Raw genomic sequence first — 114,375 nt, 5'->3', positions numbered from 1 at the left:
CTTGCGCGGTGGTTAAAAAGCTCACGCAGACTCTCACTTGATGAGCAAATAGACGCGTTTGCCTGCCTGCTTGATATCCACGAGCGGAGGCAACAATGGCGACTCTGGCAAAGTAAACCGCTTCGACGTCTGGGCGAAAAGGGATGTAGCGTATTCCGTCGGTATTTCATGAAGCTTGAGAACAATAAATTGCCGCTCTATCTGCATGGAAGGATGCAAATGCAGTCCATTCGCCTGGGCACGCTGTTTTACGATGAAGAGGCTTTTTCCTTTAACCATGTCTGGAATTTACTCTACCACGAGAATAGTCCGCCGAGTTTTTTTACCCCGTACGGCCCTGCAATCCCAGGTTTTTATCTGATTGAACGCAGCACTGCGCGTGAAGAAGATCGCATTGCCGACCTGGTGCTGGCGAATATTAATTACGTCAATACCCTCCTTTCCGCTCTGCGGCGTCGTTGGCCTAAGGGCAGCGAAAGTGTATTTAAGGAAAGACAGCGAAGAGATGGATATGTTGATTCAGGAGACTATGCGGTGACGTATATCGTGCAGCTGTTAAACGACAGCTCGCAGATGGTTAGTGCTTTGAATGCACCGCATTTACACATCCTGATTGCCAGAGCCTGGATCAGGGCGGACAGTATTTTAGGCGGTATCGAATACTGGAAACAGCAGCGGCTTTATCTCGGCAGTCCGCGTTCGCTAACGACATAAAGAGGTCGTCTAAATTTGAGGCTGTCATTATGCCTGTTGCTTCGCCGTGATATTTGTTTTTGCGGTAAAGCATGTTGATGGTGGCCTGCCCCGTTTCCTCAACCACGATCGCGCAGTGTAACCAATAACATGCATCGGAAACGATGCTAAATCGGCGAAACATGTCTAAGTGCTTAAGGGAAATACCTTCATCCGGTAGAAAACAGGGCTGATGATCAGGGCGTTAATGATATCCACCGCAAGATTTGCAAGGCGTTTCGGAAAACGGTGGTTTGCTTCAGAATCACAGAAACCGTTCATACTGGCTGGAATGCGCCACAGTTCATCAGTATGATTGCGGGCAGCATCGCCAGTTAAGATTTGCTGAGAGGACAATATGGATGTTACTGAAGAGGCTTTGTTGAGCGCTGGCTTTACGCGATCTGACTTGCAGAAGATTAAGAATAACATTGAAAGCTATGGTGGAACATTAGGGGGAGCGATTCAGGATCTGGCTAATCGATTCAGGGTTGTTTTATGGATAACATCATCTTGCCTGATGGTTTTTATCCTTCTTATGTTGTTTGCTGCGAAAGAAACCGTTGTGGGTGGTGGAATATCAATACTCATCGCTATCATCATCGTTGTATTTATTCAGCCGCCAGTCCTGTCTTACAAATCCTGGCGGTTCTGGAGAAAACATAAAGGTTAACACTCTGCGTCCTAGACGACTCATCGTATCCACCTTGTTCCTTTTCTACGACCTGTTTTATCTCCTCGACAAATTTGATACGCGTCAGGCCAACATTCAAATAAAATGCTGACAACCGATTTGCTGTTTCGACCAGCTTTCGGGCTTCCAGATTCACAATCGTATCTGAACATGTTCTGTTCCAGCCCCTATTAAGCAGAGCAATATCCATAATGCATCCATTTCCATAAATGTCTGATTATTTTACGAGCAGGATGGTCATGGGCAACGGTAAACGCCTTGTCAGATTCTGATTTTACCCGAGTGAATCTGGGTAGAGGTTGAAGCCACATGCACTCAATGTCGGTTTTATCATGCTTGATGGTAAATCTCCGAACGGAGGACGGTCTATACCTCGACGAGGAGCTTGTCCGCTTTGTGCCAAAAGCGGAAGTAGCTAACAGTGCTTAGTGTTGAACAACGGGAAGCTGGTCAACTCTTATTACTAACTGATCGTTGTATCTAATGCTGGGGGCAGGTCAGGCCGGATCGTGCAAGCGGCCTAACAAATTTCGTTGAGAACAATTATTGATGTTGTTAGTTATTCTCCTACCGAAATTATTCTTCCAATTTCATTAACTATTGCCTCCTTGCATTGCATGAGTTCTTGCCGATAAAAGGTTTCATGTTTATGGAAACGTGGCGCTGGAACTAATAATGAGATAGAAAAACGACCAAAAAGTGTGTCCAGCGCTACCGCTATCGTGCAGACACCCTCCAGAGTTTCACCCAGATCTATAGCCAGCCCTTTGGCACGAACATCAGCGATCAGCTCCAGAAGCTGTGGAAGAGTTTTAACTGTCATTCCGGTGAGATCTTCATAGGCTTCGCCTACCAGTATGCGGACATCTTCATCACTTTCCATAGCCAGTAACACACGTCCGCCGGAAGTGCTGTAGAGCGGCAAATTAAGTCCAATACGAGGTACAACACGTAATTCCCGTGTTGCTACGACGTAGTGGATGATTGCCAGCTGTGTACCGCTGGCACGTGCCAGGGTCACTGTTTCATTAATATTGGCCGAAAGTTGCTCTAGGAAGGGACGTACAAGATCCACGACATCGCTGTGCACACTGGAAATAAGTTTGAGTAGTGCAGGTCCCAGACGCAGGCCACCGGCCCCGCTGCTACGCACAAGTTGAGCGCTATCTAAAGCCGCGACAATACGCTGCACCGTTGAACGAGGGAGAGCAACCTCCTGCGCAATTTCTCCCAGACTCATGCCGCCAGGGTGTTTTCCCAGCACATTCAAAATTGCAGCTGCGCGGGCGATAACCTGAATCCCGCCGGTTTTTTCATCCTCAAAGCTTGAGACATTTACGGCCATATAGAGCTCCTTATTGTCCGGTCACGGACAGCCTGTTACCTCAGTTCATGTATTAATTATCACATTGCAATGGACGCTATCGCAATGTAAGATGTCACATGTGTATCACAATGTGGTACATCGTATCGATATAATGCATGAGAACTTTGTATGAATACACAGCGTTCTACTCCACCTTCGCCCCCCTTTACCTGGCGCCTTGCAATGGGATTTGTGGGGATACTCATCGCAGCCTTAACTTCCGGACTTAATGGTCGGGTTATAGATATAGCGCTTGCGGATGTGCGTGCCGGAATTGGCGTGACTTATGATCAAGCCAGTTGGTTCACCTCTGCCTACCAGGCCGCAGAAGTAGTGGCGATGATGATCGCACCATGGTTTGCTGTGACTTTTTCGCTGCGTAAATTCGCGCTTACTTGCGCTGGCGGTTTTATGGTTTGCGGCATACTTTTACCCTTGCTCCCGAATGCGCCGCTGTTTATTCTCTTGCGAACGATACAGGGCCTGTTTAGCGGTGCCCTACCTCCCTTACTCATGACTGTGGCGCTACGTTTTCTGCCACCATCGATAAAACTTTATGGACTTGGCGCTTATGCTCTGACTGCGACTTTTGGTCCAAATGTGGCCCCTTCACTGGCGGCATTCTGGACAGATGATGTGAGCTGGATGTTCATGTTCTGGCAAGTGGTCCCCGCCATTTTGATTTCGATGCTCTTTATTGGCTGGGGTTTGCCGCAGGACCCGATTCACCTCGACCGATTTAAACAGATCGACCTGTTCGGTATGATTACCGGCTGTTCTGGAATGGCGTTTTTGATAATCGCCATCACTCAGGGTGGACGTCTGGACTGGTTTGAATCGCCCTTATTTAATGGCCTGTTATCCAGCGCCTTCGTGTGCCTGACGATTTTCCTGATTAATGAATGGTTTCATCCCCTCCCTTTGTTCAAATTACAGATGCTGGAGAGAAGTAACTTTTCATATGGCCTGATGGCGCTCGCTGTAGTGTTGGTACTGGCACTGGCTGGCTCTGCTTTGCCGTCCAATTTCTTTGGTAAAGTAGAGGGCTTTCGAACAGTGCAGTTTGCCCCGCTGGCTTTGATAATTGGGCTCCCGCAGTTAATTATCACCCCGCTTGTTGCCGCATTGCTTAGTCTGCGCTGGGTTGATTGTCGCTGGCTGATAGCTTTCGGGATTGTTCTGATGATTTCTGCCAGCCTGATGGGTATGCAGATAACCAGCGATTGGTCACGCCAGAATTTCTGGGCAATACAGCTTCTGCAGGCGATTGGATTACCGTCAATTATTTTACCGTTGCTTATGAGCGCAACCAGCGTTGTGGCTCCCCCTGAAGGACATTATGCCTCTGCTATGTTCAATACCGTACGGGGTTTTTCAAGCATCGCAGCTGGCGTTTTAGTGGAATGGTTTATAAATGACAGAGAGCAATTTCATTCTAATGTTCTGGTCAATAACGTAGCCAACCGCCCATGGTTGATATCGACACCGGTCAGCGAGCAGGCCAGCAGCAGCATTCCTTTATTACACGACGGTAGCATCAGCAACACCGAGAACATCGCTGGATTTATCACCTTATTAAAACATCAGGCAATTGTTCTGAGTCTGGCCGATAGCTATCTGCTGATGACTGGCTTTGCCGTCCTTCTGTTATTACTCACTGTCTGGTTGCCAAAACGTGTCTGGCCGCCCCAGACACTTTTCAACCTGCAATGACAAAATAGAGGTGGTTAAATGAAATTTTCGGTATCGAGAAGAACGACTCTGCTCAGCGCATTATTAATCCTGATGATGACGATGATATTTTTCGTCTGGTCGACAATGCTGAACAATGATACCCGTACCAATGATGCCTATGTGAATGCGGATTACACACTGGTAGCACCAAAAGTATCGGGTTATATCAAAAATATCTATGTTGCGGATAACCAACGTGTCAAAGCAGGGCAAACACTGGCCACGCTGGATGACCGTGACTACAAAATAGCGCTTGAAATGGCGCAAGCTAATTTGCAGCTTAGTGATGCAAAACGCCTGAGCAGCCTTGCACAACTGGAGCAGCAACAATCCATTATTGCTCAGACAAAAGCGACCCTTTTAGCCAGTCAGGCATCGGCGCAGTATGCCAGTCAGAATGCTGAACGTTTTAATAAGCTTTATCAAAGAGGTACCGTCGCTGCGGACGATCAACAAAAAGCCCATTCAACACAGCGTTCTGCATCCGCAGTCGTTCGTCAGAACGAAGCTGCTCTGACCTCAGCAGAGAAACAGGTAGGCGTGTTGAGGGCTGCATTACGTCAGGCGGAAGCCGATGTTGCAGTCGCGCAGGCAAAAGTCAGTCAGGCGAGGCTTAACCTTTCTTATACGCATATTGTTGCACCAGTCGATGGGATGGTAGGCCAGCGTTCGGTGCGCCTCGGAGCGTACGTTAACGCAGGGACACGTCTACTGGCCGTGGTTCCGCTACATCAAACTTACATCACTGCCAATTATCTTGAAACACAGTTGGCAAATGTTCAGCAGGGGCAGAAGGTCTTAATTAAAATTGATGCCATGCCTGGCAAAAAGTTTACTGGACATGTCGATAGTATCGCTCCTGCAACCGGCGCAACGTTTTCAGCCATCCAGCCAGACAATGCAACGGGTAACTTTACTAAAGTCGTCCAGCGTTTACCGGTGAAAATAGTGCTGGATGGTAATCAACCCGATGCAAAATTATTGCGCGTCGGGATGTCAGCCGTTCCTGAAATTAAAATCCGCTAATATTCAAGATATACTCAAAAAACGCTCTATTTTTTAATGTCTGGCTTAGAAACGGCGTTCCAGTTATCTATACATAATTTCCTGTTGGAAATAAAGGGCACTGACACCAAGCTAACTTCATGTTACAAAAACGCATGAGCGATCACGATCATATTTAGTCGACCCTCATTTACAGAGAGTGATCGACTAAATTTTTTCAGTCAACAATACTGGTAAATAATAGGTTATTCTTCACGCCTGGCTATCAAAATACTTAATGCTGCATAAGTGCCAGTGTTTTTTCCTTAACACGCTGCAAAATTTTCTGCGCCTCCTCGGTTGAACGAATATTGGTGTATCCAATGACTAATCCATAACGTTTTCGTGTCTGCGCATACCAGCTCGAGAGTGGCCGGACGTAAAGCTCGTGCTGTGTCCATAATGCAGCTAATGCAGTATCTTCAATGCCACGTTGCAGGAAGGCAACAATATGCATACCGCCATCTGTAAGCTCAAATTCAAAAAAACCTGGAAAGGTCGTTTCAATTGCGTCAAGCATCATGCGACGCCGCTGCTGGTAGAGTAAACGCATCTTTTTTATATGCCGGTAGAAGTGCCCTTCACTAAGGAACTGTGCAAGGATTTTTTGCGGTAGTAATGGCAGACCCGTTTCAAGGATTTCACCCAGTTCACTGAAACGGGTTACCGTCTCCTGTGGCACTACCATATATCCGATACGCATAGCTGGCATTATCGTTTTACTAAATGTACCGGTATAAATAACCCGGTCATGCGTATCGAGGCTTTTCAACGCCGGGATTACTTTGCGTGTGTAGTGAAACTCTCCGTCGTAATCATCTTCAATTATCCAGCTATTGTTTTGCTGTGCCCAGGACAGTAACTGATGCTTACGCGGTAATGAAAGGCTAACTGCGAGCGGACTTTGATGAGTAGGTGTAACGATAGCGAAGCGTGCATCGTTGTGATAGCGCTGAAGATAATCAACATCCATGCCCTGTCTATCAACAGGTATATAGTGCAGTTTGGATGCCATTCGCTTCAATAATTGCTGACCATAAAAGTAGCCAGGATCTTCAAACAGCACTTTATCATCAGGTTGTGCAAGTACCGACAGAATAAACCGTAAATTGGCCCGATAGCCGCTGGTAACGAAGATTTGCTCTGGTCGGCAATTCAGTCCTCTTGAAATAGTGAGATAACTTGCAATGGCCTCACGTAGTGGCTTAAAGCCCACTACCGGGGGCATGAGCATTTCTTCCGGACGCAGACTTCGCGCCGCTTTTCCCGATATCAACAGCCATTTTTTATGGGGGAATTCATCCAGTGCAGGAATGCCGAGTCGGAGATCACCCTTCCTTTCAGTAACCGGCGTGTCAAGTGAACGAGACGATACATAATTGTCTTCTCTGACCGTTGAGGTCAGCCGGAGCTCCGGATTTATATAGGTCCCCTTCGCCCCCAGACTTACGAAATAGCCTTCTCCAGTAAGAATTTCATACGCGGTTTCCACCGTTTTTCGCGCGACCTGCAACTCGCTCGCCAGCGAACGAATTGAGGGAACGCGCTCCCCCGGTTTCAAAAGGCCGTCCTGAATTTGCTGACGATAGCGGGCATAAATCTCTTTGTACCCCATCAAATGCACCTTTAAATGTCCTATCAATTAATTCGAATAATGACCCTTTTTAACAAGACATACAAGATTAAGATATGGCTATTAACTAAGCCACTCACTATGAGGCGTCATGAAGATTGTACATTACGACACCGTCATTGACCTTGCCCGTTGCTTTGCGCTGATGCAGGAACTACGCAGCAAACTAACGAATGAGAAACAATTTATCGCCCAGGTACAGCGCCAGCAGGCGCAAGGCTATCGGCTTGCAGGACTGGAGCAGGATGGCAAAACAATGGCGCTGGCCGGTTATCGACTGCTCGAAAATTTCATTCACGGGCAATTCTGTTACGTCGACGATCTGGTAACAGTGAACGAGGCTCGCGGTCAGGGGATGGGTGCAACGCTGTTGAATCACTTAGCGGTCATCGCACGTGAATACGGTTGTGGTCAGATGGTCCTTGATACCGCCATTAGTAATTCAGGAGCCCAGGCATTTTATCAGCGTGTCGGATATACCGCCCTCGGCCTGCATTATTATCGCGATCTCACTTGAGGAAAAAATGATGAAACTGCTTCACATTAAAGTCAGCCCGGATTTATCAGGATCGACATCCCGTGTGGCGTCTGAGTACCTGGTAGAAAAATTACGCGCGCATCATGCCGGGCTTCAAGAATCAGTGCTGGACCTGGCTAAAAGGCCGCTACCACATCTTGATGCATTTACCATTGCTGGTTTTTTTACCCCACCAGACCTACGCAGTGAAGCTCAGCTCACCGCTATTCAGACTTCGGAACAACTGGTAGATCAGCTTTTAGATTGTGACACGCTGGTTATCTCATCACCGATGTGGAACCTCGGCCTGCCTTCTGTGTTAAAGGCCTGGTTCGATCATATAACCCGCGCCGGACGAACTTTCGCCTTTACGCCAGAGGGCAAAAAAATAGGGCTCGTCAGCGGCAAAAAGGTGTATTGCGTTGTCGCCAGCGGCAGCGTATTTGCACACGGTCCATTTGTAGCGGATGACCAGTTTACGCCATACATTCGCGTAGCGCTTGAATATATTGGCATTACCGACGTGCAATTTATTCGGGTAGACGGTACGCATGATCCCGTCGCTCGTACTACAGCGTTACCTCATGCACTGCAAACCATTGATCGTTTATTTTAAAAAGAGGATTACAATATGTCGTCACGTGTGAATCATTTTAAAACCATTCCCGCACTGGCTAAAACACTAGCCGATGCCTCTATGGCATTAGGAAAAGTCTCGCTGGATAAAAAACTTAAGCACTTAGTGGATATCCGAGCCTCACAGATGAATCATTGTGCGTTTTGTCTGGATATGCACGTTAAAGAAGCAAAAATGCATGGGGAGCGTGAACTGCGTCTTTATCACGTTGCAATCTGGCGGGAATCGCCACTGTTCAGCGCCAAAGAGAAAGCTGCTCTGGCGCTGACTGAAGCGTTGACACGCATTGGTGATAATGGTGTAAGCGAAGCGCTTTACAGCGAATTGCGCGAACATTTCTCTGAAGTGGAAGTATCAGAGTTAACTTTCACCATTGCTGTAATCAACGCCTGGAATCGTCTCCAGATTTTATCACAGATGTCACCAGGATCGATGGATAGCGCTTACGGTCTGGATCGTGCTGAATTACATTAATAAATATCCGCCAACAACACTTCTTGTTGGCGGCTTTATTTTTTATTATTAGCTTACATATGTTGTAATAATCACCCACAAATAGTATTCATAGTGTATTTTTAACCTAATATTATACATGCTTATAAGAATATTAAGATCGTTTATATTCATCGCTAGCTGTTAAAAAAGTAAAAACCGCCTTTCGGCGGTTTTTACTTTGGAGGAAATGAGTAACCAATCGCGAGAAGAAAACGAATGGTAATTTATGCCTTGGCCAGCGGCTTCATTCGAAAGCTGACGCCCATACGATTAAGTGCATTCATTGTTGCAATAACGATGGTCAGATCGACCAAATCTTTTTCACCAAATACTGAAAGCGCTGCAGAATACGCTTCATCCGAGGCATGTGTCTCACTTACTCGGGTAACTTCTTCAGCCCATGCCAGTGCCGCTTGCTCCAGATCCGAGAATAAATATGTAGCTTCCTCCCATACGGGAATCAGAACTATTTTCTCTACTGACATGCCACACTTCATAAGATCGCGGGTGTGAATATCAATACAATGCGCGCAGCCATTAATCTGAGATACTCTTAAAAAAACCAAATGTATTAACTCTTCCGGGAGATTTGTTCCTGTTGTGGCAAAATGATGCAGCGTTCCCAGTGCTTTTGAACCTTCTGCAGATACCTGGAACCAATTTGGACGTTTCATGTGTTTTCCTTTAGAAAGTGATAGATGATTGATTTATCTACGGAAATATACCTAACCTTCTTCAGAAGGGTTACTGATGGATACTTCAGTGTTAAGTCATCATAATCAAAATTGACATGTAAAAAAGACACAAAGGAGAGGAAAACGGGTAGGACATGATAAAAATGAAATGCCATGAAATTAGTATGGGTTTAACTTTGATTCAACAATGATGATTGTTTGAATGGCCAGTTTTAGTCTTTATGCAGAAATGGCACCTGAGAATGTGACTTGGTGAAGGCCTTCATCATAATGATAAAAAAGGTGCAGGATACATTGTCGGAACACTCTTTCTTCTGGCTGAACTGACGATTACCAGCAGGCTAAAGCCTGGCTATCCCAAAAGACAATCGACGTTCCCCGGGAAGAAATGTTTAATTCATATGTAATGAAATTCGTTCTGTACGTCCACCTCTCGCTCATAAGGGACAATCATACTCGAATCTCCCATATTACAGTAGATTTGAGTATGAACACTTCATCGTGGAACATAGGCAGTATCGTAGGCCAAAAAAGACCAGTTCAGATATCTCATATCTGGAGGAACCGAATCCGGCTTGAATTGGAAGGTAAAAGGCGCGATCTAGCTCTGTTCAATATGACCTTGGACAGTAAGCTTCGAGATTCTGATCTGGTCAAACGCAAAGTATCTGATGTGGCAGATGGTAGCTTGGTTTCAAGCAGAGCAACGGTATTGCAACAGAAAGCCTGTAGTCCTGCGCAACTTGAGACCACCAAAGGAACAAGAGAAATAGTTGCTGCATTGATAAAGCTTGGCAATTTGCACAGTAAAGACTTCTTGTTCCGGTCTCGGGCCAGAACTAATCAGTAAATATTAACTCGAAAATACAACCGAATCTTTAATAGGTGGGTAGAAAAGCTTGGTTGACCTGCTCCCTGTTTATTAACACGCGTCAACAGATGTGGAATAAATTACGAACTTCCGCTGTTCGCTCATAGCAGCCATTTCCCAGCCCCTATCGCAAAAGCAATAACAACCCCCCCTCAAAAACCTCAAAGGGGCCCATCCAGCCCCTTTCCCTCACCACCCTCTAAGCAGCTAACCAAGCCTGCCCGCACTCAGTGCGCCACAATTCGCGGCTCCTTCACAAACTCCGCCAGTAGCCAAATCATATCGTGCAGCAGCCCCGTAAGCTCTTTTGCAACGTTCGCGGGCAATGTCCCCCCTTTAACGGCTTGGGTAAGTGCCAGCGCATAGTCTATCTGGGTAGCGGTGTCGTGCCAGCAGTCCGGCACGCAGGAGGTCATTTTTTCTCCCACAATCAACTGTTCAATAAGGTTCGGCGGGAGATCGGCATCGCAGAGTTCACGCAGTCGATGAAGCGCTTGCAGCAGGCGCTCGCAGAGTGCAGAGCTAATGACGCTATCATCGCTTTCGACCAGCACGGTCACCAGCGCGGCGCAGTTGTCTGCGACGTCAAAGAGATCGGCGTCAACCGGAAGGGGCCGGGTAATAAGCTGCTGAATAATGTTTTCGTCAGATTGCAGGTAAGACAGGGTTGGGATAGTAGCCATAAGGCATCCTCAGTGTATGACATTGAATTAACCACCCGATGAGTTCCTACGCTCGAGGGGGCAGCGCTGACGGAGGTAGGAATACCGCCCACAGAGAAAACGGCCAGCCTTAACGGCTGCTCCGCCAGCGCCACCGTGATTTTAACGGCATATGCACTGTTGCGACAAAATAAAGTCGCACTGTGAGATCCGGGTTCCTACACCCGATTGCGGATGTGCCGCAACGCCGTCACTTTACGACCCCGATAACCGGAATAAAAGCATTAACCCTCATTTTCACCGGGTTACTTTTAGGTTTGCGAGGCTCCTTCCAGAAAGACGGTATCACTCCCCCAATCCAGCGCACTCGCCACCCAATTTTGCCCCGACCTCTTTCACAAAACTGATGTATTGTTTTTAAACCATTCATTCCAGTGCAGGACATCTGACCCATGATCACCGTTCTCGGCAAGACCACCTCCATCAACGTGCGTAAAGTCCTCTGGACCTGCGAAGAAGCCGGAATTGCATACCAGCAGGAAGATTACGGCAGCGGATTTGCCCCGACGGAAACGGACGCCTTCCGCGCCCTGAACCCCAACGCCATGGTGCCGGTGCTGATCGACGGCGATTTTGTGCTGTGGGAATCGAATTCAATCTGCCGCTACCTGGTGCGCAAAGCCGGACGCGATGACCTGCTGCCGTCGCAGCCGCAGGCCTGCGCTAACGTCGAGCGCTGGATGGACTGGCAGGCAACCGAATTCAACAACGCCTGGCGCTATGTCTTCCCGGCGCTTGGGCGCAATAACCCGGACTATAACGATCCCGCGCGGATTGCCGCCGGGATAAAAGAGTGGAACCACTGTATCGGCATTCTGGAGCAGCAGTTGCAGCGCACCGGCGCCTTTACTGCGGGCGAAACGTTTACGCTTGCAGACGTGGTGCTGGGGCTGTCGGTCAACCGCTGGAAAATGACGCCCTTTGACAAACCCGCTGTGCCTGCCATTGATGCCTGGTTTGAACGTCTTAATCAGCGCCCGGCATTTTTGCGACACGGAAATAACGGCATGGTCTGAATTCCCCACGGCCCTATATTCAGCAAGGATATTTTATTTAATTACAAAACTCTGCATGCCGTCAGAGGGAATAATAATTAAGCCATATCCTGGACTGTCCGTTTCAGCGCTTTGCTAGCCTGACGTTTCAGGCAAAGCTCACCCCGGAGGTATTCTTGCTGATTAAACTCAAAAAAGAACGAACGCATCAGGAGGATCGCCGGTTAGCCCTCTGGCTGGCGACATCCGCTGGCTTGCTCAACGCCATCGCCCTTGGGGCATTTGGCTTTTTCCCCTCTCACATGACCGGCAATACCTCACAATTATCCAGCGAAGTCTCTTCCACCGATCTGAACGATATTATTTTCTTTGGCTCCATTATTCTGGCGTTTGTCACGGGTGCCATTCTTGCGCGCATTATTGTTATCTGGGGCATTATCCATAATATCCGCCTGGTTTTTTGCCAGATCCTTTTTGTCGAAGGGTTATTACTGACCGGTATTTCGGTTTACGAGATGTATTTCCATGCCCTCACCAGCAACCGCACAATTATTATCTTTCTCTGTGGTCTGATGGGGATCCACAATTCCACCTCCACCCAGCTCTCCAGCGGCCGGGTGAGATCGACGCACATCACCGGCACGCTGACGGACGCGGGAATATCGCTGGCCTCGGTAGTGGTGGCGATGCTGCGCCGGGACTATTCCAAAGACACGGCGGCGCAGAAAAGCCAGCTTAAAACCCACTTAACCACCCTGTTCTCGTTTATTACGGGCGGTATCGCGGGGTTACTCCTGTTCCGGTGGATTGGGTTTAATGCGATGCTGGCGCTGGGTGTCATACTGGCGCTGGTATCCGTTTGTTCCATGATTACCATCGCGGTGCGCGTGCGCAAAGTTCGCGCAGCCCTCGGCCGATAGTCAAAACGCAGAGGGCAGAATGTCGCGACAGTTGTGACACCGTCACTTTCAAGAAGTCGCTTTAGGACTATTCTGCCCTCTCACAGCCAGCCCTTAGCTCATAAGGCTTAATCAAGGTTGTCACTAGTTTCATAGGGTTACTAATTTTCCCCCTTCGCTGGAACCCTTCCCAAACGCTTGCTATAGGTCAACTACCCCTGCCGAAACATGGCATAACAACAGGCAACCGCTGGTTGCGATAACGCATGCGCACAGGGAGACACACCGCAATGCATCCATTACTCAAACGCTCGCTGCTGTTTGTCGGCGCCATAATCGTGGTTCTGGCCCTCCTCACCTGGGGCATTGGGCTGGAGACGATCAAGGCGCGTCAGGTTGACCTGATCTACCTCGGGCAACAGCATTTAATCCTCGTATTTTCCTCGATGTTCTTCGCACTGCTGGTTGGCATTCCGGCGGGTATCCTGCTCAGCCGCCCGGCGGCGCGTGGGGTAGCCGAATACGTGATGCAAATCTTCAACGTCGGCAACACCCTGCCGCCGCTGGCCGTTCTGGCGCTGGCGATGGTGGTGATTGGCATTGGCGATACGCCAGCCATCATCGCCCTGTTTCTTGCCTCGCTGCTGCCGATTGTGCGCAATACCTACGCCGGGCTGTGCTCGGTGCCGTCGTCATTACTGGAAGCGGCCAACGGGATTGGGATGACCAAATGGCAGCGTCTGCGCCAGGTGGAGTTACCTAACGCCTGGCCGGTGATGCTCTCGGGCATCCGCATCGCCACCGCCATTAATGTGGGTACTGCTCCGCTGGCCTTCCTGATTGGCGCCAGCAGCTACGGCGAGCTGATTTTCCCTGGCATCTACCTGAACGACTTCCCGACGCTGATCCTGGGCGCGGCGGCCACCGCGCTGTTTGCCCTGATCCTCGACACCCTGCTGGCTGCGCTGGGTCGCGTGATGAGTCCCCATCTCGCTCGATAACAATAACAAGGAGCTTTCATGAGACTGATATCCAGCCTGACGGCGCTGTGTGCCGCGGCGCTCTTCACCAGCCAGGCAATAGCCGCCCCGCTGATTCTGGCGACCAAGAGCTTTACCGAGCAGCATATTCTCTCGGCCATGACCGTGCAGTACCTGCAAAAGAAAGGGTTCCAGGTGCAGCCGCAAACCAATATTGCGACTGTTATCTCCCGTAACGCGATGATCAACAAACAAATTGATATGACCTGGGAGTACACCGGTACGTCGTTGATCATCTTTAACCACATCAACAAGCGCATGTCGCCGCAGGAATCTTACGAGACGGTTAAGCGTCTGGACGCGAAACACGGTCTGGTCTGGCTCAAACCCGCCGATATGAACAACACCTATGCCTTCGCCATGCAGCGTAAACGCGCCGAAGCGGAACATATCAACACCATGTCTGAGATGGTGGCGAAGATTGAGCAGGTGCGTAAAACCAACCCGGACAAAAACTGGCTGTTGGGACTGGATCTTGAGTTTGCCGGGCGTAGCGACGGCATGAAGCCGCTGCAGAAGGCCTACAACATGGAGCTTGACCGTCCGCAGATCCGCCAGATGGATCCCGGTCTGGTGTATAACGCGGTGCGCGACGGTTTTGTTGATGCCGGGCTGATCTACACCACCGACGGCCGCGTGAAAGGTTTCGACCTCAAAGTACTGGAAGATGATAAAGGCTTCTTCCCGAGCTATGCCGTCACCCCGGTGGTGCGTAAAGACACGCTGGAGGCGAACCCGGGGCTGGAAGAGGCGCTTAACACCCTCTCCGCCCAGCTCAACAACGACGTTATCACCGAGCTGAACAAGAAGGTGGATATCGATCATCAGTCACCGCAGCAGGTCGCCCGTGATTTCCTGCGTAGCAAAAAGCTGTTGTAGGAGGCGCTATGGAGACGATTCACTACATTCTGGATAACTGGGATTACCTGTTAACCCTGACGCTGCAGCATCTGTGGCTGGTGGCGCTGGCGGTTGGCCTGGCCATTATTATCGGCGTTCCGCTCGGCATTCTAATTGTCCGTCACAAATGGCTGGCGACACCGGTGCTGGGCATCGCGACCATCGTGCTGACCATTCCGTCCATCGCCCTGTTTGGCCTGATGATCCCGCTGTTTTCGCTGATCGGTCAGGGCATTGGCGCCCTGCCCGCCATTACCGCGGTGTTTCTCTACTCGCTGCTGCCGATTGTACGCAACACCCATACCGCGCTGGACAGCCTGCCACCGGGTCTGCGTGAGGCCGGACGCGGCATCGGCATGACCTTCTGGCAGCGGCTGCGCTGGGTTGAAATTCCCATGGCGTTACCGGTGATTTTCGGCGGCATCCGCACCGCCGTGGTGATGAACATCGGCGTAATGGCAATTGCCGCCGTGATTGGCGCGGGCGGCCTGGGCCTGCTGCTGCTTAACGGCATCGGCGGGAGCGATATCCGCATGTTGATTGCAGGGGCGCTGATGATTTGTCTTTTAGCGATTGTGCTCGACTGGCTGCTGCACCGTCTGCAGGTGGTACTGACTCCGAAGGGGATTCGATAATGATAAAACTGGAAAACCTCACCAAACATTTTTCACAGAAGCACGGCCAGACCTTTAAGGCCGTGGACAACGTCAACCTGAACGTGCCCGAAGGGGAAATGTGCGTCCTGCTCGGCCCATCCGGCTGCGGGAAAACCACCACCCTTAAGATGATCAACCGCCTGATTACGCCAAGCAGCGGCACGATCCTGATTAACGGCGAAGACACCAGCGGGATGGATACGGTGACGCTGCGCCGCAACATCGGTTACGTGATTCAGCAAATTGGCCTGTTCCCGAACATGACCATCGAAGAGAACATTACCGTGGTGCCGCGCATGCTGGGCTGGGATAAAGCCCGGTGTAAAACCCGTGCCGAAGAGCTGATGGATATGGTGGCGCTGGATCCACGTAAGTTTCTTCACCGCTATCCGCGCGAGATGTCCGGCGGCCAGCAGCAGCGTATCGGCGTGATCCGCGCGCTGGCGGCCGATCCGCCGGTACTGCTGATGGATGAGCCCTTCGGCGCAGTGGACCCCATCAACCGTGAAGTGATCCAGAACCAGTTTCTGGAGATGCAGCGCAAGCTGAAGAAAACGGTGATGCTGGTCAGCCACGATATCGATGAAGCCCTGAAGCTGGGCGATCGTATCGCCGTTTTCCGTCAGGGGAAGATTGTCCAGTGCGCCAGCCCGGACGAGCTGCTGGCGAAGCCGGCGAACGAGTTTGTCGGCTCGTTTGTGGGTCAGGACCGCACCCTGAAGCGCCTGCTGCTGGTGTCGGCAGGCGACGTCACCGACCAGCAGCCTACTATCACTGTACGCGGCTCTACCCCGCTTCCAGAGGCCTTTGCCACCATGGATGATAACGATATCCGCGCCATCACCGTGGTAGACGAACACGGTAAACCGCTGGGGTTTGTGAAACGCCGGGAAGCGCGCAACGCCAGCGGCACCTGTGCCGATATCCTGCATCCGTTCCGCATGACCGGCAAAGCGGAAGATAACCTGCGCGTGGTGCTCTCCCGCCTGTATGAAAGTAACACCAGCTGGATGCCGATTGTGGATGAAGAGGGTCGCTATAACGGCGAGATTTCGCAGGACTATATCGCGGAGTACCTCAGCTCAGGGCGTACGCGCCGGGCGCTGAATATCCACAGTGAAAGTTAATTCTTCCGGCCGGGCTTGCCCGGCTTTTTTTCGCACGCAGACCTTTTGCTAACCCCGTCATTTCCCGCCACAATATTGCATCGACCCCGTTTACTCGCGACCCATGCAACGTCTTCATACTTACCCCGATATCCGCGCGATGTTTCGCCGGCTTTTGATTGCCACCGTCACGGGCGTACTGGCCGCGCTGGCCGTTGCCGTGTTTCGCCACAGCATGTATCTGCTGGAGTGGCTGTTTCTCAGTAACGACAGCGGCAGCCTGGTGAATGCCGCGGCGGCGTTGTCCCCCTGGCGTCGCATGCTCACGCCTGCTCTTGGCGGCCTGGCAGCCGGATTGTTGCTGTGGGGATGGCAGCGGCTGACAGCGCAACGCCCGCATGCGCCAACGGATTATATGGAAGCGCTGGAAACGGGTGATGGGCAGTTCGATTACGGTGCCAGCCTGGTCAAATCCCTGGCATCACTGCTGGTGGTTTCCAGCGGAAGCGCCATCGGGCGTGAAGGGGCGATGATCCTGCTCGCTGCCCTCGCCGCCTCCTTGTTTGCGCAGCGCTTTACGCCGAAGTCCGAATGGAAATTATGGATAGCCTGCGGGGCGGCGGCGGGAATGGCCAGCGCCTACCACGCGCCGCTAGCCGGAAGCCTGTTTATTGCGGAAATCCTGTTCGGCACGCTAATGCTGGCCTCGCTCGGTCCGGTAGTCATTGCGGCCGTCGTCGCGCTGCTGACGACGCGTCTGTTAAGCCCTGGCGCTACCACGCTGTATGAGGTGCATCTCAGCGAAACGCTCACTGCGGGCGATTACGGATTGATCGTTATCATCGGTCTGCTGGCGGGCGTCTGCGGCCCGCTGCTGATGTGGCTGATGACGGTTAGCCACGCCCTGTTTCTGCGTCTCAAACTCTCACCCCCCTGGCAGCTGGCGCTCGGGGGGGTGATCGTCGGGCTGTTGTCGCTTCTTACGCCCAAAGTGTGGGGCAATGGCTATAGCGTGGTGCAGGCCTTTCTGCTCTCACCGCCGCTGCTGTCCGTCATTGCGGGCGTGTTTATCTGTAAGCTGCTGGCGGTCCTGGCAAGCAGCGGTTCGGGCGCACCAGGCGGGGTCTTCACGCCGACGCTGTTTGTCGGGCTGGCGACAGGAATGCTCTTTGCGCAGCTTTTTGCGCTGTGGCTGCCGGGTTCTGAAACGGCGATTTTGCTGGGACTGGCGGGGATGGCGACGTTGCTCGCTGCCACGACGCATGCGCCTATTATGTCGGCGCTGATGGTGTGTGAAATGACCGGGCAGTATTTTCTGCTACCCGGCCTGCTGATTGCCTGCGTTGTTGCGTCCGTGCTCTCGCGAACGTTACGCCACGACTCGATCTACGGCCAGCACACTGCCGAGAGCAGAGAGATCGATGTACTGCGCTAGTTCGCGCTGCTCGGCGCGCGGCAAATAAGGCAGTTCGCCCACCAGAGGGCCGGGCAGTTTTTTGCTCAGCACGTCGATGATTTCTGCATAGTGCGCAAGGCCAGGGTTGATACGGTTTGCCACCCAGCCCACTAACGGCAGGCCGTCATTGGCGATCGCCTGCGCCGTGAGCAGCGCATGGTTGATACACCCTTCCTGGATGCCCACCACCATCACCACCGGCAGTTGTTCCTGCACCACCCACTCGGAAAGTGGACGCAAATCGTTCATCAGGCTGCGCCAGCCGCCCGTGCCTTCAACCACAACGTGATCAACCTTCTCGCTCAGGTTCGCCAGCCCATCCGACAGCAGGGTGTAATTGATCAGCCCGCTGTGCGCCACGCTGCTCTCCTCTTCGCTCAGGGCAATAGGATTGACCGCGTCATAAGGCAGCTCCAGGGATGAGACGCTTTGCAAAACCAGGGCATCTTTATTGCGCAGCCCCTCTGGCGTCTCTTTACTGCCTTTTGCGACCGGTTTGTACCCTGCAACACGTTTACCGCTTGCTGCCAGCGCCTGTAGCAACGCGCGCGATACAACAGTCTTGCCGACAGAGGTATCTGTACCAGTAACAAAGAAACGCTTAAGCATGACTCATTCCACCTCTTGGGTATGCTTCGAAAATATAAACCAGGTAAATAATTCAGTGGGGGAAGTCTACGGGAAGCGTGCGCTATCCGGCTTGAGATAGCGCAATTTTTAGTAAGTCTGTGGAAAAGAGTTAGCCCTGCAGCAAGCGGATCAGTAAGGAGCCGTTATACATTGCATCTTTCACCAGCGCGGCGCCGGCCATGGTGCCCTGGTTCGAAAATTGCGTGCTTTCGACCACAATGTTTTTGCTGTAAGCGGGCAGCGCCTGCTGACTAATGCAGGCCGAGATCGCCGGGAAGAGGATATCCGCCGCCTGGCTGAGCGGGGAGCCGATCAGGATTTTTTGCGGGTTAAACAGATTCACCATAATGGCGAGAATGCGCCCGACGTTATTCCCTACGCCAGTAATGATGTCCTTAGCCAGCAGATCGCCCTGCCGCGCCGCTGTGCACAAGGAATCTACCGTCAGGGGTTGCCCGTGCAACGAGGAGCTCATGGACTGGCTGAGCCTCACCTGCGCCAGTTCCAGCACGCTTTCCACGCTGGCAATGGTCTCCAGGCAGCCGTGGTTGCCGCAGTAGCAGCGTTTCCCGTAGGGATCGACCTGCGTGTGGCCGATCTCCACCAGGCTACTGCTGCCCGCATGCAACAGGCGTCCGTCGGTGATGACGCCCGCCCCGACGTTATGGTCGATCACCACCTGAATGACATCCCGCGCCCCGCGTGACGCGCCAAACAGCGCCTCCGCCATGGTCCAGGCGCTGATGTCATGCTGAATGTAGACCGGTACGCCGGTATGGTTTTTCAGGACCTCACCCAGCGGCATCTCTTTAACGTCTTCATAAAACGGCATGCGGTGCACAATGCCGTTCTCGGTATCAATAATGCCCGGCATGGTGATGGCAATCGCCGTTAAGCGTTCAAGCTTCTGCTGGTGACGAATAAAGAAATGATCGATATGCGTGACAATCGCCTCAAGAAGCGGTTGATCAGCGTTAAGCGGCAGCTCCAGCCGGTCTTCCACCACCAGCTTGCTGCTGAGATCGCGCAGCGCAAGAAAGATCTCACCCCGGCTGATGCGCAGTGACAGGTAATGCCACGCTTCCGTCTCCACCACCAGCCCGACCGCCGGACGACCCCGGCTCCCCGGCTCCTGAATCTCCGTCTCCTGAACCAGGTGGGCTTCCAGCATTTCGCGAACAATCTTGGTAATACTGGCGGGAGCCAGTTGGGCCAGGCGCGACAAATCGATACGCGAAACCGGACCAAGCTGATCAATCAGGCGATATACCGCGCCAGCGTTGGTCTGCTTAATCTGATCAATATGCCCTGGCTGACTATCAGCAACCACCTCGTACTCCCTTATTTTCGAGCTTCGAAATAAACTTTGGGCTATGGTGAAGCACTTGCATGGCCGTCGTCAAATATTTACTTAGCCATGTGATTTACTGCACATTTTTGCCCATTTTTCCCTATAAATATCGCCCGGCAGAGGCGGTGCTAAGCTGCTTTTTAAAACGCTGTGCCGCATTGCTCTGTTCATGATGTCTGGACCACACCAGCCACATCTCCGATACCGCGTCGTCTTCGGCAAGCGGAACCCAACACATTTCACGCAATTGTACCCGTTTAAAGGAGGCCGGGAGAATAGAAACCCCCAGCCCGGCGGCGACCAGACCAATGATCGTCATCGCCTCTCCTACCTCCTGGGTAATCACCGGGGCGAGATCGTAGCGGCGCATCAGGCCAAGAATATCGTCATACAGACCGGTCCCCACCTGCGGGTCGAAAAAGACAAACGGCTCTTTCGCCAGCTCCGCCAGCGTGACGGCAGGTTTCGACGCCAGGGGGTGATCGCGCGGGATCATCGCCATCAGCGGCTCGCGCAGGATCACCTGCCACGCCAGCGAGTCCGGCAGTTGAGTGTTGCGCATCAGCCCTAAATCCAGCGCCCCTTCATTCAGCGGAGCAATTTGTTCCCGGGTATTAATTTCGCGCGTCTGAATATGCACGTCCGGGAAGTCACGGCGAAACGACGACAGGGTTTGCGAGACGGCGCTGATAAACGGGGCAGACGAGGTAAACCCGATACGCAATTCACCGGCTTCCCCCAGATAGAGCCGCTCTGCGCGGGCGGCGGCGTCGTCAACCATGCTCAGAATTTGTCGGCTGTCGGCCAGAAATTGCCTGCCTGCCGCCGTCAGGCTCACGCTACGGTTGGTGCGGGCGAGAAGACGGGCGCCAATCTGCTGCTCCAGGATCTGAATTTGCTGGCTGAGCGGCGGCTGCGAAATGTTCAGGCGCGCGGCGGCGCGGCCAAAATGGAGTTCTTCTGCCACCGCGACAAAGTAGCGTAAATGACGCAGTTCGATATTCATATTTTATAAGTATCATTTGAGATTATTAATATATTAGACAGAATATTTACATTTTCCTACCCTGAAGAGGTGGTCATACCCGTCACCAGAAACCACGGGGATGTTTAAGCAAGGAACATGTGTGAGTCGTACATCTACCGTTGATATCGAACCGGCACGCGATATCGATGATTTACCCGCAGCCTCTCAGCCGGCGCAGTTTATTAAACGTGGTACCTCCCAATTTATGCGCGTCACGCTGGCGCTGTTCTCAGCCGGTCTGGCAACCTTTGCCCTGCTCTACTGCGTTCAGCCTATTCTTCCCGTGCTGTCACACGAGTTTGGCGTCTCACCGGCCAGCAGCAGTATTTCACTCTCTATTTCAACCGGGATGCTGGCTGTCGGCCTGCTCTTTACCGGCCCCCTCTCCGATGCCATTGGGCGTAAACAGGTGATGGTGACCGCGCTGATGCTGGCGTCGGTTTGTACATTGCTCTCCACCATGATGACCAGCTGGCACGGGATCCTGATGATGCGCGCGCTCATCGGGTTATCCCTGAGCGGCGTGGCAGCGGTCGGGATGACTTATCTCAGTGAAGAGATCCACCCGAGCTTTGTCGCGTTCTCCATGGGGCTGTACATCAGCGGGAACTCCATTGGCGGTATGAGCGGACGCCTGCTGAGCGGCGTGTTTACAGACTTCTTTACCTGGCGCATTGCGCTGGCGGTGATTGGCTGCTTTGCACTGGCCTCTGCGCTGATGTTCTGGAAAATTCTGCCGGAATCACGCCACTTCCGCCCCACCTCCCTGCGTCCGAAAACGCTGTTTATCAACTTCCGCCTGCACTGGCGGGATAAAGGGCTGCCGCGGCTGTTCCTGACCGGCTTCCTGCTGATGGGATCGTTCGTCACGCTGTTTAACTATATTGGCTATCGTCTGATGCTTTCGCCGTGGCATCTGAGCCAGGCGGTGGTAGGCCTGCTCTCCGTGGCGTATCTGACCGGGACCTGGAGCTCGCCAAAAGCCGGAGCGATGACCGCCCGCTATGGCCGTGGGCCGGTGATGCTGGTCTCAACCGCCGTGATGTTGCTGGGCCTGTTGCTGACGCTCTTCTCGTCCCTGTGGCTGATTTTCACCGGAATGCTGCTCTTCTCTGCCGGTTTCTTCGCCGCGCATTCCGTCGCCAGCAGCTGGATTGGCCCGCGCGCCCGTCGTGCCAAAGGCCAGGCATCCTCTTTGTATCTGTTTAGCTACTATCTTGGCTCCAGCTTCGCCGGGACACTGGGCGGCGTGTTCTGGCACAACTACGGCTGGAACGGCGTGGGCGGGTTTATCGCGCTGATGCTCTGCGGGGCACTGCTGGTGGGCGCCAGTCTTCATAAACGTCTGAGATAATCCGCCTGCGGGCTGATATCCGGTAAGACGAGCGATCCAGATAAACGGCACCAGCGTACTGGTGCCGTTTTTACATTCAGGAATCCCAGGCCTGCTCTATCTTAGCGGCTTCAAACTGCGGAGGCGGTTTGCGGAAACGGCGCGTCAGCCATGTCAGGTAAAGGACCCCCAGTGCCGCCCAGATGAGGCCAAGCGTCAGGGATGTCGCCTCGAGGTTTATCCACAGCACGCCGACCGTGACGGCACCAATGAGTGGCAGCAGGAGATAGTGGAACCGATCTTTCCACGTTTTGTTCAGCCCCTTACGCCGCCAGAAATGGTTGTACACCGAGAGATTAACAAACGTAAACGCCACCAGCGCGCCAAAGTTGATCAGCGCCGTCGCGGTCACGAGGTCAAAGTACAGGGCCGACAGCGCCACTATCCCTACCATAATGACGTTCAGGGCCGGAGTACGCCATTTCGGATGCACGTAGCCAAACACCCGCTCCGGAAAGACGTTGTCACGCCCCATCACATACAATAAGCGTGAGACGCTGGCGTGTGAAGCCAGGCCTGAAGCGAGCGTATTCACAAACGTGGTACACAGAAACACCGACTGGAAGAGCTTGCCACCCACGTACAGCGCAATTTCCGGCAGCGCGGCGTCCGGGTTCTTGAAGCGCGCAATCGTCGGGAAGAAGAGTTGCATGAAAAACGAGGCAACAATGAATATCAGCCCGCCATACAGTGCGGTCAGGAAAATGGCTTTGGGAATAACCCGCGCCGCGTTTGGCGTCTCTTCCGACAGCGTGGTGACCGCGTCAAAGCCGAGGAAAGAGAAGCAGACGATAGTCGCGCCGGTAATAATCGGGATCAGATGTGCGTTCTCGCTGATAAACGGCTGCAGCGACCAGACGGTGCCAACGCCCTCCCCCTTGTGCAGGCCATGCACCACGAGTATGACAAACACCACCATGATGGCGATCTGCACCAGCACAAACAGGGTGTTAAAGTTGGCGACCAAATTAACACTCTTCAGGTTCGCCAGCGTCAGGATGGTCACAAACCCCACCACCCACACCCACGGCGGGACTTCCGGGAACAATGCGGAAAGGTAGATCTTCGCCAGCAGCACGTTGATCATCGGCAGGAAGAGATAGTCCAGCAGCGAGGACCAGCCGACCATAAATCCCAGGTGGGGTCCGATCGATTTCTGCGTGTAGGTGTACGCAGAGCCCGCTTCCGGGAACTGTCGTACCAGTTTGCCGTAGCTGATGGCGGTAAACATGACGCCCGCCAGCGCCAGGAGATACGAGGCGGGCACGTGGCCATTGCTGATACCGGACACAATGCCGAAGGTATCAAACACGGTCATGGGGGTGAGGTAAGCCAGCCCCATCATCACCACCTGCCAGAGCTTGAGGGAACTGCGCAGCCGGGCTCTCCCGACCATGCCCGGCGAATCAAGAGACGTGTTAGTCGCCATAGACCATCCCCCCCATGCTTACCGTGGTTTGCAATCGCGTTGACCTTAACGCAAACCTGCTTAGCAAAGGGGGAAGTTGTAATGAACATACGCGATCGTACCAGCGCAGCGTCTCTCGCTCGCACTCACAGCAGGCGCCTGACTGGCCCCCTTCGCCCTGCGGATAGTTGAACATCTGCATCATTTCCTACCTCGTCACACAGTGTCGTTAAGAAAGTCCCTGTGCCGCCTGCGCTCCATAACGCGACTCCCGGGAGATAGCTGGCGTGCCAGCGAACAGTTCGGCCAGGCTCCGCGCAGGCCGTTTGGTGATACGTATGCGATGAAACAAAGCGGCCCCTGACCGGGGCACGTCATCAGGCGTTTTTCAGCATCCACTCGATTTCAGTTTCGGTAATCAGGCGTTCGAACTGCAGTAATTCATCATTTTTGCAGGCGTGATAGACGTGGCAGAAACGTTCGCCCAGCCGCTCGCGAAGGTGATCGTTTTGCATAAACTCCCACAGCGCATCGCTCTGACGAATCGGGAACGGCAGTCCGTCCTGCTCCAGACCATTGCCTTCCACTTCTTCCTGCAGGGGTAAATCGTTATCCAGCCCGTGTAAAATGCCGGCAAAAATCGCCGCCATCACCAGATACGGATTCGCGTCTGCTCCCGCCACCCGGTATTCGACCCGATGGTTATGGCGATCGCCGCAGGGGATACGCAGGGCAACCGTACGATTATTGTGTCCCCATGACGCCTGCGTCGGCACGTACATTCCCGGCTGGAAACGGCGGTATGAGTTGACGTTCGGCGCCAGCAGCGCCATGGACGCTGGCATCAGATCGATCATCCCGGCCAGCGCGCGTTTCAGCAGCGCGGAATCCTCACCGCTGGCGTCTGCGAACACGTTTTCGCCTCTGTTGTTTTGCATGCTGATGTGGATATGCATCCCGCTGCCCGCATGTTCTTCATACGGCTTTGCCATAAACGTGGCGTGCATCTTGTGTTTTTCCGCCATCTGCCTGACGAGACGTTTTAACGCCAGCGCATCATCGCAGGCATCCAGCACGTTTTCCGTATGGTGCAGGTTAATCTCAAACTGGCCCGGGGAGGCTTCAGCCACTGCCCCGTCGGCGGGGATCAACTGCAGCTGCGCCAGTTCGTCAATGTCATTCAGCACGTCAGCAAAGTGGTTGAGATTATCAACCGAGTAGACCTGACTCTGCGTGTTACGCACGTCGGTGCCCGGCGCGCAGGGTGGCTGCAGATAGCCGTCAGCATCGCGTTTACGGTCAAGTAAATAGAACTCCAGCTCTACCGCTACCACGGGGAACAGACCGCGCTGGCGCAGTTGCTGCCAGAGTCGGTTGAGTACGTTCCGCGGCTCAACGTCAAAGGGAGCGCCATCTTCATCGACCATGGTGAGCTGCACCTGACCAATGTATTCCGGGTCGGCGGCGGAGGGTGTCAGGGTGCCCGGCACCGGCACACAGATACAGTCCGGCTCGCCCAGCTCCTGCCCCAGCCCTGCCTCTTCCACAACGTTACCCAGAATGTCCATGGCGAAAACCGATGCCGGGAAATAGCAGCCTTTTTCAAGTTTGCTCAGTCCGGCAACCGGGATGCGTTTGCCGCGAAAACAGCCGTTCAGGTCGGTCAGGAGGACATCAATAAACTGGGTGTCAGGATACTTTTCTAAATAGCGCTTCACTTCCTGCGTAAAGGCGCTGCCCCGCCTCTCATCCGTGTGCTGCACAAAGTTCTCAACTTCTACGATATTGGTTTCCATGATTTACCACCGTTTTTGGGATTTGCGTTCGCTGCTCTGGACTGTCAAATATAATGTCCACACTATCGAATCTGTATGCAAACAAATTGTTTGTCAAATGTTAAATTAAGTTTGCAAAAGGCAGATCTCGTTGCTAGATTGAGAAAATATTGAACGAAAAGGCCGTTTCACAGGCGAGAATGGCCTAAATTTAGTCCACTTTGTGAGGGCGATCATGGAAAATATAATGAACAAGCCAGTTATTGGCGTGGTGATGTGCAGAAACAGGCTTAAGGGTCACGAGACCCAGACCCTGCAAGAAAAGTACCTGAATGCCATTATTAACGCGGGGGGCTTACCTGTTGCCTTACCGCATGCGCTGGCAGAGCCAGAGCTTATTACCGCTCTGCTGCCAACCCTGGACGGAATTTACCTGCCGGGCAGCCCAAGTAACGTGCAGCCGCACCTTTATGGTGAAAACGGCGATGAGCCTGACGCCGATCCCGGGCGAGATCTTCTGAGTATGGCGCTGATTGCTGCCGCGCTCGAAAGGCGCATCCCCATTTTCGCCATCTGCCGGGGGCTGCAGGAAATGGTTGTTGCCACGGGAGGGACGCTGTATCGCCGCCTGTTCGAGCAGAACGACCTGCTTGAGCACCGGGAAGATCCTGAACTGCCGGTTGAGCTACAATACGCCCCTTCTCATGAAGTTCAGGTTCAGGAGGGAGGACTGCTGTCTCAATTAATACCAGGCTGTAACACATTTTGGGTAAACTCGTTACACGTGCAAGGTGCACGGACGTTAGGACCACGGCTTCGCGTGGAGGCCCGCTCGACGGACGGGCTCGTCGAAGCGGTCAGCGTTCATGACCACCCTTTTGCCCTCGGTGTGCAATGGCACCCCGAATGGAACAGCAGCGAGTACGCCCTGTCACGCATGTTGTTTGAAGGTTTTATCACCGCCTGTCAAAGCCACATTGCCGAGAAGCAACGGCTTTGACCACTACCGTAAAGGAAATGCAACTATGAGCGATGACGGACTGGCGCCAGGGAAACGTCTGTCTGAGATCCGCCAGCAATTGGGTCTCTCGCAGCGGCGTGCCGCCGAACTGTCTGGGTTAACACACAGTGCCATCAGCACCATTGAGCAGGACAAAGTCAGTCCTGCCATCAGTACGCTGCAAAAGCTGCTGAAAGTTTATGGGCTGTCGCTCTCGGAATTCTTTTCGGAACCGGAAAAACCTGATGAACCGCAGGTGGTTATTAATCAGGAAGACCTTATCGAAATAGGCAGTCAGGGGGTTTCGATGAAGCTGGTTCATAACGGAAATCCGAACCGTACGCTGGCGATGATTTTTGAAACTTACCAGCCAGGAACCACGACCGGAGAGAGGATCAAACACCAGGGGGAGGAGATCGGTACGATACTGGAAGGTGAAATAGTGCTGACCATTAATGGCCAGCCTTATCACCTGGTTGCGGGGCAAAGCTATGCCATTAATACCGGCATACCGCACAGCTTCAGCAACACCTCGGCAGGCATCTGCCGCATTATCAGTGCCCACACCCCCACCACGTTCTAATTACCACTCAGTCCCGGCGTAAGTGCGCTTACGCCGGGACAAATAAAAACGATCAATGTCGGCATTCAACGGGTTAATTCCCGGGATGCCTCACGGCTTCGTATTGCCTGAAACGGCCATGACCTTATTTATCTGATTGCGAAAGAAAGGAGTGAATATGCATTTTCAGCACCTGACTTACTGGCAGGATAAAGCAAAAAACAGCGCCATTGAGACCCGGTTATTTATTAACGGTGCCTATTGTGACGCCGCCGATAATGCCACGTTTGAAACCGTCAATCCCGCGACACAACAGACGCTGGCGAACGTGGCCCGGGGCAAGCAGGCGGACGTGGACCGTGCAGTTCAGGCGGCGCGTGAGGTATTTGAGCGCGGTAACTGGTCGCAGGCGTCTCCGGCGCAGCGCAAGGCCGTGCTCAATAAGCTCGCCGATTTAATGGAACGCCACGGCGAAGAGCTGGCCTTACTGGAAACACTGGACACCGGTAAACCCATCCGCCACAGCCTGCGCGACGATATTCCCGGCGCGGCGCGCGCCATTCGCTGGTACGCCGAAGCGGCGGATAAAGTCTACGGCGAAGTGGCACCTACGTGGCCGGGCGAACTGGCGATGATCGTGCGCGAGCCGATCGGGGTGGTTGCGGCCATCGTTCCCTGGAACTTCCCGCTGCTGCTGGCCTGCTGGAAGCTGGGCCCGGCACTGATCGCGGGCAACAGCGTGGTATTGAAACCGTCGGAGAAATCACCACTCACCGCCCTGCGGCTGGCCGGGCTGGCGAAAGAGGCAGGCCTGCCGGACGGCGTGCTGAATGTGATAAGCGGTTACGGCCACGAAGCGGGCCAGGCACTGGCACTGCATCCAGAGGTCGAGGTGCTGACGTTTACCGGCTCTACCCGTACCGGCAAGCAGCTGTTGAAGGACGCGGGAGAAAGCAACATGAAGCGCGTCTGGTTGGAGGCGGGCGGCAAGAGCGCCAACATTATCTTTGCCGACTGTCCGGACCTCGACAAAGCCGTGAGCGCGACCGCCGCCGGGATTTTTTATAACCAGGGGCAAGTCTGTATCGCCGGTACCCGCCTGCTGCTCGAAGACAGCATCGCCGATGACTTTCTGGCAAAGCTAAAAGCGCAGGCCCGTCACTGGCTGCCGGGCGATCCGCTCGACCCTGACAGCACGATGGGCATGCTCATCGACGCTGCACATGCCGATACCGTCCACACGTTTATTCGCGAGGGAACCCGAAAAGGTACGCTGCTGCTTGACGGGCGGGAACAAGCATGGCCTTGCGCAGTTGGTCCCACCATTTTTGTCGACATCGATCCTGCCTCCCCGCTGTGTCGGGAAGAGATTTTCGGGCCGGTGCTGGTCGTCACCCGTTTTAAAACCGAAGAGGAAGCCTTAACGCTGGCCAACGACAGTGAATATGGGCTTGGCGCGGCGGTATGGACCCGCGATCTTTCCCGCGCGCACCGCATGAGCCGCCGCCTGAAAGCAGGCTCGGTCTTCGTCAATAACTATAACGACGGCGATATGACCGTACCCTTTGGCGGCTATAAGCAGAGCGGCAACGGTCGCGATAAGTCCCTGCACGCGCTGGAAAAATTTACCGAACTGAAAACCATCTGGATTGCCCTGGAGTCTCAATCATGACCGAACATACCACCAGCTACTACGCGGCCAGCGCGAACGCTTACGAACCTTTCCCGACGCTTAACGAGTCGATCAGCTGTGACGTGTGCGTGGTGGGCGGCGGCTATACCGGCCTCTCCTCCGCGCTGCATCTCGCCGAAATGGGCTACGACGTGGTGCTCCTTGAAGGGGCGCGCATCGGCTTCGGCGCCAGCGGACGCAACGGCGGCCAGCTGGTTAACTCTTACAGCCGCGATATCGACGTGATTGAGAAAAACTACGGACCCGATGCCGCCAGAGTCCTCGGGAGCATGATGTTTGAAGGCGGGGAGATCATCCGGGAGCGTATCCAGCGCTATCAGATCCAGTGCGACTATCGTCCCGGCGGGCTGTTTGTGGCGCTAAACCATAAGCAATTTGAGACGCTGGAGGAGCAAAAAGCCAACTGGGAACGCTACGGCAACACGCAGCTGGAGTTGCTGGACGCCAGTGCCATCCGCCGGGAAGTCGACAGCGAACGCTATACCGGCGCGCTGCTGGACCGCAGCGGGGGGCATATTCATCCACTGAACCTGGCGATCGGCGAAGCAGACGCCATTCGCCTGAACGGCGGGCGGGTGTATGAACAGTCCCCGGTGACCGCCATTCAGCACACCAGCCCGGCGGTGGTAAGCACGCAGCATGGCCAGGTGACGGCCCGCTACGTGATCGTCGCCGGGAATGCCTACCTGGGCGACAAGATAGAACCGGAACTGGCAAAACGCAGCATGCCCTGCGGCACTCAGGTCGTGACCACCGCCCCGCTGCCGGAAGCGGTCGTCCGCACGCTGATCCCCAATAACTACTGCGTGGAAGATTGTAACTACCTGCTGGATTACTACCGCCTTACCGCCGACAACCGCCTGCTGTACGGCGGTGGCGTCGTCTATGGCGCGCGCGATCCGGACGATGTCGAGCGTCTGGTGATGCCAAAGCTGCTGAAAACCTTCCCACAGCTGGCCGGTGTCAAAATCGACTACCGCTGGACGGGCAACTTCCTGCTGACCCTGTCGCGCATGCCGCAGTTTGGTCGTCTGGATAAAAACATCTATTACATGCAGGGCTACAGCGGCCACGGCGTGACCTGCACCCACCTGGCCGGACGGCTGATTTCGGAACTGTTGCGCGGTGACGCTGAGCGCTTTGATGCGTTTGCCAACCTTCCGCACTACCCCTTCCCGGGCGGTCGCAGCCTGCGGATTCCATTCACGGCGATGGGCGCGGCGTATTACAGCCTGCGCGATCGTCTTGGCGTATGAGCGTTTCGACAAAAGGGTATCTGACATGAGTAACCAGGAATTTCATCAGCGTAGACTTTCTGCCACCCCGCGCGGCGTAGGCGTAATGTGTGATTTCTTTGCCCGCTCGGCGGAGAATGCCACGCTTACCGACGTGGAAGGCAACGACTATATTGATTTCGCCGCCGGGATCGCGGTACTGAATACCGGCCATCGTCATCCTGAACTGGTGGCCGCAGTGGAAAAACAGCTTCACCAGTTCACCCACACGGCCTACCAGATTGTGCCGTATGAAAGCTACGTTTCATTAGCCGAAAAACTTAACGAGCTGGCTCCGGTGCAGAGCCCGGCCAAAACGGCATTCTTCACAACGGGCGCGGAAGCGGTGGAAAATGCCATTAAAATCGCCCGGGCCCACACCGGCAGACCGGGCGTGATTGCCTTCGGAGGAGGCTTTCACGGTCGAACCTATATGACCATGGCATTAACCGGCAAGGTCGCGCCTTATAAGCTGGGATTTGGCCCCTTCCCGGGGTCGGTTTATCACGTGCCCTATCCCTCGGAGCTGCACGGCATCACGACGCAGGATGCCATCACGGCGATAGAACGTCTGTTCAAAGCAGACATTGAGGCGAAACAGGTAGCGGCGATTATTTTTGAACCCATTCAGGGTGAAGGCGGCTTCAACGTCGCCCCGCCAGAGCTGGTGGCCGCCATCCGCCGTATCTGTGATGAACACGGGATCGTGATGATTGCCGACGAAGTGCAGAGCGGCTTCGCCCGTACAGGTAAACTGTTTGCCATGGAACACTACGCGGACAAGCCCGACCTGATGACGATGGCGAAAAGCCTGGCAGGCGGAATGCCGCTGTCCGGCGTGGTGGGCCGCGCCGAAATCATGGACGCGCCGGCGCCCGGCGGTCTGGGGGGGACCTATGCAGGCAACCCGCTGGCGGTGGCCGCCGCGCACGCGGTGCTGAATATTATCGACAACGAGTCACTGTGCGCCCGCGCCCGGCATCTGGGCGATCGACTGAAAGCCACCCTGGAAGAGATTCAGGGCACCTTCCCTGCGCTCGTGGCGATAAGGGGAAGAGGATCGATGATTGCGGCGGAGTTTTTTGATCCCGAGAGCCGTCAACCGTCGGCCGCCATCGCGCAGGCGATCCAGCAAAAGGCACTTGCCCAGGGCCTGCTGTTATTGATCTGCGGCCAGTATGGCAACGTGATCCGCTTCCTTTATCCGCTGACCATTCCGGATGCCCAGTTCACCCAGGCGCTGGCGATCCTGCAACAGGTTATGCGTGATAAGGCCTAAGCGCCCACCGAAAACCGTCTGCCGGCATGCCGGCGACGGTTTCAACGCAGGAGATCGGCACAGATTTCCTCCGGGTGGGAAATGTTGGGGAATTTGGTCTGTTTCATTGTATGCTCCCTGAAACAGATCCCTGGCAAGAGGAAATAAGAATTGCAAAAAATATCCGCCTATCAGTCACTTGTGAAAACTTTCCAGCGTCTCTCCCGCTTCTCACACCTCTCCTCCATCGCCAGCTGGGACATGTTCACCATGATGCCGCCCGGCGGCAGCGCCGCGCGCGGTGAGGCGCTGGCGGAGATGAGCGTCCTGCAACATCAGATCCTGACCGACAAAAAAGTGGGCGACCTGCTGGCTGCGGCGGCAGGTGAAGATCTGAACGATGTCGAACAGGCCAACCTGCGCGAAATGACGCGTCAATATCAACAGGCCTCGCTGCTGCCGGAATCGCTGGTGGAAGCCAAATCGCTGGCGGGCAACAAGTGTGAACACGCCTGGCGTACCCAGCGTCCGGCCAACGACTGGCAGGGTTTTTCCGCCAACCTGAAAGAGGTGGTCAAACTGAGCCGCGAAGAGGCGCGTCTGCGCGCGGATGCCAAAGGTTGCTCCCCTTACGACGCACTGCTCGATATTTTTGAGCCGGATATGACCAGCGCGCGCCTGGACGTGCTCTTTGCTGATATGAAGTCCTGGCTGCCGGATCTGCTGGCAAATGTGGTCGAAAAACAGGCAAAGCAGTCGTTCGTCCCGCCGCAGGGACCTTTCCCGACGGCAACGCAGCGTGAGCTGGGGCTGGAAGCCATGAAGATGCTCGGCTTCGATTTTAACGGTGGTCGTCTGGACGTGAGCGCACACCCGTTCTGCGGCGGCGTGCCGGAAGATGTGCGCATTACCACACGTTATGACGAAGATGAACTCCTCAGCGCCCTGTTTGGTGTGATCCACGAAACCGGACACGCGCGCTACGAACAGAACCTGCCGCGCGCGTGGGCCGGTCAGCCCGTTGCCCTGGCACGTTCAACGGCAATCCACGAATCCCAGAGTCTGTTCTTTGAGATGCAGCTTGGCCGCAGCGAGGCGTTCCTGAAACATCTCCTCCCTGCCGTTCATGCCCGTTTTGGTAGCCAGGCGGCGTTTAGCGAAGAGAACTTTATCGCCTGGAACCAGCGCGTGAAGCCGGGCTATATCCGCGTCGATGCCGACGAAGTGAGCTACCCGGCACACGTGGTGCTGCGCTATGAGATTGAGCGGGCGCTGATCAATGGCGATATCGAGGTGGAGGACATCCCGGCCCTGTGGGATGAGAAAATGCAGGCCTGGCTCGGGTTATCCACCAAAGACAACTACCGCAACGGCTGTATGCAGGATATCCACTGGACCGACGGCGGATTCGGTTACTTCCCGTCTTATACGCTGGGGGCGATGTACGCCGCGCAGCTGTTCCATGCCGCGAAAACGGCACTGCCAGGTCTGCAGGCCTCTATCGCTGACGGGGATCTTTTGGCCCTGTTTGACTGGCTGCGCCAGAACGTCTGGCAACACGGCAGCCGGTTTACCACATCACAGCTGATCACCCAGGCGACGGGAGAAGATCTGAATATCCGCTACTTCCGTGAACACCTGACCTCGCGTTACCTGTAATGACCCACGCCGGGGAAAGCCCCCGGCGTTGTACAAACGGTTACACGCCGATACCAATCACTCACGGAAACCCCGAATTTACAGGGATATAGTTATTTCAACGGCCCCGCAGTGGGGTTAAATGAAAAACCAAATTCGAGGGTATGAACATGAATAAAGTATTAGCTCTGGTTGTTGCCGCTGCTATGGGTCTGTCTTCTGCTGCGTTCGCTGCTGAGACTACTGCAACTGCTCCTGCTGCAACCACCGCTGCACCGGCAAAAACGGTACACCACAAGAAACATCACAAAGCCGCTAAACCTGCTGCTGAGCAAAAAGCGCAGGCGGCTAAAAAGCACCACAAAAAAGCCGTAAAACAAGACGCCGCTAAACCTGCTGTTGAGCAGAAAGCACAGGCCGCCAAAAAGCACCACAAAAAAGCGACTAAACCCGCTGTAGAGCAGAAAGCTCAGGCCGCTAAAAAGCATCACAAAAAAGCAGTAAAACACGAAGCTGCTAAACCAGCTGCTCAGCCAGCTGCGTAAGAGTACAAGCTAAACCGTGCCCTTCGGGGCACGTTGGTAAACCGGCGCTGAACCTTTCAATACAGCGCCGTTTTTTTATCCGGAGGGCGTATGCTGCGACGCTATCGGTTTGAGTTGATCCTTATCCTGCTTATTTTATGCGCGCTCATCGCAAGCCAGTTTTATCTTTCCTGATCGTAGCACGCTGATTTTACTCCCACTTTAGCGCTGTCCCGTCTATAGTATTTTCATAGGGTTCACTTTTAATAATCATAATTACCCCCACCAGAGTGTGATATGCGTAAATCTGTTGTGTTATTACTGGGAACGTTTGCTCTTTTTTCTGGATTCGCGCATGCGGATGATGGCGATGATGACACCATTAGCGCGAAAGAGCTTAAAACGCTGTTTTTCGGTCATGATGATCGTACGCGTGTCGCCGATCCTACCCAGGCCCCGTGGGATGCCATCGGGCAACTGGAAACCGCCAGCGGTAACTTATGCACCGCCACGTTGATTACCCCTCAGCTTGCCCTGACCGCAGGCCATTGCCTGTTGACGCCGCCGGACGGCAAACCCGACAAAGCCGTGGTACTGCGATTTGTGTCTCAGAAAGGGATGTGGCGCTATGAAATTCACGGGATTGAAGGCCGGGTTGACCCTTCGCTGGGTAAGCGCCTGAAACCGGACGGCGACGGCTGGATAGTCCCGCCCGCTGCGGCCTCCTGGGATTTCGGTCTCATCATTTTGCGCTACCCGCCTTCTGGTATCACTCCTCTGCCCCTGTTTGATGGCGATAAAGCCGCGCTGACCGCCGCGCTGAAAGCCGTCGATCGCAAGGTGACGCAATCCGGTTATCCGGTCGATCATCTGGATACGCTGTACACCCACACCGACTGCATTGTGACCGGCTGGGCGCAAAACAGCGTACTCTCTCACCAGTGCGATACGTTACCGGGCGACAGTGGCTCACCGCTGATGCTGAAAACGGATAACGGCTGGCAGTTGATTGGTGTGCAGAGTTCAGCCCCGGCGGCCAAAGACCGATGGCGCGCGGATAACCGTGCTCTCTCGGTGACCGGTTTTCGCGACAAGCTGGAAGCGCTGGCACAATAACAGGCCAGCGCCGCCTCGCCTGACGTCATCAGGCGAGTTTTATCATAATCATACCGGCCAGCAGCAATACCAGGCCGATCCAGCCTTTATTATTTAACCGTTGGCCGAAGAGCACCCACCCTGCTGCCAGGGTCGCGGCAATACCAAACCCGCCCCACAGGGCATAGGCTACTGACAGATCGATACCTTTGACCGCCTGAGACAGGGCGCTAAACGCCCCCAGCACAGCGGCAATCGACATCAGGCCGTAAACTTTACGGCGAAAACCATCAGAGAATTTCAGAAACACGTTCGCCAGAATTTCCAGAACAATGGCGAACCCCAGCCAGGCCGCGTGGATCCATTCAAACTGCTGCATGGGTCTGCTCCTTCTGCGGTTTTGTCGGTTTACGTGTACCCGATTTAATCAGCACAATCCCGACTACCAGCGTCGTCAATCCGGCGATCTTCATTGTTGATAAGGTTTCGTCAAATAACAAAACGCTGAACAGCGTAATCAACAAAATACCGATACCTTCCCAGAGGGCATAAGCCACCCCCAGCGCGATTTTCTTCACCGCAAACGAGAGGAAAATATAGGAAAGCGAAATCATCACCAGCATTAAAATAAAACCGGTATTGCCATCGCTGACGCTTGCCCATTTCATAGACAGCGTGCCGGTAATTTCAGCGAGAATAGCCAGGGCTAATAAAATCCAGTAAAACATGTTTTTCTCCTGCTTGAGAATATAATCCATTGCGGCTCGCTGCGAACAGCAAACCCAAAAAAGGAAATTAAATCAGATAGCTAAGCGCATAGCGCCAGCTCAGGCAGAAGACGTGACTATAGCGCGTTGCGCCAGTGTTGCTCACCGGACACAAGGAAGAAAGAGGTGGAGAATGCAGCAGTATGGTTTGAAGAATACGTCCTGAACAAATTGTCCATAAAATTACAATTATCCGCGGTGTTGCTTCTCGTCTTTGCGGATCAAAATTGTCCTCGGTAGTTAAACACGCTAAATTTGTACCATAAGCCAGGATTTTACTCAAAGTCTTTTCAATTCTTTACCGAGGCCGTTTGATTTTGGTTAGTTTATTAAACGCCTTTCGCCTTTATTATAAATAAAAAAATACGCAGGAATTGCCATGGCTAAACCCATCATTACCCTGAACGGCCTCAAGATTGTCATCATGCTCGGTATGCTGGTGATCATCCTGACGGGCGTTCGTTTTGCCGCCGATATTATCGTGCCTTTTATTCTGGCGCTGTTTATTGCAGTGATCCTTAACCCGCTGGTTCAGCGCATGGTGCGGATACGCATACCGCGCGTGCTGGCGATCACCCTGCTCATCAGCATCATTATTATCGCGATGGTGCTGCTGGTCGCTTATCTGGGCACGTCCCTGAATGAACTGGCGCGCACGCTGCCGAAATACCGCTCGTCGCTGGTGATACCGCTGTTGCAGATTGAACCCTGGCTGCAGCGCGCGGGCATTGAAGTCTCCGTTGAGGAACTGCTGAAGTATATCGATCCCAACGCGGCCATGACCCTCGTCACCAGCCTGCTGGCGCAGCTCTCCAACGCCATGACCTCTATTTTCCTGCTGTTTTTAACCGTGGTGTTTATGCTGCTGGAGGTGCCGCAACTGCCTGCCAAATTGCAGCATATAATGGTTCGGCCGGTGGAAGGCATGGGCGCGATTCAGCGTGCGCTGGACAGTGTTTCCCGCTATCTGGTGCTGAAAACGGCGATCAGTCTCGTCACCGGGTGTGTTGTCTGGGGCATGCTGGTTGCGCTGGATGTGCGGTTTGCGTTCGTCTGGGGACTGCTCGCCTTTGCGCTTAACTATATTCCCAACATCGGTTCCGTGCTGGCGGCCATCCCGCCTATTCTGCAGGTGCTGGTTTTCAGTGGTTTGTATGATGCCCTGATTCTGCTGGCCGGTTATCTGGTAATTAACCTGGTCTTCGGAAACATTCTTGAACCGCGCATGATGGGACGCGGGCTCGGGCTTTCGACCCTGGTGGTGTTTTTGTCCCTGATATTCTGGGGTTGGCTGCTCGGCCCCGTTGGCATGCTGCTCTCCGTTCCGCTGACCATCATCGTCAAGATTGCGCTTGAGCAGACGGCGGGCGGGCAAAGTATCGCCGTACTGCTGAGCGATATGAGCCACAGAGGCTGAGCAACCCGTCAGTTTACCTACTCGCGCCAGCCCATTGCTGGCGCCACATGTTTGAGGATCGACTCAATCACATGCGCGTTGTAGTCCACGCCAAGCTGATTCGGTACGGTCAGTAACAGGGTATCCGCTTCGGCTATCGCGTCGTCCTGCTTCAATTGTTCAACCAGCTTGTCGGGCTCTGCCGCATAGCTGCGCCCGAAAATCGCCCGCGTTTTTTCATCCAGATAGCCCACGCTATCGTTGTCGTTGCGGCTGGCCCCGAAATACATCCGGTCACGATCGTCCATCAGGGCAAAGATACTGCGGCTCACCGACACGCGCGGCTGACGGGTATGGCCCGCCTCAGCCCAGGCCTGACGATACGCGCGGATCTGTTTTGCCTGCTGAATATGGAACGGCTCGCCGGTTTCATCGTCTTTCAGCGTTGAGCTTTGCAGGTTCATGCCCAGTCTGGCGGCCCAGACCGCCGTTGCATTTGAACCGGCGCCCCACCAGATGCGGTCGCGTAAACCTTCGGAATGAGGCTCCAGGCGCAGCAGGCCCGGCGGGTTCGGGAACATCGGTTGCGGGTTTGGTTTCGCAAACCCTTCTCCGCGCAGCACCTCAAGCAGCACCTCGGTATGACGACGCGCCATATCCGATTCGTTTTCCCCTTCCTGCGGGACATAGCCAAAGTGACGCCAGCCATCAATCACCTGCTCCGGCGAGCCGCGGCTAATTCCCAGCTGCAAACGCCCGCCAGAGATCAGATCCGCCGCCCCGGCATCCTCCGCCATGTACATTGGGTTTTCATACCGCATGTCGATCACGCCGGTACCGATTTCGATGTTTTTGGTTTTTGCGCCTATCGCCGCAAGCAAGGGGAACGGCGAGCTGAGCTGGCGGGCAAAGTGGTGCACACGGAAATAAGCGCCATCGGCACCCAGCTCTTCAGCGGCCACGGCCAGGTCGATGGACTGCAGCAGCGTGTCCGCTGCGGTTCGGGTACCGGACTGTGGCGACGGCGTCCAGTGACCAAATGATAAAAATCCGATCTTTTTCATAAGGGGTAATCCTGAGAATGTGTTGCGTTTCTTCTACTCTACGCATTACCAGGCAACAATAAATGCCGTTTATTTAACGGAAAGCGTCAAATAAATTGACTGACCTGAGCAGATCGCTATTGCGTTCCATAATGGGATATAATTTCGCTCACTCTTTTCCTGGCAGGTAAAACCGGCAATGGCTCTGATCCCTAAAAACTACGCGCGGCTGGAAAGCGGCTACCGTGAAAAAGCATTAAAAATTTATCCATGGGTCTGTGGGCGCTGCTCACGGGAATTTGTCTATTCCAACCTTCGGGAACTGACGGTTCACCATATCGATCACGACCATACCAATAACCCGGAAGATGGCAGTAACTGGGAGCTGTTGTGCCTGTTTTGCCACGATCATGAACACTCGAAGTACACCGAGGCGGATCAGTACGGCACCACCGTTGTCGCGGGAGAAGACGCGCAAAAAGATGTGGGTGTCGCCACCTTTAATCCGTTTGCTGATTTGAAAGCGATGATGAACAAGAAGAAATAATCTTCCAGGAATTTTCTCGCTCCGGCCAGCTCTGTTCACCCGTATACATAGACGTACCAGGTAATGACATAGATGGCCGTAATGATTACCCCGGCTACGCCGAGGAAGATCGCATCTCTCACCACTACACTAGAATGTCCAGGTGATGGCGGCGGTGACAGCGCCTTCGTTACGTCGCGATACGATCGGGCTGTTATTTGCATGCTCCCCAAGCCAGGTGTAGTCGGCACTCAGTACCGTGCCCCAATGGGTATCGAACTGATGACTCCATGTCAGGCTGCTGTCTATACCGTAGAATCCACCGGGCGCTGAATAACGGCTATAACCGGAGCGCTGACTCTGCTGCTGACTGACCCCATACCAGGTATTGAGGTAACGGCTGTCGCCAAACAGGGATGCAGACTGAAAAGCAATCGTGTCCTGACTGGTTTGTAGAGGGAGCAGCGTAACAGAGGCCTGGTAGTTTACCCCCTGACTGTCCGTTACAGGCAGCGTCGCTTTGCCTTCCACACTCAGCCAGGAAGTGATTTGCCAGCCGACCGCCAGTCCGGTATTCAGGCTGGTATCGATCTCTCCCATCCCTTTCAGATTATTCGCTCCCTCGCGCCAGCTGGCGTTTTCGTCCGCCCTCCCCAGGTCGTAACCCAGCGTATGTTCAAGGTACACGCCGCTGTCATTTTGCAGGTCATATCCAATGCCTTTCTGCGCATCAATAAAGAATGCACCTTTGCGCCCCTGTAAAACAGGAACCCCTTGCCATACCTGCTTGTCAGAGCCTGAATAACGAGGCGCATAGCGTCCTCCTGCCCCAATCGTCAAATAGTCGGAAGACGTTTGTGCCTCATCGGCGTGTACGCCGGATGCTGCCGTCATCAGAAACGGAACGGTCATATACAGGGCTTTTTTTCTCGCTATCATACTGGTCTCCACTTCTACGTTGTGCGCAGTATGATTTGGCTAAATCAATGAATAGTCGGGATAGTGTTAAGAAACGGTCAAGGTGAACAGATGTTGTCCAGAAGAGTGCTGATTATTGAAGATGATGCCGATGCGGCTGGCGTACTTGAAGCTTATTTACGCCGTGAAAATTACGATGTGACCGTCACGGGGGACGGGCTGGCCGGGCTGGAGATGGCGCAACGCTGGAAACCCGATCTTGTCTTGCTGGATGTCATGCTTCCCGGACTCAACGGAACTGAGGTGCTGGCCAGCCTGCGTCGCAAAAGCGATGTGCCCGTTATCATGGTGACGGCTATGGGCGATACGCCCGATCGCATCGGCGCGTTGAGATACGGGGCTGATGACTATGTCGTTAAACCCTATCATCCAGGTGAAGTCGTGGCACGGGTGCAGGCGGTGCTGCGCCGGAGCAATAAAAACACGCGCGAAGAAGAGATCCTTCGCTGGCAGACGCTGGAGGTGGATGTCACGGCCATTGTGGCGAGCATCATCAATGATGACAACACGCCGCGGGTTCTGGATCTGACCCCAACGGAATTTTCGCTACTGACCACGCTGATGCGTTCACCTTCGCGTCCTTTTTCCCGTCAATATTTACTGGAGCACTGTTTGCCGGAAAGCGAGGCCCTGGAGCGGGTGGTGGATACCCATATTTATAACCTGCGTAAAAAACTCGAAGCCGCGGGTCTTTCCGGCGTGCTGGTTAACGTTCGCGGCGTGGGTTACAGGTTCAGACAGCCATGATAAAGACCCGTCATTCCTCCCTCTGGCGCTGGATTTGCGCGCGCATCCTGGCGCTGGCGATTGGCAGCGTGATTGTTATAGCAGCCTGTATGTGGCTGCGTTACGCCGTGCAGAACTACTGGATAATGGGCAAAATGCCCGCAGCGGTCCGGCAGGAGTTTCTCACGCTCAGCCAGAATCCGCAGTCAAACCCGGCCCGCTTTCACGATATTGTAGACAGCTGGTGGGGGCTCAGTTACTCCACCCCGTCTATCGCCTCGGCTGACTGGGTCACCGTGGCTCTGCTGGTGCTGGTGATGATCCCCTTCATTGTGGTGATGGGACTTAAGCACGCTCGTCCTCTGGCGCTGCAGTTCAGCTGTCTTCGTGATGCGGCCAAAGATGTGGCCGATGGGCAGTTTGGCCGACAGGCAGAGCTGGTGAAAGATGCGCCCGCAGAAATGATCAGCTTTGCGGCTGACTTTAATACCATGACCGGACAACTGGCTCGCTATGAAAAGGAGCTTCGCGCCTCGCACGTTGCCATGGCACATGAGCTGCGCTCTCCCCTGACGGCAGCCATTGGACGTCTGCAGGGTATGATGGACGGCGTGTTTGACGCCACCCCGGAGCAGTTGGGGATGGTGATGAAACAGCTCCAGCACCTCAACCGGCTGACCGATGAATTGCACCTTCTCTCTTTGGCTGATGCGGGAAATCTTGTGCTTGAAGACAGGCCATTCCGTCTGGATGAGCTGATTCAGGAGCGGGCAGACTGGATAACCCCACAGGCCGATGCGCATAATTTTACGATAACGTTGCGTAACCCGCGCCCATGCCCCTTCAGAGGCGATGCGTTCCGTATGGGACAGGTGTTTACGATCCTCATGGAGAATTCACTCCGCTACGGACGCGAGGGAGGCCATCTGGAGGTGGTGCTGCATTATGCCCAGGGGCAGTACACCCTCGAATTCGCCGATGACGGTCCGGGTGTATCAAAGCACTTTTTACCGGACATGTTTAAGCGATTTAGCCGCGAGGAACAATCACGCGCCCGGCACTCCGGTGGCAGCGGCCTCGGTTTATCAATTGCGCAGGCGATTTGTCAGGCGCATGGGGGAAGTATTAGCGCGTCATTACCAGAAACCGGAGGGCTTCTGGTGCGCATCCAGCTGCCCTGGCGCGCTTGTGACGAGGAAAATTCCCGCTCTTGATAAACCCTTGACACAACATCGAATCTTTCTCGATGAACAGCCGATTAAATAACGCCATCCCTTTTCTGGAGCGGCGTTATGTCAGACGAATTCATTCTCTCCCTCCGCCACAGCCTGCATCATGTATACAGCGTGGCGCGCACCCTTTCCTGGCTACACTTTATTCCCCTGGTGATACTTGCCCTGGCTATCTTCCCGCTAACCGGTTGCGGCGATAAACACGAAAACACGCCGAACCCCGTGCGGGCGGTACGCTACAGTGTGGTGGGTTCAGCGAAAACGCTGCCAGCACTGGAAAGAACCGGTGAGATCCATGCCCATGATGAGACGACGCTGAGTTTCCGTACCGGGGGCAGGATCCTCACGCGCGTCGTCGATATTGGCGACCGGGTTACCGCCGGGCAACTGCTGGCGACCCTCGACAATACCACCGGACAAAATCAGCTCGACGCGGCCACCGCTGACTATGAGGGTGCCAAAGCCTCAGCGCAGATTGCCGCGCTCAACGTCAACAGAATGCAAACGCTGATGCCCACTGGCGCTATAGCCCGCACACAACTCGACACAGCCCGTGCAGACTGGCTTGTCGCCAGCGCGCGTCTGAAAAGTAGCGAGGCGGCACTGCGCAACGCCCGGGAAAGTCTGGGCTGGACCCGCCTTCTCTCGCCGAAGGAAGGTATCATTACCGCGGTCAGCGCCTCTGCGGGCCAGATTCTCAGCGCAGGCCAGTCGGTGCTGACGCTGGCGACCGGTGAAGCCCGCGATGTGGTGTTTGATGTTGCCGCGCCTGATGAGATCCCCTCACCAGATAAGGCTGATTTCCGCGTCGCCTTGCTCAGCGACCCGACGGTCTATGCTTCAGCGGTGTTACGCGATATCACACCTCAGGCCGATCCCCTGACCCGTACCTGGCGGGTCAGAGCCACCCTGAACAACCCGCCCGCCGCCATGGCACTGGGTGCCAGCGTCACCGTAACCCTGCCCTCCAGTGCCGCGTGCGGTTACGTCCTTCCGGCCTCGGCACTGAGTCGTTACGCAGACAAGCCCGCTGTGTTTGTAATCAACCGGCAATCTCAGGCGCAACTGCGCGTGGTTGTGCCTGCACGTTACACGGCCTCCTCCGTCATCATCGCCTCCGGTCTTGCGCCCGGTGACAGAGTGATTACGGCTGGCGTGAGCAAATTACGCTCAGGAGAACGGGTGATTGCCGGGGAGGAGCAGCCATGAACATGAGAATCACAAAAGAGACATTTAACCTCTCCGCCTGGGCGCTTAAAAATCAGCAGATGGTCAGTTTCTTTATGCTGCTGGTGATGGCGATGGGCGTGTTCTGTTACGAGCGCCTGCCGCGCAACGAAGATCCGGCGTTTACCATCAAAACGGCCGTGGTCTCCGCGCAGTGGCCGGGAGCATCGGTAGCGGACACGACTCGTCTGCTGACGGATACGCTTGAGAAAAAGTTACAGGAGATCCCCTGGCTTGATTATATCGAAAGCGAAACCCGGGCAGGACGCACCGTTATTCATGTCAACCTGCGCGATGATACGCCGCCGCAAACGGTGCCGGATATCTGGTACCAGGTGCGGAAGAAAATGCAGGATATCGCTCCGTCTCTGCCAGAAGGCGTTCAGGGCCCTGATGTCAACGACGAATTTGACGACACGTTCGGCACAATTTATGGCTTCATCCCCGAAGGCTATACCCTGCGGGAGGTTCGGGATCGGGTGGAGACACTGCGTCGGGAGCTGATGTCCCTGCCGGATATCGGCAAAACCACCCTGCTGGGTGAACAGCAGGAACAGATGGTTCTGGCCTTTTCCCCGGCCCGTCTGGCGGGGATGGGTCTGGATATTCAGCAGGTTGCGGAGGCGCTCAGGGCGCAGAATGCAGTCGTCCCGGCGGGCATCATACGCACGGGGCAGGAGAACATCGCACTCCACGTCAGCGGTGCGCTCACCTCAGAGGAGAGTTTACGCGCGGTCACGCTGCATATTAACAATCGTTATATTCCCTTGACCGACATTGCCACCCTCTCCCGGGAAAGCGCCGAGCCGCCCTCACCGGCGTTCCGGGTTAACGGAAAACCGGCCATCGGGCTGGCGATTTCAATGGCGCCGACAGGCAATATGCTGCGCTTTGGCGCCGCGTTGAATCAAAGAGTGGCCGCCCTCAGCGCCGGGCTGCCGCACGGTATCGAGATGGTGAAGGTCGCCGATCAATCCGCGATAGTCAGTGACGCGGTGAGTGGTTTTATCAGGGTTCTTATTGAAGCGGTGGTTATCGTCCTGGCCGTTTCATTTGTCTCTCTGGGGCTACGGGCGGGGCTGGTTGTGGCTGCGGCAATCCCGCTGGTTCTGGCCATGACCTTCGCCGGAATGATGCTGGCCGGGATTGGCCTGCAGCGCATCTCGCTCGGGGCACTGATTATTGCGCTGGGTCTGCTGGTGGATGACGCCATGATCACCGTGGAAACCATGGTTTCTCGTCTGGAGGCTGGCGATTCCCGTCGGCAAGCGGCAACCCGGGCGTTCACAACGACGGCATTCCCGATGCTCACCGGCACACTGGTGATGATCGCCGGATTTATTCCGGTCGGCTTTGCGGCATCCAGCGCGGGTGAATACTGCTTTTCTCTGTTTGCGGTCGTGCTGATTGCCCTGCTGTGTTCATGGGTGGTCGCGATCCTGTTTTCACCGCTGACCGGAACATGGCTGCTGCCGGAGAACGTCAGGCATCATGCCTCCGGCCCGGGGCGGCTCGCACGCGGGTATCACTGGCTGCTGCGTAAGGTATTGCGCCACCGACTCACCACCGTGCTTTGCGCCCTTGCCGCACTGGTTTTGTCCATATACGGGACGACCTTTATGCAGGGTGAGTTTTTTCCCGCTTCCGACAGACCAGAGCTGCTGGTGAGCCTGACGCTTCCGGCCAATGCCTCACAGCCGGAAACGCAAAGAGAGGCCGAAAAGCTGGAGAAGGCGCTGGCAGGCAATAGCAATATCGATCATTACTCAACATACGTAGGATCGGGCGCTATCCGTTTTTATCTGCCAATGGATGTGCTGCTGGAGAATGAAAACAGTGCCCAGTTGGTGGTGGTCGCGAAAAACCTCGCCGCCCGCGACCGTCTGCACGCACAGCTGAACAAGATACTGGCGACGCAATTTAGCGACATCATCACACGCGTATCGCCCCTGGAGCTCGGCCCCCCGGTCGGCTGGCCAATCAAATACCGGGTTAGCGGGCCGGACTATGTGAAGGTTCGGGCGCTGGCGAATCACCTGACGGAAGTGATTGGTCAGTCATCGCTCTCACGTGAAGTCAACCAGACCGCCGGTGAACCGGAGAGAGTGATTACCCTTGAGGTGAATCAGACGGCAGCCCGGGCTGCGGGCGTGTCGTCAGAAAGTCTGGCCCGGACGCTGAATACGGTCTGGTCCGGCAGCGTCGTGACCTCAATACGGGATAATGACCGGCTGGTGGATGTGGTGCTCCGCGCCAGAGACAGTGAACGTCTTAATCTGGCCACACTGTCGTCACTGACCGTTGAGGGGAACGATGGCAAAAAAATTCCGCTCAGTGCTGTCGCAATGCCGGTCTGGGGTGTGGACGATCCGGTTGTCTGGCGTCGCCAGCGCCTGCCGTTTATCACCGTGCAAACTGACCTTGCGCCGGGACTCAGAGCCGAGGTCGTCTCCGCAGCGCTGCGCCCGGCAGTGGATAAACTGCGTGCCCGTTTGCCTGCGGGCTACAGTATTGAGGAAGGCGGCGCGGTTGCGGAATCCGATAAAGGAAACCGCTCTGTCTTTACCGTTCTTCCGGTGACGCTGGTCATTATGGTGTTATTGCTGATGCTTCAGCTACGACGCTATTCCCGGATGTTTCTGGCCCTGTTCATGGCCCCGTTTGGCTTACCGGGCATCGTTCTGGCGATGCTGCCGGGTGGAACACCGATGGGGTTCGTCGCCCTGCTGGGCGTGATCGCGCTGGCGGGCATGATCATTCGTAACGCGGTGATCCTGCTCGGCGAAGCTGACAGCAATCTGGCTCAGGGGATGACGAACGATGCCGCCATTATCGCAGCCGCAGAGCACCGGGCCAGACCTATCTGTCTGACCGCCTGTGCCGCCATTCTGGGCATGATCCCCATCTCGCACCAGGTATTCTGGGGACCTATGGCGTATGCCATTATCGGGGGGTTGCTGGTCGCGACGCTGGTCACACTCACGGTACTGCCCGCGTCGTTCAGTCTGTTATTACAGTGGGGGGACGGTTTACGCAACCGGCACAGCGTATAAAACCCGGTCTGTGCTGAAAGCGAAATTGTCCCCCGATCCGTTACGCGGCCGTCAGCGCAAAATGGGTTCTCAGGACCTCAGCAATATCCTCTTCCGCCAGTTGCTGTGTCTTTATGCCATTTGCGGTGATGGTCTTCAGCATATTGCCCAGCAGGATCTGGCGTCCTCCTTCGTTGCCAGGAGGCCGAAGGTCTGATCAATGCGCTGGAGGTGCATCGTCGCGATTTGTCACGGGCTGGCGGGTACCGCGTTCAGAGCGTCGATGCGTTAATGGTTAGTGACTGGCTGGATCGTCTCTGAATGCCGCATGGTGGCATTCAGAAATTGAAAACGGAAAGATCTTTAATATCGGCGTGTGGATTGGCGTTTTTTACCGCTATCAAAAAAGCAGAGAAATTATGATTAAACATCGTTACGTTCGGGTAAAACTGCACCTGTTTTTCCCTTCCGTTTTCAACATAGCTTACTGACCAGATCCGACGATTATTGACCATCGTCGATCCCGGCTTAATGTTTACTATTCTGGTCAGTTCAACCTGAGTGGTTCTATCCTTCTGAATTTCATAAAAATAGCGGTCATCATAAAAATAAACCTTGCGGAAAAAACAATCAAAAAACCACGGGTTAGTGGATATTTTCTTCTTGCCCTGGGCATCTGAAACGATGCGTTTTGGCTGGCGAAATGACCTCACTCCATTCCTTATCACCAGATATAACCCAATAACCGGCAGAGCCATTAATAAAACGCTGATTGCTTCCCGCATATTCACCAATCCCGTTGATCACAGTCATGAGCGAGTATAACGGGTTCGTTCCTGAGAACAACATCCCCCCCTGTCAGGGAATAATGCGTGCCGCCCTGAGCTGTGCGAACAGGCTGAAAAACATCTCGTCGGTGGCCCGCATGGCGGTGAACCCGGCCCGACGCAGCTTGCTGCCATCGCCAAACATATCGTAATCCCAGCTAAACACGAAGTCGGCAAACTGTCCGTCGTTCAGCTGCAAAATATCGCTTTCCACCAGCCCGCGAGCTGCGGCGAGTTCGCGCCATACCGTGCGGTAGTCCGTAAACAACTGCTGAAATGAGAGCCGGACCGGGGGTGCAGACTCCAGTTCAAACCAGTGTGCAATGCGTGGCCACAGCTCGCTCCAGCGCCAGATATCACCGTTATTCACATTGAATGCCTGGTTCTCTGCTACCGGCGACGTGGCGGCCCACACGGTCGCCTCTGCCAGCAATTCACCGTCTGTATGATCAACAATGCTGTGCCAGGTCTGTTCGGCGCCGGGAAAACGCAGCGGTAAATTCAGCGCCTTACACAGCGATGCGTACAGCGCGATGCTCAGGGCAAGATTCATGGCGTTACCCGGCACCGTGCTGCCCACCACGCCCGGCCGGATGGCGCTCCAGTGCCACGCTTTTCCCCGTTGAAAATCGCTAAGCCACCTGAGCCGGGCCGCATTAAACTCCGCGCCCGGTACGCCGGGATCGCTTTCACGTGCCGGGGTTTTGAACGGGCCAAGATGCGCGCCGTAGACTTTGTAGCCCTGCATCAGGCTGACCGTCTCAAGGGGGGCCGTGTTTTCGAGGTTACTGACCAGATGGCGCAGCATGGTGACGTTCGGTTCAACCATCTCTGTCCAGTTCGCGGCATTGACCCAGGCGCTGTAAAACACATGAGTGATCCCGCTGAGCGATGACAGTGCCCGCGCGCTGTCCTGCGCATCCAGTAAATCAACATTAACCATCGCAATGCCTTCAGGGTGAGATACCGCCTGGCGGCTCAGGCCAATGACCTCCCACTGATGGCGCAAAAGCGTTTTGACCAGCTGGTTGCCAACAATCCCGCTGGCGCCAGCGACCAGCGCGACCCTGTGTTGCTGCGTCGTATTCATGGTGTTTCTCCGAAAGGGGTGACAGACACAGTGTGATCTATTACTTTTTTCTGATATATCCCCCAAATCCGATGGCATTTATAAGCAGAATCACGAAATGAATAACAAGCTCAACGCCATTTCCACCTTTCTGCGCGTCGCCGAAGCGGGCTCCTTTTCCGCTGCCGCTCGCCTGGCCGGGATCAAGCAGTCCGCCGTCAGCCAGCAGATCGCCGCCCTTGAGGAAGAGCTCGGTGTGGTATTGCTGCATCGTACAACGCGCAGGATGAAGCTCACCGCGCAGGGTGAGCGTTACCGGCGGGATATGCAGCTTGTGCTGGAGGCCATGCAGGAAGCAGAGCGACGCCTGAACCCGGTTGAGCATCAATATCAGGGGGCCGTACATGTGCAGTTGCCGAGCGGCCTGGGCCAGATCGTGTTGCCGCGCCTGCTGACGCTACAGCGCATGAATCCTGAATTACATCTGCAGGTTTCGCTTGATGACCGCATCGCCGATCTGGTCACCGAAGGGGTGGATGTGGCGCTTCGGCTGAGCGCGGAGCCTCCGCAAACCCATGCCGCACGCGTACTGGCACGCATTGAAACGCCGCTCTTTGCCGCCCCGTCATTCCCGCCGGTAGAGTCCGTGTACGCGCTGGCGGCGCTTCCCCACGTGCGATTCAGCGGCATCCCGCTGGACGCACCTCTTCGCCTGGTTTCTGATGACGAAACGATTGATATTGCAGTGAATACCGTTTTCCGCGCCAATACCAGCAACGCCCTGTTACAGGCGCTGGAGGCAGGCATGGGTATTGGCGGTATGCAGCTACCGCTCGCGGCACGGGCGTTGCAAACCGGCACGCTGGTGCAGGTACTCCCCGCGTGGCGGTTACCCGACCGCTTTCTCTATGCGGTTTATCCGGACGCTCGCTTTATTCCACACAGGGTCAGAAGCGTTGTGGGGGCCATAGAACAGCTACTGCCTGAAATAATTAAGAAAAATTAAACTTTCCAGAATGCATACTCGCCAGCGCCGCCTTGTTGAACTAAAAATTTTCGACTTTCAACGAGTTCCGGAAAATTCCCCTCCCGTCTCTTGATCGTTCTGGTTAATCATGAATACTGTATATAAACACAGTAATATGAGTTAACCATTATGCAGTTGATCTCTCCTTTGGGGCCTGATGCCACGTTATTGCTTCCGTTGTTTATGGAGCGGGTGCCCTGTGGCTTCCCCAGCCCTGCTCAGGATTATGTCGAGGATAGCCTTGATCTGAACAAGCTGGTGATCAAACACCCCAGCGCGACCTATTTTGTCAGGGTGAGCGGTGATTCGATGATCGGCGCAGGCATCAGCCATGGTGACCTGCTGGTGGTTGACCGTTCGTTAAACGCCGTTCATGGCGATATTGTGATTGCGGCGGTCGCGGGCGAATTTACCGTGAAGGAGCTGCAAACGCATCCGCGTCTTCAGCTCATCCCCCATAATCCTGACTACGCACCGGTCGTTTTTGCCGCAGAAGACGAACTGGAGATCTTCGGCGTTGTGACGTTTACCCTGAAAGCTAACCGCCATGTTCGCGCTCGTTGACGTAAACAGTTTTTACACCTCCTGCGAGACGGCGTTTCGGCCTGACCTTAAGGGGAAACCCGTGGTGGTCGTTTCAAACAACGACGGCTGTATCATTTCACGTTCAGCAGAAGCAAAAGCATTGGGGATCGGCATGGCCGGTCCCTACTTCAAGCTGAAGGATGAGCTGAGACGCCAGAAGGTACACGTCTTTAGCTCCAATTATGCGCTGTATGCGGATATGAGCCGTCGGGTGATGACCATTCTCGAAGAGATGGCCCCGAGAGTGGAGATCTACTCGATTGATGAAGCCTTTCTGGATCTGACGGGCGTCAGCCAGTGTATGTCTCTGGAGGCGTTCGGTCAGGCTATCCGCCAGCGCCTGTACAAAGAGACCGGCCTGCTGGTCGGGGTCGGTATCGCGCCCACCAAAACCTTAGCCAAGCTGGCTAACCATGCCGCCAAAACCTGGAAGAAAACCAACGGTGTGGTGGATTTATCGAATATCGATCGTCAGCGTAAACTGCTGTCACTGGTACCGGTCAGCGAAGTGTGGGGCGTCGGGCGCAGGATCAGCAAAAAACTGAATCTGATGGGGATCGAGACTGCCCTGCATCTGGCGGAATGTTCAAGCTGGGTGATCCGTAAACACTTTAATGTCGTGCTGGAAAGAACCGCCCGCGAGTTACGCGGTGAACCGTGTCTGGCGCTGGAAGAGTTTTCGCCAACAAAGCAACAAATCATCTGCAGCCGCTCCTTCGGCAGCCGTATCACCCGGTATGACGATATGCACCAGGCGATCTGCGCCTATGCGGAACGCGCCGCCGAGAAGCTGCGCGAAGAGAAACAGTTTTGCTGTTATATCAGCGTGTTTATTCGCACCAGCCCGCATGCAGAGGACGAGGTTTTTTATGGTAACCAGGCCTCCGGTAAGCTGACGATCCCCACCAACGATACGCGGGATATTATCAGGGTAGCTATCGAGTCATTGAACCGAATCTGGAAAGAGGGGCATCGCTATATGAAAGCAGGCGTCATGCTCAGTGACTTTTTCAGTCAGGGCGTGGCACAGCTTAGCCTGTTCGATGAACACCCACCGCGGCCAGACAGCACAGCCCTGATGCAGGTTATCGACCGCCTTAACCGTTCAGGCCGGGGGTCTGTGTGGTTTGCGGGCCAGGGGGCGGTGAAATCCTGGGCGATGAAGCGGGATATGCTGTCGCCCTGCTACACCACGCGCTATTCCGATTTGCCGATCGTTAAATAACAAAGCCCGGATCCCTCCGGGCTCTGTTTATACGTGATTACACCAGCGCATTCAGCGTAGCCAGCGCGTCAGGCGGTAACACCAGCTCCCCTGCCGCGAGGTTTTGCCGCAGATGCGTCACGGAAGAGGTTCCCGGGATCAGCAGAATGTTCGGAGAACGTTGCAGCAGCCAGGCCAGCGCAACCTGCATCGGTGTCGCCCCCAGGTCGTCCGCCACCGCCTGCAGCCCGGAAGATTGCAGCGGCGTAAAACCGCCCAGCGGGAAGAACGGCACATAAGCAATCCCCTGCTGCGCAAGCGAATCCACCAGCGCATCGTCACTACGGTTCACGATGTTGTACATGTTTTGCACACACACCACGGGCACCATCTTCTGCGCCTCGGCAACCTGCGTGGCGGTGACATTGCTCAGACCAATATGTCGCACCAGCCCTTGCTGCTGTAGCTCTGCCAGGGTGGACAGCGGTTCAGCGATCGAGCCTTCCGCCGGTCCGTGTGCGCTAAACATAATCCGCAGGTTCACCACGTCCAGCACATCCAGCTGCAGATTGCGCAGGTTGTCGTGTACCGCCTGGGTCAGCTCCTGGGCGGAAAAGGCCGGCAGCCAGGCGCCTTTATCATCGCGTCGCGCACCGATTTTGGTGACGAGGGTAAGATCGTCCCGGTACGGATGCAGCGCCTCGCGGATCAGCTGGTTAGTCACATGCGGACCATAAAAATCGCTGGTATCGATATGATTCACGCCCGCCGCCACGGCTTCCCGGAGCACTTCCAGCGCGGCATTTTTGTCCTTCGGTGGCCCAAAAACGCCCGGCCCGGCCAGCTGCATTGCGCCGTAACCCAGCCGTTTAACCGTGCGTGTGCCCAGCGCGTATGTCCCGCTTTTATCGATGCTGCTCATGTTCACCTTCCTCATAAAAAAGATCCGGATTTACAACAGGTTCCCGACCAGAACCCATAGTTAAGCGCGAGTTAAATTAAAGTTTAAATTTTAGACGACGATAGTATTTGTGTACCCCTGCACTTTCTTACGGACGACCGCTATGCTGAAAAATCTGCACGTGATTACCGGTATTATCTTTGCTCTCACCATATTCTGCCTGCTACAAGTTGTCACGGGAGGGTTGTTCTACTCTGCCGTCAGCAACGATCGCCATAACTTCCAGAACTCCGGGGTGCTTAATGCCCAGCAGGAGAGCCTGAGTGACAGCGTTAACACCCTCATCAAAACGCGCGTTACCGTGACGCGCGTGGCCATCCGCTATCTGAAAAATCAGCGCGATCCGGCGTCCCTTGAGGCGATCAACAAACTGCTTGGCACCGCGGGTAACTCTCTGGCTAAAGCAGAAGCCTATAACAAACAGTGGCAGGCCCTGCCGCAGGTTAACGGCCAGAGTGCGGCGCTAACCGACGAGATGCTGAAATCCTGGAACCAGATGCACGAAGTGATGCGTCTGTCGATTGAGTATCTGCGTGCCGACAACTATCAGGCCTATGGCGATCTGGATGCGCAGCAGGCACAGGACGATATGGAAGCGGTCTATAACCGCTGGCGCGCCGAAAACAACACGCTGCTGAAAGCCGCGGCCGAAGAGAACCAGAGCAGCTTTACCCAGATGAAATGGACGCTGGCGGCAATATTCCTGGCAGTTATCGCCGTGCTGGTGGTGATCTGGCAGGGTTTACAGCACCTGCTGTTAAAACCGCTGCAAACCATTATGAACCATATTCGTACCATTGCGGCGGGCGACCTGACGCAGGATATTACCCTCTCTGGCCGCAATGAGATGGGCCAGCTGGCGGCCGGTCTGCATGAGATGCAGCAATCTCTGGTCACCACGGTCAGCGCCGTACGCGGCAGTACCGACTCCATCTACACCGGCGCAGGCGAAATTGCCGCCGGGAGCAACGATCTTTCCGCCCGTACGGAAGAACAGGCCGCCTCGCTGGAAGAGACCGCAGCCAGCATGGAAGAGCTGACCGCCACGGTGAAACAGAACTCCGACAACGCCCGTCAGGCGACCCTGCTGGCGAAGAACGCGTCTGAGACCGCGGCGCGCGGCGGTCATGTGGTGGATAACGTTGTCCGCACGATGACGGAAATTGCCGACAGTTCGCAGCAAATTGCCCACATCACCGGCGTGATTGACAGCATTGCCTTCCAGACCAACATTCTGGCGCTGAATGCCGCGGTAGAAGCCGCACGCGCCGGGGAACAGGGCCGTGGCTTTGCGGTGGTCGCCGGGGAAGTACGTACCCTGGCGAGCCGCAGCGCGCAGGCGGCAAAAGAGATCAAGGGCCTTATCGAGAACTCTGTCAGCCGCGTGAATACCGGCTCTGAACAGGTCAGCGAAGCCGGTGCAACGATGAAGGAAATTGTGGCGGCGGTCACCCGCGTGACCGATATCATGGGCGAGATTTCATCTGCGTCCGATGAGCAGAGTCGCGGTATTGAACAGGTGAGCCTGGCCGTTTCGCAGATGGACAGCGTCACCCAGCAAAACGCCGCGCTGGTGCAGCAGTCCGCCACGGCGGCAGCGGCGCTGGAAGATCAGTCCGAACAGCTGCGCCAGGCGGTGGCGGCATTTCGTCTGAACGGTAAACAACAGGCCACCGCGCCCCGTACAACGCATGTGAAAACACCACAGCTGTTGCGCCCGGCCACGGCAGGCACCGCCACCGACAGCAACTGGGAAACCTTCTGAGTTCAGCGCGGGCGAGCACCTCGCCCGCGCTAATCCCGTTAACGGCTGCGCTTGGCGTGCCGTTCCCAGTTCTCCTGTTTCGCGTCGTTGGATTTTCGCAGTGAAACATAACAGGCCCCGCTGCCGCCGTGATGCGGCAGCGCCACGCAGAAGGCCTGCACTTCCTCAAACTCTGTTAACCAGCGCGCCAGATAGCTACGTATCACGTTAGGATGAGCATTCTGTTCGCGCCCTTTTCCATGAATGATAATCAGATTGCGTAATCCGTCGCGTCCGGCCTGGCGAATAAAGGCGTACAGCATCTGGCGGCAACGCTCGGCGGGCTGACGTAACAGGTTCAGGCTGGCCTCGCGAGAGTATTTCCCCGAGCGCAGCTTATCCATTACGCCCTGTTGTATCCCTTCACGCTGAAATGCCAGCGGCTCATCCAGGGGCAGAAGTTCCAGAAAGCCCAGGGTGAGGAAGTTATCCAGTTGCTCGGTATCAATCTCCTGGCGCGCCCGCGTGTTGCGGCTCGGCTGCCAGTGAATATCTGCGCAGCGCTTCAGGGGCTGGACATCCTCCATGGCGTCAAGAAACAGTGATTTGTCGTCAGGGTTCATGGAAATCCTCCGGCTACATCTGAGCCTGTACTATACCTTCGCGGGGGGTGTGCCTCAACAGCCGTTCCCCCAGGTAGGGTGGCGCTGAAAGCAAGCTGATGAATATCAATCGACAGCCGGGGAAAAATTAAACATCACTTAACTCAAACTTCAGCGTAAATAAAACACGCAATTTGGCTTAAACATCCATAAAATCAAACACTCAACCGCCTTTCATTTTGAGAGAAAGCTGTTATAACTTAATTAACCTGCCTCATGGATATAACATCCAGGATATGCGAAGGGATGCACTGCTGTGTGTACTGAAGGGTCTGTCTGATGTCGGACAGGCCCTGTTTTTTTATGGATGATGTTTCACGCAGAGACGATTGCCCGCGCCTCGCGTCTGAATTGCGTAATTAACGACTCCGTAAGCGGGGTCTGGCGTGAATCCCGACGCTGAATTAAATAATACGTCGCTTTTGGAAGTGATTCGACAACCGGCAGCATAACCAGACGCCCCGCCACCAGGGGGTCACAACCCAGTTCCTGCGGCAATATGCTTAAAAAATCGCTTTGTGCGACAAGGCTGATACACGACGAAAATGTTTCGCAGACCACGCCAATGCGGGGTATTTGCGAGCGATGGCTAAATACATCCTCTAACTGCTTATAATAACTTCCCCGGGGCGTTGGCATGGTCCAGTTATAATGCAGCAGATCGTTAATGGAGGTTGCTCCCGTCGCCGGATGCCCCTCCCGGCAAAATACGGCAAACGGTTTTTCTAATAGCTTTTCAAACGTAAATTCATGATCGTAAGGCCCCTGATAATAGGTATTGATGGTGAAGTCCAGTTCGCCCTGGCGTAATTCATTGATCATCGATACCAGCTGTCCTTCCATAATTCGCACCTTAACCTGCGGATGCTGCGCATGAAAGCGGGTGATAACCGCAGGCATAAGGCTTCGCGAAATACTCGCCCCCATCCCGATATTGATCTGCCCGGCCAGCTCGCCCTGCCGCTGGCGAATGTCATCCTGCGCCGCGCGCAGCTCTTCCAGAATCAGCCTGGCGCGCTGATAGAAGCCTTCGCCACACTCGGTTAACGCCACGCCTTTGCTTCGGCGCACAAAGAGCTGCGCCGCCATGCCCTCTTCCAGCTCTTTGATCGATTTGGTCAACGCCGGTTGCGAAAGATTCAGCGTCCTGCTGGCGCCGCGAATGCTGCCCTGACGCGCCACTTCAACGAACGCCCGAATTTGATGAAATTTAATCTGAAATGACATAGCCCGACCGATAACCGTTGTTTATCAGAGTAAAGAAACTGTCATCTACTTTAATGGAAAGGGATGTGCGACGGTAATTCCTGAACGGTTAAAACTGTGAAAAATCGGTTAGTGATAAGTAAAAACTATCACAGCGTGAAGCAGTTCACATATTTTAATGATGACAGGAACAGATATGGACTCACTGGCACAGTACATCCAAACCTTAGCCCCGCAACTGAGCGCATGGCGTCGCGATTTTCACCATTTTGCCGAATCCGGCTGGGTGGAATTTCGGACTGCCGCAAAGGTCGCGGAGATCCTGGATAGCCTGGGTTATGACCTGGCGATGGGCCGCGACGTGGTGGATGCCGAAAGCCGTATGGGGTTGCCGGATAACGCCACCCTGACGCGAGAATTTGCCCGCGCCCGTGCGCAGGGCGCGCCCGAAAAATGGCTCGCGCCGTTTGAAGGCGGCTTCACCGGTCTGGTTGCCACGCTTAACACCGGCCGTCCCGGCCCGACGCTGGCGTTTCGCGTGGACATGGACGCTCTCGACCTGAGCGAAGCGCTCGACGACAGCCACCGCCCGTTCCGCGACGGCTTTGCCTCCTGCAATCCGGGCATGATGCACGCCTGCGCGCACGACGGCCATACCACGATTGGCCTTGGGCTGGCGCACGTGCTCATGCACAACAAAGCGCAGCTGAACGGCACCATCAGGCTGATCTTCCAGCCTGCCGAAGAAGGCACTCGCGGCGCACGCGCCATGGTGGCCGCCGGGGCACTGGACGGGGTGGACTATTTCACCGCCATTCACATTGGTACCGGGGTGCCTGCCGGGACGGTGATCTGTGGCAGCGATAACTTTATGGCGACAACCAAGTTTGACGCGACGTTTACCGGCGTTGCCGCACACGCAGGCGGTAAACCGGAAGAAGGCCGTAACGCCCTGCTCGCCGCCGCCCAGGCCGCGCTCGCGCTGCACAGCATTGCGCCACACAGCGAAGGGGCTTCCCGGGTGAATGTGGGAGTGATGCAGGCCGGCAGCGGACGCAATGTGGTACCCGCCCATGCCCTGCTTAAGGTCGAAACCCGTGGCGAGAGCGAGGCGATCAATCAGTATGTGTTCGAACGCGCGCAATCCGTCATTACCGGTGCCGCCGCGCTCTACGGCGTGACGGCTGAGATGCGCCTGATGGGGGCTGCCACCGCCAGCGCTCCGACACCTGCCTGGGTGGATTATCTGCGCCAGCAGGCAAGCCAGGTGCCCGGTGTGGAACAGGCCATTGATAAGGTCAAAGCCCCGGCCGGTTCTGAAGACGCCACGCTGATGATGGCCCGGGTGCAAGAAAACGGTGGCATGGCCTCCTATATGGTGTTTGGCACCGATTTGAGCGCCGGACATCACAATGAAAAATTCGACTTTGATGAGCGCGTCATGACCGTCGCTATCGAAACGCTGGCGCGCACTGCGCTGAATTTCCCCTGGACGCGAGGTGTGTAATGCAGGAGAACTACGCTTTTATTGCCGATGCAATCGACACGCGATGTCAGACGTTCACCGACATTGCCGACGAAATCTGGGATCACCCGGAAACCCGCTTTGAAGAGTTCTGGTCCGCAGAGCGGCTGGCCAGCGCGCTGGAAGCGGAAGGCTTCACCCTGACCCGTGAGGCTGGCGGCATTCCGAATGCCTTTATCGCCAGCTTCGGTAGCGGTAAACCGGTGATTGCCCTGCTCGGCGAATATGACGCGCTGGCCGGATTAAGCCAGCAGGCACACTGCGCGACGGCACACGCCACCACGCCCGGTGCTAACGGCCACGGCTGCGGGCATAACCTGCTCGGCACCGCGGCGTTTGCAGGTGCCGTTGCGGTGAAAAGCTGGCTGGAGCAGCACGGCGGGAGTGGAACCGTGCGTTTTTACGGTTGTCCCGGCGAAGAAGGCGGTTCCGGTAAAACGTTTATGGTCCGTGAGGGCTTGTTTGACGACGTTGACGCCGCGGTCACCTGGCACCCGGAAGCGTTTGCCGGCATGTTTAACGTCAGTACGCTGGCCAATATCCAGGCCGCCTGGCGCTTTAAGGGCGTGGCGGCGCATGCGGCAAACTCGCCGCATCTGGGGCGCAGCGCGCTGGATGCGGTGACGCTGATGACCACCGGCACCAACTTCCTCAACGAACATATCATCGAGAAAGCACGCGTCCATTACGCCATAACCGATACCGGCGGCATCTCCCCCAACGTGGTGCAGGCGCAGGCCGAAGTGCTGTACCTGATCCGCGCCCCGGAGATGGCCGACGCGCAGCAAATCTACGCGCGTATTGAGAAGATCGCTCAGGGTGCGGCGTTGATGACCGAAACTACCGTCGAGTGTCGCTTTGATAAAGCCTGCTCCAGCTACCTGCCAAACCGCACGCTCGAAGCGGCGATGTATCGCGCCCTGCAACATTACGGCACGCCAGCCTGGACGGAGGAGGAACGCGCCTTTGCCCGGGAGATCCGCGCCACCCTGACGGCAAACGATCTGCAAAACAGCCTCAGAAACATTGCTGCAACCGGGGGGAACGAAGGTAAAGCCTTTGCCCGCCGCCACCAGGAGACCCTGCTGGTGGACGAGGTCGCGCCTTACGCCATCACCGATAACGTGCTGGCTGGCTCCACGGACGTGGGTGACGTTAGCTGGAAAATGCCCGTCGCCCAGTGTTTCAGCCCCTGCTTTACCGTCGGCACGCCGCTGCACACCTGGCAACTGGTGGCTCAGGGGCGAACGTCCATTGCCCATAAAGGCATGCTGCTGGCCGGGAAAGTGATGGGCGCCACCGCGCTACATCTGCTGCAGGACGCAGACCTGCTGAAAAAATGTCGTGAAGAGTTCGAACAACAAACACAAGAAAAACCGTACGTGTGTCCGATCCCTGCGGGCGTGACACCGTCACCTTTAAAATAAAAAAACACAACACAACAACACAACAGTCCCGAGGAACGCCCATGAGTATGTCATCCATACCTTCGCATTCCCCATCCGGTAAGCTCTATGGCTGGGTTGAAAGGATCGGCAATAAAGTGCCACACCCTTTCCTGCTTTTTATCTGGTTGATCGTGGTTTTGATGGTGGCGACAGCCGTGCTGTCTGCCTTAGGGGTGAGCGTGCGCAGCCCGGCCGATGGCAGCATGGTAAGCGTAAAGAACCTGCTGAGCATTGAAGGGTTGCACTGGTTTTTACCGAATGTGATTAAAAACTTCAGCGGTTTTGCGCCGCTGGGCGCCATTCTGGCGCTGGTGCTGGGGGCCGGACTGGCTGAGCGCGTTGGACTGCTCCCCGCGCTGATGGTGAAAATGGCTTCTCACGTCAGCGCACGCTACGCCAGCTATATGGTGCTGTTTATCGCGTTTTTCAGCCACATCTCTTCCGATGCCGCGCTGGTGATCATGCCGCCGATGGGGGCGCTGATCTTCCTTGCCGTCGGGCGTCACCCCGTGGCGGGTCTGTTGTCGGCAATTGCCGGTGTGGGATGCGGTTTCACTGCCAATCTGCTGATCGTCACCACCGATGTCCTGCTTTCGGGGATTAGCACCGAGGCGGCGAAAACAATCGATGCGGCCATGCACGTCAGCGTGATCGACAACTGGTACTTTATGGCCAGTTCGGTCATCGTCCTGACGCTTGTTGGCGGGCTGATTACCGATAAGATCATCGAGCCGCGGTTAGGGAAATGGGAAGGCCGTAGTGACGAAAAGCTGGAAACGCTGAGCAAAGAGCAACGCTTTGGCCTGCGCGTCGCCGGGATAGTCTCGCTGGTATTTATCGCGATGGTGGCGCTGATGGTAGTGCCGGAGAACGGTATCCTGCGCGACCCGGTGAAACATACCGTCCTGCCCTCGCCGTTTATACAGGGCATTGTGCCGCTGATCATCCTGTTTTTCTTTGTCGTCTCGCTCGCGTATGGCATCGCCACCGGCAAAATCCGCCGCCAGGCCGATCTGCCGCAGCTGATGATTGAGCCGATGAAGGAGATGGCGGGCTTTATCGTGATGGTCTTCCCGCTGGCCCAGTTCGTCGCCATGTTTAACTGGAGCAACATGGGCAAATTTATGGCCGTTGGCCTGACCGATGCGCTGGAAGCCGCCGGGTTAAGCGGCGTCCCGGCGTTTGTGGGTCTGGCGCTGCTGTCGTCACTGCTGTGCATGTTTATCGCCAGCGGATCCGCCATCTGGTCGATTCTGGCCCCCATTTTCGTGCCGATGTTTATGATGCTGGGCTTCCATCCGGCCTTTGCGCAGATCCTGTTCCGTATCGCCGACTCCTCGGTGATCCCGCTGGCGCCGGTTTCGCCATTCGTACCGCTGTTTTTGGGCTTCCTGCAGCGCTATAAACCGGAGGCGAAGCTGGGTACCTACTATTCGCTGGTTTTACCCTATCCGCTTATCTTTTTAGGGGTATGGCTGGTGATGCTGGTGGCATGGTATCTTGTCGGCCTGCCGATAGGACCGGGTATCTACCCGAGGCTGAATTAAAGGAAAGAGGATGCTGAGATTACTCGAAGATAAAATTGCAACGCCGCTTGGGCCGCTGTGGGTTATCGCCGACGAGCAGTTCCATCTGCGTGCCGTGGAATGGGAAGAGCACAGCGATCGCATGGAAGAACTGCTCAACATCCATTACCGGGCCCAGGGTTTTGAGCGTATCAGTGCCACCAATCCAGGTGGGCTGAGCGACAAGCTGGCGGCGTACTTCGAGGGCGATCTCAGCATTATCAATGACCTGCCAACCGCCACGGCCGGTACGCCATTCCAGCGTGAAGTCTGGCAGGCGCTACGCGATATTCCGTGTGGTCAGGTTATGCACTACGGCCAGCTCGCAGAACAGTTAGGCCGCGCGGGCGCGGCGCGGGCGGTGGGTGCCGCGAACGGTTCTAACCCCGTCAGTATCGTGGTGCCCTGCCATCGTGTGATCGGCCGCAACGGCACCATGACCGGCTATGCCGGCGGTGTGCAGCGCAAGGAGTGGTTACTGCGTCACGAAGGGTATCTTTTGCTGTAGTTCCCAGGCTTTTTGTGCTTAATTTTCTACCGGTTAGGCTAAAAATCCATAATCAAGCTGTGGAATTTCAAGAAGATGGCAACACGTTGCCGTCTCTTGTCCTTATTGATGGTTTGCCAGGCTTACGTACTTACCAAAAAGATGTTAAAATTGACCAATATCAATTAAGGCTTGAGCAAACCTATGATCCCAGAAAAGCGAATTATACGACGCATTCAGTCTGGCGGTTGTGCTATCCATTGCCAGGATTGCAGCATCAGCCAGCTCTGTATCCCGTTTACCCTGAATGAGCATGAGCTTGACCAGCTTGATAACATCATCGAGCGCAAAAAGCCTATTCAGAAAGGGCAGACGCTGTTTAAAGCGGGAGACGAACTGAAATCGCTCTATGCTATCCGTTCTGGCACCATCAAAAGCTATACCATCACCGAACAGGGTGATGAGCAGATCACCGGCTTCCATCTGGCAGGCGATCTGGTCGGCTTTGACGCCATCGGTACTGGCCATCACCCGAGCTTTGCGCAGGCGCTGGAAACCTCAATGGTCTGCGAAATCCCGTTTGAAACGCTGGACGATCTGTCAGGCAAAATGCCAAACCTGCGTCAGCAGATGATGCGTCTGATGAGCGGTGAGATCAAAGGCGATCAGGACATGATCCTGCTGCTGTCCAAAAAGAATGCGGAAGAGCGCCTGGCTGCATTTATCTATAACCTCTCCCGACGTTTCGCCGAACGTGGTTTCTCTCCACGTGAGTTCCGTCTCACCATGACCCGTGGCGATATTGGTAACTACCTGGGCCTGACCGTGGAAACCATCAGCCGTCTGCTGGGCCGTTTCCAGAAAAGCGGCATGCTGGCTGTTAAAGGGAAATACATCACCATCGAAAACGGTGAAGCGCTGGCTGTTCTTGCCGGCCACGCCCGCAACGTGGCATAAACCCCACAAATGATTGATGCCAGGCCGATAAATTTTTATGGTTTATTGGTCTGGCAGGTAAGCACACCACTTCCCGCCCCTGCGACAGACATCCCCCGCTCCTGAAAGGTTCTCGTTGAGGTTAAATTGAGAGAAAGTTTATTTTTCGTTTCAGTTGTTATTGCCTCCGTGACCTTCCTCTTCATCTGGATCATGCTTGTCGGCCCAATGAAGGGAGAGGAAAAAACCTACGTTCAGGACTCCACCACGTTTGCCATCGTGGTGATGGTGCTGCTGTTGATCGCGTTTATCGCGGTGACAACGACGGTGCTATTCTTCTGAGATATTTTCATGAATTATTGATCTGGCAAAACCTTACCTCTGTTTCATTCAGGATATATAGGTTACTCTTTTAATTACAGACTGTGGTGACAGTAGTAAGGAGACCTGTATGGCAAAGTATCAAAACATGCTGGTAGCTATCGATCCTAATCAGGACGATCAGCCGGCATTACGACGTGCTGTGTATTTACATCAACGGATTGGTGGCAAAATCAAAGCGTTTTTGCCGATCTATGACTTCTCGTATGAGATGACCACCCTTCTGTCGCCTGACGAGCGTACCGCTATGCGTCAGGGAGTGATCAGCCAACGTACCGCGTGGATCCGCGAACAGGCGAAATACTACCTGGAAGCGGGTGTGCCTATCGATATTAAAGTGGTCTGGCATAACCGCCCCTTTGAAGCGATTATCCAGGAGGTCGTCGCCGGTGGGCACGATCTGCTGCTGAAAATGGCGCACCAGCACGACAAGCTGGAATCCGTGATCTTCACGCCGACAGACTGGCACTTGCTGCGTAAATGCCCGTGCCCGGTCTGGATGGTGAAAGATCAGCCGTGGCCTGAAGGCGGCAAAGCCGTCGTGGCAGTAAACCTGGCAAGCGAAGAGGATTATCACAATTCGCTGAATGAAAAGCTGGTCAAAGAGACGCTGCTGCTTGCCGAGCAGGTTAACCACACCGAAGTGCATCTGGTCGGCGCTTACCCGGTTACCCCTATCAATATTGCCATCGAACTGCCTGAATTTGACCCGAGCGTATATAACGACGCGATCCGCGGACAGCACCTGCTGGCCATGAAAGCGTTGCGCCAGAAGTTCAGCATTGATGAGAACATGACGCATGTCGAGAAAGGGTTGCCTGAAGAGGTGATCCCGGATTTAGCCGAACATCTGCAGGCAGGGATTGTGGTGCTGGGCACCATCGGACGGACCGGTATTTCTGCCGCGTTCCTGGGCAATACCGCGGAACAGGTGATTGACCATCTGCGCTGCGACCTGCTGGTCATTAAGCCGGATGAGTACCAGACACCGGTTGAGCTGGATGACCCGGAAGACGATTAACGTCAGTCTATTCGCCCGCCTCCCCGGCGGGCTTTTCTTATCAGCTCTCGATTGCTGTCTGTGTCTCTTCAGTTGATCGATCCTGCATCCACGGTGCGTGCAACACCATGCTGGGCAGCGCCAGCTTAATCTCCTGGGCGTTCAGCCCTTCGAGAATACGGATATTAATCTCCTGCTGGATATCCATGTATTTGTTGTAATCCGCCGTATTGACAATATGAACCACTTCAAACGTCAGGCGGTCACGGTCAAACCCGAGGAAATGGGCGCGATCGAACTTTGTCTCACCCACATCGGTGATGATCTGCCTGACCATATCCCCCACATAGCGCAGCTTTTCAGGCGGCGTGTCGCTGGCGACACCAAACGTGAAGACGATGCGACGGGTCTGCATACGTTTATAGTTGTGGAGCGTCTGCTGAAGCAAAATGGCGTTACCGCAAACGATCTGCTCCCCACTCAGGCTACGAATACGGGTCGTTTTTAAGCCTATGTGTTCCACCGTTCCCGCCACGTCGTTGAACACCACGAAATCACCAATTTCAAACGGTTTATCAAAGCCGATAGAAAGCGAAGCGAAGACGTCGCTCAGAATGGTTTGTACGGCGAGGGCGATAGCAATACCCCCTACCCCCAGGCTTGCCACCAGCGCGGTGATGTTGACGCCCGCGTTAGCGAGAATCGACAGCAGCATCACAGACCAGACGATAGCGCGAAGGATAAGACCGGTGATCACCAGGGTAACCGGATTTTTATGACTGCCGGGGGCCAGCATAACGTGTCGCAGCCACGACACCACGCCCTGATCCAGCCAGAGCGCCACCTGTATCGCGAAGACCAGGAACCAGGCGTGGCTTACGGTGCTAAAGAGCCGGTCGGGTAAGTCAACAAAACGCAGGCTGATGAGCAGCGCCACAACAAAAAGCAGGAAGCGACTGGTGCGGTTAAGCATATCGGTCAGGATAAAACGCATCCTGTTTGTGGTTGGATGCTTATCTCCCCAGGTTGTGATCCCTCTCTTAACGAATGCGATCAGGCGCGTCAGAAGCCAGTAGACCAGCAGCGTCACGACGATAACCGTGGCGACGCTTACCCAGAATGTCGGCGTCATCATCAGCTCCAGGATGTCGAAGCGGGACAAAAATTGCATTTCACCTCCTCGTAGTACACAAAGGGTAAAGTATAGACAGAGGAGAAACGCTGACCGCAGAAATAAGAAAACCGCCCCGAAGAGCGGTTTTTGAGGAGAACGCGAATTACAGTGCTTTCAGGATCGCATCCACGCTGGCTTTGGCATCGCCAAACAGCATGTGGGTGTTCTCTTTGAAGAACAGCGGGTTCTGAACGCCAGCGTAGCCGGTGTTCATGGAACGTTTGAAGACAATCACGTTCTGCGCCTTCCACACTTCCAGAACCGGCATCCCGGCGATTGGGCTGCGTGGATCGTCCTGCGCCGCCGGGTTAACGGTGTCGTTGGCGCCAATGACCAGCACGGTGTCGGTGTCGGCGAAATCATCGTTGATCTCGTCCATCTCCAGCACGATGTCGTAAGGCACTTTCGCTTCTGCCAGCAGCACGTTCATGTGGCCTGGCAGACGCCCCGCTACCGGGTGGATGCCAAAGCGCACCTTGATGCCGCGCGCGCGCAGCTTCTCGGTGATTTCAGCAACCGGATACTGCGCCTGCGCCACCGCCATGCCATAGCCTGGGGTGATGATGACCGAGTGCGAGTTTTTCAGCATCTCTGCCGTATCTTCTGCGCTGATCTCACGGTGCTCGCCCACTTCTTCGTCAGAACCGGTCGAGGAGCCGTCAGAGCCAAAACCACCGGCGATAACGCTGATGAATGAGCGGTTCATCGCCTTACACATGATGTAGGACAGAATCGCACCGGAAGAGCCCACCAGCGCACCGGTGACAATCAACAGGTCGTTGCTCAGCATAAAGCCAGCCGCTGCGGCCGCCCAACCGGAGTAGGAGTTCAGCATCGACACCACAACCGGCATATCAGCCCCACCGATGGAGGCCACCAGGTGCCAGCCGAACGCCAGCGCAATGATGGTCATCACCAGTAACGCCAGCACCTGCAGACCTACGCTTTCGGTACGCACAAAGACCACCAGCAGCACAAAGGAGACCACCAGCGCCGCCAGATTCAGCTTATGACGATTTGGCAGCATCAGCGGCTTGGAGGAGATCTTACCGCGCAGCTTACCGAACGCCACAATCGAGCCGGTGAAGGTCACTGCACCGATGAAGATGCCCAGGAACACTTCGGTCAGATGAATGTTGACCAGAATCGGCTCCATGCCCGGTTCGTGGTACAGATAGCTGTTGAAGCCCACCAGCACCGCCGCCAGACCGACGAAGCTGTGCAGGATCGCCACCAGCTCCGGCATTTCGGTCATTTCAACGCGTTTTGCCAGACGAATACCGATCGCCCCGCCGATGATCATCGCCACCAGGATCCAGGCAACGTTGCCGGTATCGGGTCCGAAAATAGTGGCAATCAGCGCAATCGCCATCCCGGCGATACCAAAGTTATTACCCTGCTGAGACGTTTCGTGTTTGGAAAGTCCCGCCAGACTGAAAATAAACAGGATTGCAGCAACAATGTATGCGGCTGTCACTAATCCTCCAGACATATGCTACCCCTTAGCCTTTACGAAACATTTTCAGCATGCGCTGAGTCACGGTGAAACCACCGAAAATATTGATACTGGCGATCAGCACCGCGATAAAGCTCAGGAAGCTAATCCAGCCGCCGTGACCAATCTGCAGTAACGCCCCGACCACGATGATCCCGGAGATGGCGTTAGTGACCGACATCAATGGCGTGTGTAGTGCATGGGAGACATTCCAGACCACGTAGTAACCCACCACGCAGGAGAGCGCGAAGACGGTAAAGTGGCCGAGGAACTCTTTTGGCGCGACATCGGCCAGCCAGCCAAACAGAATAATCGCCAGCGCCATGAGCGCATATTTACGCCACGGAGACGCCGGTTTAGCAGGCTCTGTGGGTTCTGGCGCCGCTTTCGGTGCAGCCTGAGGCTGGGCGGAAACCTGAATCGGTGGCGCAGGCCAGGTGATTTCGCCTTCACGCACCACGGTCACGCCGCGCACAACCACATCGTCAAAATCAACGGTGATGTTGCCATCTTTCTCTTTGCAGAGCAGTTTCAGCAGGTTAACGAGGTTAGTACCGTACAGCTGGGACGACTGCGTGGGCAGACGGCCAGGCAGATCCGTATAACCAATCACCTTCACGCCGTTGGCGGTCGTGGATACCTGGTTCGGCACGGTATATTCACAGTTGCCGCCGTTTTGCGCGGCCAGGTCGACAATCACGCTGCCCGGCTTCATGGTGTCCACCATCTCACGGGTGATCAGCTTCGGTGCTGGTTTACCCGGGATCAGCGCGGTGGTGACAATAATGTCCACCTCTTTTGCCTGCGCGGCAAAGAGTTCCATTTCCGCTTTGATAAAGGCTTCGGACATCACCTTCGCATAACCATCACCGCTGCCCGCTTCTTCCTTGAAGTCCAGCTCAAGGAACTCGGCGCCCATACTCTGCACCTGCTCCTTCACTTCCGGGCGGGTGTCAAAGGCGCGGACGATAGCGCCCAGGCTGTTTGCCGCACCGATAGCCGCCAGGCCTGCCACACCGGCACCAATCACCATCACTTTTGCCGGAGGCACTTTGCCTGCCGCCGTGATCTGACCGGTGAAGAAACGGCCGAATTCATGGGCGGCTTCGACGATTGCACGGTAACCGGCGATGTTCGCCATTGAACTCAGGGCATCCAGAGACTGAGCGCGCGAAATACGCGGCACGGAGTCCATCGCCATTACCGTCACGCCACGTGCCGCCAGCTTCTCCATCAGCTCTGGGTTTTGGGCAGGCCAGATAAAACTCACCAGCGTGGTGCCCGGGTTCAGCAGCTCAATCTCGCTCTCTTGCGGCGCATTCACCTTCAGAATAACGGGTGATTGCCAGACTTCAGCACCGTCCACCACGTCCGCACCAGCCTGAATAAAGGCCTCGTCATCGAAACTCGCCAGTTTGCCCGCGCCGCTTTCAATGGCGACGGTAAAACCCAGTTTAAGCAGTTGCTCCACCGTTTTTGGTGTCGCCGCTACGCGGGTTTCATTGGCAAACCGTTCTTTTGGTACCCCAATACGCATAGTTTTCCCTTCCATCGGTTTGTGATGATGGTTTATCGATAAATGCCCGCAGTTGCATCAAATTTCGCCATCCTTAGAGCGGCGGCAAATGAGTAACCCCGGAAAATAAAACAGTAACAAACTTTCTATAACCTACTGAAAATAGCGCCTGCGATCTACCGCCTGAAAACACTATTTCTTACATTATCTGTGAAAAATAAGCGATCGGCTTCGCTGACAGAGATATTTACCTTAAATTCATCCTCAGAACCGATAAATCGCGCAAGCGAAGCGGTAAAAACATGATATAGCGCCATATGAGATCAACTTATTAACATTAAATTAACTTGTAAAAGTCATATGCTTTATCACTTTTGCTTGTCAAACGCCTGTTTTTTCAACATATCACTAAATGTTATCGAATCAGATCCTTCGGTGAGCACAGGCTGTGAAAAATGGCGCAGACAGCAACAGGTTTTAAATGCCATAATCGGGACCGTCTCAAATTAACAACAATACCAGTACATGGTTTGCGCAAGGCGAAGGATTATTTTTATGAAGCTTAAGAACACACTCCTGGCGTCCGCACTTCTTTCCGCGACCGCCCTGTCTGCGAATGCCGCGACAGAGTTAACGCCGGAGCAAGCGGCAGCGTTAAAACCTTTTGACCATACGGTCATTGTGGGTCGTTACAACTCTATTGGCGATGCCGTTACCGCCGCATCAAAAGCCGCTGATAAAAACGGCGCAGCGTCGTTTTACGTGCTTGACCAATCCGATCAAGGCAATAGCGGCAACCAGCGCGTGACCATTGCGCTGTACAAAGAGAATGCGCCAAAAGCTGACGCGCCGAAAAACCGCGTGATCAACGGCGTCGTTGAACTGCCTAAAGATCAGGCGATTGAGCTGGAACCGTATGACACCGTTACCGTTCAGGGCTTCTACCGCAGCCAGCCAGAAGTGAACGATGCCATCACCAAAGCCGCGAAACAAAAAGGGGCTTACTCGTTCTACATCGTGCGTCAGGTAGATGCTAACCAGGGTGGCAACCAGCGTATTACCGCGTTCATCTATAAAGAAGATGCGAAAAAACGCGTTCTGCAAAGCCCGGATGCCATCCCTGCTGATTCAGAAGCCGGTCGCGCAGCGTTAGCGAAAGGCGGCGAAGAAGCGAAGAAAGTCGAAATTCCAGGCGTAGCAACCTCCGCAGCGCCAAGCGCTGAAGTGGGCCGTTTCTTTGAGACGCAATCCACGAAAGGTGGCCGTTACTCCGTTACCCTGCCAGACGGCACCAAAGTTGAAGAGCTGAACAACGCCACGGCTGCGCAGATGGTGCCGTTCGACAGCATCAAGTTTACCGGCAACTATGGCAACGGTACGGAAGTCTCTTATCAGGTCGCGAAGCGTGCGGCGAAGAAAGGGGCGAAGTACTATCACATCACCCGCCAGTGGCAGGAACGTGGTAACAACATGACCATCAGCGCCGATCTGTACAAGTAACAAAACCCTTCATTAAAGGCGGCTCAGTGCCGCCTTTTTTTGTTACTTTTTTTGAATTTCTGCTACACATCATTGCATGCGTTCGTGACACTCCGTAAAATCCCGCGCCTTAGTGTGATCCACCATTTTTATGCGCCTGTGCGAAATAATTATTCTGGATTTGGACCTTTCATAACAGGAAGCCAATGGAAAAGAAACTTGGCCTGAGTGCTTTAACTGCACTCGTTTTAAGCTCAATGCTGGGTGCGGGGGTATTCAGTTTACCGCAGAATATGGCGGCCGTCGCAAGCCCTGCCGCGCTACTGATTGGCTGGGGGATTACCGGCGTTGGCATTTTGCTGCTGGCCTTCGCCATGCTGCTGCTGACCCGTATTCGTCCCGATCTCGATGGCGGTATTTTCACCTACGCGCGGGCCGGTTTTGGGGAGCTGATTGGCTTCTGTTCCGCGTGGGGTTACTGGCTGTGTGCGGTGATCGCTAACGTCTCCTATCTGGTTATTGTCTTCTCGGCGCTCAGTTTCTTTACCGATAAGCCCGAACTGCGTCTTTTTGGTGACGGCAACACCTGGCAGTCGATTGTCGGTGCGTCGGTGCTGCTGTGGGTCGTACACTGGCTCATTTTGCGCGGCGTCCAGACAGCGGCAAGCATTAACCTGGTGGCGACGCTGGCCAAACTGGTTCCGCTCGGGCTGTTTATTGTGCTGGCGTTTATGGCATTCCGTCTGGATGTATTTAAACTCGATTTCACTGGCCTTGCGCTGGGCGTCCCCGTCTGGGAGCAGGTGAAAAACACCATGCTGATCACCCTGTGGGTTTTCATTGGTGTTGAAGGTGCGGTGGTGGTCTCTGCCCGCGCGCGCAACAAGCGCGACGTCGGACGCGCCACGCTGCTGGCGGTGCTGGCGGCCCTCGGTGTCTATCTGCTGGTGACGCTGCTGTCGCTGGGTGTGGTGGCTCGTCCTGAACTGGCCGAAATGCGTAACCCATCCATGGCCGGTCTGATGGTGAAAATGCTCGGTAGCTGGGGCGATGTGGTCATTGCCGCGGGGCTGATTATCTCCGTCTGCGGGGCTTATCTGAGCTGGACCATCATGGCGGCGGAAGTGCCTTTCCTGGCTGCCACGCACAAAGCGTTTCCACGTCTGTTTGCCCGTCAGAATAAAAACAGTGCGCCGTCAGCGTCACTCTGGCTGACGAATATCAGCGTTCAGGTCTGCCTGGTGCTGATCTGGCTCACAGGTTCGGACTATAACACCCTGCTGACCATCGCCTCGGAGATGATTCTGGTACCCTATTTCTTAGTGGGTGCGTATCTGTTAAAAATCGCCACCCGCCCGGCGCACTATGCGGTAGGGATCGGCGCCTGTATTTACGGTTTGTGGTTGTTGTATGCTTCCGGGCCTATGCACCTGCTGCTGTCGGTGGTGTTGTATGCGCCGGGCCTGCTGGTGTTTATCTATGCCCGCCGTACTCATCAGCTGGAGAACGCGCTTAAACGCCGCGAAATGGCCCTCATCGGGCTGTTACTGGTTGCTGCCGTACCGGCAACCTGGATGTTAATGGGATAACCCTGCGTTTCCCATTGTTGAACTGAAAAGGAGAATACGATGGGAACTGCGCAGCATCGCCCAATACTGATCACCGGTGGAGGCCGTCGTATCGGCCTCGCCCTCGCCCATCACTTTCTCAACCTTCGCCACCCGGTCATTGTCAGTTACCGCACGGAATACCCCTCGATAGACGGGCTACGAAAAGCGGGTGCAACCTGTATTCAGGCTGATTTCTCCACCGACGATGGCATTCTTGCCTTTGCGGATAAGGTCAAATCAACGACCCACGGTCTGCGGGCGATTATCCATAACGCCAGCGCATGGCTTGCAGAAAAACCCGGTACGTCGCTCAGCGAAACGCTCGCCTGTATGCTGCAGATCCACGTCAATGCCCCCTATTTGCTTAACCATGCCCTGCAGGATCTGCTGCGCGGCCACGGCCATGCCGCGGGTGACATTATTCATTTCACCGATTATGTGGTGGAGCGCGGGAGCGACAAACACATCGCTTATGCGGCGAGTAAAGCCGCACTGGATAACATGACGCGTTCATTTGCCCGCAAGCTGGCACCAGAGGTCAAGGTGAACGCCATCGCCCCGGCGATGATTTTATTCAATGAGGGCGATGATGCCGAGTATCGTCAGCAGGCGCTGAATAAATCCCTGATGAAAATCGCCCCTGGCGAGAAAGAGGTGATCGACCTTATCGATTATCTGCTCACCAGCTGTTACGTCACCGGCAGAACCTTTGCCGTGGACGGCGGGCGACCGCTGCGCTAGTGATAGCGGCTCCAGAAGAAAATCAGCACCCAGGCGCTGAGCCCCCAGCAGACCACCGCCCCGCCCAGCGCCAGGGGAAGCCGCAGAAAGCTCGTGAAATACCACAAGGACAACAGGTAGAGAAAGTAAGGGATGATTGACCACATGCCAAACACAATGGTGGTGCGCAGCGCTTCAGTGCCGCGTTCCGAGGCGACAATGTAGTGTGCAATGAGCGCAAACGTCGGGAAGAGCGGAATCAGCCCGGCAATGTAGTAATTTTTGGTTTTTGCCAGTACGCCAATCAATAACACCACCAGCGCGCCCAGCGCGGCTTTTATCGCCAGCCCCATGCTTTTTCCTATAACAATCAAGTAACAATAAGAGCCAGAATAACGGAACTGACGTTAATTTTGAAAGATTAATGGAAGGTTAAGGTTACGCGGTGTATGTTGGCATTTTTCGCGATAACAGACGTTGTATGAATAAGATTGTTTATGTAGAAGATGAGCCCGAAGTGGGACAATTGATCGCCGCTTATCTGGGTAAACATGATATGGACGTTATTGTTGAGCCACGTGGCGATCGCGCCGAAGAGGTCGTGGTGCGTGAAAACCCGGATCTGGTGCTGCTGGATATCATGTTGCCCGGCAAAGACGGGATGACGCTGTGCCGCGACCTGCGCGCTCAGTGGGATGGCCCTATCGTGCTGCTGACCTCACTGGACAGCGACATGAACCATATTCTGTCGCTGGAGATGGGGGCCAATGACTACATTCTTAAAACCACGCCGCCTGCCGTTCTGCTCGCCCGTCTGCGCCTGCATTTGCGCCAGCATGCCAGCAGTGAACGCGAGGTGCCGGCGCAGTCCCTGATGCCGCATAAAGCGATGCGGTTTGGCACGTTATCCATCGATCCGGTTAACCGCCAGGTCCTGCTCTCCGGTGAGCTTATCGCGCTCTCTACCGCCGATTTTGACCTGCTCTGGGAGCTGGCCACCCATGCGGGGCAGATTATGGACCGTGACGCGTTGCTGAAAAACCTGCGCGGCGTAAGTTACGATGGAATGGATCGCAGTGTTGACGTGGCTATTTCGCGACTGCGTAAGAAACTGCAGGACAACGCCACCGAGCCGTACCGCATCAAAACCGTGCGTAACAAGGGTTATCTGTTCGCCCCGCACGCCTGGGAAACCTGATCGCGTTAGCAAAATAGCATAGCCTGCGCGAAATGAAGGCATTACATGACAATGCCCTTTCTTTCGCGCGTTAATTTGCCCGTTGGCGCAACAATTAACTTGCTAAGCCAGCGAACTAATCCATAATTACTTTTCCTGCATTCCTTCTTGAGCTCGCACCGGGCCCGCCACATAAACGTTTTTATCGCGACGCTTTCGCTACCTCTCTCCCATAAAATCTTGAAATGAGGATTTAAGCCTATGACATATGTATAGCTACCATGACGTAGAAGCCATCAAAACCAATCTTGAATGGATTGTTAATCAGGCAACGCTTAACCAGGCCTCCCCCACGCGTGCCGACCAAAAAGCCCTCTTTGATCTTCTGGAACTGATTCAGTCTTACGAAATATTGTTGGATTTAATTAACGAATTCGGAAGCGCCGTGATTGATGCGGAGATCGCGGAAGGCCTGAGCGTGACAGAAAAACTCATCGCCAAAATCAAAAGAAGTACTCACGCCATGTAACAAACCTCGGCACGGCTCAGATAATACGTTTGTCGTGCATGATGGTGGTGAAAACACCGGAAGGTTTTTCATGTATATTCTGCATGTATCGTTTTTTCGGTGAGATTTAATGAAAAAGCTTTTTGTGCAGTTTTATCTTTTGCTGTTTGTCTGCTTCCTGGTGATGACCATGCTGGTCGGGCTGGTCTATAAGTTCACTGCCGAACGAGCGGGCAGGCAGTCGCTGGACGATCTGATGAAAAGCTCTCTTTATCTGATGCGCAGCGAACTGCGTGAAATTCCGCCACATGACTGGGCGAGAACCTTAAAAGAGCTGGATTTGAACCTGTCGTTCGATCTGCGCATTGAACCGCTGAAGGATTTCGATTTAGATCCGCCTGCCATGCAGCGCCTGCGTGACGGGGATATCGTGGCACTGGATGAGAAATACACCTTTATCCAGCGCATTCCGCGCAGTCATTATGTGCTGGCCGTAGGGCCGGTGCCTTATCTCTATTATCTGCACCAGATGCGCCTGCTGGATATGGCTCTGATGGCCTTTATCGCCATTTCACTCGCCTTCCCGGTCTTTATCTGGATGCGCCCACACTGGCAGGACATGCTGAAACTGGAATCCGCCGCACAGCGCTTTGGCGAGGGGCATCTTACCGAGCGTATTCACTTTGACAGCGGGTCCAGCTTTGAACGTCTGGGGGTGGCATTTAACCAGATGGCCGATAACATCAACGCCCTGATTGCCAGCAAAAAACAGCTGATCGACGGGATTGCTCATGAGCTGCGCACGCCGCTGGTGCGTCTGCGCTATCGGCTGGAGATGAGCGAAAACCTTACGGCGGCAGAGTCTCAGGCGTTAAACCGCGACATCGGCCAGCTTGAAGCGCTCATTGAGGAGCTGCTCACCTATGCTCGTCTTGACCGTCCACAAAATGAACTGCACCTCAGTACCCCGGATCTGCCGACGTGGATCCAAACCCATATTGATGACGTCCAGAGCGTCAATCCGCAACGCACCCTGTTAACGCGCGTCACGCCGGGTGATTACGGCGCGCTGGACATGCGCCTGATGGAACGCGTGCTGGATAATCTGATGAACAACGCCATGCGCTACAGCGAGAGCACGCTGCGGATTGGCCTGGACTTGCAGGACAATCAGGCCCGTCTGACGGTGGAAGACGATGGCCCCGGCATCGCCCCGGATGCGCGTGAAACCGTGTTCGAGCCGTTTGTGCGTCTCGACCCGAGCCGCGACCGTGCGACGGGAGGGTGTGGTCTGGGACTGGCGATTGTCCACTCTATCGCGCAGGCGATGGGCGGCACGGTGCAGTGCGGGGAGAGTGAACTCGGCGGCGCATGCTTCTGCTTTAGCTGGCCGGTGTACCATAACATCGCCCTTCCCGTTCCTGCCTGACCTTAACCGCACGCTGGCCTGACCCGGCGTGCTGTGCTATACCATGAGTATGTTGTAACTAATGGGGATTCACATGGCGACATACGATCTTATCGAAAGGCTGAACAGCACCTTTCGGGAGATGGAGCATGAGCTGTTAACGCTGACCGAGCGCCTGCAGGCCTGCCGCCTGTTGGCTGCGCGGGTCTTTACCCTGCCGGAGGTGGCAAAAGGCGCAGAGCACGATCCGCTGCAAACCATCGACGTCAAACAGCATATCGGCCAATCCGCGCGGGATCTGGCGCTACAGCACTATCGTCGCCTGTTTATTCAGCAGCAGTCAGAAAACCGCAGCAGCAAGGCGGCCGTTCGCCTGCCGGGGGTGATCTGTCTGCAAACGGACGCCGAAACCCGTGAGGCGCTGGAAACCCAGATTACGCACATCAATACCCTGAAAGCGGCATTTGAAAATATCATTACCGAAGAGTCAGGCCTGGCACCAGCCGCCCGCTTTGAGTGGGTGCACCGCCAGCTTCCGGGTTTAATCACCCTGAATGCCTACCGTACGCTGACGGTACTGCGTCAGCCCGCCACGCTGCGCTTCGGCTGGGCCAACAAACACATTATCAAAAACTTTACCCGGGATGAGATCCTGGCCCAGCTGGAAAAGAGCCTGAAAGCGCCGCGCACCGTGGCTCCGTGGTCGCGCGAGCAGTGGATTGAGCGCCTGGAGCAGGAGTATCACAGCATCGCGTCATTGCCCGCTGAAACGCGCCTTAAGATTAAACGCCCGGTGAAGGTGCAGCCTATCGCCCGCGTCTGGTATTCAGGCCAGCAAAAGCAGATCCAGTACGCCTGCCCAACGCCGCTGATTGCCCTCTATGATGCCGATCAGGGCGCCGTGGTACCGGACATTGGCGAACTGCTGAATTACGATGCGGAAAACGTTCAGCATCGCTATAAGCCTCAGGCGCAGCCGCTGCAGCTGATTATTCCCCGGCTGCACCTGTATGTGGCGACGTGACTATTTCAGGCTGCCGACCATCGCTTCAGGGCGGACCCAGGCATCAAACTCGGCTTCCGTGAGGTAGCCAAGCGCCAGCGCAGAGGCTTTCAGCGTCAGCCCCTCTTTATGCGCCTTTTTGGCGATCTCAGCGGCTTTGTCGTAGCCGATATGGGTATTGAGGGCGGTCACCAGCATCAGCGACTCATTGAGCCACTGGCTGATTCGCTCGCGGTTCGGCTCGATGCCGGAGGCGCAATGCGCGTTGAAACTCTCCATGCCGTCCGCCAGCAGACGTACAGACTGAAGCACATTGTGGATAACCATCGGACGATAGACGTTCAGCTCGAAATTGCCTGACGCACCGCCCATGTTGACGGCCACATCATTTCCCAGCACCTGACAGCAGAGCATAGTCATGGCTTCACACTGCGTCGGGTTCACTTTGCCCGGCATAATGGAGCTACCCGGTTCATTTTCCGGGATGCTGATTTCACCAATACCGCAGCGCGGGCCAGAGGCCAGCCAGCGCACATCGTTGGCGATTTTCATCAGTGATGCCGCCAGCCCTTTCAGCGCACCATGCGTGTGAACCAGCGCGTCGCAGGTTGCCAGCGCCTCAAACTTATTGGGCGCGGTAACAAACGGTTGCCCGGTAATCGCGGCCAGCTCTTCCGCCACGCGCACCGCGTACTCCGGATGGGTATTTAGCCCCGTCCCCACCGCCGTGCCGCCCAGCGCCAGCTCAGAGAGATGTGGCAGGCTGTGCTCAATGTGTTTGAGATTGTGTTCCAGCATCGCCACCCAGCCGGATATCTCCTGCCCAAGGGTCAGCGGCGTGGCATCCTGCAGGTGGGTACGCCCGATTTTGACGATATCGCTGAAGGCCCGTGCTTTCTCGTTAAGGGTGCTTTTAAGCACATTTAGCTGCGGGATCAGCTGTTCACGGATGGCAATCACCGCCGCCACGTGCATTGCCGTCGGGAAGACATCGTTGGAGCTCTGGCTCTTGTTAACGTCATCGTTCGGGTGAACCTTACGCTCCATACCGCGCACGCCGCCCAGCAACTCGCTTGCCCGGTTGGCCAGCACTTCATTCATGTTCATGTTGCTCTGCGTGCCAGAGCCGGTCTGCCAGATGGCCAGGGGGAATTCGTCGGGATGCTTGCCCGCCAGCACTTCGTCGGCGGCACTGATGATGGCGTTGGCTTTGTCAGCCGCCAGCAGGCCCAGATCCAGATTCACTTTGGCGGCGGCACGTTTGGTCAGCGCCAGCGCCTGAATCAGCGAAACGGGCATTTTCTCTGTCGAAATACGGAAATGTTCCAGCGAGCGCTGGGTTTGCGCCCCCCAGAGTTTGTCGGCCGGAACGTCGATCGCGCCCATCGAATCTTTCTCACGGCGATGCGTTGTCATTACTTTCTCCTTGATAATTAAAGATGGGATTGCTCACATGCTTAAGAGATAAGTATTGATGACTTCTGAGAAACGTTATGGCGCTTTGTGCGCTCTTTTTGTTGTCGGGTGACGTAGCCGCCACCCGGCTTATTAGCTTACTTCACACATGCCGAACACTGAGAGGACTGGATCTGCTTGAAGAAGTCATTGCCTTTGTCATCCACCAGGATAAACGCCGGGAAATCTTCCACTTCAATTTTCCAGATCGCTTCCATACCCAGTTCCGGGTATTCCACGCACTCCAGGCTCTTGATGCTGCCCTGCGCCAGTACGGCCGCCGGACCACCGATACTGCCCAGGTAGAACCCGCCATGCTTGTGGCACGCATCCGTCACCTGCTGGCTGCGGTTGCCTTTCGCCAGCATGATCATGCTGCCGCCGTTGGCCTGGAGCTGGTCAACATAGGAGTCCATACGGCCTGCGGTGGTTGGGCCTAATGAGCCGGAGGCATAACCCTCTGGCGTTTTCGCCGGGCCCGCGTAGTAGATCGGATGATCTTTGATGTACTGCGGCAACCCTTCGCCGTTGTCCAGGCGCTCTTTCAGCTTCGCATGGGCGATGTCGCGGCCGACGATGATCGTGCCGTTCAGGGAGAGACGCGTCGAGACCGGGTACTGAGACAGCTGCGCCAGAATCTCTTTCATCGGACGGTTCAGATCAACGCGAACCGCTTCACCTTCACCGGCTTTACGCAACTCTTCCGGAATGTATTTACCCGGGTTGTTCTCCAGTTTTTCGATCCACACGCCTTCACGGTTGATCTTCGCTTTGATGTTACGATCCGCCGAACATGAGACGCCCATACCCACCGGGCAGGATGCGCCGTGACGCGGCAGACGGATCACACGCACGTCGTGAGCAAAGTATTTACCGCCGAACTGTGCGCCGAGCCCCAGATTACGCGCTTCTTCCAGCAGCTCCTGCTCAAGCTGAACATCACGGAACGCCTGGCCGTGTTCGTTCCCTTCGGTTGGCAGGCCGTCGTAGTATTTGGTCGATGCCAGCTTCACGGTTTTCAGCGTCGCTTCCGCCGACGTGCCGCCAATGACAAAGGCGATATGGTATGGCGGGCAGGCTGCAGTCCCGAGGGTACGCATTTTTTCCACCAGGTAGTTCTTCAGCTTGCCCGGTGTGAGCAGCGCTTTCGTTTCCTGGTAGAGGTAGGTTTTGTTGGCTGAACCGCCGCCTTTCGCGATGCAAAGGAATTTGTACTCATCGCCGTCCACGCTGTAGAGGTCAATTTGCGCAGGCAGGTTGGTGCCGGTGTTGACCTCTTTATACATATCCAGCGCCGCGTTTTGCGAGTAGCGCAGGTTGTCTTCGGTGTAAGTGTTGTAGACACCGTGCGCCAGCGCGGCTTCATCGCCGCCACCGGTCCAGACACGCTGGCCTTTTTTACCCACGATGATGGCCGTACCGGTGTCCTGGCAGGTCGGCAGAATGCCTTTTGCCGCGATATCGGAGTTACGCAGGAACTGCAGCGCGACATACTTATCGTTTTCGCTGGCCTCCGGGTCGCTGAGAATATCGGCCACCTGCTGCTGATGCGCAGGACGAAGCATAAACGAGGCGTCGTGGAAGGCGTGCTGCGCCAGTAAGGTCAGCGCCTGCGGATCGACCTTGAGGATCTCCTGCCCTTCAAACTCAGAGACAGAGACATGATCGCGGGTTAACAGGTAATATTCGGTCTGATCCTTACCGAGCGGGAAAGGATCCTGGTAATGAAAGGGTTTGTTCGACATTGTTCTCTCACTTACTGCGTCGGTCTGATTATTCAGGGCAGATGTTCCGCTGCCCGGCTTAAAAGCGAGTCAGCTTATCCTACACAATTTTTTAACAAAAACTGAGACTAGTACGACTTTTTACATCCGCAGGTTACTTCCAGGTGGTTTATTGCTTTAATACCCGGAGTTTATTCCACATTTGAATCAGGGCTTGATAATGCAAAAACTCATCAACTCAGTGCAAAACTACGCCTGGGGAAGTAAAACTGCGTTAACGGAACTCTACGGTATCGCGAACCCGGACAACCTGCCGATGGCAGAACTGTGGATGGGCGCCCACCCGAAGAGCAGCTCAAAAGTTGAAGATGCCAGCGGCCAGGTGCGCGCGCTGCGCGACGTAATTGATGCCGATAAAGCCACGCTGCTGGGTAACAGCGTGGCCAACCGTTTTGGCGAGCTGCCGTTCCTGTTTAAGGTGCTGTGTGCCGATCAACCTCTCTCCATCCAGGTTCACCCGAACAAGAAAGCCTCTGAAATTGGCTTTGCAAAAGAGAATGCGGCCGGTATCCCGTTAGATGCCGCCGAGCGTAACTATAAAGATCCGAACCACAAGCCGGAGCTGGTCTTTGCGCTGACCCCTTTCCTGGCGATGAACGCGTTTCGCGAGTTCTCCGAGATCATCTCTCTGCTGCAGCCGGTCGCAGGAGCGCATAACGCTATCGCACATTTCCTGGCAAATCCGAACGCGGAAAGCCTGAGCCAGCTGTTCGCCAGCCTGCTCAACATGCAGGGCGACGAGAAATCCCACGCCCTGGCGGTGCTGAAAGCGGCGCTGGACGGCCAGCAGGGCGAACCATGGGACACCATCCGTCTGATTTCTGCGTTTTACCCGGACGACAGCGGCCTGTTCTCCCCGCTGCTGCTGAACGTGGTGAAACTAAACCCGGGCGAAGCCATGTTCCTGTTCGCGGAAACGCCGCATGCCTATCTGCAGGGTGTGGCGCTGGAGGTAATGGCCAACTCGGACAACGTACTGCGCGCGGGTCTGACGCCGAAATATATCGACATCCCTGAACTGGTGGCTAACGTGAAGTTTGTGGCAAAACCTGCTGCCGAGCTGCTTACTCAGCCCGTCAAAAATGGCGCAGAGCTGGACTTCCCTATTCCGGTTGACGATTTTGCTTTCTCCCTGCACGACCTCAGCCAGACCGAAACGACCATCGCGCAGGAGAGCGCGGCGATCCTGTTCTGCGTTGAGGGTGAAGCGACACTGCATAAAGGCGAACAGCGTCTGGTGCTTAAGCCGGGTGAATCAGCATTCGTTGCTGCTAATGAGTCCCCGGTCAGCGTGAGCGGTACCGGTCGCCTGGCGCGCGTATTTAATAAGCTTTAGACAATACTGAATTTTTTAACAACTCTTGCTAAGCTAGTGGCAGGCTTTATATCTCCGGGCGGTTTCTACCGCCTGGTTTCATTTTAGGGATAGTCGCAATGAAAAAATCGGTCGTAGCGGTAGGCGTGATTGTAGCGTTAGGCGTAGTCTGGACGGGAGCATCCTGGTTTACCGGGAAGCAGCTGGAGAGCCGTCTGGCTGAGATGGTGGCACAGGCTAACAGCCAAATTAAGCGTGGCGCACCGGAAGCGGGTGTAGAGCTGAGCTATCAGAATTATGAGCGCGGGGTATTCACCAGCCATATGCAGCTTGTGGTGAAGCCCGTTGCCGGAAATGAAAATGGCTGGCTGAAGCCGGGCCAGACGGTGGTGCTGGATGAGGTGGTAAGTCACGGTCCGTTCCCGCTGGCGCAGCTGAAGTCCTTTAACCTGATCCCATCAATGGCGTCCGTTCACACCGTGCTGGTGAATAACGACTTAACTAAGCCGCTGTTCGATCTGGCAAAAAATGAATCACCTTTCGCGGTTGATACCCGCATCAGCTATGCCGGTGACACCCGCTCGAATATCGCGCTGAAGGCGCTGAACTACGAGAAAGAGAACGAGAAAGTCACCTTCAGCGGTGGCAACTTCACCGTAGATGCTGACCGCGAAGGGAACGTGCTCTCCCTGACAGGGGAAGCGCAAAGCGGTCTGGTCAACGCAGTTAACGAATACGATCAGAATGTACAGATTACCTTCAACAATTTGAAAGCAGACGGCAACAGCCGCATGACCGACTTCAAAGAGCGTATCGGCGATCAGAAACTCTCGATTGATAAGATTGCCATTGCGATTGAAGGTAAAGAGATGGCCGTGCTGGAAGGCATGGACGTTGATGGTAAATCGGATGTCTCCAAAGACGGTAAGAGCATCAATACTCAGCTGGATTACACCCTGAAGAGCCTGAAAGTGCAGAATCAGGACCTGGGTACCGGCAAGCTTTCGCTGAAGATCGGCAATATTGACGGTCAGGCGTGGCATGAATTCAGCCAGAAATACAGCAAAGAGAGCCAGGCGCTGCTGACCGATGCCGCGCTGCAGCAGAACCCGGAAGTGTATCAGCAGCAGGCGATGGCCGTGCTGTTCAACAACCTGCCTATTCTGCTCAAAGGTGAACCGGTGATCACCGTCGCTCCGCTGAGCTGGAAAAACAGCAAAGGCGAAACCAGCTTTAACCTGTCTCTGTTCCTGAAAGATCCGGCAACCGCAACGGGCGAACCGCAAACGCTGGCCCAGGAAGTGGATCGCAGCGTGAAGTCTCTGGACAGCAAGCTGACGATCCCAATGGATATGGCAACCGAATTTATGACTCAGATTGCGAAGCTTGAAGGGTACGGCGATGACGATGCCGGCAAGCTGGCAAACCAGCAGGTGAAAGGCCTGGCGGCGATGGGCCAGATGTTCCGCATCACAAAGGTGGACGACAACACGATTTCCACCAGCCTGCAGTATGCCAACGGCCAGGTGACGCTCAACGGTGACAAAATGCCGCTGGAGGACTTTGTCGGCATGTTTGGTATGCCTGCCCTGGGCATGCCGGAACCGGCTGAACCAGCAGCGCCAGCCGAACCTGCGGCGCCGCAGCAGTAAACGACAAAACCCCTCGCATGAGGGGTTTTTTATTGCCGGGGGGCGGCGATGCCTTATCTGGCCTACACTCCGCAACGTGCTCTGGATTATTTCACCGTTACCAAACGCGCCGCCACAATCTGGTGCCCGGCCTGCACGTCTGTTTTTTCGATGCGCTGCATGATCCTGTCCGCCAGCGTGTAACCCATCTCCCGTGCGGGCGTGGTGGCCCAGACGATGGGCAGATCGTCCAGCGCATTTTCGCCAACGTCGGCAAATGCCCCTAACGCCACCTGATGGCCGAAGAAGGTTTCAACCCCCCCCTCACCGCTCTGACGCCCGGCGCGGATCAGACCAAACCAGGCCCCCATCGCAATCACATCGTTATAGCAAATCACGGCGCTTATTGTCGGACTGCTGCTTAACAGCGCACCGATCGCTTCTGCGGCTTTTTTCTGACTGGATTCACACTCTACCACCCACTCGCTGTGGAACGGTAAACCGTATTTAATCAGCGTCGCGCAATAACCGCCCACCCGTTCGGCGCGGGTCAGCGACGAGCTTTTTCCGCCGAGCCAGGCAATCCGCTGATGTCCGCGACGAATAAGATGCTCGGTCAACATTTGAGCCGCCTGCATGTTGTCTGGCCGCAGGGTATCGGCTTCATCCAGATAACTGGCGCGCGACGCAAAGACCAGCGGCACCCCTTTAGCGGCCGCGCGCTCGCATAATTCACTGCTCACGCCCGACGCTCCGGCAACAATCACACCGTCAACGCCCTGGGTGAGCAGCATGTCGAGCCGGGAAAGAAGCTGGTCCGGCTCGCGTCCACCGTGGAGCAGAAACACCATTCGTCCCTGCGCCTCCAGCGCTTCGGTCAACCCGGCGGTCAGTTCGGCGTAAAAGGGTGAAGTCAGGTCACGCACAATCAGGCCAATCACGCCGCTTTGTCCCCCGCGCAGGGCCGACGCCTGACGGTTACGCACAAAACCCAGTTGTTCAACGGCGTCGTTAACCCGCTGACCGGTCGCGGGAGAGATGCGCCCTTTTCCACTCAGGACCAGTGAAACGGTGCTGACGGAAACGCCCGCCGCCAGCGCGACATCGTTGATGGTGATCTTTTTCGCTACAGCCATGTGTTGGCGTGACTCCCTGATAATGAGATCGGTAAAACGTTTTATCAATACGTTATCTTTATACTACCAGTGAAAGGCTGAGAATGTGATTCAGCGCGCACTAAACTTTGATAAAACGTTTTATCTTCTCGCAGCATTGAAGCAGACAAACTGATTTTAACAATAAAGGAGTCGTTTTATGACGGCGAAAACAGCACAAAAAATATCGCTGTGGGAATTTTTCCAGCAACTGGGTAAAACCTTTATGCTGCCCGTGGCGCTTCTCTCGTTCTGCGGGATCATGCTCGGGATCGGCAGCTCGCTCAGCAGTAAGGACGTCATTACGCTGATCCCGATCCTCGGTACCCCTGTGCTGCAGGCGATCTTTATCTGGATGAGTAAGGTCGGCTCCTTTGCCTTCAGTTTCCTGCCCGTGATGTTCTGTATCGCCATCCCGCTGGGCCTGGCGCGTGAGAATAAAGGCGTGGCGGCGTTCGCCGGTTTTGTGGGCTACGCGGTGATGAACCTTGCGGTGAACTTCTGGCTGACCGCCAAAGGCATCCTGCCCACTACCGATGCTGTGGTGCTGAAAGCCAACAACATTCAGAGCGTGATTGGTATTCAGTCCATCGACACTGGGATCCTCGGCGCGGTGATCGCGGGGGTCATTATCTGGATGCTGCATGAGCGCTTCCACAATATCCGCCTCCCCGATGCCCTGGCTTTCTTCGGCGGCACCCGCTTCGTGCCAATTATTACTCTCGTGGTCATGGGGCTGTTTGGTCTGGTCATCCCGCTGATCTGGCCGGTCTTTGCGCTCGGTATCAACGGTATTGGCCGTATCATTAACGGCGCGGGCGATTTCGGCCCGATGATCTTCGGTACCGGCGAACGTCTGCTGCTGCCGTTTGGCCTGCAACATATCCTGGTGGCGCTGATTCGCTTCACCGAAGCAGGCGGCACCATGGAAGTGTGCGGTCATGATGTAAGCGGTGCGCTGACCATCTTCCAGGCGCAGCTGAGCTGCCCAACCACTCATGGCTTCTCTGAGAGTGCGACCCGCTTCCTGTCACAGGGTAAAATGCCGGCCTTCCTCGGCGGTCTGCCAGGCGCGGCGCTGGCGATGTACCACTGCGCCCGACCGGAAAATCGTCACAAAATTAAAGGGCTGTTGATTTCCGGGGTAATCGCCTGCGTTGTAGGCGGTACGACTGAGCCTATCGAATTCCTGTTCCTGTTTGTCGCGCCGGTGCTGTATCTCATCCACGCGGTGCTGACCGGTCTGGGCTTTACCGTGATGGCGGTGCTGGGTGTCACCATCGGTAACACCGACGGCAACGTAATTGATTTCGTGGTGTTCGGCATCCTGCATGGTTTGTCCACCAAGTGGTATCTGGTGCCGGTCGTGGCGGCGATCTGGTTCGTGGTGTACTACGGTATCTTCCGCTTCGCCATCACCCGCTTTAATCTGAAAACGCCAGGCCGCGATGCCGAAACCGCCACCAGCGTGGAACAGGCCGTTGCCGGTACAGTGGGTAAATCGGGTTATAACACGCCGGCAATTCTGGCGGCGCTGGGCGGTGCGGATAACATTACCTCTCTGGATAACTGCATTACCCGTCTGCGTCTGTCGGTGGCGGATATGTCGAAAGTGGATACCAATGCCCTGAAAGCCAACCGGGCAATCGGCGTGGTACAGTTGAATCAGCACAATTTGCAGGTGGTTATCGGCCCGCAGGTGCAGTCGGTCAAAGATGAGCTGGCCACCCTGATGCGCACAGTCGAAGCCTGATGCCTCACCCCCTCACGCAGAGGGGGTTTTACTTTAAGGACATACGTCATGTTTGATTTCTCGACCGTTGTCGATCGCCACGGCACCTGGTGTACACAGTGGGATTATGTTGCCGACCGTTTTGGTGCCGCCGACCTGCTGCCCTTTACGATCTCTGATATGGATTTCGCCACCGCCCCCTGCATTATCGATGCGCTACATCAACGTATTGATCACCGCGTGTTTGGCTACAGCCGCTGGAAAAACGAAGAATTCCTGGCCGCGGTGACGCACTGGTTCCAGCAACGTTTTAACAGCCGGATTGATACTGAAACCGTTGTTTATGGCCCTTCCGTGATCTATATGGTCTCTGAGCTGATTCGCCTGTGGTCGATGTCGGGAGACGGTGTGGTGGTGCATACCCCGGCTTATGATGCGTTTTATAAAGCCATTGAAGGCAATGCGCGCCACGTAGTGCCAGTGGCGATGGAGAAACAGGCGACGGGCTGGCAGGGAAATATGGCCGCGCTTGAGGCCGCCCTGGCGAAACCGGAAAACAAAATATTGCTGCTGTGCAGCCCGCAAAACCCGACCGGCAAGGTCTGGACGCAGGAGGAGCTGGCGCAGATGGCTGAACTGTGCGCGCGCTATGACGTGGCGGTGATAAGCGATGAAATTCATATGGACATGGTATGGGGAGAACATCGCCACACGCCATGGAACAGGGTCGCGCGCGGTAAATGGGCACTGCTGACCTCAGGCTCCAAGAGCTTTAATATCCCGGCACTGACCGGCGCATATGGGTTAATAGGCGATGAGGAGAGCCGTAATGCGTATCTGAGCGCGCTAAAAGGCCGTGACGGCCTCTCCTCTCCCTCCGTGCTGGCACTGACGGCGCATATTGCCGCCTATCAGCAGGGTGAGCCGTGGCTTGCCGCGCTGCGCGACTATCTGGAAGAGAACCTGAAATTTATCGCACGTGAAATGAACAGCGCTTTTCCGGTACTAAACTGGACGCCACCCGAGGCGACCTATCTCGCCTGGATTGACCTGCGCCCGTTAAATATTGACGATCGCGCCCTGCAAAACGTACTGATTGAGCAGCAAAAAGTCGCCATCATGCCGGGATATACCTATGGAAACGAAGGCATCGGTTTTATCCGCCTGAATGCCGGCTGCCCGCGCAGCAAGCTGGAACAAGGGGTGCAGCGGCTGATTGCGGGTATCAACACGCTCCTGTAGTTTGTTTGCGCAACGGAATATTCCCTTGCGCAAATAGCTTTTTACCTCGTTTTGTTTTTATAATGTGGCGCACTTTAACCAGAAAAGAGTGCGACCATGATTGATACACGCCTGCCTTTAACAGATATTCATCGTCACCTTGACGGTAACATTCGTGCCCAAACCATCCTCGATCTTGGCCGCCAGTACAATTTAACGCTCCCTGCTCAATCGCTTGAAACCCTGATCCCGCACGTTCAGGTCACCTCTAATGAACCGGATCTGGTCAGTTTTTTGAGCAAACTCGACTGGGGCGTAAAGATGCTGGCCTCACTGGATGCCTGTCGCCGTGTCGCTTTTGAGAATATCGAAGATGCCGCCCGTAACGGCCTGCATTATGTCGAACTGCGCTTTTCGCCAGGCTATATGGCGATGACCCACAGCCTGCCCGTTGCAGGCGTGGTTGAAGCCGTTATTGAAGGTGTCCGTGAAGGGTGCAAAGCCTTCGATGTGCAGGCCCGTTTGATTGGCATCATGAGCCGTACCTTCGGCGAAGCGGCCTGTCTGCAGGAACTGGAAGCGCTGCTGGCGCATCGTGACGCGATCACCGCAGTCGACCTGGCCGGGGATGAACTGGGCTTCCCGGGCAGCCTGTTCCTGTCACATTTCAACCGCGCACGTGATGCCGGCTGGCATGTAACCGTTCACGCCGGTGAAGCGGCGGGGCCGGAGAGCATCTGGCAGGCCATCCGTGAACTGGGTGCCGAGCGTATCGGTCACGGTGTAAAAGCGGTGGAAGATCGCGCCCTGATGGACTTCCTGGCCGAGCAACGTATCGGGATCGAATCCTGCCTAACCTCCAATATTCAGACCAGCACCGTGCCCGCGCTGGATAAGCACCCGCTGAAAACCTTCCTTGAGCACGGCGTGCTGGCCTCGCTGAATACCGATGACCCGGCGGTACAGGGCGTGGACATTATCCACGAGTATACTGTCGCCGCACCGCAGGCGGGCCTGAGCCGCGAACAGATCCGCCAGGCGCAGATTAATGGGCTGGAGATGGCCTTCCTCACGCCGGAAGAGAAGCAGGCGCTTCAGGATAAGGTGGCAAACGCGTAACCCCTTTGCCGGGTGGCGGCTACGCCCTACCCGGCCAACAACACTTATGCCAGACAGAGCGTGGCGCGATGTTTGGCAGATTCAATGCCCAGTTCGATCAACTCCATAATCTGAATCGCCTGACTGGCTGGTACCGGGTTTTCCCCCGTGCCGTTCAGCGCATCACGCACGGCCGCATAATATGCCGGGTAGTTCCCCGGGCTCGTCAGCAAGGTTTCTTCCACCAGCGTCTCCCCCTCCACTTTAGTCACCACCCCGTCTCGCATATCATATCCCCAGTCTTCCTGAGGCAAACGCTCGCCGTTTTTCAGCCTGTCTTCCTGCGGATCCAGACCAAATTTCACGTAGCTCCCCCGCGTACCATGGATGATATAACGCGCAGATTCCGCAGCCGCAACCATCGTTCCGTGCAGCACTATCCGCCGTTGCGGGTAGCTCAGGATGGCATGAAAATAATCGGTCGTTTGCGCGCCGGGTCTGAGCTGGGCCAGATCAACCGTCATACTCACCGGCAGGCCAAACAGATTCACGGCCTGGTCGAGCAGGTGTGGGGCTAAATCGTACCAGATGCCGCTGCCTGGCCCGGCTTGCTCACGCCAGCGATTTCGCACCTGCGGCCGGAAACGATCAAAATGCGATTCAAAGAAGGTTATCTCCCCGAGCGTTCCCTCGCTGAGCAGCGCTTTTACCGTGAGAAAATCGCTGTCCCAGCGGCGGTTATGAAACACCGACAGCAGTCTGCCAAGGCTTTTCGCCAGCGCATCCAGCTCGCGTGCCTGAGACAACGTCACGGTAAAGGGTTTATCGACGACGACATGCTTACCGGCTTCCAGCGCCGCCTTCGCCAGCGGGAAATGGGTATCATTCGGCGTGGGGATCACAATTAAATCGATATTCGGATCATTGAAAAGGTGCTTAGGCTCAGAGACAACCGGAACGGTGGGCCAGTCGGCATGCACCTTGGTGGCATCGCTGCTCGACACCGCCGCCAGCGCCATTCCCGGCGTACCGGCAATTAACGGCGCATGGAATGTTTTGCTCGCATACCCGTAACCAATAAGCCCGACACGGATGCTATCACTCATAGTGTTGCCCTCTCCTGTGATGTTCTTATTTCACACTGGCTAACCTGGCCACATGACAGATTAAGCATGTGCCATATGACTTAAAATAGCATCCTGCTCCGGTTGTTTTTGTTATATGGGGTTAACCCGCTGATTGTGCTTAAGGGAACCGTTCCCAAAGCACTTGCTGTCTCCCCCCTGGCGCTGTAACATTTGCAACCGGTATTTATGGATAAATTACAAACACGAATTATGACGTCAATTATTAATCGAATCATTGAATTAGCGGGATGGATTGTTCTTGGGGTATCGGTCATTTTGCTTGGCGTTGCCAGCCACATCGATAACTACCAACCGCCGGAGCCTGTCACTGTCGCCCAACCTAAGTAACCGGTTACGGTAATAAAGAGTGACATAATATGTCAGTTACTTATTGCCACTCCTGGTGAACACGGTTAACCTTCTCTTCCAGGCATCATCAGATGCCTGAATCTTTCGCAAAGAAAACTCCTAATTTAGTCGCGTTACCTGAGTGGGCAGTTTACGTCTTTATTAATCCGTTTATTATTCAAACGAATTACCTTAACGGGTATGACTCACTTTTATATGGAAACTTATTAATATGACAGTTCAGGACTATTTATTAAAATTTCGCAAGATCAATTCCCTTGAGAGCCTGGAAAAACTGTTTGACCACCTGAACTACACGCTGTCGGATAATCAGGACATCATCAATATGTATCGTGCAGCGGATCATCGCCGTGCGGAGCTGGTCTCCGGTGGCCGTTTGTTTAACGTCGGCGAAGTGCCTAAGTCCGTATGGCGTTACGTTTTATAAGAAAGTAGCCATCCGCGCGAAATGTTATATACTCTCCGCCCTGCAAACTGGCTGTACAACATTTCGCGCAGATTTATGGGAGAGTTCATGACCGCAACGCCTGGAGAAAGAATTGGAGGCTGGTTAATCGCCCCACTGGCATGGCTGCTGGTTGCCTTATTAAGCGCATCACTTGCGCTGCTGCTTTATACCACCGCGCTGGTTACCCCTCATGCAATCCAGACCCTGATGTCGCAAAGTGTGCTGAATATTACGCTGTGGTTCGTGTCGTTCGTCTTCGCCATAGGCATGTGGTACTACACGCTGTGGCTAACCATTGCGTTCTTTAAACGCCGCAAAAATGTGCCTAAGCACTACATCATCTGGCTGCTCGTTTCCGTACTGCTGGCGGTGAAAGCCTTTGCTTTTTCACCGGTTTCGGACGCGCTGGCCGTTCGTCAGCTGCTTTTCCCGTTACTGGCGGCGGCGCTTCTGGTGCCCTATTTCAAGCGTTCGACGCGGGTGAAGAACACCTTCGTGAATCCGTAATAACCTTACAGATAACCTGTTGTCGCCTGTTGTGGTTTATCCGATAATAGGCGGCTTTTTTATTTCAGGCTGAATAATGACCGATTACTTACTGCTCTTTGTCGGCACAGTGCTGGTTAACAACTTCGTTCTGGTGAAGTTCCTTGGCCTGTGTCCGTTTATGGGCGTGTCCAAAAAGCTGGAAACGGCAATGGGCATGGGGCTGGCAACCACCTTCGTGATGACGATGGCGTCCATCTGCGCCTGGTTGATTGATACCTGGATCCTCATCCCGCTGGGTTTAGTCTATCTCCGTACGCTGGCCTTTATTCTGGTCATTGCCGTAGTGGTGCAATTTACCGAAATGGTGGTGCGTAAAACCAGCCCGGCGCTCTATCGCCTGCTGGGTATCTTTTTGCCGTTGATCACCACCAACTGCGCCGTTCTTGGCGTAGCGCTGTTGAACATTAATCTCGGGCATAATTTCATGCAGTCGGCGCTGTACGGTTTTTCTGCCGCCGTCGGTTTCTCGCTGGTGATGGTGCTGTTTGCCTCTATTCGTGAGCGCCTCGCCGCAGCGGATATCCCTGCGCCCTTTCGCGGAAACGCGATTGCGCTGGTGACCGCAGGTTTAATGTCTCTGGCCTTTATGGGCTTTAGTGGTCTGGTGAAGTTGTAATGAATACCATCTGGATTGCCATCGCCTCCATCAGCGTGCTGGGGTTGGTGTTTGGCCTGATTCTGGGTTACGCCTCCCGCCGATTCGCGGTAGAGGACGATCCTGTTGTTGAAAAAATCGATGAGCTTTTGCCGCAAAGCCAGTGTGGGCAGTGCGGCTATCCTGGCTGTCGTCCCTATGCAGAAGCCGTGGGTATTCAGGGTGAGAAAATCAACCGCTGTGCGCCAGGTGGCGAAGCGGTAATGCTGAAAATTGCAGCGCTGCTAAACGTCGACCCGCAACCCATTGATGGCGATGCGCAGGTGCAGGAGCCCGTGCGTGCCCTCGCGGTGATTGACGAAGCGAACTGCATTGGCTGCACCAAGTGTATTCAGGCATGCCCTGTCGACGCCATTGTTGGCGCCACCCGCGCCATGCACACCGTTGTGGCGGATCTGTGCACCGGCTGTAACCTCTGCGTGGCACCCTGCCCGACGCAATGTATTGAGTTGCGCCCGGTTGAAACGACTACCGAAAGCTGGAAGTGGGATCTTCAAACCATTCCGGTTCGCAATATTCCTGTGGAACAACATGCTTAAGTTATTTTCTGCTTTCAGAAAAGAGAAGATTTGGGACTTTGACGGCGGGATCCATCCGCCAGAGATGAAAACCCAGTCCAGCGGCACGCCGCTGCGTCAAATTCCGCTGGCGACCCGTTTCGTCATGCCGCTGAAGCAGCACATTGGCGCTGAGGGTGAGTTGTGCGTTAAAGAAGGCGATACCGTCCTTCGCGGCCAGCCATTGACCTTTGGTCGTGGACGTATGCTGCCGATCCACGCCCCGACATCCGGTAAAGTGGTGGCGATTACCCCACACACCGTTGCACATCCGTCAGCCCTCTCCGAACTGAGCGTCATTATTGAAGCCGACGGCGAAGACCGCTGGATCGAGCGTGATGGCTGGAGCGACTACCGCGCCCGCAGCCGGGAAGCGCTTATCGACCGTATTCATCAGTTCGGCGTTGCCGGGCTGGGTGGCGCAGGGTTCCCGACCGGCGTCAAACTGCGCGGTGGCGGCGATAAAATTCAGACCCTGATTATCAACGCCGCTGAATGCGAACCCTATATCACCGCCGATGACCGCCTGATGCAGGACTGCGCCGCGCAGGTCGTGGAGGGGACCCGTATCCTCGCCCATGTGCTGCAGCCTCGTGAAGTGCTGATTGGCATTGAGGATAACAAACCGCAGGCCATTTCCATGCTGCGCGCGGTGCTCGCCGGTAGCCACGATATCAGCCTGCGCGTCATTCCGACCAAGTACCCGTCGGGCGGGGCAAAACAGCTGACGCAAATACTCACCGGAAAACAGGTTCCCCACGGCGGCCGCTCGTCGGATATTGGCGTGCTGATGCAAAACGTGGGTACCGCCTACGCCGTGAAACGCGCGGTGATAGACGGTGAACCCCTGACCGAACGCGTGGTGACGCTGACGGGCGAGTCAGTGTCTCGTCCGGGGAACGTCTGGGCGCGTCTGGGCACGCCGGTTCGTCATCTTCTGGAGCAGGCCGGATTCTGTCCCGGCAGCGATCAGATGGTGATCATGGGCGGCCCATTGATGGGCTTTACCCTGCCGTGGCTGGACGTTCCGGTCGTAAAAATCACTAACTGCCTGCTCGCCCCCTCCCCCACCGAAATGGGTGAAGAGCAGGAAGAGAAAGGCTGCATCCGCTGCAGCGCCTGTGCCGATGCCTGCCCGGCCGATCTGCTTCCACAGCAGTTGTACTGGTACAGCAAAGGTCAGCTGCACGATAAAGCGCAAGCGCATAATCTGGCTGACTGCATCGAATGCGGCGCGTGCGCCTGGGTCTGCCCTAGCAACATTCCGCTGGTGCAGTACTTCCGTCAGGAGAAGGCCGAGATTTATGCCATCTCGATGGAAGAAAAACGCGCTGCCGAAGCGAAAGCCCGCTTTGAAGCCCGCCAGGCTCGTCTGGAGCGTGAAAAACTGGCCCGTCAGGAGCGTCATAAGCAGGCTGCCGTTCAGCCAGGCGAGAAAGATCAGGATGCCATTAACGCGGCGCTGGCTCGCGTGCGCGAGAAAAAAGCGACCGCAGCGCAACCTGTGGTGATCTCCGCCGGTGAGAAGCCAGATAACAGCGAAGCCATTGCCGCACGTGAAGCGCGTAAGGCCGCGGCGCGCGCGCGTCAGGCGGAAAAAGCGCAAACAGGGCAACCGGAAGAAACCCGTGTCGATCCGCGTAAATCGGCCGTTGAAGCGGCCATCGCCCGCGCCAAAGCACGAAAAGCGGGAGAGCAGCAGGTAGTCGCTGAGCAAGAGGCCACAGACCCGCGCAAAGCCGCCGTTGAAGCCGCGATAGCCCGCGCTAAAGCGCGTAAAGCGGCGCAGCAACCGCAACCGGCCACAGAAGAGGCGCCGGTCGATCCGCGTAAAGCGGCTGTCGAAGCGGCCATCGCCCGCGCCAAAGCGCGTAAAGCGGCGCAGCAACAACAACCAGCTGCAGAAGAGGCACCAGTCGATCCGCGCAAAGCCGCTGTCGAAGCGGCCATCGCCCGCGCCAAAGCACGGAAAGCGGCTCAGCAGGAAGTACAACAGCCTGCCGCGAACGACGATCCACGCAAAGCCGCCGTCGCCGCCGCGATTGCACGCGTTCAGGCGAAGAAAGCCGCACAGCAAGCAGTTAACGAGGATTAAATGGTTTTCAGAATCGCAAGTTCCCCTTACACCCATAACCAGCGCCAGACGTCGCGCATTATGATGCTGGTCTGCCTGGCTGCACTGCCGGGTATTGCCGTTCAGTTCTGGTTTTTCGGCTGGGGAACCCTGTTCCAGTTAGCACTGGGCTGTGCCAGCGCCGTAGCGGCCGAAGCGCTGGTGCTGAAGCTGCGTAAGATGAACATCTCCCGTATTCTCAGCGATAACTCCGCTCTGCTGACGGGCCTGCTGCTGGCCATCAGTATTCCGCCGTTTGCGCCGTGGTGGATGATCGTGCTCGGTACGGTGTTTGCGGTGATTATTGCCAAACAGCTGTACGGTGGGCTGGGCCACAATCCCTTTAACCCGGCGATGGTCGGCTACGTGGTACTGCTTATCTCCTTCCCGGTACAAATGACCAGTTGGCTGCCGCCGCACGATATCGCCGCCACGGTGCCAGGTTTTATGGATGCCCTTCAGGTGATCTTTTCCGGCCATACGGCGTCCGGTGCCGATATGAATGCGTTGCGTATGGGTGTGGATGGTGTCAGCCAGGCCACACCGCTCGATACGTTTAAAACGTCCCTGCGTGCCGGGCACAGCGTTGAGCAGATCATGCAATCAGCCATCTACAGCGGCGTGCTGGCCGGTGCAGGCTGGCAGTGGGTTAACCTGGCATATCTGTTGGGTGGCCTGTTCCTGCTGCAGCAGAAAGCGATCCGCTGGCATATTCCGGTGAGCTTCCTGGTCACGCTCGCGGTCTGCTCTACGCTGGGCTGGCTCTTCTCTCCTGAATCCCTGGCGAGCCCGCAGATGCATCTGCTCTCTGGTGCCACCATGCTGGGCGCGTTCTTTATTCTGACCGATCCGGTAACCGCCTCGACCACCAATCGCGGTCGTCTGATCTTCGGTGCGCTGGCCGGTCTGCTGGTGTGGCTGATCCGCAGTTTCGGCGGATACCCGGATGGCGTAGCGTTCGCCGTCCTGCTTGCCAACATCACCGTTCCGCTCATTGACTACTACACGCGCCCGCGCGTGTACGGCCATCGGTAAGGGTTTCGCGATGCTGAAAACAATGCAAAAACATGGCGTCACGCTGGCCATTTTCGCTGCTGTCCTCACCGGGATGACGGCACTGGTGAACGAACTGACCAAAACGACCATTGATGAACAGGCCGCGAAGCAGCAACGCGCGCTGTTCGATCAGGTGATGCCGTCTGATTTCTACGATAATGACCTGCAGAAAAGCTGTTTCGTGGTACAGGCGCCGCAGTTAGGTAAAGGCCCGCATCATCTCTATATCGCCCGTAGAGGCGATAACGCGGTGGGCGTGGTGATGGAGGCCACGGCACCAGACGGGTATTCCGGTGCCATTCAGCTCCTTGTGGGTACCGATTTTTCCGGTACCGTGTTGGGTACCCGCGTGACTCAACACCACGAAACGCCGGGCCTTGGGGATAAAATTGAGACACGCCTGAGCGACTGGATTTTGCATTTTGCCGGTAAGGTGATCCACGGCGAAGCGGACACGGCATTTGCCGTCAAGAAAGATGGCGGCGAGTTTGACCAGTTCACCGGGGCCACCATTACGCCGCGTGCCGTCGTGAATGCCGTAAAACGTGCCGGGTTGTATGCAGAAACGCTGCCTGTGCAGATTAACAATCTTCCGGCCTGTGAGGAGTGAGCATGAGCCAGGTTAAAGAGGTCATTGTCCAGGGGTTGTGGAAGAACAACTCCGCGCTGGTACAGCTGCTGGGATTGTGCCCGCTGCTGGCGGTGACATCCACCGCTACCAACGCATTGGGGCTGGGGCTTGCCACCACGCTGGTGCTGACCCTGACCAACCTCTCCATTTCCACCCTGCGCCGCTGGACGCCGTCGGAAATCCGTATTCCGATTTACGTCATGATCATTGCGTCAGTGGTGAGCGTCGTTCAGATGCTGATTAATGCCTACGCGTTCGGTCTGTATCAGTCACTGGGGATTTTTATCCCGCTGATCGTTACCAACTGTATCGTGGTGGGGCGTGCAGAAGCCTTTGCCGTGAAGAACACCCCGGCGATGTCGGCCCTGGATGGTTTCTCCATCGGAATGGGAGCCACCTGCGCGATGTTCGTTCTGGGCTCACTGCGTGAAATTCTTGGCAACGGTACCCTCTTCGACGGCGCAGACGCGCTGCTGGGAAGCTGGGCTAAAGTTTTACGCATCGAGGTGTTTCATACGGATACGCCGTTCCTGCTGGCTATGCTGCCACCGGGTGCGTTTATTGGCCTTGGCATGATGCTGGCGATAAAATACCTGATTGATGAAAAACGTAAGCGCCGCGCGGCTGAGCGCAGCGTGCAGGAAGGGATACCCGGGAAAGCCTCATGAACAAAGAAAAGCGCATTGCGATCCTCACCCGTCTTCGGGACGCAAACCCGCACCCGACGACTGAGCTGAATTTCACTTCGCCGTTTGAGCTGCTGATCGCAGTGCTGCTTTCGGCTCAGGCCACTGACGTGAGCGTGAATAAGGCCACCGCCCTGCTCTATCCGGTGGCCAATACCCCGAAAGCCATGCTGGAGCTGGGCGTGGAAGGGGTGAAGTCTTATATCAAAACCATCGGGCTGTTTAACAGCAAAGCGGAGAACGTCATTAAGACCTGCCGCATTTTGCTGGAGCGTCATGGTGGTGAAGTGCCGGAAGATCGCGAGGCGCTGGAAGCGTTGCCGGGTGTGGGACGTAAAACGGCGAATGTGGTACTGAACACCGCGTTTGGCTGGCCGACCATCGCGGTTGATACCCATATTTTCCGTGTCGCTAACCGAACCAACTTCGCTCCGGGTAAAAATGTCGAACAGGTGGAGGAGAAGCTGTTAAAAGTGGTTCCCGCTGAATTCAAAGTCGACTGTCATCACTGGCTTATCCTGCATGGCCGTTATACCTGCATTGCCAGAAAGCCTCGCTGCGGCTCATGTATCATTGAAGATCTCTGCGAATATAAAGAAAAAGTGTATCCCTGAACGGCGCTATTTCTTTTACTTTCGCATCATCAAGACCTTACTAAAGGAAGGCTTAACTAAAAACCTTCCTTTAGGCCGCAAGTTGTCCGCTTATGTTCTCTTACGCCCTGTCAATTGTTCGGTCATTTAACGCTCAAACAGGTTAATAGTTTTTTCACTACCGAAAATTTCTATACATTTGTGATCGCGATCACTCTGATAACTTCATGTTGATTTTTTGTTGTCAGATCCCACCTAAACCCTTTGCCAGACAAGATGTAATCCTTCAATGGCCGCAGATAAGACCACTCATTTTTCAGAATATGGGCTATATGACTGCATTTAACGGTAAATAGCAGAACATATCGCCACACAACCCTATCCGCCGGTTTTTCGCAGTCAAAAAAACCAACAAAATCCATTGTGTGAAATTTAACGCTGAATAACATTTGCAGAAACCGATGATTATAGCGGCTCAGTTATATGTAACAGATTATTACAAACGTATTGCCAGACGGGTCAGGATAGTGAACATTACCCGCCGTTTCTCCTCCCAATATAACTATAAAGCGGATGGACTCCGACCATCACGCTATGAACACCCCCGTTAATATGGGATGTAAAAAAAGAGGTATATGTGTCAACTGCAAACAATAAACCAACAGATGAAAGCGTGAGTTTGAACGCTTTTAAACAGCCAAAAGCGTTCTATCTCATCTTCTCTATCGAGTTATGGGAGCGTTTTGGTTATTACGGCCTGCAAGGGATCATGGCGGTTTACCTGGTAAAACAGCTGGGTATGTCCGAAGCCGATTCCATCACGCTGTTCTCTTCATTCAGTGCCCTCGTTTACGGTCTGGTCGCGATTGGCGGCTGGCTTGGTGATAAAGTTCTGGGTACGAAGCGTGTCATTATGCTGGGCGCCATTGTTCTGGCAATCGGCTATGGTCTGGTTGCCTGGTCTGGTCATGACGCAGCCGTAGTCTATATGGGTATGGCAACCATCGCCGTTGGTAACGGATTGTTCAAAGCGAACCCGTCATCCCTGCTCTCTACCTGCTACAGCAAAGATGACCCACGTCTGGACGGTGCATTCACCATGTACTACATGTCCATCAACATTGGTTCATTCTTCTCCATGCTGGCAACCCCATGGCTCGCCGCAAAATTCGGCTGGAGCGTGGCGTTTGCGCTGAGCTTTGTCGGTATGCTGATTACCGTTGTGAACTTCCTGTTCTGCCGTAGCTGGGTTAAGGACTACGGTTCAAAACCTGATTTCGAACCGGTGCACATGGGCAAACTGCTGGCCACCATCGTGGGTGTTGTTATCCTCGCGGCCATCGCCACCTGGTTGCTGCATAACCAGGGTGTTGCACGTGCCGTTCTGGGCGTGGTGGCACTGGGTATCGTCATCATCTTCGCGAAAGAAGCCTTCGCGATGCAAGGTGCGGCCCGTCGCAAGATGATTGTGGCCTTCATTCTGATGCTGGAAGCGATTATCTTCTTCGTGCTCTACAGCCAGATGCCAACCTCGCTGAACTTCTTCGCTATTCGCAACGTTGAGCACTCCATCCTGGGTATCGCGTTCGAGCCGGAGCAGTATCAGGCGCTGAACCCGTTCTGGATCATGATTGGTAGCCCAATTCTGGCGGCTATCTATAACAAGATGGGTGACCGTCTGCCAATGCCGCACAAGTTCGCCATCGGTATGGTGCTGTGCTCTGGTGCGTTCCTCGTGCTGCCACTGGGTACCAAATTTGCGACTGACGCCGGTATCGTCTCCGTTAACTGGCTGATCCTGAGCTATGCCCTGCAGTCTATCGGTGAACTGATGATCTCCGGTCTGGGTCTGGCGATGGTTGCACAGCTGGTGCCACAGCGTCTGATGGGCTTCATCATGGGTAGCTGGTTCCTGACCACTGCCGGTGCAGCCATCATCGCAGGTAAAATCGCAAACCTGATGGCGGTGCCTGAGAACGTGACTGACCCGCTGGTTTCACTGAATGTGTACGGCACCGTCTTCCTGCAGATTGGTATCGCAACGGCGGTTATCGCGGCGCTGATGCTGCTGACGGCACCGAAGCTGAACCGCATGACTCAGGACGACGACAAAGCGACGAAAGCGACCGAAACCGCTACCGCGTAACGTTATTGAGAAACGATGAGCCGCTAATTTATTAGCGGCTTTTTTTTTGTTTGCTTGCGCACTAACATAGCTGAAACCTCAGCAAAAAGGAGTTACCGATGAAACTGTTCTACAAACCGGGCGCGTGCTCTCTTGCTTCCCATATTACCCTGCGCGAGAGCGGCAAAGATTTCACGCTAGACGGCGTTGACCTGATGAAAAAGCGCCTGGAAAACGGCGACGATTTTTTTGCGATTAACCCGAAGGGACAAGTTCCGGCACTGCTTCTGGATGACGGTACCCTGCTGACAGAAGGCGTCGCCATTATGCAGTACCTGGCAGACAGCGTGCCCGATCGCCAGCTGCTGGCTCCGGTAAGTACGGTTTCACGCTATAAAACGCTCGAGTGGCTGAACTACATTGCAACCGAACTGCATAAAGGATTTACGCCGTTGTTCCGCCCGGATACACCGGAAGAGTACAAACCGACCGTTCGCGCCCTGCTGGAGAAAAAGCTGCAGTACGTCAATGAGTCATTGAAGGACGACCAGTATATCTGCGGGGCACGCTTCACCATTGCCGATGCGTATCTCTTTACCGTGCTGCGCTGGGCGCGTGCGGTTAAGCTGAATCTGGACGGGTTAGACCATATCGCAGCATATATGACGCGTATGGCGGAGCGCCCTGCGGTGGCCGCGGCGCTGAAAGCGGAAGGATTGAATTAACCGGGTCGTTATTGCCCGGCGGCGCTTCGCTTGCACGGGCCTACGGGATTTGTAGGCCGGGTAAGCGCAGCGCCACCCGGCATAGTTTAGAGCTGTGTTGCGCTGAAATAGTGCTCCGGCTGCGCAATACGATCCTGTGCCGCGACCACCTGCAGTTCGTATTCCTGCATCTCTTTCGTCGCAATCATAATTTCGTACACCGCTGCAGTCACATGCTCAAGCGCTTCGCGCAGCGTCGCCCCCTGTAGCAGTTTCACCAGCAACAATCCGCTGGTCACATCTCCCACGCCCACTGGCTGACGCAGGCCAAAATCTACCAGCGGACGGCTGATGTGCCAGGCTTCGTCTTTGGTCACCAGCAGCATCTCAAAGCGGTCTCTGCTCAGCCCTGCACGGGCGAGATGTTTCACCAGCACAATCTCAGGCCCCTGGGCTATCAGTTCACGAGACGCGCTTACCGCCTCTGCGACGCTGTTAACCGGATGCTCGCAAAGGATCTCCAGCTCAATCAGGTTGGGCGCGATGATATCGCTGGCAGGTAACGCATGGCGAACATGGAATTCAGCCACGCCAGGCGCCACAATGCAGCCTTTTTCCGGATGCCCCATCACCGGATCGCAGAAGTATTTTGCTGCGGGATTGGCTGCTTTAGCCTGGCGAACGATGCCGAGGATATGCTCCCCCTGCTCTGCGGAGCCCAGGTAACCACTCAGAACCGCGTCACAGCGTTTGAGCTGGTCGATATCGGCAATGCCCTGCACGATCTCCGTGAGATGCGAAGGCGGCATCACGCAGCCGGTCCATTTGCCGTATTGTGTATGGTTTGAGAACTGTACGGTATTGAGGGGCCAGACGTTAGCCCCGAGGCGGCGCATCGGGAATTCCGCCGCGCTATTGCCAGCATGTCCAAAAACAACGTGGGACTGAATGGCGAGGATGTTCTTCATTTTATGCTTACCAAACCCTGAAAAAACAAAAAGGGCGTGGTTTCCCACGCCCCTGGAGATTTTTATTTATTTCCAGCAGACCAGACAGTAATTTTTCTTGCCGCGACGCAGCAGCGTGTAGCGGCCATACAGGCGATCGCTGTCGGCGAAGGTGTATTCCGGGTCAGCCTGTTTTTCACCGTTGATGGTGATGGCGTTAGACGCAATGGTTTTACGCGCCTGCCCGCGAGACGGCTGCAGCTCAGAGTCCACCAGCGCCTGCATCAGGTCAGCCCCTTTCTCCATCTCAACCATCGGTACGCCATCCTGCGCCAGCTGCTCGAAGTCAGCTTCGCTCAAATCGCTCAGCGTACCGTTGAACAGGCTTGCGGTAATGCGTTTCGCCGCGGCCAGACCTTCTTCACCGTGAACCAGTTTGGTCACTTCATCCGCCAGCACATACTGCGCGCGTGGTGCTTTACCGCTGTTTTTATCTTCTTCTTCCAGGGCGTTGATGGTTTCAATGTCCATGAAGGTGAAGAACTTCAGGAAGCGGTAAACATCGGCGTCCGCGGTGTTGATCCAGAATTGATAGAATTTGTACGGGCTGGTTTTCTTCGGATCGAGCCATACCGCACCGCCTTCGGTTTTACCGAATTTAGTCCCGTCGGCTTTGGTGATCAGCGGAACGGTCAGACCAAACACCTGGTTTTGATGCAGGCGACGGGTCAGATCGATACCGGAAGTAATGTTACCCCACTGGTCAGAACCGCCAATCTGCAGGCAAACGCCGTGCAGTTTGTTCAGACAGGCGAAGTCGTAGCCCTGCAGCAGGTTATAAGAGAATTCAGTAAAGGAGATACCTTGATCGTCACGGTTCAGGCGCTGTTTCACCGCTTCTTTGTTAATCATCTGGTTAACAGAGAAGTGTTTGCCGATGTCACGCAGGAAGGTCAGCACGTTCATGCTACCAAACCAGTCGTAGTTATTGGCGGCAATCGCGGCGTTATCACCACAGTTGAAGTCGAGGAACGGTGCAACCTGTTTGCGGATCTTATCCACCCACTCCTGCACGGTGTCTTCGGTGTTCAGTTTACGCTCAGCGGCTTTAAAGCTTGGGTCGCCGATCAGACCGGTCGCGCCGCCCACCAGGGCCACAGGCTTATGGCCTGCCATCTGGAAGCGTTTCAGGCATAACAATGGAACAAGATGCCCCAAATGCAAGCTGTCAGCGGTGGGATCAAAGCCGCAATAGAGCGCGATCGGGCCTTGCGCCAGTCGCTCTGCTAACGCTTCCTCGTCCGTCACCTGGGCCACGAGGCCCCGCTCTTGCAATTGTTTAATCAAGTTACTGCTTGCCATCAAATTCTCCATGTATAAACGACTGCACCTTTGCCGGTACACGACTTTTCGCCTGATGCGAAAGGACCATAGAATAAAGCGCAAGCGCGGCGTGCGCTAGCGCTTAAATCAACAAATTTCGGGGATTACGGTGCAAGCCTGTCGATTTTCCAGCCGCCGTTGTCGCGCTGGTATAAAAAGCGGTCGTGCAGGCGATGTTCGCCCCCCTGCCAGAACTCAATCTGCTCGATCGGGATACGGAAACCGCCCCAGAAGCTGGGCAGTGGAATTTCGCCCTGCTGGAATTTCTGCTTGAGTTCAAGGAATTTGCTTTCCAGCACGCCGCGGGCAGAAATTCGGCTGGACTGTTTTGAGACCCAGGCGCCAATCTGGCTGTCACGCGGGCGGCTGTGGAAGTACTTCACCACTTCCAGTGTGGAAAGGCGCTCCGCTTTGCCTGTGACCATGACCTGGCGTTCCAGCATATGCCAGGGGAACAGGAGACTGATTCGGGGATTGTTCTCTAAATGGTGTGCTTTGCGGCTGCCCAGGTTGGTGTAAAACACCAGCCCTTTCTCGTCATAATGCTTAAGCAGCACGATACGTTGATACGGTTGACCATTTTCGTCCACCGTGGCAACCACCATGGCCGTTGGGTCGGCCAGTTTTGCTTCACAGGCCTGTTTCAGCCAGCGTTCAAAAAGCACCAGAGGTTCAGCGGGAAGATCCTGGCGACGCAGGCCGCCTATGGTGTATTCACGGCGCAGATGCGCTATTTGCTGCAGTTCGTCGTTATCAGACATGGCATTAGGTGACGTTGAGATTGGGTGGCGCTATTGTGCGCCGCCCCTGTGAAAATCTCAACGCTTCGGATTTTCGAGCTGGCAATTGTTCAGCACGATGCGGTCTCGTTTGTAGACGGTGGCGCTGTCACCTTTCGACCAGAAGACGTAAATACCGTCGCTGTAGCGCGCGCCGGAGGCGGAGATCCCCTGCTTGAGCGTCAGCAATTTATTGTCATAGACAAAGCTGGCTTCCTGGCGTGGGTTATTAAGCTTGACGGTCAGCGGCTTTTCATCACAGCGATATTCCAGCGTGTCGGTCTGCATGCGCTCAACGAGCTGGTTATATACGCTGCAGCCTGACAGCAAGACAGGTACAGCAATAAGAAGAAGTTTTTTCATGAGCGTATTCCGAAGACTATCCTGGTCCTGGAGGGCTAACGGGCCCTCCTGTTCCCTTTTATTTTACCGGCGACGCGCTGCGCTGAATTTCAGTTAACTCTGATTATGACGGGGATTGGCCGGGAAAATGGCACCGAGAACGCTGGCTTCGCGTGCGCCGGTGACTGAGGGCAAATTCCCCGGTAGCCCGGCAACGGTACGCCAGGCAAGCCAGGCGAAGGCCAGCGCTTCCATGTCGTCTCCGCTGATGCCGGCTTCATCGGTGGTTGTCACTTCGGTGCCCGGCAACAACCCGGCAAGGCGCGCCATCACCAGCGGGTTGCGGCTTCCCCCCCCGCAGACCAGCAGACGTTCGCAGCCACCGCTCAAAAGTACCTGTTCTGATATGGAGACCGCCGTGAGCTCGGCCAGCGTCGCCTGAACATCCTGCGGTGCCAGCGCCGGGAACCGAGCCAGCTGACGTTCAAGCCAGCCATAGTTAAAGTACTCGCGTCCCGTGCTTTTTGGTGCCGGCAGGGCAAACCAGGGATCGCTAAGCATGGACTGCAGCAGCGGGATAATGACTTTGCCTTCGCTCGCCCACTCCGCGTCTTTATCATACGGTTTACCGCACTGACGCCAGATCCAGGCATCCATAAGCATGTTACCCGGGCCGGTATCATATCCCCGTACCGGCTGGCCCGGGATCAGCATCGACAGGTTGGCAATACCGCCAATGTTAAGCACCATACGGCGCTCTGACGAGTGCCCCAGCAACGCCTGGTGGAAGGCCGGCACCAGCGGCGCACCTTGCCCGCCCAGCGCGATGTCGCGACGCCGGAAATCACCCACGACCGTGACGCCCGTTTTTGCCACAATCTGATTATTATCGCCAATTTGCAGGGTATGCGGCGCATCGCCAGTGGGTTCGTGCCAGACGGTCTGCCCGTGACAGCCAATCGCGACCACATCCTGCGGCCGGAGATTCTCTTTATGCATCAGCGCCAGCACCGCATCGGCAAACAGCGCCCCCAGCCTGACATCAAGCTGTCCAAGCTGCGAAAGCGTCAGTTGTTGCCCCTGGCAGATGCTCAGGATCTCCTCTTTCAGCGAAACAGGGATAGGCCAGGTCAGACTTGCCTGTTGTGCCACCATGTTTTCGTCTATGGCGGCCAGAACGACATCTACCCCATCCAGACTGGTGCCAGACATCACACCAATATAGCGACCCGATTTCATGCGCTTTCCTTACGTTGCGTGGGCTAAGGATAACCACTCAACCATAAACAGCCCCGCTTTGCCATCAGGCGATAATATTTTTTAACACTCTCAGTGAGGTAACGCGTCGAAATTTTGTTTATCTCTCGTTAAGTCAAATTCAAGTACAATTTTCCGATTGTTAGTGCAAAGATATGAACGATGGCCCTTTATGCCATATAATTTAGCCATAACGGATGCCCGGATTGGGCGTTTTTGGTGAACAGGAGATTCAAATGATTTTACGTGTACTGGGCGTTTCGCTGATTGGTTTAACTCTGGCTGGCTGTGTGAATGACAGTTCACTTTCTGGCGACGTTTATAGCGCTTCTGAAGCGAAACAGGTTCAGAACGTGACTTACGGTACGATTGTTAACGCACGTCCTGTTCAAATTCAGGGTGGTGACGAGAACAACGTCATGGGTGCCATCGGCGGTGCGGTTCTGGGTGGCTTCCTGGGCAACACCGTAGGCGGTGGTACAGGCCGTTCTCTGGCGACTGCGGCAGGTGCCGTTGCGGGTGGCGTAGCAGGCCAGGGCGTTCAGGGTGCGATGAATAAAACCCAGGGCGTAGAGCTGGAAATCCGTAAAGACGACGGCAGCACCATTATGGTTGTGCAGAAACAGGGCAGCACCCGCTTCTCTGCAGGTCAGCGCGTCGTGCTGGCAAGCAACGGTAGCCAGGTTACCGTTTCTCCGCGTTAATTCATAAAAAGGATGTGGCTGCCAGGCCGCATCCTTTTACAAATAGCATCATTATAATAAATAGTTTTACAAAATTTATTCAGGCAATGAATAATTAACCACGCCGTATCTTGTTCCTGCGCAAAGTATTCCCCTCTCTTTTGCATTAGGCTAATCTCAATTAACTTTTTTATTTATTATTTTCGTTGAAACATACTTATGCTTGCGATCTCCCGGTACGTGAAAAAGCCCTATATTCCATTCTGTTTAGGGTGCATTGTCGTCATTGGAATATTACAAATTTTATTTTTAAAACTGGTCGAATGGGTTCCCTCTTTCTCACCGCTTTTATTCCCTACACTCACCATTTTTTTACTGGTATTCCATCTGTTTATTGCCTGCTTTATGGCCATGAAATACTGGTGTGACAGAAGACGGTTGTACCTGATTGCTATCGCTTTTGCCTTTGCCGGTTCAGCCATGCTGATGGTGGGTACGCTTACCAGTTTCCCGGCCTGGCTTGATCTCTACCAGCTCAACGTCGTGGACTATAACGATACGATGATCTTCTTTATGTACCGCCATCTGTTAATGGCGGTGCTGATGATTGCGTCGGCCCTGCTGTATATCGTCAGGGATAATCCGCTTTCACGTGCGGCGCATATCGCCATTGTTGCCGGTACATTTCTGTTTATGGTGGGCATGGTGCTGTTGGCCTGGCTTAGCTCCAGCCACTCACCATTAATGTCGTTAGACCTGGTGGATAATGAAACCCATCAATTTATGGTTCTCTGGAGCCATGCAATAAATATCGTCTTGATTATTCTTTGGGTGGTGACATTAGCAACGCTAATGGTTATTACCCGCGTACGCAATATTTTTTGGGTGGGCGGTAATTTTTTATGTGTCTGTTATATCGTGACGCTCGCGATGCTATTAGCAGGCGGACACGCGGAGGATATTTCCTGGTATCGAGCGCGCTTATTTGAAACTGTTGCGACGTTATTGATTATTTTTGTTCTGCTTTATGATGTCTTTAGACTCTATCGCGACTCGCATTTGAAATATCAACAGTCGTATCAAAACTCGATTCGCGATCCTCTGACCCGCCTCTACAATCGCAGCTATTTTTACGACTCGCTAAACCAGGCACTCGGTGCCTGTAAAGCCAGCCGTCCGGTTTCGGTTATCGTCAGCGATCTCGACCGCTTCAAGCGCATCAACGACTGCTACGGCCATCTGCAGGGCGACAAAGTGTTGCAGTTTGTGGCGCATCTGCTGATGGATTCCGTACGGCCTCAGGATATTGCCGCACGTATTGGCGGTGAGGAATTTGTGTTGATGTTAACCAACACCCCTTCAGCAGCCGCGTACCAGGTGGCGGAACGCATCCGCCTGAAGCTGAGCAGCTTTGATAAGACCAGCAGCGGGGGACAGCTTCCGGAGCCCATTACCATCAGCATGGGCGTCTTTACGGCAACGTCCGTGGAGACGACGGCTGAAGAGTGTGTGGAAAAGGCTGATAAAGCGATGTATGAGGCGAAAGAGACGGGTCGCAACCGGGTGATCGTCTCCAGATGATAAAAGGCCTTGCGAATGCAAGGCCTGATAAGGTCAGACGTCGCGTGCCTGCAGGTCGTGAATGTTCTGCTCAAGGCGTCCAATCAGACTGATGAGCATTTCAAGCTCCGCAGGGGAAACCCCGGACAGGATCTCACCGCGGGTTTTGGTAATCACTGCTTCCATTTCAGTGATAATGGGAGCCGCTTTCTCAGTGAGTTTAATTCGCTTGGCGCGACGGTCGCTGGCACAGGTTTGTCGGGAGATCAGCCCCTTCTCTTCCAGTTGGTCAAGCGTACGCACCAGCGACGGCTGCTCAATACCAATCGCCTTTGCCAGTTGAATTTGTGACTGGTCGGGCGGCAGCTGATGAATGTTGTGCAGCGTGACCCAATGCGTCTGTGTCAATTCCAGAGGTTTCAGGCGATGGTCAATCAGAGCACGCCAGACGCGTACCAACCTTGCCAGATCAGAACCTAATGGCGATTCCAATTTCATCTCCTTATAATTAGCTTGCTAAGTTATTATACTGATTTTAGAATAGTGTGCAGCATTTGTATTGCCAAAACAAATGCATTACGACATTCATCAAATTTAAAAGTATGACTTACACTGAAAAGTGATGTTCCATCTCATTAAGACAAGCCATCCCGGCATTCTGTTCACTGCAAAGGATCTCTGCTCGTGACGTTTTTTCATCGCTCAGAGGGGCTGCCCCTTCAGGACCTGATCTTCGGTGCATCAGTCTACTTTCCTCCCCTGTTTAAAGCCGTTCTGGTGGGCTTTGTGATCTGGCTTGTCGCGCATCGTCTGCTCCGCGACTGGATGTATTCTGGCGAGATCTGGCACCCCATGCTGATGGATCTCTCCCTGTTCGCCCTCTCCGTGTCTCTTGGCCTTGCTGTGCTGATTGTGTGGTGATTATGCCCCTGAAAACGCTGAAGTACTTTTCCACCCTCTTTGTCCTGGCTCTGGCCCTGGTTGCCGGCTGGTGGCTGTGGAATTTTTATATGCAGTCACCCTGGACACGCGACGGTAAAATTCGCGCTGAGCAGGTGAGTATCACCCCGCAGGTATCTGGCAGTATCACGGCGCTTCTGGTTAAGGATAACCAGTTTGTTAAAAAGGGAGATGTTTTATTCCGCATTGACCACACCCCTTACCATATTGCGATCCTTAACGCCCAGGCGCAGCTGGCTAAGGCCCAGACTGAGCTGGCGAAAGCGAACAACGAAGCCACGCGTCGTCGGCATTTATCACAAAACTATATCTCTGCCGAAGACCTGGATACCGCCAACATCAACGTCAAGGCGATGCAGGCCAACGTCAATGTGGCAGAGGCAACGCTCAAACAGGCGCAATGGGAACTGACGCAAACCGTGGTACAGGCCCCTGTCGATGGCTGGGTGACGAACCTCTCTGCCCGCGTGGGTAATTATGCCACCACCGGCCAACCGATTTTCGCGCTGGTCGACAGCCACTCGTTTTACGTCGTGGGCTATTTTGAAGAGACCAAACTTCGCCATATTCGGGAAGGTGCCCCTGCCACGATAACGCTTTATAGCGGCTCGCAAAGGTTACAGGGTCACGTTTCCAGCATTGGCCGTGCCATTTACGATCAGAGCGTTGAAACCGATTCTGGCCTGGTTCCCGACATCAAACCTAATGTCCCCTGGGTGCGCCTGGCCCAGCGCGTGCCGGTTCGGGTTGAATTTGACCGCTTACCGCAGGGGTTAACTCTGGTCTCCGGCACAACCTGTACTGTCTCGATCGGAACACCCTGATGAATGCCTTACCCTGGCGAAATCTGCCGTGGATGAAAGCAACGCGCCCTCAGTGGCGCTACGCCCTGCGCAATGGCATTGCCATGTGCCTTGCGCTGACCGTCGCCTACTATCTGAACCTTGACGAGCCTTACTGGGCCATGACCTCCGCGGCGGTCGTGAGCTTCCCGACCGTTGGCGGAGTGATCAGTAAAAGCCTTGGGCGCATCGCGGGCAGCCTGCTCGGTGCCACTGCGGCGCTGATCATTGCAGGCCATACCCTGAACGATCCATGGCTTTTTTTACTGAGCATGGCAGCATGGCTGGGATGCTGTACCTGGGCCTGCGCCCACTTTACTAATAACGTCGCCTACGCCTTCCAGCTGGCGGGCTATACCGCCGCGATTATTGCCTTTCCGGTAGTTAACGTTCTCGATACCACCGAGTTATGGGATATCGCCCAGGCGCGCGTCTGCGAAGTCATCGTCGGTATTCTGAGCGGCGGGTTTATGATGATGATTCTGCCCAGCACCTCCGACGGCACCGCGCTTATCACGGCGCTGAAGACCATGCATACCCGCTTGCTGGAACATGCGAGCCTGCTCTGGCAGCCGGATACTAACGATGAGATTCGCCTGGCGCATGAAAAGGTGATTGGTCAGATCCTGACCATGAATCTGTTACGCATTCAGGCCTTCTGGAGCCATTATCGTTTTCGCCGCCAGAATACCCTGCTGAACTACCTGCTTCACCAGCAGCTACGGATGACCAGTGCGATCTCCAGCCTGCGCCGGATGTTACTCAACTGGTCAACGCCACCGGAAAACACCCGCGCCATCATTGAAACGTTGCTCGCAGCCCTTGCCCGCCCGGATGCCGACATCTACACGGTGGCCCGCATTATCGCCCCGCTTGCGCCGAAAGATGAGTACGATTATCGCCACCGCGCCTTCTGGCAGCGCCTGAACTACTTTTGCCGCCTGTATCTGCGCAGCAGTCGCTGGATCAAGGCCGTTGAAAATGCCACGCCGATAACGGAATTCGCCGTTCCCAGTAGCCCGGCGCTGGCGCGGCACACTGACTATCTGGAAGCGCTGTGGAGCGGTTTTCGAACCTTTTGCGCCCTGACGCTGGTGGGGGCATGGAGCATTACCACGCAGTGGGAATCTGGCTCCGCCGCGCTCACGCTGGCCGCCATCAGTTGCGTGCTCTACTCCGTCGCCGCCTCGCCGTTCAACTCGCTTACGCTGCTGCTGCGCACGCTGGTGTTGTTATCGCTGTTCAGCTTTGTGGTCAAGTTCGGCCTGATGGTGCAGATAAGCGACCTGTGGCAGTTCCTGCTGTTTCTGTTTCCGCTGTTAACCACGATGCAGCTTCTGAAGCTGCAAATGCCAAAACTGGCGGGGCTCTGGGGTCAGTTGATTGTCTTTATGGGCTCGTTTATCTCAGTCACAAACCCGCCGGTTTATGATTACGCCGATTTTCTCAATGATAATCTGGCAAAAATCCTGGGCGTGGGTCTGGCGTGGCTGGCTTTTGCCGTATTACGCCCCGGCTCAGACGCGCGTAAAAGCCGACGCCATATCCGCGAGCTTCGTCGGGGGTTTGTCGATCAGCTCAGCCGTAAACCGCATCTGCGTGAAAGTGAGTATGAATCGTTGGTGTACCACCATGTCAGCCAGCTCAATAACAGCCAGGACTCGCTTTCCCGCCGCTGGCTGCTGCGCTGGGGAGTGGTCCTGTTGAACTGTTCCCACGTGGTCTGGCAACTTCGCGCATGGGAGACACGCTCCGATCCGCTGTCGCAGGTGCGCGACGTGTGCATCTCTCTGCTACGCGATGTGATGAGTGAACGCGGCGTTCAGCAACGCCCGCTGGAAGCGACGCTGACTGAACTGCAGCGGATCTGCGACAGTCTTGCTCACCACCATCAGCCCGCCGCGCGTGATTTAGCGTCGATAATCTGGCGGCTGCACTGTTCCCTGTCGCAGCTGGAACAAGCGCCACCGCCGGGGACGATTGGGGATCAGATCACCCCGCAGGCATAGCGTGCCCCACCACCGCCAAGCGGTTTCGGCTGATCGGACATATTGTCGCCGCCGACGTGGATCATTAGCGCCTTGCCTTTCACCTCATCCAGCTTTTTGAGGCGTGGCGCAACAACCGGATCCGTGGCTTTGCCGTCATTATTTACCACGAGCACGGGCAGATCGCCCAGATGGCCCATTCCGTTTGGGCCCTCATGCTTACCGGAATGTTGTGGGTCAAGGTGGCCGCCTGCCGCCTCTGCTGCCGAGGGTTTACCCTCTTTTAACGCGGGCTGACAACTCCCCTTAGCATGAACATGAAAACCATGTTCGCCGGGAGGCAGGGCCTTGAGATCGGGCGTAAATTCCAGTCCTTTGTCGGTTTCAGTGATTTTCACTGTGCCGATGGACTGACCTACGCCCTGCGAGGTGACGAGATTCATTTCTACTTCATCGCTGGCTGCCTGCGCCCCTGCGCAAACAACCAGCGTGACCAGTGCCAGAGCAAACCGCTTCATATGACCTCCGCTGGTTATTTTTTGCCTCTTAAGTGTATACCAGAGGCAAAGATTTCACCGGAAAGTCACATTTTTACCGGTTTACGGTACGTCGTAACCGAGCGCAGCTTTGCGGATGCGGAACCACTGCTGACGGCTCATCTGCAGCTCTTCAGCCGCCAGGGCAGAACGCACGCGTTCAATTTTACCGGAACCAATGATCGGTAGCGGTTTCGACGGCAGACGCAGGATCCACGCGTAAACCACCTGTTCGATGTTCTCAGCGTTCAGTTCACGGGCAATGGTTTCCAGCTCATTGCGCAGCGGCTGGAATTCATCGTCATTGAACAGACGACCGCCACCAAGGCAAGACCACGCCATAGGACGGATGCGCAGCTGTTGCAGCTGATCGAGCGTACCATCCAGCAACAATGGCTGATGCACCGGGGAGATTTCCACCTGGTTGGTGGCCAGGGTAAAGGGCAGACGAGACTGCAGCAGCGCAAACTGCGCCGGGGTAAAGTTTGAGACGCCAAAATGACGCACTTTGCCGCTTTGATGCAGCGTCAGGAAGGCTTCAGCGACCTCATCGGCATCCATTAACGGGTCGGGACGGTGGATCAGCAGCAGGTCGATATGATCCGTTGCCAGGTTCACCAGCGACTGCTCGGCGCTTTTGATGATGTGTGCGCTATCGGTAATGTAATGACCAAGGGTATGTTCAGGTTTTGCCGTCGTGGCAATACCGCATTTGGTGACAATTTCCATCCGCTTACGCAGCGCCGGAACCAGCTTGAGGGCTTCTCCGAACGCCGCTTCACACGCATAGCCGCCATAAATGTCAGCATGATCGACGGTGGTGATCCCTAAATCGAGGTGCTCCTCAATGAAGCTCGCCAGTTGCAGGGGGGACATATTCCAGTCCATCAGGCGCCAGTAACCCATCACAAAGCGGGAGAATTCTGGCCCCTGGGGGGCAAGGGTAATACGCTGAACCATAACATTTTCCTCAAGGAAGTGATGTCATGAGTATACGCAATAAGCGTGTTAAAACAGTGAAGGTTGCTGGGGTTCTTCGGTTTCACCCGGCTTGTTTGCACGTATTTTGCGCAGAAACCGCTGGCGGCAGAGGCGAAGCACCTCCTGCTTTTGCATGTCGCTGAAATTTTGCCAGTTAAACCGCTCGTCGCGGGTACGCATACACCCACGGCAATAACCGCGTTCATCCACCTGACAAATCCCCCGGCACGGGCTCTGGATGGGGAAAAACTCCAGCTGCTCTGCCACGTTCACCTCCGAATACCGACACTCACCTACAGTGAAGACGTTAAACGCCCCACGTGCAAGGGCTTTACCACAGTTTTGTGGCATTAAGGTTTCACTAATCTTCCCTCTCTATACTCGCCTCATCAATATGATGACAGGTTTCTTTTCGATGTGGTTAACGAAGAAGTTACAGTGTAACGATATAAAATTCACTCTGGGTTGTGCGCTTTTCTTTACGCTGATAAACGCACTGTTTATTCAACGTAGCTGGGCCATTATTGCCCCGGCAAGGCTTCACGATATTCTTTTTGCCGCGTCCGTGCCGCTGGTGCTGTTCTGCGGCTGGGTGATTGTCTTCAGCCTGCTCAATATCCCCTTTATCCGTAAGCCGCTGCTGATCGTCTTAACCGTCGGCTGTGCCGCGGCAACGTACTTTATGTATACCTATGGCGCGGTTATCGATCAGAACATGATTGTTAACGTGTTCGAAACCAACTCTCAGGAAGCCACAGCGCTGGTCACGCCGCAGATGATTCTGTGGATTGTCATAGCAGGACTGGTTCCTTCCGTGGTGTTGGCGATGACGCGTATTCAAACCGGAAAATGGTGGTATGCGCTGCTGATGCGCGTTGCCGCCATGCTTGGCGCCCTGCTGGTGATCATCCTCGTCGCCGCCGTGTTTTATAAAGATTATGCGTCGCTGTTTCGCAACAATAAGAGCATCGTCAAGATGGTCACCCCTGCTAACTACGTCAGCGCCATGATGAAATACAGCAAAATGCGCTGGTTCGAAGGTGACCAAACGCTGGTGCGTATAGGTGAAGATGCGCATAAAGGCCCGCTGATTGCAGGTCAGAACAAGAAAACGGTTCTGGTGCTGGTTGTCGGTGAAGCCTCACGTGCCGCGAACTACTCGCTGAATGGTTATGGCCGTGAAACGAACCCGGAACTGAAAAAGCAGGATGTCATCAACTTCCCGCAGGCCACGTCATGCGGCACCGAAACGGCCGTTTCCGTTCCCTGCATGTTCTCCGGGATGACGCGCAGCAAATACGATGCCGACCTGGCGCATCACCAGGAAGGGTTGCTCGATGTGCTCAAACACGCGGGAATCAACCTGCTGTGGCGTGACAATGACGGCGGCTGTAAAGGTGCCTGCGACCGCGTACCCCATACCGATATGACCCAGTGGAACCTGGATCAGTTCTGCAAAGACAAGTCCTGTATTGATGATGTGAACTTCTACCGTCTCGACAACGTGCTGGACGGCCTGAAACAGGACACCGTACTGGTTATCCACCTGATGGGCAGCCACGGCCCGGCTTACTATCACCGTTACCCGGACAATTTCCGCAAATTCACCCCAACCTGCGAAACCAATGAGATTCAGGATTGCGATCACCAGGCGCTGATGAATACCTATGACAACACCATTCTGTATACCGACAGCGTGGTTAGCAAAACCATTGATGCGCTGAAGGCACGTCAGGCGAATATGAACACCGCGCTGATTTACCTTTCCGACCACGGCGAATCGCTGGGCGAAAGCGGAATTTATCTGCACGGCACGCCGTACATGCTGGCGCCAGAGCAACAAACGCACATTCCGTTTATGTTCTGGTTATCACCGGACTACGCGAAAAATTTTGGTATCAACGCGCAGTGCCTGCGCGACTACGCAGCAAAAAATGCGGTTTCGCAGGATAATCTGTTCTCTACCGTACTGGGTATGATGGATGTGAAATCAACGGTTTATCAGCAGCAACTGGATATTCTGAACGCATGTCGTCAGTAAACGCCCTTGCAATAGACCGAACGGTCTATTAGAGTTTGGCCATGAGCAGAAATACTGAACACGATACACGCGAACATTTACTGGCGACCGGCGAGCGGCTTTGCATGCATCGCGGGTTTACCGGTATGGGGTTAAGCGAGTTACTTAAAACCGCTGAAGTGCCAAAGGGGTCGTTTTATCACTACTTCCGATCCAAAGAGGCGTTTGGCGTGGCGATGCTGGAGAGGCACTATGCCAGCTACCATCAACGCCTGGCCACCCATTTCGCCAGTGGTGAAGGAAACTATCGGGATCGTGTTCTCAACTACTATCAGGAAACGCTGAACCAGTTCTGTCAGCAGGGCATTATCAGCGGATGCCTGACGGTAAAACTCTCTGCAGAAGTGTGCGATCTCTCCGAAGATATGCGTGCGGCAATGGATAAAGGTGCCAGCGGCGTGATCGCCCTGCTGGCGCAGGCGCTTGAGAATGGCCGCCGTGAAAAAACGCTGGCCTTCGCCGGTGAGGCGTTAACCCAGGCGCAGGTTTTATATTCGCTCTGGTTAGGGGCGAACCTGCAGGCCAAAATTTCCCGCAGTGCCGTGCCGCTGGAAAGCGCACTGGCACATGTTAATAGCAGCATTACTGCGCCTGGCGTGTAGCAGGCGTTTTTATTTACTTAATTACTAGTCGACTGGTCTACTCAGGAGTCGTTATGTCAGCTGAAAAACTTTTCACCCCACTGAAAGTGGGCGCCGTCACCGCACCAAACCGCGTGTTTATGGCCCCACTCACCCGTCTGCGCAGCATTGAGCCGGGTGATATCCCAACCCCACTGATGGGTGAATACTATCGTCAGCGCGCCAGCTCTGGCCTCATCATCACTGAAGCCACGCAGATTTCCGCACAGGCGAAGGGATATGCCGGCGCACCAGGCCTGCACAGCCCGGAGCAGATTGCCGCCTGGAAGAAAATCACCGCTGGCGTTCACGCCGAAGAGGGTCGCATTGCGGTTCAGCTGTGGCACACCGGTCGTATCTCTCACAGCAGCATTCAGCCTGGCGGTCAGGCGCCGGTTTCCGCGTCGGCCCTGAATGCGAATACCCGCACTTCCCTGCGCGATGAAAACGGTAACGCGATCCGCGTCGATACCTCAACGCCACGCGCCCTTGAGCTGGATGAGATCCCGGGTATCGTGAACGATTTCCGTCAGGCCGTAGCTAACGCCCGCGAAGCCGGTTTTGATCTGGTTGAACTGCATTCCGCGCACGGTTACCTCCTGCACCAGTTCCTTTCACCGTCGTCCAACCACCGCACTGACCAGTACGGCGGCAGCGTCGAAAACCGCGCCCGTCTGGTGCTGGAAGTGGTTGATGCCGTTTGTCAGGAGTGGAGCCCGGACCGTATTGGTATTCGCGTCTCCCCAATCGGTACGTTCCAGAACGTCGACAACGGTCCGAACGAAGAAGCGGACGCGCTGTATCTGATTGAAGAACTGGCGAAACGCGGTATCGCGTATCTGCACATGTCCGAGCCGGACTGGGCCGGTGGTCAGCCTTACTCTGAGGCTTTCCGCCAGAAAGTGCGCGAGCGTTTCCACGGGGTGATCATCGGTGCGGGGGCCTATACGCCTGAGAAAGCCGAAGATCTGATTAATAAAGGGTTGATCGACGCCGTGGCCTTTGGTCGTGATTACATTGCCAACCCGGACCTGGTTGCCCGTCTGCAGCAGAAAGCAGCGCTGAACCCACAGCGCCCGGAAAGCTTCTACGGCGGCGGCGCGGAAGGCTATACCGACTACCCTACGCTGTAATCTCTCCGTTGTGCATTGATAGCGGCGGCCTTTCGCCGCTATACTAAAACATCGTTTCTGTTCAAAAAGATACACTACTCCATTGGTTAATGAGGAAATTATGCGCCTACTTCACACCATGCTGCGCGTTGGCGATCTGCAACGTTCCATCGATTTCTACACTAACGTACTGGGTATGAAGCTGCTGCGCACCAGCGAAAACCCGGAATACAAATACTCGCTGGCATTCGTGGGTTACGGCCCGGAAACGGATGAAGCGGTTATCGAGCTGACCTATAACTGGGGCGTCGACAGCTATGAGCTGGGCACGGCCTATGGCCACATCGCGCTGGAAGTGGACAACGCGGCAGAAGCCTGTGAACGCATTCGCAGCAACGGTGGCAACGTCACGCGTGAAGCGGGCCCGGTAAAAGGCGGCACCACCGTGATTGCGTTTGTTGAAGATCCAGACGGTTATAAAATCGAGCTGATTGAAGCCAAAGACGCCGGTCGCGGTCTGGGCAACTGATCCCTCAGGGCGCACTATGCGCCCGTTGTTTTACTGCATCCCACGCCAAAATTTGCCATAATGCGCTCTGCTTTTTTCCCCTTGTAAGAGACCCTGATGTCCGATAACGCTCAACTTACCGGTCTGTGCGACCGTTTTCGTGGTTTTTATCCTGTTGTCATTGATGTCGAAACAGCCGGATTTAACGCTAAAACCGATGCGCTGCTTGAAATTGCCGCCATCACGCTGAAGATGGATGAAGAGGGCTGGCTTACACCGGACACCACGCTGCATTTCCACGTTGAGCCCTTTGAAGGCGCAAACCTGCAG

At 55.0% G+C, this 114,375-nt stretch carries 112 protein-coding genes and 3 pseudogenes (2 of these 115 running past the window's edge); 77 read left to right on the top strand and 38 right to left on the bottom strand.

What is annotated here, in order from left to right:
• Together AC2FAK_RS08350 and AC2FAK_RS08345 are read left to right on the top strand one after the other, a co-directional pair.
• On the top strand, positions 1–714 hold the end of the coding sequence (locus AC2FAK_RS08350; protein ID WP_095454774.1) for an SIR2 family protein. It extends 1,245 nt beyond the left edge of the window; 714 of the gene's 1,959 nt are visible here — the last part of the coding sequence; the start codon falls outside the window, past its left edge; it ends in the stop codon at positions 712–714.
• Positions 715–1,090: 376 nt separating this feature from the next.
• Positions 1,091–1,405, top strand: a complete 315-nt coding sequence (locus AC2FAK_RS08345) for a hypothetical protein (protein WP_050859626.1) — start codon at positions 1,091–1,093, stop codon at positions 1,403–1,405.
• Positions 1,406–1,442: 37 nt separating this feature from the next.
• Here the strand turns inward: AC2FAK_RS08345 and AC2FAK_RS08340 are convergent.
• Together AC2FAK_RS08340 and AC2FAK_RS08335 are read right to left on the bottom strand one after the other, a co-directional pair.
• Positions 1,443–1,616, bottom strand: a pseudogene (locus AC2FAK_RS08340) (DUF4225 domain-containing protein); the annotation flags it as partial.
• A 369-nt stretch (positions 1,617–1,985) separates the two neighbouring features.
• The gene (locus AC2FAK_RS08335) at positions 1,986–2,771 is read right to left on the bottom strand and encodes an IclR family transcriptional regulator (protein WP_020688229.1); all 786 of its coding nucleotides are present in this window, start codon (positions 2,769–2,771) and stop codon (positions 1,986–1,988) included.
• Between the two features lie 150 nt (positions 2,772–2,921).
• Between AC2FAK_RS08335 and AC2FAK_RS08330 the strand changes: the two genes are divergently transcribed.
• Both AC2FAK_RS08330 and AC2FAK_RS08325 read left to right on the top strand, forming a co-directional pair.
• Positions 2,922–4,505, top strand: a complete 1,584-nt coding sequence (locus AC2FAK_RS08330; RefSeq protein ID WP_095454775.1) for an MFS transporter — start codon at positions 2,922–2,924, stop codon at positions 4,503–4,505.
• Positions 4,506–4,523: 18 nt separating this feature from the next.
• The gene (locus AC2FAK_RS08325) at positions 4,524–5,552 is read left to right on the top strand and encodes an HlyD family secretion protein (protein WP_020688231.1); all 1,029 of its coding nucleotides are present in this window, start codon (positions 4,524–4,526) and stop codon (positions 5,550–5,552) included.
• Positions 5,553–5,805: 253 nt separating this feature from the next.
• On the opposite strand, the gene pdxR is transcribed toward AC2FAK_RS08325, so the two are convergent.
• Entirely contained in the window at positions 5,806–7,185 is a 1,380-nt protein-coding gene (pdxR, locus tag AC2FAK_RS08320) for a MocR-like pyridoxine biosynthesis transcription factor PdxR (protein ID WP_005131818.1), read from the bottom strand.
• Between the two features lie 109 nt (positions 7,186–7,294).
• Here pdxR and AC2FAK_RS08315 point away from each other — a divergent pair, with 109 nt between their 5' ends.
• The 3 genes from AC2FAK_RS08315 to AC2FAK_RS08305 are packed head-to-tail and all read left to right on the top strand — an operon-like array spanning position 7,295 to position 8,831.
• A complete protein-coding gene (locus AC2FAK_RS08315; protein ID WP_020688232.1) occupies positions 7,295–7,720 on the top strand; it encodes a GNAT family N-acetyltransferase in 426 nt (141 codons plus the stop codon).
• A 7-nt stretch (positions 7,721–7,727) separates the two neighbouring features.
• The gene (locus tag AC2FAK_RS08310) at positions 7,728–8,336 is read left to right on the top strand and encodes an FMN-dependent NADH-azoreductase (RefSeq protein WP_240514596.1); all 609 of its coding nucleotides are present in this window, start codon (positions 7,728–7,730) and stop codon (positions 8,334–8,336) included.
• A 15-nt stretch (positions 8,337–8,351) separates the two neighbouring features.
• Positions 8,352–8,831, top strand: coding sequence for a carboxymuconolactone decarboxylase family protein (locus AC2FAK_RS08305; RefSeq protein ID WP_005131815.1), 480 nt, complete (start codon positions 8,352–8,354; stop codon positions 8,829–8,831).
• A gap of 245 nt (positions 8,832–9,076) precedes the next feature.
• Here the strand turns inward: AC2FAK_RS08305 and AC2FAK_RS08300 are convergent, their stop codons facing one another.
• On the bottom strand, positions 9,077–9,526 hold the full coding sequence (locus AC2FAK_RS08300) for a carboxymuconolactone decarboxylase family protein (RefSeq protein ID WP_005131814.1): 450 nt from the start codon (positions 9,524–9,526) through the stop codon (positions 9,077–9,079).
• A gap of 508 nt (positions 9,527–10,034) precedes the next feature.
• Between AC2FAK_RS08300 and AC2FAK_RS08295 the strand changes: the two are divergent.
• Positions 10,035–10,394 (top strand): annotated as a pseudogene (locus AC2FAK_RS08295) (site-specific integrase); the annotation flags it as partial.
• A 251-nt stretch (positions 10,395–10,645) separates the two neighbouring features.
• On the opposite strand, the gene AC2FAK_RS08290 reads toward AC2FAK_RS08295, so the two are convergent.
• Positions 10,646–11,101: a hypothetical protein gene (locus AC2FAK_RS08290; RefSeq protein ID WP_020688235.1), complete on the bottom strand. Its 456-nt coding sequence runs from the start codon at positions 11,099–11,101 to the stop codon at positions 10,646–10,648.
• A gap of 431 nt (positions 11,102–11,532) precedes the next feature.
• On the opposite strand from AC2FAK_RS08290, the gene AC2FAK_RS08285 reads away from it, so the two are divergent.
• The 7 genes from AC2FAK_RS08285 (at position 11,533) to clcB (ending at position 18,171) form a co-directional block, all read left to right on the top strand.
• On the top strand, positions 11,533–12,156 hold the full coding sequence (locus AC2FAK_RS08285) for a glutathione S-transferase family protein (protein WP_095453062.1): 624 nt from the start codon (positions 11,533–11,535) through the stop codon (positions 12,154–12,156).
• Between the two features lie 155 nt (positions 12,157–12,311).
• The gene (locus AC2FAK_RS08280) at positions 12,312–13,055 is read left to right on the top strand and encodes a YoaK family protein (RefSeq protein ID WP_014831711.1); all 744 of its coding nucleotides are present in this window, start codon (positions 12,312–12,314) and stop codon (positions 13,053–13,055) included.
• Between the two features lie 269 nt (positions 13,056–13,324).
• Positions 13,325–14,035, top strand: coding sequence for an osmoprotectant ABC transporter permease OsmY (gene osmY / locus AC2FAK_RS08275; protein WP_013096821.1), 711 nt, complete (start codon positions 13,325–13,327; stop codon positions 14,033–14,035).
• An 18-nt stretch (positions 14,036–14,053) separates the two neighbouring features.
• A complete protein-coding gene (osmX, locus tag AC2FAK_RS08270) occupies positions 14,054–14,953 on the top strand; it encodes an osmoprotectant ABC transporter substrate-binding protein OsmX (protein WP_038980457.1) in 900 nt (299 codons plus the stop codon).
• Positions 14,954–14,961: 8 nt separating this feature from the next.
• Positions 14,962–15,609 (top strand): osmoprotectant ABC transporter permease OsmW, encoded by a 648-nt coding sequence (gene osmW, locus AC2FAK_RS08265; protein WP_006808875.1) that lies wholly within the window; start codon positions 14,962–14,964, stop codon positions 15,607–15,609.
• Positions 15,609–16,757 carry an osmoprotectant ABC transporter ATP-binding protein OsmV gene (gene osmV / locus AC2FAK_RS08260; RefSeq protein WP_029882806.1) on the top strand — a complete coding sequence of 383 codons (1,149 nt, stop codon included), beginning with the start codon at positions 15,609–15,611 and terminating at the stop codon, positions 16,755–16,757. Before osmW ends, osmV begins: the two co-directional genes overlap by 1 nt.
• Before the next feature lie 103 nt (positions 16,758–16,860).
• Positions 16,861–18,171 carry a voltage-gated ClC-type chloride channel ClcB gene (gene clcB, locus AC2FAK_RS08255; RefSeq protein WP_057072716.1) on the top strand — a complete coding sequence of 437 codons (1,311 nt, stop codon included), beginning with the start codon at positions 16,861–16,863 and terminating at the stop codon, positions 18,169–18,171.
• On the opposite strand, the gene bioD is transcribed toward clcB, so the two are convergent.
• The 3 genes from bioD to AC2FAK_RS08240 all read right to left on the bottom strand — a co-directional run bounded on the left by bioD (position 18,106) and on the right by AC2FAK_RS08240 (position 21,179).
• The gene (bioD, locus tag AC2FAK_RS08250) at positions 18,106–18,801 is read right to left on the bottom strand and encodes a dethiobiotin synthase (RefSeq protein WP_013096826.1); all 696 of its coding nucleotides are present in this window, start codon (positions 18,799–18,801) and stop codon (positions 18,106–18,108) included. The genes clcB and bioD overlap by 66 nt on opposite strands.
• Before the next feature lie 130 nt (positions 18,802–18,931).
• Positions 18,932–20,152, bottom strand: coding sequence for a sugar metabolism global transcriptional regulator Mlc (gene mlc, locus AC2FAK_RS08245; RefSeq protein WP_038419279.1), 1,221 nt, complete (start codon positions 20,150–20,152; stop codon positions 18,932–18,934).
• A gap of 121 nt (positions 20,153–20,273) precedes the next feature.
• Positions 20,274–21,179, bottom strand: coding sequence for a LysR family transcriptional regulator (locus AC2FAK_RS08240; RefSeq protein ID WP_095454776.1), 906 nt, complete (start codon positions 21,177–21,179; stop codon positions 20,274–20,276).
• A 121-nt stretch (positions 21,180–21,300) separates the two neighbouring features.
• On the opposite strand from AC2FAK_RS08240, the gene AC2FAK_RS08235 reads away from it, so the two are divergent.
• Positions 21,301–22,554 carry an MFS transporter gene (locus AC2FAK_RS08235; RefSeq protein ID WP_094084207.1) on the top strand — a complete coding sequence of 418 codons (1,254 nt, stop codon included), beginning with the start codon at positions 21,301–21,303 and terminating at the stop codon, positions 22,552–22,554.
• A gap of 76 nt (positions 22,555–22,630) precedes the next feature.
• Here the strand turns inward: AC2FAK_RS08235 and AC2FAK_RS08230 are convergent, their stop codons facing one another.
• From AC2FAK_RS08230 to AC2FAK_RS08220, 3 genes are all read right to left on the bottom strand, one after another.
• Positions 22,631–24,022 (bottom strand): APC family permease, encoded by a 1,392-nt coding sequence (locus tag AC2FAK_RS08230; RefSeq protein WP_095454777.1) that lies wholly within the window; start codon positions 24,020–24,022, stop codon positions 22,631–22,633.
• A complete protein-coding gene (locus tag AC2FAK_RS08225; RefSeq protein ID WP_418250462.1) occupies positions 24,012–24,197 on the bottom strand; it encodes a hypothetical protein in 186 nt (61 codons plus the stop codon). Before AC2FAK_RS08225 ends, AC2FAK_RS08230 begins: the two co-directional genes overlap by 11 nt.
• Before the next feature lie 181 nt (positions 24,198–24,378).
• The gene (locus tag AC2FAK_RS08220) at positions 24,379–25,797 is read right to left on the bottom strand and encodes a glutamine synthetase family protein (RefSeq protein ID WP_013096832.1); all 1,419 of its coding nucleotides are present in this window, start codon (positions 25,795–25,797) and stop codon (positions 24,379–24,381) included.
• 214 nt (positions 25,798–26,011) lie between these two features.
• Here AC2FAK_RS08220 and puuD point away from each other — a divergent pair, with 214 nt between their 5' ends.
• The 9 genes from puuD (at position 26,012) to AC2FAK_RS08175 (ending at position 34,841) form a co-directional block, all read left to right on the top strand.
• The gene (gene puuD / locus AC2FAK_RS08215) at positions 26,012–26,776 is read left to right on the top strand and encodes a gamma-glutamyl-gamma-aminobutyrate hydrolase (RefSeq protein WP_095454854.1); all 765 of its coding nucleotides are present in this window, start codon (positions 26,012–26,014) and stop codon (positions 26,774–26,776) included.
• Between the two features lie 25 nt (positions 26,777–26,801).
• Positions 26,802–27,359, top strand: a complete 558-nt coding sequence (puuR, locus tag AC2FAK_RS08210) for an HTH-type transcriptional regulator PuuR (protein ID WP_013096835.1) — start codon at positions 26,802–26,804, stop codon at positions 27,357–27,359.
• A 157-nt stretch (positions 27,360–27,516) separates the two neighbouring features.
• On the top strand, positions 27,517–29,010 hold the full coding sequence (gene puuC, locus AC2FAK_RS08205) for an aldehyde dehydrogenase PuuC (protein WP_311379464.1): 1,494 nt from the start codon (positions 27,517–27,519) through the stop codon (positions 29,008–29,010).
• On the top strand, positions 29,007–30,287 hold the full coding sequence (locus AC2FAK_RS08200; protein ID WP_095454779.1) for an NAD(P)/FAD-dependent oxidoreductase: 1,281 nt from the start codon (positions 29,007–29,009) through the stop codon (positions 30,285–30,287). The genes puuC and AC2FAK_RS08200 overlap by 4 nt, the downstream gene beginning before the upstream one ends.
• A gap of 25 nt (positions 30,288–30,312) precedes the next feature.
• Positions 30,313–31,584 carry a 4-aminobutyrate transaminase gene (gene puuE / locus AC2FAK_RS08195; protein WP_095454780.1) on the top strand — a complete coding sequence of 424 codons (1,272 nt, stop codon included), beginning with the start codon at positions 30,313–30,315 and terminating at the stop codon, positions 31,582–31,584.
• A 150-nt stretch (positions 31,585–31,734) separates the two neighbouring features.
• Entirely contained in the window at positions 31,735–33,222 is a 1,488-nt protein-coding gene (locus AC2FAK_RS08190) for a carboxypeptidase M32 (protein ID WP_095454781.1), read from the top strand.
• Between the two features lie 149 nt (positions 33,223–33,371).
• Positions 33,372–33,746, top strand: a complete 375-nt coding sequence (gene asr / locus AC2FAK_RS08185; protein ID WP_095454782.1) for an acid resistance repetitive basic protein Asr — start codon at positions 33,372–33,374, stop codon at positions 33,744–33,746.
• 90 nt (positions 33,747–33,836) lie between these two features.
• Positions 33,837–33,920, top strand: a complete 84-nt coding sequence (gene ydgU / locus AC2FAK_RS08180) for a small membrane protein YdgU (RefSeq protein ID WP_020688251.1) — start codon at positions 33,837–33,839, stop codon at positions 33,918–33,920.
• Positions 33,921–34,022: 102 nt separating this feature from the next.
• Positions 34,023–34,841 (top strand): trypsin-like serine peptidase, encoded by an 819-nt coding sequence (locus AC2FAK_RS08175; RefSeq protein ID WP_013096841.1) that lies wholly within the window; start codon positions 34,023–34,025, stop codon positions 34,839–34,841.
• Between the two features lie 28 nt (positions 34,842–34,869).
• On the opposite strand, the gene mdtI is transcribed toward AC2FAK_RS08175, so the two are convergent.
• The 3 genes and pseudogenes from mdtI to AC2FAK_RS08160 form a co-directional block, all read right to left on the bottom strand.
• Positions 34,870–35,199, bottom strand: coding sequence for a multidrug/spermidine efflux SMR transporter subunit MdtI (gene mdtI / locus AC2FAK_RS08170; protein ID WP_013096842.1), 330 nt, complete (start codon positions 35,197–35,199; stop codon positions 34,870–34,872).
• Positions 35,186–35,548 carry a multidrug/spermidine efflux SMR transporter subunit MdtJ gene (mdtJ, locus tag AC2FAK_RS08165; RefSeq protein WP_029882799.1) on the bottom strand — a complete coding sequence of 121 codons (363 nt, stop codon included), beginning with the start codon at positions 35,546–35,548 and terminating at the stop codon, positions 35,186–35,188. Before mdtJ ends, mdtI begins: the two co-directional genes overlap by 14 nt.
• Positions 35,549–35,664: 116 nt before the next feature.
• Positions 35,665–35,835, bottom strand: a pseudogene (locus AC2FAK_RS08160) (protein YdgV).
• A 131-nt stretch (positions 35,836–35,966) separates the two neighbouring features.
• Here AC2FAK_RS08160 and AC2FAK_RS08155 point away from each other — a divergent pair.
• Entirely contained in the window at positions 35,967–37,004 is a 1,038-nt protein-coding gene (locus AC2FAK_RS08155; RefSeq protein WP_020688252.1) for an AI-2E family transporter, read from the top strand.
• Between the two features lie 17 nt (positions 37,005–37,021).
• Here AC2FAK_RS08155 and AC2FAK_RS08150 read toward each other — a convergent pair whose 3' ends face one another.
• On the bottom strand, positions 37,022–38,047 hold the full coding sequence (locus AC2FAK_RS08150; RefSeq protein ID WP_311379463.1) for an LLM class flavin-dependent oxidoreductase: 1,026 nt from the start codon (positions 38,045–38,047) through the stop codon (positions 37,022–37,024).
• Between the two features lie 178 nt (positions 38,048–38,225).
• Here AC2FAK_RS08150 and yajD point away from each other — a divergent pair, with 178 nt between their 5' ends.
• Positions 38,226–38,573 carry an HNH nuclease YajD gene (gene yajD / locus AC2FAK_RS08145; RefSeq protein WP_006808895.1) on the top strand — a complete coding sequence of 116 codons (348 nt, stop codon included), beginning with the start codon at positions 38,226–38,228 and terminating at the stop codon, positions 38,571–38,573.
• 129 nt (positions 38,574–38,702) lie between these two features.
• On the opposite strand, the gene AC2FAK_RS08140 is transcribed toward yajD, so the two are convergent.
• The gene (locus AC2FAK_RS08140) at positions 38,703–39,491 is read right to left on the bottom strand and encodes a MipA/OmpV family protein (RefSeq protein ID WP_038419268.1); all 789 of its coding nucleotides are present in this window, start codon (positions 39,489–39,491) and stop codon (positions 38,703–38,705) included.
• Positions 39,492–39,581: 90 nt separating this feature from the next.
• Here AC2FAK_RS08140 and AC2FAK_RS08135 point away from each other — a divergent pair, with 90 nt between their 5' ends.
• The 5 genes from AC2FAK_RS08135 to AC2FAK_RS08115 all read left to right on the top strand — a co-directional run bounded on the left by AC2FAK_RS08135 (position 39,582) and on the right by AC2FAK_RS08115 (position 45,964).
• On the top strand, positions 39,582–40,277 hold the full coding sequence (locus AC2FAK_RS08135; RefSeq protein WP_038419267.1) for a response regulator: 696 nt from the start codon (positions 39,582–39,584) through the stop codon (positions 40,275–40,277).
• Complete coding sequence (locus tag AC2FAK_RS08130; RefSeq protein WP_095454783.1) at positions 40,274–41,470, top strand: sensor histidine kinase; 1,197 nt, start codon at positions 40,274–40,276, stop codon at positions 41,468–41,470. Before AC2FAK_RS08135 ends, AC2FAK_RS08130 begins: the two co-directional genes overlap by 4 nt.
• Before the next feature lie 78 nt (positions 41,471–41,548).
• Positions 41,549–42,697, top strand: a complete 1,149-nt coding sequence (locus tag AC2FAK_RS08125) for an efflux RND transporter periplasmic adaptor subunit (RefSeq protein ID WP_095454784.1) — start codon at positions 41,549–41,551, stop codon at positions 42,695–42,697.
• Positions 42,694–45,768 (top strand): efflux RND transporter permease subunit, encoded by a 3,075-nt coding sequence (locus tag AC2FAK_RS08120; protein WP_095454785.1) that lies wholly within the window; start codon positions 42,694–42,696, stop codon positions 45,766–45,768. The genes AC2FAK_RS08125 and AC2FAK_RS08120 overlap by 4 nt, the downstream gene beginning before the upstream one ends.
• A gap of 10 nt (positions 45,769–45,778) precedes the next feature.
• The gene (locus tag AC2FAK_RS08115) at positions 45,779–45,964 is read left to right on the top strand and encodes a hypothetical protein (RefSeq protein WP_154606845.1); all 186 of its coding nucleotides are present in this window, start codon (positions 45,779–45,781) and stop codon (positions 45,962–45,964) included.
• Between the two features lie 121 nt (positions 45,965–46,085).
• Here the strand turns inward: AC2FAK_RS08115 and AC2FAK_RS08110 are convergent, their stop codons facing one another.
• Positions 46,086–46,532, bottom strand: coding sequence for a hypothetical protein (locus AC2FAK_RS08110; protein WP_095454786.1), 447 nt, complete (start codon positions 46,530–46,532; stop codon positions 46,086–46,088).
• A gap of 73 nt (positions 46,533–46,605) precedes the next feature.
• Positions 46,606–47,664 carry an SDR family oxidoreductase gene (locus AC2FAK_RS08105; RefSeq protein ID WP_095454787.1) on the bottom strand — a complete coding sequence of 353 codons (1,059 nt, stop codon included), beginning with the start codon at positions 47,662–47,664 and terminating at the stop codon, positions 46,606–46,608.
• Positions 47,665–47,761: 97 nt separating this feature from the next.
• Between AC2FAK_RS08105 and AC2FAK_RS08100 the strand changes: the two genes are divergently transcribed.
• From AC2FAK_RS08100 to umuC, 3 genes are all read left to right on the top strand, one after another.
• Complete coding sequence (locus tag AC2FAK_RS08100; RefSeq protein WP_095454788.1) at positions 47,762–48,649, top strand: LysR family transcriptional regulator; 888 nt, start codon at positions 47,762–47,764, stop codon at positions 48,647–48,649.
• A 150-nt stretch (positions 48,650–48,799) separates the two neighbouring features.
• On the top strand, positions 48,800–49,234 hold the full coding sequence (gene umuD, locus AC2FAK_RS08095; RefSeq protein ID WP_029882790.1) for a translesion error-prone DNA polymerase V autoproteolytic subunit: 435 nt from the start codon (positions 48,800–48,802) through the stop codon (positions 49,232–49,234).
• On the top strand, positions 49,218–50,480 hold the full coding sequence (gene umuC / locus AC2FAK_RS08090; RefSeq protein WP_023620348.1) for a translesion error-prone DNA polymerase V subunit UmuC: 1,263 nt from the start codon (positions 49,218–49,220) through the stop codon (positions 50,478–50,480). Before umuD ends, umuC begins: the two co-directional genes overlap by 17 nt.
• A gap of 37 nt (positions 50,481–50,517) precedes the next feature.
• Here the strand turns inward: umuC and AC2FAK_RS08085 are convergent, their stop codons facing one another.
• On the bottom strand, positions 50,518–51,381 hold the full coding sequence (locus AC2FAK_RS08085) for an aldo/keto reductase family oxidoreductase (protein WP_095454789.1): 864 nt from the start codon (positions 51,379–51,381) through the stop codon (positions 50,518–50,520).
• A 142-nt stretch (positions 51,382–51,523) separates the two neighbouring features.
• On the opposite strand from AC2FAK_RS08085, the gene tcp reads away from it, so the two are divergent.
• Positions 51,524–53,185, top strand: a complete 1,662-nt coding sequence (gene tcp / locus AC2FAK_RS08080; RefSeq protein ID WP_095454790.1) for a methyl-accepting chemotaxis citrate transducer — start codon at positions 51,524–51,526, stop codon at positions 53,183–53,185.
• 38 nt (positions 53,186–53,223) lie between these two features.
• Here tcp and smrA read toward each other — a convergent pair whose 3' ends face one another.
• Both smrA and AC2FAK_RS08070 read right to left on the bottom strand, forming a co-directional pair.
• Positions 53,224–53,787, bottom strand: coding sequence for a DNA endonuclease SmrA (smrA, locus tag AC2FAK_RS08075; protein WP_013096859.1), 564 nt, complete (start codon positions 53,785–53,787; stop codon positions 53,224–53,226).
• A gap of 354 nt (positions 53,788–54,141) precedes the next feature.
• A complete protein-coding gene (locus tag AC2FAK_RS08070; protein WP_095454791.1) occupies positions 54,142–55,053 on the bottom strand; it encodes a LysR family transcriptional regulator in 912 nt (303 codons plus the stop codon).
• A gap of 175 nt (positions 55,054–55,228) precedes the next feature.
• Between AC2FAK_RS08070 and AC2FAK_RS08065 the strand changes: the two genes are divergently transcribed.
• The 7 genes from AC2FAK_RS08065 to uspE all read left to right on the top strand — a co-directional run bounded on the left by AC2FAK_RS08065 (position 55,229) and on the right by uspE (position 62,395).
• Positions 55,229–56,539: a M20 family metallo-hydrolase gene (locus AC2FAK_RS08065; RefSeq protein ID WP_013096861.1), complete on the top strand. Its 1,311-nt coding sequence runs from the start codon at positions 55,229–55,231 to the stop codon at positions 56,537–56,539.
• Positions 56,539–57,984, top strand: a complete 1,446-nt coding sequence (locus tag AC2FAK_RS08060; protein ID WP_058679536.1) for a M20 family metallopeptidase — start codon at positions 56,539–56,541, stop codon at positions 57,982–57,984. The genes AC2FAK_RS08065 and AC2FAK_RS08060 overlap by 1 nt, the downstream gene beginning before the upstream one ends.
• 41 nt (positions 57,985–58,025) lie before the next feature.
• The gene (gene abgT / locus AC2FAK_RS08055) at positions 58,026–59,552 is read left to right on the top strand and encodes a p-aminobenzoyl-glutamate transporter (RefSeq protein ID WP_020688271.1); all 1,527 of its coding nucleotides are present in this window, start codon (positions 58,026–58,028) and stop codon (positions 59,550–59,552) included.
• Positions 59,553–59,562: 10 nt separating this feature from the next.
• Positions 59,563–60,078 carry a methylated-DNA--[protein]-cysteine S-methyltransferase gene (gene ogt, locus AC2FAK_RS08050; RefSeq protein WP_013096864.1) on the top strand — a complete coding sequence of 172 codons (516 nt, stop codon included), beginning with the start codon at positions 59,563–59,565 and terminating at the stop codon, positions 60,076–60,078.
• Positions 60,079–60,261: 183 nt separating this feature from the next.
• Positions 60,262–61,014 (top strand): fumarate/nitrate reduction transcriptional regulator Fnr, encoded by a 753-nt coding sequence (fnr, locus tag AC2FAK_RS08045; protein WP_006174991.1) that lies wholly within the window; start codon positions 60,262–60,264, stop codon positions 61,012–61,014.
• Positions 61,015–61,140: 126 nt separating this feature from the next.
• Positions 61,141–61,335, top strand: coding sequence for a hypothetical protein (locus AC2FAK_RS08040; RefSeq protein ID WP_013096865.1), 195 nt, complete (start codon positions 61,141–61,143; stop codon positions 61,333–61,335).
• A gap of 109 nt (positions 61,336–61,444) precedes the next feature.
• Positions 61,445–62,395: a universal stress protein UspE gene (gene uspE / locus AC2FAK_RS08035; RefSeq protein ID WP_013096866.1), complete on the top strand. Its 951-nt coding sequence runs from the start codon at positions 61,445–61,447 to the stop codon at positions 62,393–62,395.
• Positions 62,396–62,435: 40 nt separating this feature from the next.
• On the opposite strand, the gene AC2FAK_RS08030 is transcribed toward uspE, so the two are convergent.
• The 3 genes from AC2FAK_RS08030 to pntA all read right to left on the bottom strand — a co-directional run bounded on the left by AC2FAK_RS08030 (position 62,436) and on the right by pntA (position 66,580).
• Positions 62,436–63,545 (bottom strand): mechanosensitive ion channel family protein, encoded by a 1,110-nt coding sequence (locus AC2FAK_RS08030; protein ID WP_013096867.1) that lies wholly within the window; start codon positions 63,543–63,545, stop codon positions 62,436–62,438.
• Positions 63,546–63,651: 106 nt separating this feature from the next.
• Positions 63,652–65,040, bottom strand: coding sequence for a Re/Si-specific NAD(P)(+) transhydrogenase subunit beta (gene pntB, locus AC2FAK_RS08025; protein WP_013096868.1), 1,389 nt, complete (start codon positions 65,038–65,040; stop codon positions 63,652–63,654).
• 10 nt (positions 65,041–65,050) lie between these two features.
• Complete coding sequence (gene pntA, locus AC2FAK_RS08020) at positions 65,051–66,580, bottom strand: Re/Si-specific NAD(P)(+) transhydrogenase subunit alpha (protein WP_020688274.1); 1,530 nt, start codon at positions 66,578–66,580, stop codon at positions 65,051–65,053.
• Between the two features lie 534 nt (positions 66,581–67,114).
• On the opposite strand from pntA, the gene ydgH reads away from it, so the two are divergent.
• The 3 genes from ydgH (at position 67,115) to folM (ending at position 70,389) form a co-directional block, all read left to right on the top strand.
• A complete protein-coding gene (gene ydgH, locus AC2FAK_RS08015) occupies positions 67,115–68,059 on the top strand; it encodes a DUF1471 family protein YdgH (RefSeq protein WP_013096870.1) in 945 nt (314 codons plus the stop codon).
• A 185-nt stretch (positions 68,060–68,244) separates the two neighbouring features.
• A complete protein-coding gene (locus AC2FAK_RS08010; protein ID WP_095453073.1) occupies positions 68,245–69,627 on the top strand; it encodes an amino acid permease in 1,383 nt (460 codons plus the stop codon).
• A 39-nt stretch (positions 69,628–69,666) separates the two neighbouring features.
• The gene (gene folM / locus AC2FAK_RS08005; protein WP_013096872.1) at positions 69,667–70,389 is read left to right on the top strand and encodes a dihydromonapterin reductase; all 723 of its coding nucleotides are present in this window, start codon (positions 69,667–69,669) and stop codon (positions 70,387–70,389) included.
• On the opposite strand, the gene AC2FAK_RS08000 is transcribed toward folM, so the two are convergent.
• Positions 70,386–70,721 (bottom strand): GlpM family protein, encoded by a 336-nt coding sequence (locus AC2FAK_RS08000; RefSeq protein ID WP_095453074.1) that lies wholly within the window; start codon positions 70,719–70,721, stop codon positions 70,386–70,388. The two genes, folM and AC2FAK_RS08000, sit on opposite strands and share 4 nt — an antisense overlap.
• 128 nt (positions 70,722–70,849) lie before the next feature.
• On the opposite strand from AC2FAK_RS08000, the gene rstA reads away from it, so the two are divergent.
• From rstA to tus, 4 genes are all read left to right on the top strand, one after another.
• Positions 70,850–71,566 (top strand): two-component system response regulator RstA, encoded by a 717-nt coding sequence (gene rstA / locus AC2FAK_RS07995; RefSeq protein ID WP_013096874.1) that lies wholly within the window; start codon positions 70,850–70,852, stop codon positions 71,564–71,566.
• A 247-nt stretch (positions 71,567–71,813) separates the two neighbouring features.
• Positions 71,814–72,074, top strand: a complete 261-nt coding sequence (locus tag AC2FAK_RS07990) for a hypothetical protein (protein ID WP_038980410.1) — start codon at positions 71,814–71,816, stop codon at positions 72,072–72,074.
• A gap of 109 nt (positions 72,075–72,183) precedes the next feature.
• Positions 72,184–73,482, top strand: coding sequence for a two-component system sensor histidine kinase RstB (gene rstB, locus AC2FAK_RS07985; protein WP_013096876.1), 1,299 nt, complete (start codon positions 72,184–72,186; stop codon positions 73,480–73,482).
• 73 nt (positions 73,483–73,555) lie between these two features.
• Complete coding sequence (gene tus / locus AC2FAK_RS07980) at positions 73,556–74,485, top strand: DNA replication terminus site-binding protein (RefSeq protein WP_095454792.1); 930 nt, start codon at positions 73,556–73,558, stop codon at positions 74,483–74,485.
• Here tus and fumC read toward each other — a convergent pair whose 3' ends face one another.
• The gene (gene fumC, locus AC2FAK_RS07975) at positions 74,486–75,880 is read right to left on the bottom strand and encodes a class II fumarate hydratase (RefSeq protein WP_095454793.1); all 1,395 of its coding nucleotides are present in this window, start codon (positions 75,878–75,880) and stop codon (positions 74,486–74,488) included.
• Positions 75,881–76,017: 137 nt separating this feature from the next.
• Positions 76,018–77,664: a class I fumarate hydratase FumA gene (gene fumA, locus AC2FAK_RS07970; protein WP_038419230.1), complete on the bottom strand. Its 1,647-nt coding sequence runs from the start codon at positions 77,662–77,664 to the stop codon at positions 76,018–76,020.
• 199 nt (positions 77,665–77,863) lie between these two features.
• On the opposite strand from fumA, the gene manA reads away from it, so the two are divergent.
• Entirely contained in the window at positions 77,864–79,039 is a 1,176-nt protein-coding gene (gene manA, locus AC2FAK_RS07965) for a mannose-6-phosphate isomerase (RefSeq protein WP_013096880.1), read from the top strand.
• Positions 79,040–79,137: 98 nt separating this feature from the next.
• Positions 79,138–80,670, top strand: coding sequence for a YdgA family protein (locus AC2FAK_RS07960; RefSeq protein WP_095454794.1), 1,533 nt, complete (start codon positions 79,138–79,140; stop codon positions 80,668–80,670).
• 86 nt (positions 80,671–80,756) lie between these two features.
• On the opposite strand, the gene AC2FAK_RS07955 is transcribed toward AC2FAK_RS07960, so the two are convergent.
• The gene (locus AC2FAK_RS07955) at positions 80,757–81,785 is read right to left on the bottom strand and encodes a Mal regulon transcriptional regulator MalI (protein WP_029882782.1); all 1,029 of its coding nucleotides are present in this window, start codon (positions 81,783–81,785) and stop codon (positions 80,757–80,759) included.
• Positions 81,786–81,963: 178 nt separating this feature from the next.
• Here AC2FAK_RS07955 and malX point away from each other — a divergent pair, with 178 nt between their 5' ends.
• The 3 genes from malX to add all read left to right on the top strand — a co-directional run bounded on the left by malX (position 81,964) and on the right by add (position 85,875).
• Positions 81,964–83,556 (top strand): maltose/glucose-specific PTS transporter subunit IIBC, encoded by a 1,593-nt coding sequence (malX, locus tag AC2FAK_RS07950; protein WP_095454795.1) that lies wholly within the window; start codon positions 81,964–81,966, stop codon positions 83,554–83,556.
• Between the two features lie 48 nt (positions 83,557–83,604).
• Complete coding sequence (locus AC2FAK_RS07945) at positions 83,605–84,777, top strand: MalY/PatB family protein (RefSeq protein WP_095454796.1); 1,173 nt, start codon at positions 83,605–83,607, stop codon at positions 84,775–84,777.
• A 96-nt stretch (positions 84,778–84,873) separates the two neighbouring features.
• Entirely contained in the window at positions 84,874–85,875 is a 1,002-nt protein-coding gene (gene add, locus AC2FAK_RS07940) for an adenosine deaminase (protein WP_320736867.1), read from the top strand.
• 44 nt (positions 85,876–85,919) lie between these two features.
• Here the strand turns inward: add and AC2FAK_RS07935 are convergent, their stop codons facing one another.
• Complete coding sequence (locus AC2FAK_RS07935) at positions 85,920–86,960, bottom strand: oxidoreductase (protein ID WP_013096894.1); 1,041 nt, start codon at positions 86,958–86,960, stop codon at positions 85,920–85,922.
• A 243-nt stretch (positions 86,961–87,203) separates the two neighbouring features.
• On the opposite strand from AC2FAK_RS07935, the gene blr reads away from it, so the two are divergent.
• The 12 genes from blr to gstA all read left to right on the top strand — a co-directional run bounded on the left by blr (position 87,204) and on the right by gstA (position 97,488).
• Positions 87,204–87,329: a division septum protein Blr gene (gene blr, locus AC2FAK_RS07930; RefSeq protein ID WP_168112406.1), complete on the top strand. Its 126-nt coding sequence runs from the start codon at positions 87,204–87,206 to the stop codon at positions 87,327–87,329.
• A gap of 232 nt (positions 87,330–87,561) precedes the next feature.
• Positions 87,562–87,777 carry a transcription modulator YdgT gene (gene ydgT, locus AC2FAK_RS07925; protein ID WP_013096896.1) on the top strand — a complete coding sequence of 72 codons (216 nt, stop codon included), beginning with the start codon at positions 87,562–87,564 and terminating at the stop codon, positions 87,775–87,777.
• An 87-nt stretch (positions 87,778–87,864) separates the two neighbouring features.
• Positions 87,865–88,305 (top strand): DUF2569 domain-containing protein, encoded by a 441-nt coding sequence (locus AC2FAK_RS07920; protein WP_013096897.1) that lies wholly within the window; start codon positions 87,865–87,867, stop codon positions 88,303–88,305.
• A gap of 76 nt (positions 88,306–88,381) precedes the next feature.
• A complete protein-coding gene (rsxA, locus tag AC2FAK_RS07915) occupies positions 88,382–88,963 on the top strand; it encodes an electron transport complex subunit RsxA (protein ID WP_013096898.1) in 582 nt (193 codons plus the stop codon).
• Complete coding sequence (rsxB, locus tag AC2FAK_RS07910) at positions 88,963–89,541, top strand: electron transport complex subunit RsxB (protein ID WP_013096899.1); 579 nt, start codon at positions 88,963–88,965, stop codon at positions 89,539–89,541. Before rsxA ends, rsxB begins: the two co-directional genes overlap by 1 nt.
• A complete protein-coding gene (gene rsxC / locus AC2FAK_RS07905; RefSeq protein ID WP_095454797.1) occupies positions 89,534–91,654 on the top strand; it encodes an electron transport complex subunit RsxC in 2,121 nt (706 codons plus the stop codon). Before rsxB ends, rsxC begins: the two co-directional genes overlap by 8 nt.
• Positions 91,655–92,707: an electron transport complex subunit RsxD gene (gene rsxD, locus AC2FAK_RS07900; protein WP_044158702.1), complete on the top strand. Its 1,053-nt coding sequence runs from the start codon at positions 91,655–91,657 to the stop codon at positions 92,705–92,707.
• A 10-nt stretch (positions 92,708–92,717) separates the two neighbouring features.
• Positions 92,718–93,338, top strand: coding sequence for an electron transport complex subunit RsxG (gene rsxG, locus AC2FAK_RS07895; RefSeq protein ID WP_095454798.1), 621 nt, complete (start codon positions 92,718–92,720; stop codon positions 93,336–93,338).
• A gap of 2 nt (positions 93,339–93,340) precedes the next feature.
• Positions 93,341–94,027, top strand: a complete 687-nt coding sequence (locus AC2FAK_RS07890) for an electron transport complex subunit E (protein WP_023622212.1) — start codon at positions 93,341–93,343, stop codon at positions 94,025–94,027.
• Positions 94,024–94,659, top strand: coding sequence for an endonuclease III (gene nth / locus AC2FAK_RS07885; protein WP_020688297.1), 636 nt, complete (start codon positions 94,024–94,026; stop codon positions 94,657–94,659). The genes AC2FAK_RS07890 and nth overlap by 4 nt, the downstream gene beginning before the upstream one ends.
• 616 nt (positions 94,660–95,275) lie before the next feature.
• On the top strand, positions 95,276–96,784 hold the full coding sequence (gene dtpA, locus AC2FAK_RS07880) for a dipeptide/tripeptide permease DtpA (RefSeq protein WP_013096905.1): 1,509 nt from the start codon (positions 95,276–95,278) through the stop codon (positions 96,782–96,784).
• 98 nt (positions 96,785–96,882) lie between these two features.
• A complete protein-coding gene (gene gstA, locus AC2FAK_RS07875; RefSeq protein WP_013096906.1) occupies positions 96,883–97,488 on the top strand; it encodes a glutathione transferase GstA in 606 nt (201 codons plus the stop codon).
• Between the two features lie 86 nt (positions 97,489–97,574).
• On the opposite strand, the gene pdxY is transcribed toward gstA, so the two are convergent.
• The 5 genes from pdxY to anmK all read right to left on the bottom strand — a co-directional run bounded on the left by pdxY (position 97,575) and on the right by anmK (position 102,157).
• On the bottom strand, positions 97,575–98,435 hold the full coding sequence (gene pdxY / locus AC2FAK_RS07870; RefSeq protein WP_038420903.1) for a pyridoxal kinase PdxY: 861 nt from the start codon (positions 98,433–98,435) through the stop codon (positions 97,575–97,577).
• 66 nt (positions 98,436–98,501) lie between these two features.
• Positions 98,502–99,776: a tyrosine--tRNA ligase gene (gene tyrS / locus AC2FAK_RS07865; RefSeq protein WP_014831636.1), complete on the bottom strand. Its 1,275-nt coding sequence runs from the start codon at positions 99,774–99,776 to the stop codon at positions 98,502–98,504.
• Positions 99,777–99,901: 125 nt separating this feature from the next.
• Complete coding sequence (pdxH, locus tag AC2FAK_RS07860) at positions 99,902–100,558, bottom strand: pyridoxamine 5'-phosphate oxidase (protein ID WP_095454799.1); 657 nt, start codon at positions 100,556–100,558, stop codon at positions 99,902–99,904.
• 57 nt (positions 100,559–100,615) lie between these two features.
• Positions 100,616–100,939: a C-type lysozyme inhibitor gene (gene mliC / locus AC2FAK_RS07855; protein WP_013096910.1), complete on the bottom strand. Its 324-nt coding sequence runs from the start codon at positions 100,937–100,939 to the stop codon at positions 100,616–100,618.
• A gap of 93 nt (positions 100,940–101,032) precedes the next feature.
• Positions 101,033–102,157, bottom strand: a complete 1,125-nt coding sequence (anmK, locus tag AC2FAK_RS07850; protein WP_062857212.1) for an anhydro-N-acetylmuramic acid kinase — start codon at positions 102,155–102,157, stop codon at positions 101,033–101,035.
• 254 nt (positions 102,158–102,411) lie between these two features.
• Here anmK and slyB point away from each other — a divergent pair, with 254 nt between their 5' ends.
• A complete protein-coding gene (slyB, locus tag AC2FAK_RS07845; protein ID WP_013096912.1) occupies positions 102,412–102,879 on the top strand; it encodes an outer membrane lipoprotein SlyB in 468 nt (155 codons plus the stop codon).
• Between the two features lie 198 nt (positions 102,880–103,077).
• Positions 103,078–104,439 (top strand): sensor domain-containing diguanylate cyclase, encoded by a 1,362-nt coding sequence (locus tag AC2FAK_RS07840; protein WP_095454800.1) that lies wholly within the window; start codon positions 103,078–103,080, stop codon positions 104,437–104,439.
• A 33-nt stretch (positions 104,440–104,472) separates the two neighbouring features.
• On the opposite strand, the gene slyA is transcribed toward AC2FAK_RS07840, so the two are convergent.
• Positions 104,473–104,916: a transcriptional regulator SlyA gene (slyA, locus tag AC2FAK_RS07835; protein ID WP_095454801.1), complete on the bottom strand. Its 444-nt coding sequence runs from the start codon at positions 104,914–104,916 to the stop codon at positions 104,473–104,475.
• A 186-nt stretch (positions 104,917–105,102) separates the two neighbouring features.
• Between slyA and AC2FAK_RS07830 the strand changes: the two genes are divergently transcribed.
• Genes AC2FAK_RS07830 through AC2FAK_RS07820 form a run of 3 tightly spaced genes read left to right on the top strand, consistent with a single transcriptional unit; the run spans position 105,103 to position 108,229 of the window.
• Positions 105,103–105,339: a DUF1656 domain-containing protein gene (locus AC2FAK_RS07830; protein ID WP_013096914.1), complete on the top strand. Its 237-nt coding sequence runs from the start codon at positions 105,103–105,105 to the stop codon at positions 105,337–105,339.
• Positions 105,340–105,341: 2 nt separating this feature from the next.
• On the top strand, positions 105,342–106,202 hold the full coding sequence (locus AC2FAK_RS07825) for an efflux RND transporter periplasmic adaptor subunit (RefSeq protein WP_040023033.1): 861 nt from the start codon (positions 105,342–105,344) through the stop codon (positions 106,200–106,202).
• Positions 106,202–108,229: an FUSC family protein gene (locus AC2FAK_RS07820; protein WP_375714095.1), complete on the top strand. Its 2,028-nt coding sequence runs from the start codon at positions 106,202–106,204 to the stop codon at positions 108,227–108,229. The genes AC2FAK_RS07825 and AC2FAK_RS07820 overlap by 1 nt, the downstream gene beginning before the upstream one ends.
• On the opposite strand, the gene sodC is transcribed toward AC2FAK_RS07820, so the two are convergent.
• From sodC to AC2FAK_RS07805, 3 genes are all read right to left on the bottom strand, one after another.
• On the bottom strand, positions 108,208–108,726 hold the full coding sequence (sodC, locus tag AC2FAK_RS07815; protein WP_095454803.1) for a superoxide dismutase [Cu-Zn] SodC: 519 nt from the start codon (positions 108,724–108,726) through the stop codon (positions 108,208–108,210). The two genes, AC2FAK_RS07820 and sodC, sit on opposite strands and share 22 nt — an antisense overlap.
• A gap of 81 nt (positions 108,727–108,807) precedes the next feature.
• Complete coding sequence (locus tag AC2FAK_RS07810; RefSeq protein ID WP_038419214.1) at positions 108,808–109,704, bottom strand: aldo/keto reductase; 897 nt, start codon at positions 109,702–109,704, stop codon at positions 108,808–108,810.
• 48 nt (positions 109,705–109,752) lie between these two features.
• Complete coding sequence (locus AC2FAK_RS07805; protein WP_038420902.1) at positions 109,753–109,992, bottom strand: DUF1289 domain-containing protein; 240 nt, start codon at positions 109,990–109,992, stop codon at positions 109,753–109,755.
• Positions 109,993–110,140: 148 nt separating this feature from the next.
• Between AC2FAK_RS07805 and eptA the strand changes: the two genes are divergently transcribed.
• The 5 genes from eptA to rnt form a co-directional block, all read left to right on the top strand.
• A complete protein-coding gene (gene eptA / locus AC2FAK_RS07800; protein ID WP_058651521.1) occupies positions 110,141–111,766 on the top strand; it encodes a phosphoethanolamine transferase EptA in 1,626 nt (541 codons plus the stop codon).
• Positions 111,767–111,807: 41 nt separating this feature from the next.
• Complete coding sequence (locus tag AC2FAK_RS07795; protein WP_028028082.1) at positions 111,808–112,407, top strand: TetR/AcrR family transcriptional regulator; 600 nt, start codon at positions 111,808–111,810, stop codon at positions 112,405–112,407.
• Between the two features lie 53 nt (positions 112,408–112,460).
• Positions 112,461–113,558 (top strand): alkene reductase, encoded by a 1,098-nt coding sequence (nemA, locus tag AC2FAK_RS07790; RefSeq protein WP_029882773.1) that lies wholly within the window; start codon positions 112,461–112,463, stop codon positions 113,556–113,558.
• A 100-nt stretch (positions 113,559–113,658) separates the two neighbouring features.
• Positions 113,659–114,066: a lactoylglutathione lyase gene (gene gloA, locus AC2FAK_RS07785; protein WP_013096923.1), complete on the top strand. Its 408-nt coding sequence runs from the start codon at positions 113,659–113,661 to the stop codon at positions 114,064–114,066.
• 96 nt (positions 114,067–114,162) lie between these two features.
• On the top strand, positions 114,163–114,375 hold the 5' end (the start) of the coding sequence (gene rnt / locus AC2FAK_RS07780) for a ribonuclease T (RefSeq protein WP_013096924.1). The gene runs 438 nt beyond the window's last position; the window shows 213 of its 651 coding nt (coding positions 1–213); the start codon lies at positions 114,163–114,165; the stop codon falls past the right edge of the window.

The sequence above is a fragment of the Enterobacter cloacae complex sp. 394F7 genome, assembly GCF_057320385.1.
This window is presented reverse-complemented; position numbering and strand designations above follow the sequence as displayed.

Coding starts and splice junctions, on each gene's coding strand:
- puuC (WP_311379464.1), top strand. CDS start 27,517: ATGCATTTTCAGCACCTGACTTACTGGCAGGATAAAGCAAAAAACAGC.
- slyA (WP_095454801.1), bottom strand. CDS start 104,916: ATGAAATTGGAATCGCCATTAGGTTCTGATCTGGCAAGGTTGGTACGC.
- AC2FAK_RS08305 (WP_005131815.1), top strand. CDS start 8,352: ATGTCGTCACGTGTGAATCATTTTAAAACCATTCCCGCACTGGCTAAA.
- AC2FAK_RS08130 (WP_095454783.1), top strand. CDS start 40,274: ATGATAAAGACCCGTCATTCCTCCCTCTGGCGCTGGATTTGCGCGCGC.
- nemA (WP_029882773.1), top strand. CDS start 112,461: ATGTCAGCTGAAAAACTTTTCACCCCACTGAAAGTGGGCGCCGTCACC.
- AC2FAK_RS08290 (WP_020688235.1), bottom strand. CDS start 11,101: ATGGCTACTATCCCAACCCTGTCTTACCTGCAATCTGACGAAAACATT.
- eptA (WP_058651521.1), top strand. CDS start 110,141: ATGTGGTTAACGAAGAAGTTACAGTGTAACGATATAAAATTCACTCTG.
- AC2FAK_RS08175 (WP_013096841.1), top strand. CDS start 34,023: ATGCGTAAATCTGTTGTGTTATTACTGGGAACGTTTGCTCTTTTTTCT.
- clcB (WP_057072716.1), top strand. CDS start 16,861: ATGCAACGTCTTCATACTTACCCCGATATCCGCGCGATGTTTCGCCGG.
- osmX (WP_038980457.1), top strand. CDS start 14,054: ATGAGACTGATATCCAGCCTGACGGCGCTGTGTGCCGCGGCGCTCTTC.
- AC2FAK_RS08310 (WP_240514596.1), top strand. CDS start 7,728: ATGATGAAACTGCTTCACATTAAAGTCAGCCCGGATTTATCAGGATCG.
- tyrS (WP_014831636.1), bottom strand. CDS start 99,776: ATGGCAAGCAGTAACTTGATTAAACAATTGCAAGAGCGGGGCCTCGTG.
- puuE (WP_095454780.1), top strand. CDS start 30,313: ATGAGTAACCAGGAATTTCATCAGCGTAGACTTTCTGCCACCCCGCGC.
- AC2FAK_RS08330 (WP_095454775.1), top strand. CDS start 2,922: ATGAATACACAGCGTTCTACTCCACCTTCGCCCCCCTTTACCTGGCGC.
- pdxR (WP_005131818.1), bottom strand. CDS start 7,185: ATGGGGTACAAAGAGATTTATGCCCGCTATCGTCAGCAAATTCAGGAC.
- bioD (WP_013096826.1), bottom strand. CDS start 18,801: ATGCTTAAGCGTTTCTTTGTTACTGGTACAGATACCTCTGTCGGCAAG.
- AC2FAK_RS07920 (WP_013096897.1), top strand. CDS start 87,865: ATGACCGCAACGCCTGGAGAAAGAATTGGAGGCTGGTTAATCGCCCCA.
- folM (WP_013096872.1), top strand. CDS start 69,667: ATGGGAACTGCGCAGCATCGCCCAATACTGATCACCGGTGGAGGCCGT.
- rsxG (WP_095454798.1), top strand. CDS start 92,718: ATGCTGAAAACAATGCAAAAACATGGCGTCACGCTGGCCATTTTCGCT.
- tcp (WP_095454790.1), top strand. CDS start 51,524: ATGCTGAAAAATCTGCACGTGATTACCGGTATTATCTTTGCTCTCACC.
- AC2FAK_RS08010 (WP_095453073.1), top strand. CDS start 68,245: ATGGAAAAGAAACTTGGCCTGAGTGCTTTAACTGCACTCGTTTTAAGC.
- AC2FAK_RS08300 (WP_005131814.1), bottom strand. CDS start 9,526: ATGAAACGTCCAAATTGGTTCCAGGTATCTGCAGAAGGTTCAAAAGCA.
- anmK (WP_062857212.1), bottom strand. CDS start 102,157: ATGAAATCGGGTCGCTATATTGGTGTGATGTCTGGCACCAGTCTGGAT.
- AC2FAK_RS07955 (WP_029882782.1), bottom strand. CDS start 81,785: ATGGCTGTAGCGAAAAAGATCACCATCAACGATGTCGCGCTGGCGGCG.
- AC2FAK_RS08325 (WP_020688231.1), top strand. CDS start 4,524: ATGAAATTTTCGGTATCGAGAAGAACGACTCTGCTCAGCGCATTATTA.
- pntA (WP_020688274.1), bottom strand. CDS start 66,580: ATGCGTATTGGGGTACCAAAAGAACGGTTTGCCAATGAAACCCGCGTA.
- nth (WP_020688297.1), top strand. CDS start 94,024: ATGAACAAAGAAAAGCGCATTGCGATCCTCACCCGTCTTCGGGACGCA.
- pntB (WP_013096868.1), bottom strand. CDS start 65,040: ATGTCTGGAGGATTAGTGACAGCCGCATACATTGTTGCTGCAATCCTG.
- AC2FAK_RS08240 (WP_095454776.1), bottom strand. CDS start 21,179: ATGAATATCGAACTGCGTCATTTACGCTACTTTGTCGCGGTGGCAGAA.
- AC2FAK_RS08125 (WP_095454784.1), top strand. CDS start 41,549: ATGTCAGACGAATTCATTCTCTCCCTCCGCCACAGCCTGCATCATGTA.
- rstA (WP_013096874.1), top strand. CDS start 70,850: ATGAATAAGATTGTTTATGTAGAAGATGAGCCCGAAGTGGGACAATTG.
- rsxB (WP_013096899.1), top strand. CDS start 88,963: ATGAATACCATCTGGATTGCCATCGCCTCCATCAGCGTGCTGGGGTTG.
- yajD (WP_006808895.1), top strand. CDS start 38,226: ATGGCTCTGATCCCTAAAAACTACGCGCGGCTGGAAAGCGGCTACCGT.
- AC2FAK_RS08230 (WP_095454777.1), bottom strand. CDS start 24,022: ATGGCGACTAACACGTCTCTTGATTCGCCGGGCATGGTCGGGAGAGCC.
- fumA (WP_038419230.1), bottom strand. CDS start 77,664: ATGTCGAACAAACCCTTTCATTACCAGGATCCTTTCCCGCTCGGTAAG.
- AC2FAK_RS08070 (WP_095454791.1), bottom strand. CDS start 55,053: ATGTCATTTCAGATTAAATTTCATCAAATTCGGGCGTTCGTTGAAGTG.
- AC2FAK_RS08060 (WP_058679536.1), top strand. CDS start 56,539: ATGCAGGAGAACTACGCTTTTATTGCCGATGCAATCGACACGCGATGT.
- AC2FAK_RS07825 (WP_040023033.1), top strand. CDS start 105,342: ATGCCCCTGAAAACGCTGAAGTACTTTTCCACCCTCTTTGTCCTGGCT.
- AC2FAK_RS08220 (WP_013096832.1), bottom strand. CDS start 25,797: ATGGAAACCAATATCGTAGAAGTTGAGAACTTTGTGCAGCACACGGAT.
- slyB (WP_013096912.1), top strand. CDS start 102,412: ATGATTTTACGTGTACTGGGCGTTTCGCTGATTGGTTTAACTCTGGCT.
- rsxD (WP_044158702.1), top strand. CDS start 91,655: ATGGTTTTCAGAATCGCAAGTTCCCCTTACACCCATAACCAGCGCCAG.
- AC2FAK_RS08200 (WP_095454779.1), top strand. CDS start 29,007: ATGACCGAACATACCACCAGCTACTACGCGGCCAGCGCGAACGCTTAC.
- rsxA (WP_013096898.1), top strand. CDS start 88,382: ATGACCGATTACTTACTGCTCTTTGTCGGCACAGTGCTGGTTAACAAC.
- AC2FAK_RS08155 (WP_020688252.1), top strand. CDS start 35,967: ATGGCTAAACCCATCATTACCCTGAACGGCCTCAAGATTGTCATCATG.
- AC2FAK_RS07840 (WP_095454800.1), top strand. CDS start 103,078: ATGCTTGCGATCTCCCGGTACGTGAAAAAGCCCTATATTCCATTCTGT.
- gstA (WP_013096906.1), top strand. CDS start 96,883: ATGAAACTGTTCTACAAACCGGGCGCGTGCTCTCTTGCTTCCCATATT.
- rstB (WP_013096876.1), top strand. CDS start 72,184: ATGAAAAAGCTTTTTGTGCAGTTTTATCTTTTGCTGTTTGTCTGCTTC.
- ogt (WP_013096864.1), top strand. CDS start 59,563: ATGCTGAGATTACTCGAAGATAAAATTGCAACGCCGCTTGGGCCGCTG.
- AC2FAK_RS08135 (WP_038419267.1), top strand. CDS start 39,582: ATGTTGTCCAGAAGAGTGCTGATTATTGAAGATGATGCCGATGCGGCT.
- AC2FAK_RS07990 (WP_038980410.1), top strand. CDS start 71,814: ATGTATAGCTACCATGACGTAGAAGCCATCAAAACCAATCTTGAATGG.
- osmY (WP_013096821.1), top strand. CDS start 13,325: ATGCATCCATTACTCAAACGCTCGCTGCTGTTTGTCGGCGCCATAATC.
- sodC (WP_095454803.1), bottom strand. CDS start 108,726: ATGAAGCGGTTTGCTCTGGCACTGGTCACGCTGGTTGTTTGCGCAGGG.
- AC2FAK_RS08100 (WP_095454788.1), top strand. CDS start 47,762: ATGAATAACAAGCTCAACGCCATTTCCACCTTTCTGCGCGTCGCCGAA.
- osmV (WP_029882806.1), top strand. CDS start 15,609: ATGATAAAACTGGAAAACCTCACCAAACATTTTTCACAGAAGCACGGC.
- malX (WP_095454795.1), top strand. CDS start 81,964: ATGACGGCGAAAACAGCACAAAAAATATCGCTGTGGGAATTTTTCCAG.
- umuD (WP_029882790.1), top strand. CDS start 48,800: ATGCAGTTGATCTCTCCTTTGGGGCCTGATGCCACGTTATTGCTTCCG.
- add (WP_320736867.1), top strand. CDS start 84,874: ATGATTGATACACGCCTGCCTTTAACAGATATTCATCGTCACCTTGAC.
- manA (WP_013096880.1), top strand. CDS start 77,864: ATGCAAAAACTCATCAACTCAGTGCAAAACTACGCCTGGGGAAGTAAA.
- AC2FAK_RS07820 (WP_375714095.1), top strand. CDS start 106,202: ATGAATGCCTTACCCTGGCGAAATCTGCCGTGGATGAAAGCAACGCGC.
- ydgH (WP_013096870.1), top strand. CDS start 67,115: ATGAAGCTTAAGAACACACTCCTGGCGTCCGCACTTCTTTCCGCGACC.
- rsxC (WP_095454797.1), top strand. CDS start 89,534: ATGCTTAAGTTATTTTCTGCTTTCAGAAAAGAGAAGATTTGGGACTTT.
- AC2FAK_RS08285 (WP_095453062.1), top strand. CDS start 11,533: ATGATCACCGTTCTCGGCAAGACCACCTCCATCAACGTGCGTAAAGTC.
- AC2FAK_RS08085 (WP_095454789.1), bottom strand. CDS start 51,381: ATGAGCAGCATCGATAAAAGCGGGACATACGCGCTGGGCACACGCACG.
- AC2FAK_RS08315 (WP_020688232.1), top strand. CDS start 7,295: ATGAAGATTGTACATTACGACACCGTCATTGACCTTGCCCGTTGCTTT.
- pdxH (WP_095454799.1), bottom strand. CDS start 100,558: ATGTCTGATAACGACGAACTGCAGCAAATAGCGCATCTGCGCCGTGAA.
- AC2FAK_RS08065 (WP_013096861.1), top strand. CDS start 55,229: ATGGACTCACTGGCACAGTACATCCAAACCTTAGCCCCGCAACTGAGC.
- umuC (WP_023620348.1), top strand. CDS start 49,218: ATGTTCGCGCTCGTTGACGTAAACAGTTTTTACACCTCCTGCGAGACG.
- AC2FAK_RS08150 (WP_311379463.1), bottom strand. CDS start 38,047: ATGAAAAAGATCGGATTTTTATCATTTGGTCACTGGACGCCGTCGCCA.
- AC2FAK_RS08110 (WP_095454786.1), bottom strand. CDS start 46,532: ATGCGGGAAGCAATCAGCGTTTTATTAATGGCTCTGCCGGTTATTGGG.
- AC2FAK_RS07795 (WP_028028082.1), top strand. CDS start 111,808: ATGAGCAGAAATACTGAACACGATACACGCGAACATTTACTGGCGACC.
- puuR (WP_013096835.1), top strand. CDS start 26,802: ATGAGCGATGACGGACTGGCGCCAGGGAAACGTCTGTCTGAGATCCGC.
- AC2FAK_RS07935 (WP_013096894.1), bottom strand. CDS start 86,960: ATGAGTGATAGCATCCGTGTCGGGCTTATTGGTTACGGGTATGCGAGC.
- AC2FAK_RS07945 (WP_095454796.1), top strand. CDS start 83,605: ATGTTTGATTTCTCGACCGTTGTCGATCGCCACGGCACCTGGTGTACA.
- osmW (WP_006808875.1), top strand. CDS start 14,962: ATGGAGACGATTCACTACATTCTGGATAACTGGGATTACCTGTTAACC.
- puuD (WP_095454854.1), top strand. CDS start 26,012: ATGGAAAATATAATGAACAAGCCAGTTATTGGCGTGGTGATGTGCAGA.
- mdtJ (WP_029882799.1), bottom strand. CDS start 35,548: ATGTTTTACTGGATTTTATTAGCCCTGGCTATTCTCGCTGAAATTACC.
- AC2FAK_RS08335 (WP_020688229.1), bottom strand. CDS start 2,771: ATGGCCGTAAATGTCTCAAGCTTTGAGGATGAAAAAACCGGCGGGATT.
- AC2FAK_RS08105 (WP_095454787.1), bottom strand. CDS start 47,664: ATGAATACGACGCAGCAACACAGGGTCGCGCTGGTCGCTGGCGCCAGC.
- fnr (WP_006174991.1), top strand. CDS start 60,262: ATGATCCCAGAAAAGCGAATTATACGACGCATTCAGTCTGGCGGTTGT.
- mliC (WP_013096910.1), bottom strand. CDS start 100,939: ATGAAAAAACTTCTTCTTATTGCTGTACCTGTCTTGCTGTCAGGCTGC.
- fumC (WP_095454793.1), bottom strand. CDS start 75,880: ATGACAACGCATCGCCGTGAGAAAGATTCGATGGGCGCGATCGACGTT.
- AC2FAK_RS08140 (WP_038419268.1), bottom strand. CDS start 39,491: ATGATAGCGAGAAAAAAAGCCCTGTATATGACCGTTCCGTTTCTGATG.
- AC2FAK_RS07890 (WP_023622212.1), top strand. CDS start 93,341: ATGAGCCAGGTTAAAGAGGTCATTGTCCAGGGGTTGTGGAAGAACAAC.
- pdxY (WP_038420903.1), bottom strand. CDS start 98,435: ATGAAGAACATCCTCGCCATTCAGTCCCACGTTGTTTTTGGACATGCT.
- ydgU (WP_020688251.1), top strand. CDS start 33,837: ATGCTGCGACGCTATCGGTTTGAGTTGATCCTTATCCTGCTTATTTTA.
- AC2FAK_RS08030 (WP_013096867.1), bottom strand. CDS start 63,545: ATGCAATTTTTGTCCCGCTTCGACATCCTGGAGCTGATGATGACGCCG.
- tus (WP_095454792.1), top strand. CDS start 73,556: ATGGCGACATACGATCTTATCGAAAGGCTGAACAGCACCTTTCGGGAG.
- asr (WP_095454782.1), top strand. CDS start 33,372: ATGAATAAAGTATTAGCTCTGGTTGTTGCCGCTGCTATGGGTCTGTCT.
- AC2FAK_RS08120 (WP_095454785.1), top strand. CDS start 42,694: ATGAACATGAGAATCACAAAAGAGACATTTAACCTCTCCGCCTGGGCG.
- ydgT (WP_013096896.1), top strand. CDS start 87,562: ATGACAGTTCAGGACTATTTATTAAAATTTCGCAAGATCAATTCCCTT.
- AC2FAK_RS08345 (WP_050859626.1), top strand. CDS start 1,091: ATGGATGTTACTGAAGAGGCTTTGTTGAGCGCTGGCTTTACGCGATCT.
- uspE (WP_013096866.1), top strand. CDS start 61,445: ATGGCAAAGTATCAAAACATGCTGGTAGCTATCGATCCTAATCAGGAC.
- AC2FAK_RS07960 (WP_095454794.1), top strand. CDS start 79,138: ATGAAAAAATCGGTCGTAGCGGTAGGCGTGATTGTAGCGTTAGGCGTA.
- abgT (WP_020688271.1), top strand. CDS start 58,026: ATGAGTATGTCATCCATACCTTCGCATTCCCCATCCGGTAAGCTCTAT.
- AC2FAK_RS08000 (WP_095453074.1), bottom strand. CDS start 70,721: ATGGGGCTGGCGATAAAAGCCGCGCTGGGCGCGCTGGTGGTGTTATTG.
- AC2FAK_RS08225 (WP_418250462.1), bottom strand. CDS start 24,197: ATGTTCAACTATCCGCAGGGCGAAGGGGGCCAGTCAGGCGCCTGCTGT.
- smrA (WP_013096859.1), bottom strand. CDS start 53,787: ATGAACCCTGACGACAAATCACTGTTTCTTGACGCCATGGAGGATGTC.
- AC2FAK_RS07810 (WP_038419214.1), bottom strand. CDS start 109,704: ATGGTTCAGCGTATTACCCTTGCCCCCCAGGGGCCAGAATTCTCCCGC.
- gloA (WP_013096923.1), top strand. CDS start 113,659: ATGCGCCTACTTCACACCATGCTGCGCGTTGGCGATCTGCAACGTTCC.
- mdtI (WP_013096842.1), bottom strand. CDS start 35,199: ATGCAGCAGTTTGAATGGATCCACGCGGCCTGGCTGGGGTTCGCCATT.